This window comes from Microbacterium sp. NPDC087592, from assembly GCF_044743585.1.
In the GTDB taxonomy this organism is placed as follows: domain Bacteria; phylum Actinomycetota; class Actinomycetes; order Actinomycetales; family Microbacteriaceae; genus Microbacterium.
Map to the genome: position 1 here is coordinate 842411 of NZ_JBIUWT010000001.1, position 115343 is coordinate 957753.

94 protein-coding genes (2 of these 94 running past the window's edge) are annotated in these 115343 nt (G+C 69.5%); 32 read left to right on the plus strand and 62 right to left on the minus strand.

What is annotated here, in order from left to right:
* Window positions 1-487 carry the end of a glycosyltransferase gene (locus ACIOTO_RS04105; RefSeq protein WP_400856646.1) on the plus strand. It extends 650 nt beyond the left edge of the window, so 487 of the gene's 1137 nt are visible here — the last part of the coding sequence; its start codon lies beyond the left edge, outside the window; its stop codon occupies window positions 485-487.
* A 28-nt stretch (window positions 488-515) separates the two neighbouring features.
* On the opposite strand, the gene ACIOTO_RS04110 is transcribed toward ACIOTO_RS04105, so the two are convergent.
* The 9 genes from ACIOTO_RS04110 to ACIOTO_RS04150 form a co-directional block, all read right to left on the minus strand.
* Entirely contained in the window at window positions 516-1850 is a 1335-nt protein-coding gene (locus ACIOTO_RS04110) for a lipopolysaccharide biosynthesis protein (protein WP_400856647.1), read from the minus strand.
* 10 nt (window positions 1851-1860) lie between these two features.
* Complete coding sequence (locus tag ACIOTO_RS04115; RefSeq protein ID WP_400856649.1) at window positions 1861-4494, minus strand: right-handed parallel beta-helix repeat-containing protein; 2634 nt, start codon at window positions 4492-4494, stop codon at window positions 1861-1863.
* A gap of 185 nt (window positions 4495-4679) precedes the next feature.
* The gene (locus ACIOTO_RS04120) at window positions 4680-6032 is read right to left on the minus strand and encodes a polysaccharide biosynthesis tyrosine autokinase (RefSeq protein WP_400856650.1); all 1353 of its coding nucleotides are present in this window, start codon (window positions 6030-6032) and stop codon (window positions 4680-4682) included.
* A 55-nt stretch (window positions 6033-6087) separates the two neighbouring features.
* Window positions 6088-7398: a hypothetical protein gene (locus ACIOTO_RS04125; RefSeq protein WP_105712084.1), complete on the minus strand. Its 1311-nt coding sequence runs from the start codon at window positions 7396-7398 to the stop codon at window positions 6088-6090.
* Window positions 7399-7566: 168 nt separating this feature from the next.
* Complete coding sequence (locus ACIOTO_RS04130; protein ID WP_400856653.1) at window positions 7567-12270, minus strand: PKD domain-containing protein; 4704 nt, start codon at window positions 12268-12270, stop codon at window positions 7567-7569.
* 85 nt (window positions 12271-12355) lie between these two features.
* Window positions 12356-12907, minus strand: coding sequence for a DUF4352 domain-containing protein (locus ACIOTO_RS04135; RefSeq protein WP_400856655.1), 552 nt, complete (start codon window positions 12905-12907; stop codon window positions 12356-12358).
* A 174-nt stretch (window positions 12908-13081) separates the two neighbouring features.
* Complete coding sequence (locus tag ACIOTO_RS04140; RefSeq protein WP_400856657.1) at window positions 13082-13699, minus strand: hypothetical protein; 618 nt, start codon at window positions 13697-13699, stop codon at window positions 13082-13084.
* Window positions 13696-14415, minus strand: a complete 720-nt coding sequence (locus ACIOTO_RS04145; protein WP_091035807.1) for a CDP-alcohol phosphatidyltransferase family protein — start codon at window positions 14413-14415, stop codon at window positions 13696-13698. Before ACIOTO_RS04145 ends, ACIOTO_RS04140 begins: the two co-directional genes overlap by 4 nt.
* Window positions 14406-15359 carry a glycosyltransferase family 2 protein gene (locus ACIOTO_RS04150; protein ID WP_400856659.1) on the minus strand — a complete coding sequence of 318 codons (954 nt, stop codon included), beginning with the start codon at window positions 15357-15359 and terminating at the stop codon, window positions 14406-14408. Before ACIOTO_RS04150 ends, ACIOTO_RS04145 begins: the two co-directional genes overlap by 10 nt.
* Window positions 15360-15556: 197 nt before the next feature.
* Between ACIOTO_RS04150 and ACIOTO_RS04155 the strand changes: the two genes are divergently transcribed.
* A complete protein-coding gene (locus ACIOTO_RS04155; protein ID WP_400856660.1) occupies window positions 15557-17548 on the plus strand; it encodes a glycosyltransferase in 1992 nt (663 codons plus the stop codon).
* A gap of 39 nt (window positions 17549-17587) precedes the next feature.
* Here the strand turns inward: ACIOTO_RS04155 and ACIOTO_RS04160 are convergent, their stop codons facing one another.
* Window positions 17588-18610 carry a glycosyltransferase family 4 protein gene (locus ACIOTO_RS04160; protein WP_400856661.1) on the minus strand — a complete coding sequence of 341 codons (1023 nt, stop codon included), beginning with the start codon at window positions 18608-18610 and terminating at the stop codon, window positions 17588-17590.
* 216 nt (window positions 18611-18826) lie between these two features.
* Here ACIOTO_RS04160 and rfbA point away from each other — a divergent pair, with 216 nt between their 5' ends.
* From rfbA to ACIOTO_RS04175, 3 genes are read left to right on the plus strand one after another with little or no spacing between them, the layout of a single operon-like run.
* Window positions 18827-19699, plus strand: coding sequence for a glucose-1-phosphate thymidylyltransferase RfbA (gene rfbA, locus ACIOTO_RS04165; protein WP_400856662.1), 873 nt, complete (start codon window positions 18827-18829; stop codon window positions 19697-19699).
* Window positions 19696-20694 (plus strand): dTDP-glucose 4,6-dehydratase, encoded by a 999-nt coding sequence (gene rfbB / locus ACIOTO_RS04170; RefSeq protein WP_400856664.1) that lies wholly within the window; start codon window positions 19696-19698, stop codon window positions 20692-20694. Before rfbA ends, rfbB begins: the two co-directional genes overlap by 4 nt.
* Window positions 20694-22109 carry a sugar nucleotide-binding protein gene (locus ACIOTO_RS04175; RefSeq protein WP_372468305.1) on the plus strand — a complete coding sequence of 472 codons (1416 nt, stop codon included), beginning with the start codon at window positions 20694-20696 and terminating at the stop codon, window positions 22107-22109. The genes rfbB and ACIOTO_RS04175 overlap by 1 nt, the downstream gene beginning before the upstream one ends.
* Here the strand turns inward: ACIOTO_RS04175 and ACIOTO_RS04180 are convergent.
* The gene (locus ACIOTO_RS04180; RefSeq protein WP_400856667.1) at window positions 22106-23326 is read right to left on the minus strand and encodes a glycosyltransferase; all 1221 of its coding nucleotides are present in this window, start codon (window positions 23324-23326) and stop codon (window positions 22106-22108) included. The two genes, ACIOTO_RS04175 and ACIOTO_RS04180, sit on opposite strands and share 4 nt — an antisense overlap.
* A gap of 120 nt (window positions 23327-23446) precedes the next feature.
* On the opposite strand from ACIOTO_RS04180, the gene ACIOTO_RS04185 reads away from it, so the two are divergent.
* Window positions 23447-23902, plus strand: a complete 456-nt coding sequence (locus tag ACIOTO_RS04185) for an adenylyltransferase/cytidyltransferase family protein (RefSeq protein ID WP_029262881.1) — start codon at window positions 23447-23449, stop codon at window positions 23900-23902.
* Between the two features lie 27 nt (window positions 23903-23929).
* Here the strand turns inward: ACIOTO_RS04185 and ACIOTO_RS04190 are convergent, their stop codons facing one another.
* On the minus strand, window positions 23930-24322 hold the full coding sequence (locus ACIOTO_RS04190; protein WP_376103026.1) for an SIP domain-containing protein: 393 nt from the start codon (window positions 24320-24322) through the stop codon (window positions 23930-23932).
* A gap of 128 nt (window positions 24323-24450) precedes the next feature.
* Between ACIOTO_RS04190 and ACIOTO_RS04195 the strand changes: the two genes are divergently transcribed.
* From ACIOTO_RS04195 to ACIOTO_RS04215, 5 genes are read left to right on the plus strand one after another with little or no spacing between them, the layout of a single operon-like run.
* Window positions 24451-24951, plus strand: coding sequence for a hypothetical protein (locus tag ACIOTO_RS04195; protein ID WP_400856668.1), 501 nt, complete (start codon window positions 24451-24453; stop codon window positions 24949-24951).
* Window positions 24948-25925, plus strand: coding sequence for a cation transporter (locus tag ACIOTO_RS04200; protein ID WP_400856670.1), 978 nt, complete (start codon window positions 24948-24950; stop codon window positions 25923-25925). Before ACIOTO_RS04195 ends, ACIOTO_RS04200 begins: the two co-directional genes overlap by 4 nt.
* 53 nt (window positions 25926-25978) lie before the next feature.
* Window positions 25979-26242 (plus strand): glutaredoxin domain-containing protein, encoded by a 264-nt coding sequence (locus ACIOTO_RS04205; RefSeq protein WP_029262885.1) that lies wholly within the window; start codon window positions 25979-25981, stop codon window positions 26240-26242.
* A 31-nt stretch (window positions 26243-26273) separates the two neighbouring features.
* The gene (locus tag ACIOTO_RS04210; RefSeq protein ID WP_400856673.1) at window positions 26274-27668 is read left to right on the plus strand and encodes an MFS transporter; all 1395 of its coding nucleotides are present in this window, start codon (window positions 26274-26276) and stop codon (window positions 27666-27668) included.
* Window positions 27669-27696: 28 nt separating this feature from the next.
* The gene (locus ACIOTO_RS04215; RefSeq protein ID WP_400856675.1) at window positions 27697-29493 is read left to right on the plus strand and encodes an aldehyde dehydrogenase family protein; all 1797 of its coding nucleotides are present in this window, start codon (window positions 27697-27699) and stop codon (window positions 29491-29493) included.
* 3 nt (window positions 29494-29496) lie between these two features.
* Here the strand turns inward: ACIOTO_RS04215 and pip are convergent, their stop codons facing one another.
* Window positions 29497-30504: a prolyl aminopeptidase gene (pip, locus tag ACIOTO_RS04220; RefSeq protein WP_400856677.1), complete on the minus strand. Its 1008-nt coding sequence runs from the start codon at window positions 30502-30504 to the stop codon at window positions 29497-29499.
* A gap of 27 nt (window positions 30505-30531) precedes the next feature.
* Window positions 30532-31416, minus strand: coding sequence for a neutral zinc metallopeptidase (locus ACIOTO_RS04225; RefSeq protein ID WP_400856679.1), 885 nt, complete (start codon window positions 31414-31416; stop codon window positions 30532-30534).
* 52 nt (window positions 31417-31468) lie between these two features.
* Between ACIOTO_RS04225 and ACIOTO_RS04230 the strand changes: the two genes are divergently transcribed.
* From ACIOTO_RS04230 to ACIOTO_RS04250, 5 genes are all read left to right on the plus strand, one after another.
* The gene (locus tag ACIOTO_RS04230) at window positions 31469-32458 is read left to right on the plus strand and encodes a malate dehydrogenase (protein ID WP_029262890.1); all 990 of its coding nucleotides are present in this window, start codon (window positions 31469-31471) and stop codon (window positions 32456-32458) included.
* A 116-nt stretch (window positions 32459-32574) separates the two neighbouring features.
* Entirely contained in the window at window positions 32575-34863 is a 2289-nt protein-coding gene (locus ACIOTO_RS04235; RefSeq protein ID WP_400856681.1) for a DUF6571 family protein, read from the plus strand.
* Between the two features lie 23 nt (window positions 34864-34886).
* Window positions 34887-35471 (plus strand): hypothetical protein, encoded by a 585-nt coding sequence (locus ACIOTO_RS04240; RefSeq protein ID WP_400856684.1) that lies wholly within the window; start codon window positions 34887-34889, stop codon window positions 35469-35471.
* Window positions 35471-35752 (plus strand): hypothetical protein, encoded by a 282-nt coding sequence (locus ACIOTO_RS04245; RefSeq protein ID WP_400856686.1) that lies wholly within the window; start codon window positions 35471-35473, stop codon window positions 35750-35752. The genes ACIOTO_RS04240 and ACIOTO_RS04245 overlap by 1 nt, the downstream gene beginning before the upstream one ends.
* A 54-nt stretch (window positions 35753-35806) precedes the next feature.
* Window positions 35807-36283 (plus strand): recombinase family protein, encoded by a 477-nt coding sequence (locus tag ACIOTO_RS04250; protein WP_400856688.1) that lies wholly within the window; start codon window positions 35807-35809, stop codon window positions 36281-36283.
* Window positions 36284-36304: 21 nt separating this feature from the next.
* On the opposite strand, the gene ACIOTO_RS04255 is transcribed toward ACIOTO_RS04250, so the two are convergent.
* The 18 genes from ACIOTO_RS04255 to ACIOTO_RS04340 form a co-directional block, all read right to left on the minus strand.
* Complete coding sequence (locus tag ACIOTO_RS04255; protein WP_400856691.1) at window positions 36305-37006, minus strand: hypothetical protein; 702 nt, start codon at window positions 37004-37006, stop codon at window positions 36305-36307.
* Complete coding sequence (locus tag ACIOTO_RS04260; RefSeq protein WP_400856692.1) at window positions 36999-37481, minus strand: hypothetical protein; 483 nt, start codon at window positions 37479-37481, stop codon at window positions 36999-37001. The genes ACIOTO_RS04255 and ACIOTO_RS04260 overlap by 8 nt, the downstream gene beginning before the upstream one ends.
* The gene (locus ACIOTO_RS04265; protein WP_400856695.1) at window positions 37481-39229 is read right to left on the minus strand and encodes a hypothetical protein; all 1749 of its coding nucleotides are present in this window, start codon (window positions 39227-39229) and stop codon (window positions 37481-37483) included. The genes ACIOTO_RS04260 and ACIOTO_RS04265 overlap by 1 nt, the downstream gene beginning before the upstream one ends.
* On the minus strand, window positions 39226-40155 hold the full coding sequence (locus ACIOTO_RS04270) for a hypothetical protein (RefSeq protein ID WP_400856698.1): 930 nt from the start codon (window positions 40153-40155) through the stop codon (window positions 39226-39228). Before ACIOTO_RS04270 ends, ACIOTO_RS04265 begins: the two co-directional genes overlap by 4 nt.
* 86 nt (window positions 40156-40241) lie before the next feature.
* The gene (locus ACIOTO_RS04275; RefSeq protein WP_017204355.1) at window positions 40242-40538 is read right to left on the minus strand and encodes a WXG100 family type VII secretion target; all 297 of its coding nucleotides are present in this window, start codon (window positions 40536-40538) and stop codon (window positions 40242-40244) included.
* Between the two features lie 115 nt (window positions 40539-40653).
* Window positions 40654-45129 carry an FtsK/SpoIIIE domain-containing protein gene (locus ACIOTO_RS04280; RefSeq protein ID WP_400856701.1) on the minus strand — a complete coding sequence of 1492 codons (4476 nt, stop codon included), beginning with the start codon at window positions 45127-45129 and terminating at the stop codon, window positions 40654-40656.
* Window positions 45126-45851: a hypothetical protein gene (locus tag ACIOTO_RS04285; protein WP_029263897.1), complete on the minus strand. Its 726-nt coding sequence runs from the start codon at window positions 45849-45851 to the stop codon at window positions 45126-45128. Before ACIOTO_RS04285 ends, ACIOTO_RS04280 begins: the two co-directional genes overlap by 4 nt.
* Entirely contained in the window at window positions 45848-47539 is a 1692-nt protein-coding gene (locus ACIOTO_RS04290) for a protein kinase (protein WP_400856703.1), read from the minus strand. The genes ACIOTO_RS04285 and ACIOTO_RS04290 overlap by 4 nt, the downstream gene beginning before the upstream one ends.
* A complete protein-coding gene (locus ACIOTO_RS04295) occupies window positions 47536-48900 on the minus strand; it encodes an FHA domain-containing protein (RefSeq protein WP_136025556.1) in 1365 nt (454 codons plus the stop codon). The genes ACIOTO_RS04290 and ACIOTO_RS04295 overlap by 4 nt, the downstream gene beginning before the upstream one ends.
* Entirely contained in the window at window positions 48900-49712 is an 813-nt protein-coding gene (locus ACIOTO_RS04300; RefSeq protein ID WP_029261272.1) for a PP2C family serine/threonine-protein phosphatase, read from the minus strand. Before ACIOTO_RS04300 ends, ACIOTO_RS04295 begins: the two co-directional genes overlap by 1 nt.
* Entirely contained in the window at window positions 49709-51070 is a 1362-nt protein-coding gene (locus tag ACIOTO_RS04305; protein WP_400856706.1) for an RDD family protein, read from the minus strand. The genes ACIOTO_RS04300 and ACIOTO_RS04305 overlap by 4 nt, the downstream gene beginning before the upstream one ends.
* A complete protein-coding gene (locus tag ACIOTO_RS04310) occupies window positions 51067-53463 on the minus strand; it encodes a transglutaminaseTgpA domain-containing protein (RefSeq protein ID WP_400856707.1) in 2397 nt (798 codons plus the stop codon). Before ACIOTO_RS04310 ends, ACIOTO_RS04305 begins: the two co-directional genes overlap by 4 nt.
* Complete coding sequence (locus ACIOTO_RS04315; RefSeq protein ID WP_029261314.1) at window positions 53460-54722, minus strand: DUF58 domain-containing protein; 1263 nt, start codon at window positions 54720-54722, stop codon at window positions 53460-53462. Before ACIOTO_RS04315 ends, ACIOTO_RS04310 begins: the two co-directional genes overlap by 4 nt.
* Entirely contained in the window at window positions 54722-55693 is a 972-nt protein-coding gene (locus tag ACIOTO_RS04320; protein WP_029261313.1) for a MoxR family ATPase, read from the minus strand. Before ACIOTO_RS04320 ends, ACIOTO_RS04315 begins: the two co-directional genes overlap by 1 nt.
* Before the next feature lie 50 nt (window positions 55694-55743).
* Window positions 55744-61833 (minus strand): Ig-like domain-containing protein, encoded by a 6090-nt coding sequence (locus tag ACIOTO_RS04325; RefSeq protein ID WP_400856709.1) that lies wholly within the window; start codon window positions 61831-61833, stop codon window positions 55744-55746.
* Window positions 61834-61962: 129 nt separating this feature from the next.
* Window positions 61963-62532, minus strand: a complete 570-nt coding sequence (locus ACIOTO_RS04330) for a DNA-3-methyladenine glycosylase I (protein ID WP_400856711.1) — start codon at window positions 62530-62532, stop codon at window positions 61963-61965.
* 44 nt (window positions 62533-62576) lie between these two features.
* Window positions 62577-64781 carry a hypothetical protein gene (locus ACIOTO_RS04335; protein ID WP_400856713.1) on the minus strand — a complete coding sequence of 735 codons (2205 nt, stop codon included), beginning with the start codon at window positions 64779-64781 and terminating at the stop codon, window positions 62577-62579.
* Window positions 64782-65146: 365 nt separating this feature from the next.
* Window positions 65147-66190: an NAD(P)-dependent alcohol dehydrogenase gene (locus tag ACIOTO_RS04340; RefSeq protein WP_400856714.1), complete on the minus strand. Its 1044-nt coding sequence runs from the start codon at window positions 66188-66190 to the stop codon at window positions 65147-65149.
* Window positions 66191-66285: 95 nt separating this feature from the next.
* Between ACIOTO_RS04340 and ACIOTO_RS04345 the strand changes: the two genes are divergently transcribed.
* Window positions 66286-66735 (plus strand): hypothetical protein, encoded by a 450-nt coding sequence (locus tag ACIOTO_RS04345; protein WP_400856715.1) that lies wholly within the window; start codon window positions 66286-66288, stop codon window positions 66733-66735.
* Between the two features lie 22 nt (window positions 66736-66757).
* Here the strand turns inward: ACIOTO_RS04345 and ACIOTO_RS04350 are convergent, their stop codons facing one another.
* Together ACIOTO_RS04350 and recQ are read right to left on the minus strand one after the other, a co-directional pair.
* The gene (locus tag ACIOTO_RS04350) at window positions 66758-68824 is read right to left on the minus strand and encodes an acyl-CoA dehydrogenase (protein WP_400856716.1); all 2067 of its coding nucleotides are present in this window, start codon (window positions 68822-68824) and stop codon (window positions 66758-66760) included.
* Window positions 68825-68972: 148 nt separating this feature from the next.
* A complete protein-coding gene (gene recQ, locus ACIOTO_RS04355; RefSeq protein ID WP_400856717.1) occupies window positions 68973-71021 on the minus strand; it encodes a DNA helicase RecQ in 2049 nt (682 codons plus the stop codon).
* Window positions 71022-71127: 106 nt separating this feature from the next.
* On the opposite strand from recQ, the gene ACIOTO_RS04360 reads away from it, so the two are divergent.
* Genes ACIOTO_RS04360 through ACIOTO_RS04370 form a run of 3 tightly spaced genes read left to right on the plus strand, consistent with a single transcriptional unit; the run spans window position 71128 to window position 73530 of the window.
* Complete coding sequence (locus ACIOTO_RS04360; protein ID WP_091032379.1) at window positions 71128-71472, plus strand: GNAT family N-acetyltransferase; 345 nt, start codon at window positions 71128-71130, stop codon at window positions 71470-71472.
* On the plus strand, window positions 71469-72404 hold the full coding sequence (locus ACIOTO_RS04365) for a pirin family protein (RefSeq protein ID WP_400856719.1): 936 nt from the start codon (window positions 71469-71471) through the stop codon (window positions 72402-72404). Before ACIOTO_RS04360 ends, ACIOTO_RS04365 begins: the two co-directional genes overlap by 4 nt.
* Before the next feature lie 4 nt (window positions 72405-72408).
* Window positions 72409-73530 carry a DUF6226 family protein gene (locus ACIOTO_RS04370; protein WP_400856720.1) on the plus strand — a complete coding sequence of 374 codons (1122 nt, stop codon included), beginning with the start codon at window positions 72409-72411 and terminating at the stop codon, window positions 73528-73530.
* 36 nt (window positions 73531-73566) lie between these two features.
* Here the strand turns inward: ACIOTO_RS04370 and ACIOTO_RS04375 are convergent, their stop codons facing one another.
* The 9 genes from ACIOTO_RS04375 to ACIOTO_RS04415 all read right to left on the minus strand — a co-directional run bounded on the left by ACIOTO_RS04375 (window position 73567) and on the right by ACIOTO_RS04415 (window position 84832).
* Complete coding sequence (locus ACIOTO_RS04375; protein WP_400856722.1) at window positions 73567-75024, minus strand: cation acetate symporter; 1458 nt, start codon at window positions 75022-75024, stop codon at window positions 73567-73569.
* Entirely contained in the window at window positions 75021-75395 is a 375-nt protein-coding gene (locus tag ACIOTO_RS04380) for a hypothetical protein (RefSeq protein ID WP_029261300.1), read from the minus strand. The genes ACIOTO_RS04375 and ACIOTO_RS04380 overlap by 4 nt, the downstream gene beginning before the upstream one ends.
* Window positions 75395-76132, minus strand: coding sequence for a LytR/AlgR family response regulator transcription factor (locus tag ACIOTO_RS04385; protein ID WP_400856724.1), 738 nt, complete (start codon window positions 76130-76132; stop codon window positions 75395-75397). The genes ACIOTO_RS04380 and ACIOTO_RS04385 overlap by 1 nt, the downstream gene beginning before the upstream one ends.
* Before the next feature lie 5 nt (window positions 76133-76137).
* Entirely contained in the window at window positions 76138-77319 is a 1182-nt protein-coding gene (locus ACIOTO_RS04390; RefSeq protein WP_400856727.1) for a sensor histidine kinase, read from the minus strand.
* Window positions 77320-77327: 8 nt separating this feature from the next.
* Window positions 77328-78563 (minus strand): type II toxin-antitoxin system HipA family toxin, encoded by a 1236-nt coding sequence (locus ACIOTO_RS04395; RefSeq protein WP_400856729.1) that lies wholly within the window; start codon window positions 78561-78563, stop codon window positions 77328-77330.
* Window positions 78560-78847: a helix-turn-helix domain-containing protein gene (locus tag ACIOTO_RS04400; protein WP_105712047.1), complete on the minus strand. Its 288-nt coding sequence runs from the start codon at window positions 78845-78847 to the stop codon at window positions 78560-78562. Before ACIOTO_RS04400 ends, ACIOTO_RS04395 begins: the two co-directional genes overlap by 4 nt.
* 103 nt (window positions 78848-78950) lie before the next feature.
* Window positions 78951-79196, minus strand: coding sequence for a YbdD/YjiX family protein (locus ACIOTO_RS04405; protein WP_105721827.1), 246 nt, complete (start codon window positions 79194-79196; stop codon window positions 78951-78953).
* Between the two features lies 1 nt (window position 79197).
* The gene (locus ACIOTO_RS04410; RefSeq protein WP_400856731.1) at window positions 79198-81450 is read right to left on the minus strand and encodes a carbon starvation CstA family protein; all 2253 of its coding nucleotides are present in this window, start codon (window positions 81448-81450) and stop codon (window positions 79198-79200) included.
* 178 nt (window positions 81451-81628) lie between these two features.
* Window positions 81629-84832, minus strand: a complete 3204-nt coding sequence (locus ACIOTO_RS04415; protein ID WP_400856732.1) for a S8 family serine peptidase — start codon at window positions 84830-84832, stop codon at window positions 81629-81631.
* A 188-nt stretch (window positions 84833-85020) separates the two neighbouring features.
* Here ACIOTO_RS04415 and ACIOTO_RS04420 point away from each other — a divergent pair, with 188 nt between their 5' ends.
* From ACIOTO_RS04420 to ACIOTO_RS04440, 5 genes are all read left to right on the plus strand, one after another.
* Complete coding sequence (locus ACIOTO_RS04420) at window positions 85021-85566, plus strand: ECF transporter S component (protein WP_105712044.1); 546 nt, start codon at window positions 85021-85023, stop codon at window positions 85564-85566.
* Window positions 85567-85676: 110 nt separating this feature from the next.
* Window positions 85677-87404 carry an ABC transporter ATP-binding protein gene (locus ACIOTO_RS04425; protein WP_400856733.1) on the plus strand — a complete coding sequence of 576 codons (1728 nt, stop codon included), beginning with the start codon at window positions 85677-85679 and terminating at the stop codon, window positions 87402-87404.
* 77 nt (window positions 87405-87481) lie between these two features.
* Complete coding sequence (locus ACIOTO_RS04430; RefSeq protein WP_400858074.1) at window positions 87482-88267, plus strand: energy-coupling factor transporter transmembrane component T; 786 nt, start codon at window positions 87482-87484, stop codon at window positions 88265-88267.
* 10 nt (window positions 88268-88277) lie between these two features.
* Window positions 88278-89153: a siderophore-interacting protein gene (locus ACIOTO_RS04435; protein WP_400856735.1), complete on the plus strand. Its 876-nt coding sequence runs from the start codon at window positions 88278-88280 to the stop codon at window positions 89151-89153.
* On the plus strand, window positions 89150-89776 hold the full coding sequence (locus ACIOTO_RS04440) for an ECF transporter S component (RefSeq protein ID WP_400856737.1): 627 nt from the start codon (window positions 89150-89152) through the stop codon (window positions 89774-89776). The genes ACIOTO_RS04435 and ACIOTO_RS04440 overlap by 4 nt, the downstream gene beginning before the upstream one ends.
* Before the next feature lie 66 nt (window positions 89777-89842).
* Here ACIOTO_RS04440 and ACIOTO_RS04445 read toward each other — a convergent pair whose 3' ends face one another.
* The 13 genes from ACIOTO_RS04445 to ACIOTO_RS04505 all read right to left on the minus strand — a co-directional run bounded on the left by ACIOTO_RS04445 (window position 89843) and on the right by ACIOTO_RS04505 (window position 102622).
* Window positions 89843-91195: a DUF222 domain-containing protein gene (locus ACIOTO_RS04445; protein WP_400856739.1), complete on the minus strand. Its 1353-nt coding sequence runs from the start codon at window positions 91193-91195 to the stop codon at window positions 89843-89845.
* A gap of 202 nt (window positions 91196-91397) precedes the next feature.
* Window positions 91398-92336, minus strand: a complete 939-nt coding sequence (locus tag ACIOTO_RS04450; protein ID WP_051662268.1) for a carbohydrate ABC transporter permease — start codon at window positions 92334-92336, stop codon at window positions 91398-91400.
* 2 nt (window positions 92337-92338) lie between these two features.
* Window positions 92339-93244 (minus strand): carbohydrate ABC transporter permease, encoded by a 906-nt coding sequence (locus ACIOTO_RS04455; RefSeq protein WP_091032410.1) that lies wholly within the window; start codon window positions 93242-93244, stop codon window positions 92339-92341.
* A gap of 29 nt (window positions 93245-93273) precedes the next feature.
* On the minus strand, window positions 93274-94599 hold the full coding sequence (locus tag ACIOTO_RS04460) for an extracellular solute-binding protein (protein WP_029261286.1): 1326 nt from the start codon (window positions 94597-94599) through the stop codon (window positions 93274-93276).
* A 47-nt stretch (window positions 94600-94646) separates the two neighbouring features.
* Window positions 94647-95021, minus strand: coding sequence for a cupin domain-containing protein (locus ACIOTO_RS04465; protein ID WP_091032415.1), 375 nt, complete (start codon window positions 95019-95021; stop codon window positions 94647-94649).
* Window positions 95018-95908: a 3-hydroxy-5-phosphonooxypentane-2,4-dione thiolase gene (lsrF, locus tag ACIOTO_RS04470; RefSeq protein WP_262002700.1), complete on the minus strand. Its 891-nt coding sequence runs from the start codon at window positions 95906-95908 to the stop codon at window positions 95018-95020. The genes ACIOTO_RS04465 and lsrF overlap by 4 nt, the downstream gene beginning before the upstream one ends.
* Before the next feature lie 21 nt (window positions 95909-95929).
* Complete coding sequence (locus ACIOTO_RS04475; protein WP_400856741.1) at window positions 95930-97534, minus strand: FGGY family carbohydrate kinase; 1605 nt, start codon at window positions 97532-97534, stop codon at window positions 95930-95932.
* Window positions 97522-98541: an NAD(P)-dependent oxidoreductase gene (locus ACIOTO_RS04480; protein WP_372468238.1), complete on the minus strand. Its 1020-nt coding sequence runs from the start codon at window positions 98539-98541 to the stop codon at window positions 97522-97524. Before ACIOTO_RS04480 ends, ACIOTO_RS04475 begins: the two co-directional genes overlap by 13 nt.
* 33 nt (window positions 98542-98574) lie before the next feature.
* A complete protein-coding gene (locus ACIOTO_RS04485; RefSeq protein ID WP_168380816.1) occupies window positions 98575-99390 on the minus strand; it encodes a GntR family transcriptional regulator in 816 nt (271 codons plus the stop codon).
* Between the two features lie 264 nt (window positions 99391-99654).
* A complete protein-coding gene (locus tag ACIOTO_RS04490; RefSeq protein WP_372468237.1) occupies window positions 99655-100026 on the minus strand; it encodes a type II toxin-antitoxin system PemK/MazF family toxin in 372 nt (123 codons plus the stop codon).
* Window positions 100023-100244 carry a ribbon-helix-helix domain-containing protein gene (locus ACIOTO_RS04495; RefSeq protein ID WP_262002710.1) on the minus strand — a complete coding sequence of 74 codons (222 nt, stop codon included), beginning with the start codon at window positions 100242-100244 and terminating at the stop codon, window positions 100023-100025. Before ACIOTO_RS04495 ends, ACIOTO_RS04490 begins: the two co-directional genes overlap by 4 nt.
* Window positions 100245-100376: 132 nt before the next feature.
* Window positions 100377-101540, minus strand: a complete 1164-nt coding sequence (locus ACIOTO_RS04500; protein WP_167632909.1) for an acyl-CoA dehydrogenase family protein — start codon at window positions 101538-101540, stop codon at window positions 100377-100379.
* A gap of 152 nt (window positions 101541-101692) precedes the next feature.
* The gene (locus ACIOTO_RS04505) at window positions 101693-102622 is read right to left on the minus strand and encodes a M15 family metallopeptidase (protein WP_400856745.1); all 930 of its coding nucleotides are present in this window, start codon (window positions 102620-102622) and stop codon (window positions 101693-101695) included.
* 66 nt (window positions 102623-102688) lie between these two features.
* Here ACIOTO_RS04505 and ACIOTO_RS04510 point away from each other — a divergent pair, with 66 nt between their 5' ends.
* Complete coding sequence (locus ACIOTO_RS04510) at window positions 102689-103480, plus strand: IclR family transcriptional regulator (RefSeq protein ID WP_167632908.1); 792 nt, start codon at window positions 102689-102691, stop codon at window positions 103478-103480.
* Window positions 103481-103491: 11 nt separating this feature from the next.
* Here the strand turns inward: ACIOTO_RS04510 and ACIOTO_RS04515 are convergent, their stop codons facing one another.
* From ACIOTO_RS04515 to ACIOTO_RS04525, 3 genes are read right to left on the minus strand one after another with little or no spacing between them, the layout of a single operon-like run.
* Window positions 103492-104244 carry a helix-turn-helix domain-containing protein gene (locus ACIOTO_RS04515; protein ID WP_400856748.1) on the minus strand — a complete coding sequence of 251 codons (753 nt, stop codon included), beginning with the start codon at window positions 104242-104244 and terminating at the stop codon, window positions 103492-103494.
* Between the two features lie 40 nt (window positions 104245-104284).
* On the minus strand, window positions 104285-105409 hold the full coding sequence (alr, locus tag ACIOTO_RS04520) for an alanine racemase (protein WP_400856750.1): 1125 nt from the start codon (window positions 105407-105409) through the stop codon (window positions 104285-104287).
* Entirely contained in the window at window positions 105406-106884 is a 1479-nt protein-coding gene (locus tag ACIOTO_RS04525) for an amino acid permease (protein ID WP_400856751.1), read from the minus strand. Before ACIOTO_RS04525 ends, alr begins: the two co-directional genes overlap by 4 nt.
* 290 nt (window positions 106885-107174) lie before the next feature.
* On the opposite strand from ACIOTO_RS04525, the gene ACIOTO_RS04530 reads away from it, so the two are divergent.
* On the plus strand, window positions 107175-108230 hold the full coding sequence (locus tag ACIOTO_RS04530; protein WP_400856752.1) for a homoserine dehydrogenase: 1056 nt from the start codon (window positions 107175-107177) through the stop codon (window positions 108228-108230).
* Window positions 108231-108241: 11 nt separating this feature from the next.
* A complete protein-coding gene (locus ACIOTO_RS04535; RefSeq protein ID WP_400856753.1) occupies window positions 108242-109636 on the plus strand; it encodes an aldehyde dehydrogenase family protein in 1395 nt (464 codons plus the stop codon).
* 54 nt (window positions 109637-109690) lie between these two features.
* Here ACIOTO_RS04535 and ACIOTO_RS04540 read toward each other — a convergent pair whose 3' ends face one another.
* Window positions 109691-110134 (minus strand): Lrp/AsnC family transcriptional regulator, encoded by a 444-nt coding sequence (locus ACIOTO_RS04540; protein WP_105710827.1) that lies wholly within the window; start codon window positions 110132-110134, stop codon window positions 109691-109693.
* A gap of 111 nt (window positions 110135-110245) precedes the next feature.
* Here ACIOTO_RS04540 and ACIOTO_RS04545 point away from each other — a divergent pair, with 111 nt between their 5' ends.
* From ACIOTO_RS04545 to ACIOTO_RS04555, 3 genes are all read left to right on the plus strand, one after another.
* The gene (locus ACIOTO_RS04545) at window positions 110246-111448 is read left to right on the plus strand and encodes a trans-sulfuration enzyme family protein (protein WP_400856756.1); all 1203 of its coding nucleotides are present in this window, start codon (window positions 110246-110248) and stop codon (window positions 111446-111448) included.
* Window positions 111449-111517: 69 nt separating this feature from the next.
* Complete coding sequence (locus ACIOTO_RS04550) at window positions 111518-112603, plus strand: Rv2578c family radical SAM protein (protein WP_400856758.1); 1086 nt, start codon at window positions 111518-111520, stop codon at window positions 112601-112603.
* A gap of 61 nt (window positions 112604-112664) precedes the next feature.
* Window positions 112665-113204: a YaeQ family protein gene (locus tag ACIOTO_RS04555; protein WP_262002731.1), complete on the plus strand. Its 540-nt coding sequence runs from the start codon at window positions 112665-112667 to the stop codon at window positions 113202-113204.
* Window positions 113205-113232: 28 nt separating this feature from the next.
* On the opposite strand, the gene ACIOTO_RS04560 is transcribed toward ACIOTO_RS04555, so the two are convergent.
* Window positions 113233-113886, minus strand: coding sequence for a response regulator (locus ACIOTO_RS04560; protein ID WP_400856759.1), 654 nt, complete (start codon window positions 113884-113886; stop codon window positions 113233-113235).
* Complete coding sequence (locus ACIOTO_RS04565; RefSeq protein ID WP_400856761.1) at window positions 113883-114743, minus strand: sensor histidine kinase; 861 nt, start codon at window positions 114741-114743, stop codon at window positions 113883-113885. The genes ACIOTO_RS04560 and ACIOTO_RS04565 overlap by 4 nt, the downstream gene beginning before the upstream one ends.
* 131 nt (window positions 114744-114874) lie before the next feature.
* Between ACIOTO_RS04565 and ACIOTO_RS04570 the strand changes: the two genes are divergently transcribed.
* Window positions 114875-115343, plus strand: partial view of an ABC transporter ATP-binding protein gene (locus tag ACIOTO_RS04570; protein ID WP_400856763.1) — the 5' portion only. Its footprint extends 263 nt past the window's final position; 469 of the gene's 732 nt are visible here — the first part of the coding sequence; its start codon is at window positions 114875-114877; the stop codon falls past the right edge of the window.

The following is a 115343-nucleotide window of genomic DNA, read 5'->3' on the forward strand; positions in this document are numbered from 1 at the left end:
CGTCATCGAGGCAGCCTCGGCGCTGCACACCACGGGTCGCGAGGTCGAGGTCACGCTCCTCGGTGCGGTCTTCGAAGGATACGAGTGGTTCGAGCGCGACCTTCGCGAACAGGCCGCAGCGGCGGGCGTCTCCGTCGACTTCGCCGGCTTCCACTCCACGATCTGGCCGTTCCTCGCCGAAGCGGATGTGCTCGTCGTCCCGTCCCGCGTCGACGAGCCGTTCGGGAACACCGCGGTCGAGGGCATCCTTGCTCTGCGCCCCGTGATCGCGAGTGACAGCAGCGGGCTCCGAGAGGCAGCGGGCGGCTACGCGACCGCTCAACTGGTCACCCCAGGCGATGCGGAATCGGTCGCCGCCGCGCTGACCGACATCCACGCCCGATGGGACGAGATCGTGTCGACCGTCGCGGACAGCCGCGCGGAGGCACTCCGCCGCCACGCCCCTGATGTGTATCGCGCGAGCATCACGGCACACGTCCTGCCCTGACCGGCTGCGGCGGCGCGCGGACCCCCGTCTACGCGGCGTCGTCGCTCGGCTGCGGCACCGATTCCTGGCTGCCGACGGTGAGCCGGGTCTTGTGCCGCACGATGTAGATCGAGAACGGGATCAGCTGGCACACCAGCAACGCGAACGCGACGCCGATCAGAGGTCCGGCGATTCCGAGCACGGGCGTCAGGACGAAGGAGAGCCCGATTCCCACAGCGGCCATGCTCAGGGTGGGGATCACCTGGAAGCGGATGCCGGGCTTGTCCATGATGAACATTCCCAGGGGGTACACCGCCGCGGTCATCATGATCATGAGGCCGAAGGCGAAGATGGTGCTCGGACGCACCGTCAGCTCGCCCTGCGTGATGAATCCGAAGAGCCACGGTCCGACCAGCCAGACCATGACTGTCGCGGCGGCGATGGCGGCGGCGAACAAGGCGGAGAGCAGGAACGGGCCACGCCGGAGACCGCCGTCGTGCCGCATTCGAGCGAAATGCGGCCACAGAGCCAGACCACCGGCCATCACCAGCCCGTTCAGCGCGAAGAAGACCTGTCCGGCCACGCCGTATTCGGCGACATCGGTCGGTCCGCCGAGCTGAGCGATGACGTATCGCTGGGATCCCACGGCGATGGGATACGTCACCATCTGCGCGAGCATCGGCCAGCCGACGTCCATCACGCGCACGCCGGGAAAACGTCGCGGGCGCAGAACCATCCGCACGGCGGACGGGATCAGGGGCGACGTCGTGCGCGCCGTGATCAGGATGCCCAGCACCGACACGAGGAAGGAAGCAGCGAAGGAGGCGACGGCGACGAAGGAATGGAGGTTCTCCCCACCGAACGTGAGGATCAGCCAAACTCCCGCCATCGTGAGCGGCGAGATCAAGCCCTGGAGCAGGATCACGACGTGGTTGCGACGCTGTCCGAGCATGATGCGCACCCAGACGCCGAGCGGGATCCCCAGGCAGAAGATCGTCACGCAGTAGAACGCCGCCAGTGACGCGCCGGGGCGTCCCCCGGCCTCTCCGAAGACCAGCTCCCAGGCGCCGGTGAGGACGAGGACGGTGTTGATCGCCATCGCGCTGGCCGCGAACATGAGCAGCACACGTCCGACGGAGGTGAGCTGGTATCTCAGCTTCTCATCGGTGCGCACGTCGTCGCTCGTCGCGACGGCGTTGACCAGGACCGCCCCGCTGCCGAGGTCGGTGAACGTCAGCAGCGAGGGGATCGTGGTGAGCAGTGTGTAGAGGGCGAAGCTGTCGACGCCCGCGCCTCCGATGATCATGCGCGTCGTGAGAACGCCACAGACAAGCGCGATGACCATCGTCAGCGCGCGGGCGCCGACAGCGAGAAGTGAACCCATACCTACATCGTCACCGCTGCTGGGCTCCCAGTGTCGCGCTGTTGGCGGGGAGTCGCGATACCGAGGCGATATCGGCCGGCACCGGGACCCCTGCGGCCGCCCGGGTGGAGAGCAGCGTGAACCCACCGTTGACGACGCTCGCGCCCTCGACGAACTGCGATCGACGGTCCTGCCCGGTCGCGGCGGTGAAGGCCGCGAGCGTGTCGGCGACCGCGGGGTCCTTCGACGCCGCACCCCGGGACCATGCCGAGAACCATCTCGGTGTGCCCGGCGCCGTGCGGTGATACAGGTTGCCGTCGATGCTCGAGACCATCTGCGCGCCGGTGAACCTCAGCGAGTAGTCCTGTACGCACACGAGGCAGTTGCCGGCGCTCTCCGCGATGACATTGTTCGACACCACGGTGTTGCGCACGGTCCACGGCGCCAGCGGCGCGTATCTCGTCCGGGGGTCGTGGCCCGCCGCGTTCGGATCGGAGGCGCTGCGCGCGTCCTGCCCGATGCTGATGTTGCGGTTCGCGTTACCGACGAAGGTGTTGTTCCAGATCTTCACGTTCCCGGAGTTGAGTACGAAGAGCCCGAAGTCGCCGTTGCGCGCGATGATGTTGTCGGCGACGACCGCACGCTCGGACAGCTCGACCATGACGCCGTGCCCCGTGTTGCCGATCACGTCGTTGCCCGTGAAGGCGATGTCGACGACGGACTCGTCGAACCACGGGCCTCGCCCGTTGTTGGCGGTGAACGCACTGTCGGCCACCGTCACCTTCTGAGTTCGCGTGACTTTGAAGGCGCCCGACACCGGAGAGTGATTGAAGCCCTCGGAGTTGTTCCCCGTCGAGAGCATCTGCGTCACCTTGAGCCCGTCGGCCTGCGAGGCTCCTCCGCCCAGCAGTCCGTTGCCGATCAACGACACCCGGGTCAATTTGGTGCGCGGAGACCACGAGTAGAAACCGGTGGTGGAGTTGTCGCGGATCGTCACATCGGTGAGCGACACGTCGGCCGCTGCCGCGATCACCGTGCCCATCTCGGGGACGGAGGTGGCATATCGACGCACGCCGATCCCGCGGATCTCCGACCCGGCCGAGCGGATCGAGAGGGCCTGCGAGAGCACGCTCGCCTCGACCGCCTTGCCCGTGGGGTTCGTGCCGATCACGAGTCGCTTCGCCGCGTCGTCGACGAAGAAGGTCCCCGCCTTCACCTGCGCCGCGGTGCCGACCTCGCGCAGCTGCGCGCCTGCCACCCAGACCTGGTCCGGATGAGCAGCCATCGGATGCGCGGGGTCGATGAAGCGCCAGTCTGCCTGGGTGTAGTCGGGGGCGCCCTTGGTGTAGGTCGGGCTCGAGTCGAGCTTGGTCGTCCAGCCGTCGACCACCCAGGTGCTTCCAGAGGGCTTCCACCCGGTGACGGGCTTCGCTCCGTCGAGCCAGACCGCCTCGTTCGACGCCGGCTGGATGGTGACCTTCTTCTGCGGCGGGATCACGATCTGCTCGTGGTAGGTACCTCCGCGCAAAACGATGGTCCCCCCGTTCGGGACCAGGCGCAGCGCGGCTTCGATCGTCCTGACCGGCGAGTTCTTGGTGCCGGCAGCGCCATCCGAGCCCGTGGGCGCGGCATAGATCGCCGTCGCCGGGGCGTCGTAGGAGAGCGAGCCCGGGATTCGTGCACCCGGCTCACCGCGCACGCCTGCCGGCGTCGCGGGAGTGACGGGAACGGGCGCCGGCACAGGGGTCGGGGCAGGCGCGGGGGTCGGCGCAGGGGTGGGGGCCGGAGTCGGAGCCGGTGCCGGCGGACGGGTGGGGGCCGGCGCAGGCGCCGGAGCAGGCGTCGGAGCAGCGATGGCGGTGGCGCGGATGTCGTCGATGCCGACGGGCACTGCCGACTTCGCCCCGGAAGAGGTGTATAGCGCGAAGGCGTATCCACCCGGCTTCTGCAGGCGTGCGGATGATGCATCCGAGTGCGAGACCTGCCAGGCCGACGGCTCTGCGGCACCCGAGACCCAGGCTTTCGCCGAGAGGGCGACGGGGTTGGTGCCGGTCACTCGGAACGCGACGTCCAGCGAGGTTCCACTCTTCACGGTCACCGGAAGGCGACGCTCGGCGAGGCTCTGGACCCCGGTGAGGTCAGTGAGTCGAACGACGGACACGTAGGCCGAGCCATCGGGGTGCACACGCACCCGCACGCCGTAGGAGTCCTTCCCGGAGACGCGCACCGCCTGCGCGAGGTAGATCGGACCGCCGACGGGCAGCTTCGGGATCGAGAGCGAGAACTTGCTGTCGACGTCGGCTGCCGAGACGCCGGTCACGCTCGCCCGCGCGGTGATCCCCGGCTTACGGCTCGCCAGCAGAGCCACGTCTCCCGTGACGCTGGAGGCGCCCTCGATTACGCGCCACGCGCCGACGGCCGATGATCCCCATCCGGAGCCCACGGTGCGGTCCATGTCGTCGTCGATGACCGGGGCGGGAGCAGCCGCTGCAGGTCGCGTCGCTCCCTGCGACACATCGGCCGATGCGGCTACCGGTACAGACGTCAGCGCGGCTGTGACTCCCAGCACGGCGGCGAGAGCGCCGGCGACCGCTCGCCGGCGGTGTTGTGGAGGTCGTCGGGAGTTCTTTGGGGATGAGGCGAGCTCAAGGAACGGAAAGGACATGATGTCACCGTTTTCTGGGGCAGGTTCAACGATCAACCAGCACCACGCCGCTGTTTACACCCCGGCGGTGAAGTGCGAGTCCCCCTCGCAACTCATGAAGAGTAACCGGCTCAGGAGGCAAAGACAAACGGGCACCGCCTTCCGGCCGATATACACGCCATGATGGCGTGAACCCGGGTCGGCGGTCAATCGCTGTAGTACTCACTACGATGACGGTCGGGGCGCGCCCTGTTCAGCACGGTCCCGAGGATGCGTGCGCCACCCGACTCGAGCGACCTGATGCTCTTCGTCAGCGCGGCACGGCGCGTCTTGGTCGCGTCGACGACGAGGATGACACCGTCGGTCTGGGTGGCGAAGAGATTCGCGTCCGCGACGCTCAGCGTCGGGGGAGAGTCGATCACGACGTAGTCGTACTCCGCTGCGGCGAAATCGAGCAGCTGCGCCATGCGCGACGACGTGAGCAGTTCGGCGGGGTTGGGAGGCACGGTGCCGGCGGGCAGGATGTCCAGCGTGCTGTCGGCGACGCTGTGCTTGGCCACCTCGAACTCGACCTCGTCGAGCAGCACGCTCGTGAGACCGATCGAGCCGTCGATGCCGGCGTGCTCGTGCGCACGCGGGCGGCGCATGTCGGCGTCGATCAGCAGCACGGAGTTGCGGAGACCCGCGAGCGTCATGGCCAGGTTCACCGACACCGTCGACTTGCCCTCGGCCGGCATGCCCGACGTGACCAGGAGCACCTTCACGCGCGACGACACATTCGCATAGGCGAGCGCGGAGCGAATGCGACGGAACTCCTCCGAGGTGTGCCCCAGCGGCTCCTGTGCCACGGCGATGCCGCGCGTGACCAGCAGCGGGGACTTCGACACGACACCGAGCACGGGGTCGCCCCCCGCCTGTGTGAGCGTCTCCTCGTTGCGCACCCGGGTGTCGAGCACCCCGATCAGGATGGCGACGGCCAGGCCGAGCACCCCGCCGAGGAAGCCGCCGAGAAGGGCATCACGAGGCTTGCTCGGGGTGAACTGGAACTCCGGCACGACCGCGTCGTCGATCACCTGCGCGGTGATCGTGGACTCCCCCTGCGGATCCTTGGGAGCCACGTCCTTGACGGCCACGATGAGCTGGTCGGCGACGGCGTTCGCCAGGTAGGCCGATGCTTCTGCGTCATCCGCGATTCCGGTGACCCGGAGCGTGACAGTGCTCTGCGGGATCGACACCTCGATGTCCCGGGCCAGAGCACGCGCAGTGGTGTCGAGGTCGAGCTCTTCGATGACGGGATCGAGCACGCGCGAGCTGGTGGCGAGCTGAGCGAACGACAGCATCTGGCTCTGCGTATACACCGATCCCTGGTTGAGGTCGGAGGCGCTGGTTCCCTGGTTGAGAGCGAAATACAGGGAGGTCGTCGCCTGGAAGAGCGGCGTCTGCAGCGACGCGTATCCGTAGGACCCCGCTGCGCCGAGAACGGCGGACAGCACGATCAGCCACCAGAACTTGCGCAACGAACTCGCGATGACACGCAGACTGACCCGGCTCTCGCCCATGGTTCCCCATTCCCCCTGAGATTTCGATTCTAGATGAGTCAACGTTTCCGCACCCTCACGCTCGTGGGTACGACGGCGGGGCGCTGCTCGGCAGCCGCAGCCCCTCCGGTGCGCCGATATCGACGCGCGTGGCCGGTTCGTCGGGCCCTCGGAGCACGGCAGAGTCTCTGGCCCAGGTGATGGCCAAGCCGACGCAGAACCAGAGGAACATGCTGTATTGCGTGATGAGAGCGACCACCACGAGGCTCGGGAGTTGTCCGACGACCGCGAGCGCTGCGGGGCTTCGCGTCGAACGCCTCAGCGCCATCCACGCAGCACAGACCACGGCAGCCATGATGAGGAAGGTCGGCACATATCCGTACCTCAGCAGGGTGAGGACCAGCGCATTGTCGACGGATCGGGCGAAGTAGCCGAGGTAGTAGTCGCCCGAGACCAGGGAGTGCCAGTCGCCCGGGTTGCCGAAGACCTGCACCTGCTCGAGGAGCACGAGCAGGTCCGTTCGATAGTCCGCACTGCCGCCCGCCTCCTCCCCCGCTGCCCCGAAGACCGTATCGATGATGGGGATGACGATGGCCGTTCCGATCACACCGGCCACGGCGACGGTCGCCCGGAATCGAGTGGAGACGCCGACGATCAGGAACGTGGACAGGATGAGCGTGAGCACGAGCGTCAGGAGACCCACACGGCTGAAGGTGAGGACCGTCGCCACCGCGATGATCACCACCCCGCTGATCTTCGGAACGAGCCGCCACCTGGTCGCGACGACGAACGCCGAAGACATGGCCAGGGCCGCACCGAGCGCGATCGAATGCCCGAAAGCACCCTCCGCCCTCAGGACCCCTCCGCGCTCCTGCAGCGGGCTCCAGGTGTCGTAGATGACCCCCGACCCCGGTATGAGCACGAACGGGTTGAACGACGTGAAGAACTCGACGACGGCGAGTGCCGCGGCGACCACGGCGACGATCGCGATGGTCGAAGTCACCCATGCGGTGCCGACCCGGGCCAGCACCACGCGGCCCCAGATGTAGGGGATCACCCATTCGAGGAGCGCAGCGACGAGAGACGCGAGGTCCACGGAGCCGAAGGCGTACAGGCCGACGATGACGATGATGAACACCGCCACCCACGCATCGGCCGCCCGCAGCGGGACGATCGACCAGTTGACGAGGATCAGCAGTGCCGTGAGAAGCGTGATCGCGGCCCAGTAGAAGCCGATGTTCACGCCCACCCAGAGGGGGACGAAGAAGAGCACGCACGCCCAGACGACGAATGCCGCGCGGGGCATCATCCGGAGCACGAGAACGACGAGGGCCAGTGCGGCGAGACCTCCGACTGCGAGGAGCACGATCGGAACAGCAGTGGCCATGCGTCAGGATCCTACTCGGAGGTGGTGATGCGGAACGAATCTGTCACAGCGCGAAACGCTCTCAATGTGTAACACGTCAGCACACAAGAACACGTGAGGCGCGCCCCGTCCACCGGCGCATGAGCACCGATGGACGGGAACGCACCTCACGTGCGCCGCATCGCTCTGCTACGGGGCGGTCACCCGGAACGAGTCGAAGGAGACACCGAGTGCCGCCGTCGAGCTCCCCGAGCGGTTGCCGCTCAAGCCGACCGAGCCAGCACCCTGCAACGGCGTCGCATCCGTCGCGTTGAGCTGCCAGTTCGCCGGCTCCGTGCCACCCGTCGCCCAGATCTTCGCCGAGATCGCGGTCGGCGAAGTACCGGTGACGGAGACCTTCAACGTGTAGGAGGTGTTCGCCGTGAAGGCGAGCCCTGACACGGGCTGCGTCAGCAGCACGGTGCCGTCACGATGAGCCACGAGCCAGATGGTTCCGTCAGGACGGAGCCATGCGCGGACCAGATACTTGCCTGCGGCAGACTGACGCGCGATGACTCCGATGTACGCGCCGCCCGCTGCCGGCGCCTGATCGACGCGGAACTGCGTCTGAAGCACGGCGTCGGTGATCGAGGTCGTGTTGAGCGTCGCGTGGCGGGTGTCTCCCGGGATCAGGGCCATCTTGCCCTGGCCGTCCGACACTGTGGCCGCTGCCTGCGAGCCGCCGGCGATAGTCCATGCACCGCCCACGACCGCGCTGCCCCAACCGGGACCGGAGGTCCGCTCGAACTCGTCGCCTGCCAACGGAGCAGGCTCGGGCTCGGGATCGGGATCAGGATCGACAGGAGCCGCCGCGACCGTGACCTGCTTGGTCGCGGTGTGCGTCGCCCCCTTGTTGTCGGTCACGGTGAGCGTCACGGTGTAGGTTCCGGCTGCGGCGTAGGTGCGGGAGCTCGTTGCGCCCGATCCCGTCGTTCCGTCGCCGAAGTTCCAGGCGTAGGAAGCGATGGTGCCGTCCGAATCCGTCGACGCGGTGCCGTCGACGTTGGCCGTCAACGCCGTCGCGGTCGCCGAGAAGGCGGCCACCGGTGCGACGTTGGTGGGCTCGGGCTCCGGCTCGGGATCCGGCACCACGGCGCCGAGGTTCTTCAGCGTGAAGTCGTCGAAGCTCGCGAGGTTGGTGCCGGTCGCCGTGCCGGAACGGTACGAGTACACGGTGGGCGCCCCCGCGACCTGGAGGGCCGGAGTCGCGTCCGTCGTCGACAGCTGCCAGCTGGCGGGCTCTGCGGCCCCGCCCGTCCAGAGCTTGGCGCGGATGGTGGTGGTCGTCGAACCGGTCGTCTCCATCGCCAGGTTGAACGTGCTTCCCGCTGTCCACGTGAGACCTGCGACAGCGGTGCTGGCGATCGCCGTACCGTTGCGCTGGATCACGAGCCAGGAGCTGCCGTCGGCACGGTGCCATGCAAGTGCACGGTAGCCGTTGGAACCCGACCGACGTGCGCCGAGCCCTTCGTAGGCGACGCCCGTCGACGGCCCGGAGGACAGCGTGTAGCTGATCCGCGCCGAGCTGTCGAGCAGGGACGTGCCCTGCAGGAGCATCTCGCGGGTCTCACCCGGCGTGAGGTTGACCTTGCCCACTCCGTCGGCGACGGAGGTGACAGCGGCGGAACCGCTCATGGGTGCCCAGGTGCCGCCCTTATCGGCTGCGCCCCAGCCGCTCGAGACCACGCGACCGAACGAGTCGGATGCCGCGAAGACCTGAGCCTGCGCCGTGACGGACTTGGTGACGCTCGCGGACCCGCCGAGGCTGTCGGTCACCGTCAGGGTGATGTCGTGCGCACCCGCCTGGGTGTAGGTGTGACCGGCGGTGGCTCCCGATCCGGCGGGAGTGCCGTCGCCCCAGTTCCAGGAATAGGAGAGCGTGGCCCCGTCGGAGGCGCTCGACCCCGCAGCCGAGACGTTCACCGTCATGCCCGATGCCGTCGACGTGAACGTCGCGACCGGGTCGGCATGAGTGGTGACCGCCTGACGCGTGGTCGACGCGGTGCCGCCGCGGTCGTCGGTGACGGTGAGGGTCACCGTGCGCGTGCCCGCCGTGGCGTACACGTGGCTGGCGACCTGACCGGTCGACGTCGTCCCATCACCCCAGTTCCATGCGTACGAGGAGATGGTGCCGTCGGAGTCGGTGGATGCGGACGCATCCGCCGAGACCGAGAGTCCTGTTCCGGTGACCTCGAAGGACGCTGTCGGCAGCACGTTCGCCGCCTGGACCACGACCGGCTTCTCCGTCGTCGCGGCCAGCCCGTTGCTGTCGGTGACTGTGAGCTTCGCCGTGTACGTTCCGGAGGCCGTGTAGGTGTGCGAAGTCGTCGCGCCCGTGCCCGCCGGAGAATCGTCTCCGAAGTCCCACTGGTAGCCGGTGATCGTCGCAGAGCCCGCCGGAGCGGACGCGCTGGCGTCGAAGGCCACGTCGAGGTCCGTCGCGGTCGCCGTGAAGGAGGCGGTCGGCGCCTCGAAGCCCTTGCCGACGCCGTAGTGCGTCTGCACCTGGGCCGACGTCAGCGCGTACGGGTAGACAGCGGCCTCATCGAGCGCTCCCTTGAAGTACTTGGAGCTCGGCGCCGAAGGCCAGCTGCTGAGGTTGTCCCCGCCGATGCGCCAGTACCCGAGGTAGTTCTCCGCGGTGGTACCGGAGGCGTCCGATGCGACGAGCGTGCCGTCGACGTACAGCTTCATCCCCGCAGAGCTCTGCGTCGCCACGGCATGGTGCCAGGCGTTGTTGTTCAGGGCCGTGCTGTTCTGAATCGTCCGAGTGCTCCCGTCATAGGTGCCGAAGACGAGCCGACCATTGTTGGTCATGTAGAGGTGACGGTCGTAGCTGGTGGAGTCGCCGGAGGCGGCGCTCCCATAGCCGATCAGCTTTCCACCGGTGGTGGAGTTGGTCTTGAACCACACCTCGGTCGAGTACTCGGAGGGTGCGGCGACCTTGTTCGTCGTCGCGACGCGTCCGGTGGAGGAACCGGTGAATGTCGATGCTCCCGTCGCGGTGTTCGCGACGCCGGACGTGGATGTCGTGACGCCCGAGCCGAAGACGGGCGTGTTCGCACCGGCCCAATCCTGCCTGGAGTCGCCCAGGGGGTAATAGAGCTGCGGCTCGTCAGCGGTCACGGCGTCCACGTATGTGGAGACGGCTCCTGCCGTCACTGCCACGCTGACGGCCTGACTGCTCACCGCGTTCCCGTTGCCGTCCTTCGCGACGACGGTGTACTCCTGCTGTGTTCCCGGAGGCGCCGTCTTGTCTTCGAGACTGATCGTGGGGCGGTTCCACCAGGTCGCATCGGCCGTCTTCGTGGCGACCGGCGTGGCAGTGCCCGTGCGTCGCAGCTCGTACGTGAGCGTCAGATCGTCACGATCCCAGTTCGAGGGGATGGAGACGCGCACGCGCCCCGGGATGAAGGACTGCGCCGTGGCGGTCCAGTTCGCTCCGGAGAGACGCGGACCGTCTTTCGCTCCGCCCGGAGGCGTCGTCGAGAAGCGCACGAGGCCCTCGAAACGCCCGTTGTTGACCGAGCGGAACTCTCCGCCGATCGAGATCATGTTGCCCGCTCCGGTGATGGAGAGACCGGCCTGCCCCATGCCCGTCGTCACGCCGACGGCCCAGTCGGGCGTCCAGGCGTAACCGGACGGCGCCGGTGTACCGGCCCAGTTCTTGTAGGTGCTGCCGGCCGCGGGCTGGTTCCCGAGCGTGCCCCGTGCATCGGCGGTGTACGCCTCGGAGTAGCGGTGCGTACGCGGGTTCTGCTCGGGGTGCATGCCCATCGTGCTGCAGGCGTGCGTGTGGCTGGTCGTGTAGACGACCTTGCCCGTGGAGTAGACGCCGTAGTGGTCTCCCAGGCAGTCGGAGATCCAGCGCACCTGGCCGGTTCCGGCCTCTGCGGCGAACGTCCCCTCCAGGTTTCCGGTGGCGGCGTCGGCATACACCCAGCCGGTGCCGTACACGGCGTTGGCATCGGCGGCCAGACCGAAGATCCCGGCCTTGCCCGAGTTGCTTCCCGTGTTGGAACCGTTCTTGACGGTCTGCGGCAGTGCCCACGCGGTATCGAGTGCACCGGTCGTCTTGTCGATAGCGGCAGTACCGCGCATCGTGAGGTCCCCGTTGACCTGCGAGAAGCGACCGGCGGCGATGACGTTCTGCCCGGCCGGATCCATCACCATCGCGTCGACCTGGAGATCGGTCTGCGGAGCCCAGCTCAGCAGGGCTCCGTTGGCAGCGTTGAAGCCGGCGAGGTTCTTGCGGGCCGTGCCGTTGCCCTGTGTGAACAGACCGCCCACGTACACGCTCGACCCGGAGGTGGCGAGAGCGTAGACACCGCTGCCGCCGATCGACGGATTGAACCCGGGCACCAGCTGACCGGTGACCGCGTCCAGCGCGGCGAAGTTCCAGCGCGCCTGCCCGTTGACCGAGTTGAAGGACCCGCCGATGTAGATGCGACTGCCGTCGGGCGAGGCCGCGACCGCCTTGATCACGCCGTTCACCTGCGGAGCGAACGACAGCAACTGGCCGGTGTTGATGTCATAGGCGAGGACGTTCGACCGTGCGGTCAGACTCGTCCCCGGCACCGCCAGAGGTGCACGCGCATTGTCGAACTTGCCCACCGCGTACACGGTCGAGCCGATCACGGTCTGCGACCAGACGTAGCCGTTGTCGATCTGGACCGTCGGGATCGGATCCGACGTCACGACGTTGTCGTCCCGCTGCAGCAGCGGCGGCGGCGACACGTCAGCGGCCGAAGCCGCCTGTGCTCCCAGCGTCGTCATGCCCGCGACCAGCAACGCTGCTGTCACGACGGAAGCCAGCGCTCCCAGCGCCCGCCTCGTGGTTGTTGTGTTCCCCATTAGTGACTCCCCAGCCGCAGAACGTTTCTTGAGTATGAAATTGCGAAAGTGCGATGAAAGATCGGTGCGCGACAGCGCACGACTGTCAGGACAGCGTGCCGGCGAATGTGGCCACCGGCTCGCCCGCGGCGTAATTGACGCTGATCTTCACCGAGCGCCCCTTCGTCGGATCGAGCATGAAGACGTAAGTACCCGTGGCCTTCGCGCCGGCGGCCAGATCGCCCGTCAGCGGCTTGTTCGGCCCCGCCGTCGTGGCCACGCCGATGTCTCCGTCGTCGGTGGTCAGACTGACCACGGCGGACTCGACGCTCTGCGCCTTCTTCGAGTCATTGGACACGGAGACGTCGACCACGACGGCCGGACCGGCGTACTCGCCCGGCGTCTCGGGCTCCACGGTCATCGTCGAGATCTTGTCGATCGTGACGACCATGTCGGTCGACAGGGCGATCGGCTCGTCGAGAGCTCCACTCTCCTCCGTCAGCGACGGTGCCTCGGTGGGCCCTGCGGCCTCATCCTCGGCAGGCGGCGTCCAGTCGGTGGTGCTGGTGCCCTCGGGCGTCGGCTCCTCGGAGGCGTCAGGGGCTGCCGTGCAGCCTGCCGTCACGAGTGCGAGCGCCACCAGAGGCGCGATCAACATCGCGCGTCTCGAGCGCGAATTGCCGTCCCCACGACGGCATGATGAAACATTGAACACTGCAGCTCCCCAGAACCCAGATCCCCATTCCGAAGCCCCCTCGGCCTCGGTCCCCACCGCGCAGAACGCGGCATCGGCTAATGATAGTGCGGGGAGCGGGAAACCACAAGGCTTCGCTCAGGATGCGTGCCGTCGGTGCCCGCCGAGCTGGGCGAGGATCGTCGCCGTGGACGACTGAACCTCGGCGAGGGTCTCCCGGTGGCCCCGGCTGCCGTGCCGGTCGGCGATGCTGGTCGGATCGACGGCGCCCCGGTTGCCGAAGAGACGCCGGATCCTGCTCCCGACTCCGTCGCTGCCGGCGAGCGGCACCGCCCGGGACCGCGCTCGGTCCAGATACGCGACGTAGTCCGCCACGCGGTCGGGCCCCGTAGAGGAGAAGCCCGCTCCTAGGTGGGCGGCTTCCTTGAGGGTGAACATCCAATCGCGCGAGCGCGGCGCGAGCCGCACCAGCTCGCCACGGATGTCCCGTGACGCCGTGAGGATCAGGGTGGACTGCTCGATGAGTTCGATGGTCACCGGCCGCGCGTGGTGGGACTGCGCCTGTTCGCGCCATCCCTCGTCATCGTGGAGCGACGAGACCAGCTCGCAGACCGCATCGCCCTCGGTCGCGCGGACGCCCGCGCTGCTGACCGATATAGATGAGTCCGCACCGAATCCCCGCCGCAGGCCGAGCTCCGCCAACGGCGACCGGCAGACGTTCGCGGCGCACACGACCAGGATCTTCTCACCGGTCATGCGTCGGCACCGAGCCTTCCGATCTCGCGGAACCACTTGACCGCGGCGAGCGCGAGGAACAGGACCGCGGCGGCACACAGCAGGCCGTAGCCGATGAGGAACGCCGGCGTCCACCCCCACAGCACGAAGACGAGGCAGACGAGGCCGAAGTCGGTGGGCAGCAGGACGAGCGATCGCACGAGCGTGCCTCCGCCGCGCTCGTGGGTCGACGCCACGGCGTGCTTCCCCTTGAGGAGGTCGTTGAGGAGCATCCCGGAGAAGGTCGTCGAGGCGACGATGCTGAACACGATCGGGATCAGCAGCAGCACCGGTGTCTCCGGGAGGACCCGGTAGAGCCCGATCAGCACCCCGAGGTGGAGGGACGCGATCTTGAGCGTGTCGATGAAATGGTCGAGCCACTCGCCCTGCGGACTGCCTCCGCCGCGCAGACGCGCGACCTGGCCGTCGGCGGAGTCCCAGGCGTAGCCGAGCACGAGCAGCACCGCGATCAGGAAGCCCATGGGCACGTTCACCGGTCCGAAGGCGATGAGTCCGATCGCGACGAAGGAGTGCACCGCACTGATGATCGAGACCTGGTTCGGCGTGAGCCCGATGCGGTAGGCGACGGCGGCGAGGACCCGTCCGATCCGTCGGTTCACGTACACGGAGTACGCGGGGGCACCACGTGCATGGCCCTTCTGCGCGCGCGCGAGACGTCGGTATGCGTCTACGACCATTTCCTGCCCTTCCGATCGGTCCCCTGGGTGCGTGCGATCCGTCGAGCCTCTCGCACCCCGCGAAGGTAGGCGCGGATCGGAGCGGCCGACTGGATCAGCTGACGGCGTCCGCCGCGGAGGATCACCTCGCGGGCTGTTCGCGGGATCGAGCGGCGCCAGCGCCGCACGCCCGCATCATCGAGGTGACGCACCGCGAAGAGCATCCGGTTCCGGATGTTGTAGTAGTAGTAGGTCTCGGATTTCGCCCGCGAGACCTGGGGATCGGCGCGCTGCGTGCCCCCCTCGTCGTGCACCGCACTCGCGTCTTCGACGAGCACCAGCGATCCGCCGGCCGACACGACCTTCCGCGAGAAGTCGACATCCTCCCAATAGAGGAAGTAGTCGTCGTCGAATCCTCCGGCGAGCTCCCAGACCTCACGCGTGATCCACAGGCATGCACCGCTCAGCCAGGGTTCGAAAGGCTGCGGATCACCCGTCACGCGCTTGCGTCGTGCGCGCATCGTGCCGTCGTCGAGCAGGAGGTCGATACCGGCGAACCACGTACGCCCGTCCGAGTCGGAGATGACCGGCGAGGCGAGCGTGGTGCGGGAAGCCGCAGTGGTGGATTCCAGCAGGCGCAGCGACTCGCGGTCGATGTGCGCATCCGGGTTGATGACGAGGACGTCGGTCGCACCGTCGGCGAGCGCGCGCGTCACGCCGATGTTCACCCCACCGCCGAAGCCCGTGTTGGACTCGGGCGCGATCAGCGTCCACTCGTTCGCCCTCGCGACTTCTTCCGCGGCTCGACGCTCGTCAGCGGTGGACCAGTTGTCGACCACGATCACCGTCGCGTCGGGGTCGATCGCCCGCGCCTCGCGCGCGACGACCACCAGATTGCGCTGCAGAAGCTTCGCCGAGGCGTAGTTCACGACCACCACGGCGAGCCGACCGTGCTCGGTTGACACGCGATTCTCTCCCCCCGGATCCGCATTGCGGATCACCTCGGGTCGCCGGCCGAATTCCCCAGAGTCGCGACCGACGTCGACTCCCAGGAGAACGACTATACGCGAGAGACGCCTCCGGGCAGGGGCTTCAGGGGGATCACGGTACGATGAGGCCCGCGCCGGAGTGAAGGCGCGAGACTGCCATGGGGATGGTGCGGATGACCAGGGGACCGGAATCGAGCGACATGATCGCAGTGACGATCGGCATACCCACCTACCGGAGGCCGGACCTCCTGGAGGCACTGCTGCGAACCCTGCCGTCGCGCATCGCTGAATGTGCCGACCTCGGTCTCGACATCGACGTGCTGGTCGTCGACAACGACCCGGAGGGGTCGGCACGCGAGGTGGCCACCGGCACAGGACTCCCTGTCCGGTACGTGGTCGAGCCGACGGCGGGGATCGTCGCCGCTCGCAACCGGATCCTCGACGAATGCGGCGACCGCGACCTCCTCGCCTTCATCGACGACGACGAGATCCCGCGGGAGGCCTGGCTCTCCTCTCTCCTCACGGTCTGGCGCGAGCACGGAGCCGACGCGGTGATGGGACGCGTCATCTCCGTCTTCGACGAGGACGTCGATCCCTGGCTGCTCGCCTCGGGCACATTCCGGCGACCGCCGAGGAAGACGGGTACGGTCCTGCAGGTCGCGGCCGCGGGGAACCTCCTGCTCGATCTGCGCTCCATCCGCCGGCTCGGCCTGCGCTTCGATCCGTCGCTGGGGCTCGGCGGCGGCGAGGACACCCTGTTCTCCCGGCAGCTGGCTCAGCGCGGCGGCCTGATCGTCTGGTGCAACGAGTCCGAGACCGAAGACCTCGTCGTCGCCGCGCGACTCAGCCGGGCGTGGGCGGCGCAGCGCGCATTCAGCTCGGCGAACGCCGGCACCCGGATCCAGCTGCAGCTCACCGAGGGGCGGGCGCGACGAGGGGTCCTGCGCGTTCGCGCCCTGGTCGGCGGTGTCGCCAGGATCATCGTCGGCGGTCTGCGACGAGCCTTCGGCGCACTGACCCGCAACATCACCCACCACGCCAGAGGCACGCGCCTCGTGCACCGAGGTCGCGGCACGATCGCGGCCGCTCTCGGTCGCCGCTACGACGAGTACCGTCGCCCATCGGAGGATGACACCACCATGACCGAGACCGCTTCCACCATCCGCGTGATGCAGTCGCTCGGCGCGCCGCGTGCGACCACGAACCCGTACAACAAGATGCTCGACGAGGCTCTGGGGTCCACCGAAGGGCTCGAGCGCCTGCGCTTCTCGTGGGGCACGGCGCTCTTCGGGCGCTACGACGCCTTCCACTGGCACTGGCCGGAGGCCAAACTGCACGGCTCGACCTGGTGGAAGTCCACCGGGAAGTTCCTCCTCACCACCGCGCTCGTCTTCCGGCACCGACTCTCGCGGCGGATCGCCGTGGTGCGGACGGTGCACAACATCGAGCTCCCCGACGACAACGCGCCGCGGTTGTGGCTGCTGCGCTTCATCGATCGCCACACCGACTACCGGATCGTCATCAACGAGACGACGCCGCTCCCGCCGGGGACGCCGCACAGCCTGATCCTGCACGGGCACTACCGCGACTGGTACGCGAAGTTCCCGGCCGCCGAGCGGGTACCCGGTCGACTCGGATCATTCGGCGGGGTCCGCCGCTACAAGGGCCTGGAAGGGTTCATAGACGCCTATGCGGAGGCCGTCACGACCGAGCCGACGCTGAGCCTGAAGATCGGCGGGCGCCCGTCCACCCCCGAGCTCGGCGACGACCTCCGGGCGCGGACCGCGAGCCTCCCCGGTGTCGAGCTGCACCTCGACTTCCTGAGCGATGCGGAACTCGTCCAGCTCGCGACCTCGTCCGAGCTCATCGTGCTGGCGTACCGGTTCATGCACAACTCGGGCAGTGTGCTCGCCGCCCTGTCGATGGCGCGCCCCGTACTGGTGCCGCGCAACGAAGCGAACGAGGCGCTGGCGCGCGAAGTGGGCGCCGCGTGGGTGCTCATGTACGACGGCGACCTCGATGCACCCACGGTCGTCGAGGCCTGGCGCGCCGCATCGACGCTGACCGGGTCACCCGACCTCTCCCGACGCGAGTGGGTGGATGCCGGCCCGGCGCACCGGGATGCGTTCCGCGAAGGCGTCGCCCTCAAGCGTCGACGCGGCTGAGCGGCATCGCGCCGCGGGGTCGGGGCGCGACCACCACGATCACACCCGCTGCAGCAGCCCCTGCACGAGGGCCGCGACCATGATCTGCGTCGTGAAGCTGCGCTCCACCTCGGCCCGGCCGTTCCGCCCGAGTTCGGCTGCGCGCTGCGGGTCCTCGAGCAGCTGCAGCATGGCATCCGCGAGTTGCTCCGCATCCCCCGGAGGCACCAGGTGTCCGGTGCGCCCCTCGCTCACGTACTGACTCATGCCGGGCGTGTCTGAGACGACGACCGGGCGGGCGGTCGCGAGCGCTTCCAGAGCAACCGTCATCCCCGAGGCGTGCAGGTTCGGCCTGGTCGGGACGACGATGACGCTGGCGGTCGCATAGAGATCTCGAAGCTCCGCGTGCGGCATATGCCGCACCACCCGAACCCCCTCGGGCGGTGCGAGATCAGAAGAGGTCTGCACCACGACCTCTGTGCCCGGCCGCGCAGCGAGCACGCGTGCGAGCGCGGCGTAGAGCGTCGCCGGATCGCGGTCACGGTCGTTGCCGACGCTGACGATCCGCTGCTGAGTCGGGAAGGGCTGCGCGCCGAAGAAGTCGCTGTCGATGCCGAACGGGATCGGGAAGACCCGCGGCCCCGTGCGCCCCAGCAGGCGCCGAAGCGGGTCGACCTGCGCTTCGCTGAGCACCCACGTGGACTCGGCCCCGCTCAGCATCGAGAGCAGGCGGGCCGGAGCGGGACCTGCCTGCGCCATGTCGGTGAGCCAGATCACCCCGGTGGCGAAGCGGGCGTGCGGGTGCAGGATCTGCAGGCGATACGCGGTGTTCTCGTCCCACGTCACGGCCAGGCCATCGACGGGGCGAGGTCCGATGCCCAGACGTGCTCGCACACGAGCGACCCGACCGGGGGGAGGGAGATCGACCACCTCCACGGCCGCATGATCACGCAGCGCATCCAGTCCGTAGGGCCAGACGCTCGGGACCTCTCCCCTGGCATGGCTCCGCTCCCAGGCCGGCACCGACTGTTCGGCACGATGAGCCCAAGTGAGAGACAGCGAGGCACCACCCTCGGATTCCACGAGCCAACTATGTACCTCCGGGCTACTCCTGACAAGGACCGGTTTCGGCAGGGCACGCGCTGAGCTCGGCACCGCGGGGGTCACAGCATCCTCTCGCCCTGCGACGAGGGGACCCGGTAGAGTCGGACGTACGACTGTGGGGGTCGTCGGACGGCAGGGGATGGCCGTCCCTTCTGTGACGCCACCATGGACATCGACGTTTTCACGAGGGGGATCATGAAGGGCATCATTCTGGCGGGCGGTTCGGGCACGCGACTGCATCCGATCACACTGGGAGTCTCGAAGCAGCTCATCCCGGTCTACGACAAGCCGATGGTCTACTACCCGCTGTCGACGCTGATGCTCGCCGGGATCCGGGACATCCTCGTCATCACCACGCCCCATGACGCCGCCCACTTCGAACGACTCCTCGGAGACGGCTCCCAGTTCGGCATCTCGCTGACGTTCGCCCAGCAGGAGTCGCCGGACGGGCTCGCGCAGGCGTTCACGATCGGCGCGGACTTCATCGGCGACGACAGCGTGGCACTCGTCCTCGGCGACAACCTGCTCTACGGCCCCGGCCTCGGCACGCAGCTCAAGCGCTTCGCCGACATCGACGGCGGCGCGGTCTTCGCCTATTGGGTCGCCGAGCCCGAGGCGTACGGCGTCGTCGCGTTCGACGATGCCGGCCAGGCAATCTCGCTCGAGGAGAAGCCGAAGCATCCGCAGAGCAACTACGCGGTGCCCGGCCTGTACTTCTACGACAACGATGTGATCGAGATCGCCCGCAACCTGGCTCCCAGCACTCGCGGCGAGTACGAGATCACCGACGTCAACCGCGAATACCTCGAGCGCGGCAAGCTCCAGGTCGAGGTCCTGCCCCGCGGCACCGCCTGGCTCGACACCGGGACGTTCGACCAGATGACGGATGCCGCCGACTACGTGCGAACGATGGAGCGCCGCACCGGCATGAAGATCGGCGTGCCCGAAGAAGTGGCCTGGCGCCAGGGCTTCCTCGACGACGACGAACTGCGCGTGCGCGCCGAAGCCCTGGTGAAATCCGGGTACGGTTCCTACCTGCTCGAGCTCCTGGAACGAGGCAAGCGATGACCCGGCTGCTCGTGACCGGCGGCGCCGGTTTCATCGGATCGAACTTCGTGCACCATGTCGTGGAGCACACCGACGCGCACGTGACCGTGCTCGACAAGCTGACCTATGCCGGAAACCGGGCATCGCTCGCAGGCCTCCCCGCCGACCGCGTGGAGCTCGTCGAAGGGGACATCGCCGACGCCGAGCTCGTCGACGGGCTGTTCGCGAAGGCCGACGCGGTCGTGCACTATGCGGCGGAGTCGCACAACGACAACTCGCTGCACGACCCGCGGCCGTTCCTCGACACGAACATCATCGGCACCTACACGCTGCTCGAGGCCGCACGTCGGCACGAGCGCCGCTTCCACCACATCTCGACCGACGAGGTGTACGGCGACCTCGAACTCGACGACCCGCAGCGGTTCACCGAGAACACCCCGTACAACCCCTCGTCGCCGTACTCGTCGACGAAGGCGGGCAGCGATCTGCTGGTGCGCGCGTGGGTGCGGTCGTTCGGAGTGCAGGCGACGATCTCGAACTGCTCGAACAACTACGGGCCGTACCAGCACGTCGAGAAGTTCATCCCGCGTCAGATCACCAACGTGCTGCGCGGCATCCGTCCGAAGCTGTATGGCGCCGGCCAGAACGTGCGCGACTGGATCCACGCCGACGATCATTCGTCGGCCGTCCTGACGATCCTCGACAAGGGCGAGATCGGTGAGACGTACCTGATCGGCGCCGACGGCGAGAAGGACAACAAGTCGGTGGTCGAGCTCATCCTCACGCAGATGGGACAGCCCGCGGACGCCTACGACCACGTGACCGATCGCGCGGGCCACGATCTGCGCTACGCGATCGACTCCACGAAACTCCGCACCGAGCTGGGCTGGGCGCCGCAGTTCTCCGACTTCGAGTCGGGGCTCGCCTCGACCATCGACTGGTACCGGGAGAACGAGGACTGGTGGGCGCCTGCGAAGGATGCGACCGAGTCGTTCTACGCGGCGAAGGGCCAGTGATGACGGAGTTCGGCAAGGCGCTCACGGTCACCGAGACGCCGATCCCCGGTCTGCTCGTCGTCGACCTGCCGGTGCACGGGGATTCGCGTGGGTGGTTCAAGGAGAACTGGCAGCGCGAGAAGATGGTCGCCGCCGGTCTCCCCGACTTCGGCCCCGTTCAGAACAACATCTCGTTCAACGACGCGGTCGGCACCACGCGCGGCATCCACGCGGAGCCCTGGGACAAGTGGGTGTCGGTCGCCACCGGGAAGATCTTCGGCGCCTGGGTCGATCTTCGCGCGGGTGACACGTTCGGCACGGTCTTCACGACGGAGATCGATCCGTCGCGCGCGATCCTGGTGCCCCGCGGCGTGGGCAACTCGTACCAGACGCTCGAGGCGGACACGGCCTACACCTACCTCGTCAACGATCACTGGTCGCCCGACGCGGAGTACTCGTTCCTCAACCTCGCCGATGAGACCGCGGCCATCGCGTGGCCGATCCCGCTCGCCGACGTCGAGGTGTCGGCCAAGGACCTCGCGCACCCGCGCCTCGCCGATGTGACGCCGATCGGACCGAAGAAGATCCTCGTCCTCGGCGGCGCGGGCCAGCTCGGACTCGCCCTGCGCGCCGCGCTGGGCGACGCCGAGCACGTGGAGTACACGACGCGGGAGACCCTCGACCTGCGTGCCGACGACCTCGCCACGGCGCGACGATGGCGCGACTATCGCGCGATCATCAACGCCGCTGCCTACACCGCGGTCGATCTCGCCGAGACCGACGACGGCCGCGGTGACGCCTGGTCGTCGAACGTCACCGGCGTGACCGCATTGGCACGCATCGCCGCCGAGAACGGCATCACGCTCGTGCACGTCTCCAGCGACTACGTGTTCGACGGCACGAAGGCGGGCCCGTACACGGAGTCCGACCCGGTGCGCCCGCTCGGCGTCTACGGCCAGACGAAGGCCGCGGGCGACGCCGTCGTCGCGACGGTGCCGCGGCACTACATCGTCCGCACGTCGTGGGTCATCGGCGAGGGGCGCAACTTCGTGCGCACGATGGCCTCGCTCGCCGAGCGGGGTATCGCACCGCGGGTCGTCGGCGACCAGATCGGGCGCCTGACCTTCACCGAGGATCTGGCCTCGGCGATCCTGCACCTGCTGTCGACCGCCGCTCCTTACGGCGTCTACAACGTGACCGGCGCGGGAGAGCCGCGCTCGTGGGCCGACATCGCGCGCGCCGTGTACCGCCTGACCGGGCATGATCCCTCCGGCGTGACCGACGTGACCACCACGGAGTACTTCGCCGACCAGGCCGGCCCGATCGCCCCGCGTCCGCTCAACAGCGTGCTGGACCTCGGCCGCATCGAGGCGACGGGATGGACGCCGCGGGATGCGGATGCCGCCCTCGAGACGTACCTCGGCGCGAGCAGCTAGAGCTCGCCCGGCTTCATCGCCTCGGCATCGATCGCGCGGATGACCCGCAGAGCGGCGGTGTCCGTCGGCGGCTCGGCCCCCGCGGCATCGCCCTTGCGCCGCCGCTGCGGCGCGTAGACGACGAGCGAGTGGAACAGGAACCGGGCGAAGAACGCCACGATCAACGAGAGTGCCGTCGCGAGCACGCTCGAGATGTGCCAGGACTCGACCATCAGCGCCATCACCGGGATGCGCAGCGCGGCCTCGACGTTGTTGAACGCGAAGGAGCTGGCGAAGCGGATGCCGAGGGCGCGGGCATCCGTGCGCATGTCGGCGAACACGAACCGCTCCTGCAGCAGGAAGTTGCCGATGATGGTGACCTCGGCGCCGATGATGGCCGCCCAGACGTAGGGCACGCCGGCGGCGGTGAGTGCCCACATGATCCCGAGGTTCGCGGCCGCGCCGATGACGCCGATGAGCGCGAACAGCGACATCTTCCCGAAGCGCAGGCGGGCGAGGTGCGCGATGAAGGTCGCCCCCTGACGCAGGCTCGCCTTCGAGGTGCCATGCCGGCGCTCCGCGAACTCCATCGGCACCTCGGCGATGCGCAGGTCGTTGCGCGCGAGGATCTCGAGGAGGATCTTGAAGCCCTGCGGCTGGAGCGCCGTGAGGTCGAGCTGACGCCGGTCGACCAGGAAGAAGCCGGTCATCGGGTCGGTGCTGCGCGCGAGACGGATCGGGAACATCGCCCTCGTCAGCCAGGTCGCCGCGCGTGAGACGCCGAAGCGCACCGCTGTGCCGAGCCCGCTGGTGTCGCCTCCGCCGATGTAGCGCGACGCCGCGACGACGTCGGCATCCCCTTCGGCGTGACATTCGAGCAGCACGGGCAGCAGTTCCGGCGGATGCTGCAGATCCCCGTCCATCACGATGCAGACGTCGGCTGCCGCGGCTTCGAGCCCGACGACCACGGCCCCGCCCAGACCGCCGGTGTTGTCGGTTCGGTGGATGACCCGCACGGGGATCGGGGCGTCGACCGCGACCCGTTCGACCTCGGCCGCGGTGTCGTCGGTGCTGTCGTCGACGAACAGGATCTCGGCTTCCCACCCGGCGAGCGCGGCGGCTGTGCGGGCGACCAGCTCAGCGACGTTCTCGCGTTCGTTGAACGTCGGCACGATGACCGTGACCGGTGTCCCCACGTCAGCCCCCTGTTCCGCGCACGCACCGCGTGCGGCCTCCATCGTTCCATGGGTTGCTGTGGGGAACGAAACCCAGACCTGCTAGACTGTCGAACCGCGGCTGTGGGAGTCGCGAAGCGGATGGGGATCCGCTTACTGGGGAATTACTGATCTGGGGAGATCATGGGGACGCGTATCGGCTATGCCGTTGGTGCTTTCGACCTGTTTCACGTCGGGCATCTGAATCTACTTCGTCACGCCAAGCAGCACTGCGACATTCTGATCGCAGGCGTCGTCAGCGACGAGATGCTGCGTCAGGTGAAGGGCATCGAGCCCGTCATCCCGACGGCGGAGCGTGCGGAGATCGTGAAGCACATCTCGTTCGTCGACGACGTCTACGTCGAGACGACGCCGTCGAAGATGGACTCGTGGCGCGACGTGCAGTTCACGCACTTCTTCAAGGGCGACGACTGGCGAGGCACCGACAAGGGGCTGCGCCTGGAGAGCGAGTTCGCCGAGGTCGGGGTCGAGGTCGTGTACTTCCCGTACACGGCGCACACGTCGAGCTCATCGCTGCGCCGCGCCCTCGACGCGATCACCGCGGGCGCGAACGCTCCCGCGGTGGCCTCGGTGCGCTGAGCGCCTGAGCGGATCGTCGCCGAGCGGTCAGTTCGCGACGCCGAGCAGGCTGCGCGCCATCCGCGCGACATGCGGCGGCGTGTGCGGCCCGAGCCAGACGGTCCACTGCGACGGCGGCTCGGAGCAGGTCCACTCGACGCACCACGCGTGCACCGCGTTCGCCAGTCGCTCGCCACGCGTGTGCGCACGGATGCCGTCACCGCGCACCAACCAGCGCACCGACACCCCCTCGGGCACGTCGATGTGACGGAACTGGATACGCGCCGCGGCTTCGAGGAGGATCACGCCCTGCGCGTCCCACGGCAGCCGCGCGGCGATGCTCGCGATGATGCCGGCATCGGCCGCGTCACCGGCGATGAGCACGGCACCTTCGATGTCGTCCCAGTCGGGATCCTGCAGGTGCTCGCATGCGCTGCTCATGGATTCGAGTATAGGTAAGGGTACCCTTACCCACAAGGGATGAGCGGGGATCTCCACCGCCGTAGCGCTCGACGGAGCCACCCGTCAACGCCTTTGCAGGACGACACCGCGCGGAGGATTCTCGGAGCGTGGACAGATCCGAAAGACCGCACCGGCGCCGCACTCGACGCTCCGCATCCGCCGTCGCCGGCTTCGTCGTCGTCGCGCTCCTCGCGGGGTGCGGCCTCACGATCCCCACCGACCCCGACGGCACCCTCGCCTCGGTCACAGGAGGGGTACTGCGCGTCGGCACCTCCCCGGATGGCGACCTGGTGGATGTGGGCGACGGCGACCCCTCCGGCACGATCGTCGAGCTCGTCGACCGCTTCGCCGACAGCATCGACGCCGACACCGAGTGGACAGTCGCCTCCGAGGAGACGCTGGTCACGGAACTCGAGGCAGGCGACCTCGACCTCATCGCCGGCGGCATCACCCCCGACACCCCGTGGATCGACAAGGCCGGTGTCACGCGAGGCTATCGCGGGATCGGCGGCGCCGACGGGCGTGAGCTCGTGATGCTGGTGCCGCTCGGCGAGAACGCCTTCCTCTCGACGCTGGAGGCGTTCCTCGATGAGGAGGTCGGCGGATGACGGAGACCCGGCAGTTCGGTCGGACCACGCTGCCGCCCGAACAGGCGCGAGCCGTTCGTCGCGCGGTGAGGTGGGAGGTCTTCACGATCGTCTACACGTCGATCACGATCGCGGTGATCGCCCTCGTTGTCGGCGAGTCGCAGGCCATGCGGACAGCCTGGATCGAGGACATGCTCTCCCTGATCCCGCAGTTCGCCTTTCTGACGGCATTGATCTTCGTACGTCGTCGTCCCACGAAGAAGCACCCCTACGGACTGCACCGCGCGATGGGCGTCGGGCATCTCGTCGCCGGAGTCGCCCTCCTCGCCGTGGGGCTGAACCTCGCCGTCGAGGCCGTCACCGGACTGATCGCGGCCGAGCATCCCACGATCGGCACCGTGCAACTGTTCGGTCAGACGATCTGGCTCGGCTGGCTCATGGTGGGTGTCATGGTGGTCGTGATCATCGGGCCGGTGTTCTTCTACGGCCCCGCGAAGTCGAAACTCGCCCCCGTGTTGCACAACAAGCTGCTCTACGCCGACGCCGACATGGCGAAGGCCGACTGGCAGACCACGGTGGCCTCGGTGATCGGCGTCCTCGGCATCGGCGTCGGGGCGTGGTGGCTGGACGGCGCGGCGGCCCTGTTCATCTCCCTCGGCATCATCTGGGACGGCTTCCGCAACACGAAGACGGCCGTGGTCGACCTCATGGATCAGCGCGCCCGCACCTACGACAGCAAACACCCGCACCCACTCGCCGCCGACATCGTGTCGTATTTGCGGAGTCGGCCCTGGGTCGCGCAGGCCGGCGTCCGGATGCGCGATCAGGGTCAGGTCTTCCACATCGAGGCCTTCGTCGTGCCCCATCGGCGAAAGGTGCCGCTGGACGATCTCACCGCCGCCGCGGAGGGGATCTCCGACATCGACTGGAAGATGCAGGACGTGGTCGTGATCCCCGTCGAGCATCTGCCCGCCGAAGTGGACACCGGGCGCTGAGCATCCGCCTGACGCTCAGCGCCCCCCCATCCCGGCGGACGTAGGCTGGAGGCATGACTTCTCCTGCCTCCGACACCATCACGATGTTCGGCGCCGACTGGTGCCGCGACTGCATCCGCACCAAGAAGCAGCTCGATGCGCTCGGTGTCGAGTACACCTACGTCGACCTCGTCGCCGAGCCCGCCGCCGCCGACGTCGCGAAGGAGATCTCGGGTCGCACGAACATCCCGGTCGTCGTGTACCCCGACGCCTCGCACCACGTCGAGCCGTCGAACGCCGACGTCGAGTCCAAGCTGCGCGAGCTCGCACTGATCTGAGCGGTGCGCACCGCGCCGCTACACTGGCGCGATGAGCACTGAGGCTCGGCCCGAACGAGCATCCGTCCGCCTCTCCCCGCGCACGATCGTGCTGTACGCGATCGGGTCGCTGGGGACCGGCGGCTACGCCACCCTGCCCGGGCTGGTGCTGACGTACTTCCTCACCGACAACCTCGGTGTCGCCGCGCTGGCGGCCGGACTCATCGTCACGGCCGCCAAGATCTGGGATGTGCTGATCGACCCCCTGATCGGCGCGGCCTCGGACCGTCAGCTCGCCCGCACCGGATCCCGTCGCGGGTTCATGGTGACCGGCGCCCTGGCCCTCCCGCTGTTCTTCGCCCTCACGTTCGCCGTCCCGCCGTCCTGGGGCCCGGTCGCCGGGGCGATCAGCGTGCTGCTCGCGTTCCTCGCCACGGCGACCGCGTTCAGCCTCTTCCAGGTGCCGTACGTCGCGCTGCCCGCGGAGCTGACCGCCGACTACGACGAGCGCACCCGTCTGCTGGGCTGGCGTGTGGTCGTGCTCACCGCGGCGATCCTGCTGTTCGGCGCCGGGGGCCCCGCGCTGCGCAATGCCGGCGACGACCCCGTCCTGGGGTACCTCCTGATGGGCATCGCGTCGGGTGTCGTGATCGGGATCGGCATGCTGATCGCCTCCCGGACGGCGACGATCGCCGCCCGGCGCACCGTGGCAGCCCCGGCCGCCGCGATCGCCGACTCGACCTGGCGCGATCAGTACATGTCGGGCTTCCGGGCCCTGAAGCGCAGCCAGCCGTTCCGCGCACTGCTGGGTACGTTCGTGCTGCAGGCACTGGCCACGGGGACCATGCTCGCCGGCGCGCAGTACGTCGCGACGTGGGTGCTGCGTAGCGAGGACGCCGTGACGTTCGTGTTCGTCGCCCTGGTCGGGCCCGCGCTCCTCGCGACCCCGGTGTGGACCGTCATCGCGAGGCGCATCGGCAAGGAACGGGCGTTCGCGATGGCCAGCGTCCTGTTCACCGCCGCCGCAGCGACGCTCGTGTTCGCGGTCTGGGTGCCCGGCGCCTGGATCTATGCCTCGGTCGCCGTCGCCGGCATCGCCTACGCCGGGCTCCAGTCGCTGCCCATGGCCATGCTGCCCGACGTGATCTCGCACGACGAGCGCACGAGCGGGCCGGGACAGGCAGGAACGTTCACCGGCATATGGACGGCGGGTGAGACCGTCGGCTTCGCGCTCGGCGCCACCGCGGTGTCGCTGACCCTCGCCGCGACCGGCTACATCTCCACCGTCGCCGGAGCCACGGTCGAGCAGCCGGAGGCCGCGATCACGGGCATCGTGCTCAGCTTCAGCATCCTTCCCGCCGTGCTGATGGCCGCGAGCCTGTTGACGCTGCGGCACTACCGCCTCCGTCGCGCCGACATCGAGGCCGTCGGAACCTCCGACGCCTAAGCTGGGATCCCGTCCGAAGGAGACGCCGATGACTTCTGCGAGCACAGCCCCCGCCCCCGCATCCGCCTCGAAGAGCACACCGACGGCAGGGCCGGCGTCGCTGAGCGAGGGCGAGCAGGAACGACTCGCCACCGCGATCGATGACCTGCAGGCCGGAGCGCGAACGTGGTCCGCCCTCACCGTGGCGCAACGGGTCACGCTGCTGCGCGCGGTGCGCACGAGCGTCGCCGCCACCGCCGAGGACTGGGCGAACACGGCCGCCGCCTCCAAGGGGCTCGACGGGAAGCACCCGCTGCGCGGCGAGGAGTGGTTGAGCGGACCCTACAGCGTGCTCGGCGCGCTCGACGCCTACATCGAGACGCTCTCCCGTCTGGCGAAGGGCGCGAACCCGCTCGACGGCATCGCCATCGACCGCGCTCCGGGCGGACGCACGCGCGTGCACGCCTTCCCCCTGACCGGCATCGACAGGTTCCTGCTGTCCGGCTTCACCGGCGAAGTGTGGCTCGAGCCCGGCATCACCCCGAGCGCCGCGCGCGCGGGCGCCGGCCTCGCCCAGCGCACCCCCACCGAATCGGGCGGAGTCGGACTCGTGCTCGGAGCCGGCAACGTGACCTCGATCCCGGTGCTCGACGTGCTGTACGAACTGCTCGCCCACAACCGCACCGCCCTGCTGAAGGTCAACCCCACGCAGGATGCTCTGGTGCCGGTATACAAGCGCGCGCTCGCGCCCCTCGTCGAACCGGGACTGCTCCGCATCGTCCGCGGCGGGCCGGCGGTCGGCGCCTATCTCACCGGCCATCCCGACCTGGTGCATGTGCACATCACCGGGTCTGCCGCGACCTTCGACACGATCGTCTGGGGGCCGTCGAAGGGCGATGGCGCAGCAGCGACGAAGCGCCGCCGGCGCGAGAACCGCCCGCAGCTGAAGAAGCCGATCACCGCCGAGCTCGGGGGAGTCTCCCCCATCATCGTGGTACCCGGCGCCTGGACCGATGCCGACCTCACGTATCAGGCCGAGCACATCGCAACGATGCGCCTGCAGAACTCCGGCCACAACTGCATCGCCGGCCAGGTCGTCATCATGTCGTCCGACTGGGACCAGGCCGACGCGTTCCGCGCCGCGCTGCGACGTGCATACGCCAACGCCCCGGAGCGCCCCATCTGGTACCCCGGCTCTCCCTCGCGCATGGAGCTCGCGACCGACGCCTACCCCGACGCGCTCGTGCTGGGCGACCGGCTGCTCGTCGAGATCGACGCCGACGACGACGCGGCTGCGCTCGAGACCACCGAGTACTTCGCGCCGGTGCTGGGCGTGGTCACCGTTGCGGGCACCGGCCAGGAGTTCCTCGATGCCGCCGTGGCCCACGCGAACGACAAGCTCCAGGGCACCCTCGGCGCGAACCTGCTGATCGACCCGGCGACCGAGAAGGCGCTCGGCGCCGGCTTCGAGCGGGCCATCGCGGCGCTCCACTACGGCTCGATCGCGATCAACAGCTGGACCGCCTTCGCGTTCATCACCCCGACCCTCACCTGGGGCGCGTTCCCCGGCGGCACCATCGACGACGTGGGCAGCGGCATCGGCGTGGTGCACAACGCGCTGCTGCTCGACGGGGTGGAGCGCTCGGTGCTCCGCGGACCGTTCCGCCCGTTCCCCCGATCGCTGCCGATCGCGAACGGCGGCGGACGCCTCACGATCCTGCCGAAGCCGCCGTGGTTCGTGTCGGCGCGCACCGGGGCGGCCGTGAGCGAGGGGCTGACCCGCCACCGCGCGAACGGCGGCGTCGTGGGACTCCTGAAGACGCTGACGAAGGCGCTGCAGGCCTGAGGCTCAGCGGGCGGCGCGGGCGAAGCGGTCGGTCGCGGCGCGCAGCGCCTTCTGAGTACCCGGCTCGGTGGCCGCGTGCCCGGCATCGTCGACCACGACGAACTCGGCCTCGGGCCAGGCGCGGTGCAGGTCCCACGCGGTCATCATCGGTGTCACGACATCGTGCCGCCCCTGGACGATGACGGTCGGGATATGGCGGATGACGTCGACCCCGGCGATCAGCTGCCCCTCTTCCCACCAGCCGCGGTGGACGAAGAAGTGGTTCTCGATGCGGGCGAACGCGGTCGCCTTCTCGGGGTCGGACATCGCGCCGATCTGCGCGGCATCCGGCGTCAGCGTCACGGTCGCCGCCTCCCACGTCGACCAGGCGATCGCGGCAGGCACGTGCACAGCGGGGTCCGGATCGAACAGCCGCCGGTGGTAGGCCTCGATCATGTGCGAGCGCTCGAGCACGGGGATCGGCGCGAGGAAGCTCTCCCAGAGGTCGGGGAACAGCGCGGCGGCGCCGCCCTCGTAGAACCATTCGAGCTCGACGCGACGCAGCGTGAAGATCCCGCGGAGGACGAGCTCGGTCACGGCATCCGGATGCGCCTGCGCGTACGCCAGCGCGAGGGCGCTCCCCCACGACCCGCCGAAAACCTGCCACTTCTCGATGCCGAGGTTCTTGCGCAGCAGCTCGATGTCGGCGATCAGGTGCGCGGTCGTGATGTACCGGAAGTCGGCATCCGGCGCACTCGCGTGCGGCGTGCTGCGTCCGCAGCCGCGCTGGTCGAACAGCACGATGCGATAGACCTTCGGGTCGAAGAACCGGCGCTGCCAGGGCGAGGTGCCGCTGCCGGGCCCGCCGTGCAGGAACACCACCGGCTTACCATCGGGGTTGCCGCTGACCTCCCAGTACACGCGGTGGCCGTCGCCGACGAGCAGTTCCCCCGTCTCGTGCGGTTCGATCGGTGGATACAGCGCATCCGTCTTCTTCATCTTCGGTCCCCCGGCCGGTCGTGCAGACTTCATCGTCAACGCTAGCGGGTCACGCTGCGGCTATGGATCCAGCTGGTCGGTCGGCAGCGTCAGCACCTGTTCGCAGACGCCGAGGCCGTTCTGATACCCCTCGGCGAACCAGCGCTGCCGCTGCTCGCTGGAGCCGTGCGTCCAGCTCTCCGGGTTCGAGAAGCCGGACTGCTCCTGGATGTGGTCGTCACCGACCGCGAACGCCGCGTTCAGGGCATCGATGCGCTGCTTCTCGGTGGTCGGCTGAAGGTACGGAACGCCCTTGCTGTCGGTCTCCTCTGAGATCCGACCGATCCAGGCACCCGCGTAGCAGTCGGCCTGCAGTTCCGTGCGGACGCCATTGCTTCCGGGACCGGTGCCGTTGTTCGGGTAATCGTCCATGACCCCGGTGATCCATTGGATGTGGTGCCCCCACTCGTGCCCGACGATGTACAGCTGGGCGAGTTCGCCGGCGGATGCGCCGAACTGCTCCTGCATCAGCTGGAAGAAGGTCGGGTCGATGTAGACCGTCTCGTCGCCGGGGCAGAAGAACGGCCCGACCGCGTTGGATGCCGTACCGCAGGCCGTGTTCGTCGCCCCGTCGACCACGATGAATCCGGGCTTGCGATAGCCCTCGACCTCGTCGGCCCAGAACTCGTCGAGCACGAGCTGCGCACCTGCCATGCGGCAGTCGACGTCGGCGTTCGCCTGCGCACCCGTCTCGCAGTTCTCGATGACCGATCCCCCGGCCGGTTCGCTGCCGCCGCCGGGCGCGCCGCCGCCGATCAGTCCGGTCAGGTCGATCCCGAGCAGCGGTCCGGCGATGAGCGCGATGATGCCGAGCACGCCCACACCCACGCCGCCCGCGATGGCTCCGGTGCGGCCGCGTCGACGCGTGGTGTTGCCCGAGATGTCGGCGTCGGGATTGAAGGTCATGCGTCGAGGGTACTCCGCGCGGAGACCGGCCGAACGGTCGTAGGCTCGGGGCATGACGACCACGATCACCATCACCGGCGCGGGCGGACAGATCGGCTACGCACTCCTGTTCCGCATCGCGGCGGGCGACCTGCTCGGACCGGACGAGAAGGTGCGGCTGCGGCTGCTGGAGATCCCGCAGGGACTCGGCGCCGCGGAGGGTGCGGCGCTCGAGCTGCAGGACGGCGCGTTCGGGCTGCTCGAGCACGTGGAGGTGACGGATGACGCCGCTGTGGGCTTCGACGGAACCGACCTCGCGCTGCTCGTGGGCGCCCGCCCGCGCGGCCCCGGCATGGAGCGCGCCGACCTGCTCGCGGCCAACGCCGGTATCTTCGGCCCGCAGGGCGCGGCCATCGCGGCGAACGCGGCATCCGGCGTACGCGTCACGGTCGTCGGCAACCCCGCCAACACCAACGCCCTGATCGCGTCCGCGGCAGCCGACGGCGTGCCCGCCGAGAGGTTCACCGCCCTGACCCGGCTCGATGAGAACCGCGCTCGTGCCCAGCTGGCGCAGACGCTCGGCGTTCCGGTGCACACCGTGCGCCGGGTGCCCATCTGGGGAAACCACTCGGCCACGCAGTTCCCCGACATCTCGCACGCGACCGTCGGCGGGAAGCCGGTCGGCGACGCTCTCGAGCAGATCGTCGGCGACGTGCCGGCCTGGCTCGATCAGACCTTCATCCCGCGCGTCGCCAAGCGCGGCGCCGAGATCATCCAGGTGCGCGGGTCGTCGTCCGTGGCATCCGCGGCGAGCGCGACGATCGACCACGTGCGCGACTGGGTGCAGGGCACCGACGACTGGACCTCGGCCGGCGTCGTCTCGCACGGCGAGTACGGGGTTCCTGCGGGTCTGATCTCGTCGTTCCCCGTGCGCTCTGTCGACGGCGAGTGGCGAATCGTCGAAGGCCTCGAACTGAGCGACTGGGCCCGCGCCCGCGTCGACGCCTCGGTGGCCGAGCTGGTCGACGAACGCGAAGCCGTGCGCGCCCTCGGCATGCTGTGATCGCCTGACCGCGCACGAGCGGTGAGGCGCATGGGGAGTTCTGCCCATCGCCGGTCTTCGTCACCCCCGCTAGATTTGCTGGGGGACGGGAACACCGTCGAGGAGGGGCGCACGACATGACTCAGTGGGACGAACTGCATCCGGGCCGGGGGAACACCGGGGCGGTCAACGATGCCGCGACACGCGTCAGCAACCGGAACACCGGCACCGAGACGGTGCGTACGGCTCTGTCGAACGCCGCCACCGGCACAACCGAGGAGATCTGGGCCGGAGACGCGGGCGCCGCGTTCCGCACGTCGCTGGCGAAGCCGCAGACCCTGTGCGATGAGCTCAAAACGGAGTTCGCCGCCGTGCAGTCGGCCCTCTCCGCCTACGCCACCGAGGTCGACCGCATCCGCGTCGCCACCACGGCGGCGCACCAGGCCTACGCCACCGGCTACGCCACGTGGAAGGCCGCGGAGCAGGAGGACAGCCCGTTCCTGCCGTCGGCCTTCACCCCCAACGCGCCGAATGCCACCCTGGGGTCGAACCTCTGGGTGCCGAGCGGGAACAAGCCCGGCCTGTACGACATGCGGATGGCCGCACAGCAGCTGCGCACCCTCGCCGACCAGCGCGAGACCGCCGACAGCACGCTCACGACGGCGCTCCAGCCGCCGGCATCGGCGCGGTGGGACCAGATGCAGTCGGCGCTGAGCGCCGCGGGCATCGACGACATCGACGACCTCACCTTCGAGAACCTCGGAGACGCGTTCGCGAACCTCGCCGACGAGATCGCCGAGGGCGACGTCACCGACGAGAACGTGCAGGCCCTGCAGGACTTCTTCTCGGTCTGGGGCGAAGACACGTTCGTGATGTCGCAGTTCTTCCTCGAGGTCGGCGGCGAGAGCACCGTCTCGATGATCGACAACCTGGGTGACGCGGCCATCACCGAGGGCTTCGACCCCGCAGCGGCACTCGCGCTCGCGACCATGATCCGCGGGGGCCTGTCGACCGGCTCCCAGATCTGGATGCCGTCGACCTCGAGCGACTTCGCCGACAGCCTGCTCGAAGGCGCCTCCTCGACCGTGGGCGGCGCGGTCGCGGCGATCGGCTTCCTCTTCTCCGACGAGAAGAACAACCCGCTGGGTGTGAACCTCACGGTGGCCATGGCCGACGAGATCGACCGCATCGAACGCGACCCGATGAGCATGCAGAACGGCGGCTGGTACGACACCTCGCCGAACGCGGGCGGTCGCTTCCTCGCGCAGCTCGAGGGCGAGACGACCGGGCTCAACGGCAACCGCGTCGACGACCTCGCCGGCCGCGTCTTCTCGACGCTCGGCACCTACCCCGACGCGGCACTGGACTGGCTCACGGCGACCGGAGAAGACCCGTACGGCGACGGCGACCTGGGCCCCGGACGTGTCGAGTACTGGTACGCCGACCGCGACTGGAGTGCCGACGGCAGCGGCGACGGCTTCGAGGGTCCGGGCGCGCTCTGGGCCGGTGCGCAGCAGGCCGCGGGCGGCCCTGCCGACGCGACGCACACGTACAACCCGGAGACCTGGGACCGCGTGGCCGAGCTCACCACCCAGATCGTGCGGGAGCTCACCACTAACGAGAGCTTCCTGCCGGAGAACCTCACGAGCATCGGACAGGTGCGCATCGCAGAGGGCATCTCCGTCGCGATGCCGTACTTCTCGGAGAACCTCAGCGAGAGCGACCCCCGCACCGCGAGTGCGCTGTCGATCCAGGACGCACTCATCGGGACGACCGACCCGCGTTCGATCCCCAACGTCACGCAGGCGCAGCTGTCCCAGCTTCTCGGCACCGCGACCTGGAGCGATGGGGATTCGCCGTCGGCCGGCGCGGATGTCATCTCCCAGTCGGTGCGTCAGTACCAGGATGCGCTCATCGCGCTCGCCGACTTCGCTCCTCCCGGCAGCGCCTTCGCTGCGGACGCCCTCGAGCGCGTCGTCGAGCTGCAGGGCTGGCTCGACGGATCGGGGGAGGGCGCCGCGCTAGGAGAGGCCGGACGCCACGATGCGGCCGTCCAGGAGGCCATCGACGGCGTGAGCACGGTCGTCGGGCTGATCCCGATCCCGGCCGTCGGCGACGTCCTCGTCGAGGGCGGCAGCGTCGCAATCGATGTCGTGCAGGATGCCGTCATCGGCGGCGTCTCCGACTGGGGCTTCGGCAATGCCGAGGCGGCGTGGGGCAATTCGCACGAAGTACTGTTGGAGGAGCAGCAGAACAGCGCCTCCGGCCGCGAGATCGCGATGATCAACACGATCGAGCAGATGCTCGCCGATCTCGGCATGACGGAGGGGCTCTCCCCGGCAGAGGCGACCGATCTGGCCGAGGAGATGCTGGCGGACTATCAGCGAGGCGTCGAGGCCAGCTCGTCGTGGGCAGAGGGGCATTGAGAATGCAGTACAGGCGTCGACTCATGGGTCTGACAGTGGTCGGGATCGCGGCGATCGGCATCGCACTGACGGGGTGCACCCCCGCAGCGGTCGAGCCGCCGTCGGTCAGCTGGCAGTCGGGCGAGCCCTCGGGTGAGCTCGAGTCGAGCCCCTGGGTGCAGGCGGTCCGCGCATCGGACACCGCCCTCAGCATCGCCGCTTTCACCCGCGACTACACGTCCGACGAGCTGCAGGACACCACGACCGAAGACGCGATCGATGCGGCCGCCCAGTGGCAGCGCGACGAGGCGAAGGCCGACCGGTTCTTCACCTACCCCGGCCCGGTGCCGATGATCCCGCTCTCGGTCGACGAGCAGGGTGACGAGGCGCTCGTGACCGTCTGCCAGGCGCAGGACTGGTATCTGGACGCCGACCGCACCACCGCGCCGGAGCCCGCCGAGGGACGAGAGGTCGTCTACCGCGTGATCCGCGACGGTGACACCCACCTCGTCGAGACCGACTCCGTCACGACGAAGGACTGCGATGTCGCAGGCGCGAGCATCGCCCTCTTCGACCCCCAGCCCGACCCGACCGAGACCTACTCTCCCGACGATGTGAAGGTGCCGTGATGACCGATCTCCAGTTCGACTCCGAAGCCGTCGGCGCCACCGGCAGCACGCTCCAGAGCACGGCATGGGGCATGAGCCTCGACGTCGACCTCTCCCTCGCCGGCTGCGGCAGCTCCACGGTCTCGGCCGCCGCCGACACCTGGGCGATGTGGGCCAAGGCCTCTCTCCTGCAGCTGCAGAGCATGACCGCCGGCGCCGGCGTGGTCGCCCGCGACTCCGCCACCGCATTCGAGACGCAGGAAGCCGAGATCACGGACTCGGCGAACAACGGCACCCCCTGATAACGGTCTGCATCCGCACCCGCGACAGGGCAGAATGGAACGCGGAGGTGCGCGATGAGCGAGACGATCGAACCCACGACGACGGCATCCGTTGATGCTGCCCTGACGAGCCCGCTGCACCTTCCGCATGACGCGGCCGTGTGCCCGAAGTGCTTCACGGAGCTGCAGGAGAACCGGAACTTCTGGCTCGCCCGCCCCGACGGCTCACGCCTGGTGGGCCTGGTGGTCTCCCGCGACGACATGCCGTCGGTCGTGGAGCAGCGTGCCGACCTCACGCGCTTCGGCGTGCCCATCGAGGGCTTCCGCCACCCGGCCCCCGACATCCTGGAGAGCTGGAGCGACCGTCTCACCCGCCTGATCGGCACCCTGCGCCCCGGAGACGTGCTGGTGGTCGTGTCGATCGCCGCGCTCGGTCGCGACAGCGACGAGGGCGCCAGGACGGTCGCAGAACTGCGCCGCCACGGCATCATCGTCAAGGTGCTCAGCCACAACGCGCGGCACCTCGCCGACGCCGCGGCCGCCACGCGCTGACCGCGCTGGGACCAGGGCGGCTCAGGCTTCGGCGGACGCCCCCGACGGTGCAGCCGGCAGTTCGAAGTACGACGCCTCGACGATGCTGTCGAAGAACCCGAGCAGCACGTGCGGGATGTCGCCGACCGGCGTCGAGAGGTTCACGAGCAGCACCTGCTTCGAGCCGGGGACCGTGTACCAGTAGTCGGCGGACAGCCGACGGATCGAGACCGCCCCCGCCTCAGCCGCCAACTCCTCCGGAGCCTCACGCAGGTCTTCCTCGTGGGCCAGCTTCTGCTCCTCGATGCTGTGCAGTCGGAGGATCGCGGAGCCGGGGATCTGCAGTCGGTGGGCGGTGTCGAGGTGGGGACGCTGCAGCTCGGTGAACACCTTCTCGAGCGTCGCGACGACCGCCTGCGGCGAGACCCCGATCGCCGGGGACATCCGCAGATCGGGCTGCTCGAAGACCGTGAGGGTCACCGGCAGCGGCGTGCCGGGACGCAGCTCGGTCATCAGGAACATCGCCTTGGCGTGCAGCGCGCGAGCACTCGCGACCGCCTCGGTGAGGTCGCGGCGGGTCAGCGCCCGCAACGTCGAATCCTCGTCGCGACGGCCGAAGACCTCGTCGACGAAGTCGGCGACCAGCGGACCGCTGTCGAGGTCGTTCAGCAGCACCGGGTGCCAAGCGCCGAGGAGTCGGAAGCGCAGCTCGGGCGTCGCCGCCTCGACGGCGACCTCACTCACCGGCGAGCTTCTCGATCTCGTAGTCGGGCACGTTCACGCCCACGGAGAGGCTCGGGCTCCAGTCGATGCCGAGCTCGTCGGCCGCTCGCTGCGCCTCGATCGCGCCCTCCTTGCCCTCGTACGTCGACCACGGGTTGAACTTCACGAACGCCGGCTTCGGCTCGGAGGCCTTCCAGGCCGACACCAGGACCGCGGTCAGGCTGTCCCCGGTCACCACGTATCCGAGAGGGACTTCGACGTCGATCACCCAGCCCGACGTCAGGCCGTCCTGATTCGGCTGCACCTCCACTTGGAGCGCTTCGGGGAGCGCGGCCTTCACCGCGTCGACCACGGGTGCGGGATCGGTCATTTCAGCCTCCTGGGTGGATGCGGGCGGAGTCTTCTCCGGCGCGGGCGCACCGGTCGGAAAGCACCCGGTCAGCAGCAACCCGGCGACGCCGATTCCTGCAGCGGTCAGTGTCAGGCGTCGGAACATCACTCACTCCATGCATATTCTTCGGTCGCGACCGTCGCACCGTCGTGGGCGTAGAACTGCTCCAGTCTCGCACGCTCGTCGGCGGGCAGATTCGCGAGCTGCTCCTGCCAGCTGATGTTGTAGAGACCCGCGTTATGCGCGCCGGCGTCGATCGCGGCCGGCTGGTGTCCGGGCGCGACGGGTGTGAACGTGCGCCAGTTGTCCTCCTGCCGAGGATTCACCGCGCCGTTGGTGAGCGTGTCGAGCATCGGCACCGGATCGCCCTGGTGCTGCATCGAGATGACCTGCGTCGTCGGCGGGATGCGCATGGCATCGATGGGAGATCCGCACGCCATCACGGCCTCGAAGTTGTACGCGCTCGACCGGTTCGCCGCGAGGTGCCCCGCCATGATGCCGCCCTGGCTGAACCCGACCAGCATCACGGGGTCGCCGTTCGGGCCCGGATCGATGCCGGCATCCTGCATCGCCTGCATCACGGCACGCTCGTACTGCGTCTGCAGCTCGGGCGTCAGCATGAGCGCGAGGTTGCTGTCGAGGTCATTGGTCGCCCCGGTGTCGTTGATCCCCTGGAGGCTCATGACCCAGTCCTGCGTCGACGGCAGCACGACCCGCCACCGGGTCACTCCGTCGGCGCCGACGACCTGCTCGACCCGGATCACGCCCTGCTCGTCGGCCGCGGACGTGCCGCCGAGGTCATCGACGAGCCCGGCCTCCGCGAAGGCGTTGTCGAGCGAGGCGCCGCTGACGGTCGACATCTGGTTGCGCCACGCCTCCAGCGCCTGCTGGTATTCGGCATCGGTCGCGTAGTCGGACCGCGACGGCATCGGGATGCTCCGCTCGTCGACTTCGAAGGGGGTGACCTCGGGGTCGGGCGCGAGCACGTCGGTGAGGATGCGGGTGATCAGCACCCCGCCGATGGTCAGCGCGACAGCACCGCCGAGCAGGGCGAGCACGGCGCCGAGCAGCGGTCCGCCGAGGAGGAATCCCGCCAGCCCGAGGACGATCGGGATGAGGGCGAGCAGCAGCACCGCCATGATCTTCGGCAGCAGCGCGTTCCAGATATCGGAGAGGGTGTCGAGGACCCCCTTGATGACATCCGTGACCCAGCGCCCGATGCCGGCGAGCAGGTCGCCCACACCCTCGAAGAACTGGGCGATGTTGTCGAGGACCGAGTCCTTGCCCTGACTGATGACGCTCTCGATCGCGCGGATGGCGGCCTGGGCCGCATCCTCCTTGCTCTGTGCTCCGGCGCGGAGACGAGCGACGATCGCGTTGATGTCGGACTGGGCGGCCGACGCCTGGCGTTCGGCACGGGAGAGGTCGTCGGCGGTGTCCTGACGCACGTCCTGCGGCGAGTTGCTCAGCCCCTCGAACCACTGCCGCCGCTGTGCATCGCCGGCCGCGTGCTCGGCCGTGCCCAACCGGCCCTGCGCGGCTTCGAGAGCCGGGATGTCCCTGGCCGCCTGCTCTTTGATGGGCGCGAGCGTCACGGCGTACGTGCGCAGCGCTGTGGCGGTCTCGTCGTAGCGCAGATACGCCTGCGACATCGAGGTCTGCAACTCGGCGGCGGTCGACCGCAGCGCCGTCGTCGACTTGCTCAGCTGCCCCGAGACGATGTCCTGCAGCGCCTGGGCGGCGTCGTTGATCGCGGTGGCCTGACGGGACAGCGCACCGGAGCGGGTCTCGAGCGTGCCGGGGTCGCCCTCGAGCAGCTGCGACCAGTCGTTCTGGTTCCAGAGACCGTTCATCGGAGAGCCTCGCCTTCGCTGCGCATGTCGATGAGGGAGCCGAGATCCGAGAGGACCGTGTCGATGCGCTCGGCCGGCGCGGAGAACGCGATGAGGTTCTCGGGAGGCAGCACGGCTTCGGCGGGGAGGGTCACGAACTCGGGAGCGGGCGGGGGATCGGCGACCGGGAACGGCATGGGCAGCGCCTCGATCGTCGGGAGACCGATGCCCGGGGCGGGCGCGATCGGCGCGCCGGGAAGGGCGGGCACATCCACCCGCGGGGGATCCGCGATCAGGTCGGGGAAGTCGGGGCCAGCAATTCCACCCGGCAGCGACGGCAGGGGCCCGGGAATCGGATCCGGAAGCGACGGCAGCACCGGCGCAGGACCGCCACCAATGCCGGGCTCGGGAAGAGACGGCAACGGCGCAGGAATCGGATCCGGAAGCGACGGCAGCACCGGCGCAGGACCGCCACCGATACCGGGCTCGGGAAGAGACGGCAACGGCGCAGGAATCGGGTCAGGTGCAGGACCGGGGGCCGGTGCAGGAGCCGGCGAGGGGCCGGGAGCCGGTCCAGGAGTCGGCCCCGTGGCGCCGTCCGGACCGCCGCCGACGGTGGGAGGCGTCGCGGTCTGGCCACCCTGCGGCCGCTCGACGTGCTTCATGCCGTCGGTGACGCTCTTCGCCATGTTGCGGTCGAGGTCGCCGAAGGTGTCGGCGATCGCCTGCAGGGTGTCGCGGATGCCTTCCAGGCTCTTCTGCAGCTGGCCGCGCTTGCGATCCCAGTTGCCGGCGAAGTCCTGCACCTTGCCGGAGAGGCCGCCGTGGCCGGTGAGCCCGGCGACGTCGTCACCGAACCGGTCGGCGTTCGCGAACGTCTGGATGGCGGCGCTGATCGATGAACGCGACGCGTCCAGCAGACTGCTCTCGAGCGTGAGGTCGCTCATCGTTCCCCCCCGGAGATGGATGAAGGTCGTGCAGGCGCACACGAGGGGATGCCGAGGTCGGCATCCCCTCGTGTGGTGTGCGGCGATTACTGGCGGATCTGCGCGGCCAGCTGCTCGTCGGTCGACTGCAGCGACTGGGCTGCGACGTCGAGGAAGCGAGCCATGCCCTCGATACCGGCGATGGTCGCGGTCGCGCCCTGGTTGAACTGCGCGTAGGACGCGTCGAACGCACCAGAGGCGGACGTGGTCACGAAGCCGCCCGAGACGAGCTGCGAGACGTATGCGCGGAGGTTCTTCAGCTGCGTTTCGATGTCCTGCTGGCCCGTGCGGAGACGGCCAGCAGCATCCTTCATGTCGGCGTAGCTGACTTTGAGGTTCGTCATGGTGTTACCTTCCGGTCGCCCCGGCGGGTGCCGGAGAGTTCTTGTGCTTCGAGACTAACGAAGCGGTTCTGGTCTGCAAATGGGGAGAAGTCCCCATCGGGTCTCGGATGTGCGCTCAAACGGTCTCGGGGATGACGAGCGGGAACTGCACACGCACCACCTTTCCGCGCTGCGCGAGCACCGCACGCCCCACCGGGAACTCGCCCCGACCGATCCGCGGCAGCGGGGCCTTGAGCACGAGCTCGCCGTCGATCGTCTCGGGCTGGAGCACGACGCCGCGGCGCGACTGCTTGATCTCGCCGAGCAGACCGAAGTTGCTCGTCCACTCGCTCGTGTCGCCCGTGAACAGCAGCAGCAGCTCGCCGCGACCGGCCCGCTTGACCAGGTCGGACAGCGGCATCTCCAGCAGCGACGACGCGAACTCCGCCACGCCCTCGACGGCCACGACCGGCTTGAGACCGGCTTCGGCCTTCTCGACGATCTCGGCGACGGCCGCCGTGCCGCTGATGCCGTCGGCCGCCGAAGCCGTCCACGCCACCGCGTTCTTCACCGGCGAGCGCGACGACCCGAGGTACAGCGTGGGTGTGCCCGGCCGCGCCCGCAGCATCTGCTGGGTGATCGCCGCGAGCGCATTGCTCTTCCCGCTCGCGGGAGGGCCGGCGATCACGAACGTACCGGTCGGCTCGATCCCGAACGGGCCGAGGTCGGCGTCGGAGAGCCCGACCACGAGCTGGTCGCCGAGGAGAGCGGGGACCTCGTCGATGCGGTAGCTCAGCGGGAGCGCCCGCACCGGCGGAGCATCCGGCACGCCGCGGCGCGACATGGATGCCGCCATCCGCTCGATCGCGAGGGACTGCTCCTTCATGCTGCGCGTACCCCCGACGATCGCGATCTGCGCCTCGTTCTCGCCGACGATCGCGCGTCCGGGCACCGACTCCGGGTTCAGCACGTCCTTGGGGACGTTGAGGATGTTGTACGCGTCGGTGTCGGACATGCGCAGCACCACGCGGCGCTGGATCATCGCGTTCAGCGCGCTCGGGATGCTCTGGAACCGGTCGGCCGACAGCACCACATGGATGCCGACCGCTCGTCCGTCGGAGAGCACCTCCTGCAGGGCGTTGTAGGTGTCGGAGCGACCGATCACGGCCTCGTAGTCGTTGCGGAACGCCGCGAAGCCGTCGATGAGCACCACGATGCGCGGCTCGTCGGACTTGCCTGACAGCGCGCGGTACTCGGTCAGGGTCGCCGCGCCCACCGCGGAGTAGGCATCACCACGACGATCGAGCTCGCTGCGCAGCGTCGCGAACAGCCGGGCCACGCGCTCGGCGTCGTCGCCCGAGATGACCGAGCCCACGTGCGGCAGCGGTTCCAGCATCCGCAGCGCGCCGGAGCCGAAGTCGAGCCCGTACACGTGCACGGGGCCACCGCGCGGCGTGATGCCGGCCGACACCGCGAGGGTGCGCAGCGCGGCGCTCTTGCCGGCGCCGCTGGTGCCGTAGATCACCATGTGGCCCTCGGTGTCGGGCAGGAAATGGAACGGCACCTGCTCCTGGCGCTCCGGCTGGTCGACGACGCCGAGCAGCAGGGCAGCGTCCGTGCGCTGCGGCAGCTTGAGTTGGTCGAACGTGGGCGCCAGCTCGTCGAGCCACGGCCGACGCGGCTTCTCGACCTGGGCCGCCTGAGCGGCGAGCACCATGGTGCTGACGAGCCGCTGCTGATCGTTCGGACCGAGGTCCTCATCGACCACGACCGCGTTCTCGTCGATGGGCAGCTCCCACGGTCCCTGGTCGGTGGTGCCGAACGAGGCGATCGCCACATCGACGCCGTCGCTCTCGCCGAGGCTCCAGCCACCGGCGTAGGCGGACTGGAACAGGGTCATGCGCCCCGGGCCGGTCTTCGCGATGCCTCGACCCGGTGTGCCCGGATCGAACAGCGAGGCGTCCTTCGTGCCGATCACGTCGTTGCTGTCGGTCTCATCCGCCATGCGCAGGGCGACACGGAGGTTCGTGTTCGCCCGCAGGTTGTCCTTGATGACACCGGCCGGACGCTGCGTGGCCATGATCAGGTGGATGCCCAGCGAACGACCGCGCTGCGCGATGTCGATCACGCCGTCGACGAACTCCGGGACCTCCTTGGCGAGGGCGGCGAACTCGTCGATCACCAGCACCAGCGCGGGCGGGGCCTGCGGGTCGCCGGCGCGCTCGAGCTCGAGGATGTCCTTGGCCTTCTTGCGGTTGAACAGGTGCTCGCGGTAGTGCAGCTCGGCCCGGAGGCTCACGAGCACGCGGCGCACGAGGTGCTCGTTCAGGTCGGTCACGATGCCGACGCAGTGCGGCAGGCTCGTGCAGTCGGCGAACGCCGAGCCGCCCTTGTAGTCGACGAACAGGAACGTCAGCCGCTCCGGGCTGTACTCGGTCGCCATGCCGAGCACCCATGCCTGCAGGAACTCGCTCTTCCCGGATCCCGTCGTCCCACCCACGAGGGCGTGCGGTCCCTGCTGACGCAGATCGAGCTGCAGCGCGCCCTCCGCGCCGGCGCCGACCAGGGCGCGCAGCTTGGGCTGGTAGCGCCGCGCCGAACCGGACTTGCGCCGGGAATGGAGCGAGTCATTCTGGGTCCAGCGGTCGACGACGCTCTCGGGCTGGGTGGCCATGTCGCGCCCGAGGAGATGCAGCATCGAGATGGCCCGCGGCACGTCGCTGCGGTCGAGGGCCACCTCGCCGGCGTCGGTCAGGCGGGCCAGGGCGCGCGCGAAGACGGCGAACTGCTCGCGCGTGAGCTCGTCGACGGAGAGGTTGTCCACCGTCTCACCGAGTCGCACGAAGTGCGCACTGTCGGTCTGACCGAGCTCCACGAACGTACGGCAGGATGCCGGGAGGGCAGCGGCATCCTCCGTGAGCCACACCGGGAAGATCCCGCGCATGGCGGCGCGCTCGGAGAGCTGGATGAGGCGTCCGCGGTCGATGGGCGCATCCGGGGCGATCAGCACCACGATCGCCGGCTTCGGCACCGAGTCGTTCCGGTTGCGCGAGGAGTCCTCGCCGACCTTCGAGCCGCTGTTCGTCGCGGCCTTCTCGGCCTGGAGTGCACCGAGCTCGACGGCTTCGCCGCCACGGCTGGAGCGCGTGTCGATCAGCTCTTCGAGACGGGCGACGATCTGCCCCGCCGACGACGGACCGTCGCCGATCGGCTGCACACCGAGCGCGGCCTGCGCCGACCAGGCGTGCGGCAGCCACTTCGCGTCGGCGAGCTGCGCACCCCAGCGCGGGCCCCACAGGCCCACGACACCGACGTCACCGGGCGCGTGCAGGCCGGCGATCTGGGCGAGGAGCGCTCGGGCGTATCCCGTGGAACGACCGCCGAGGCCGGCGATGCCGAGCGCGCCGACGTCTTTGAGGTCTTCCAGGATCGGCACCTGAGGCACGATCCTGGTGGAATCGATCACCGCGTCGAGCTTCTCCACGTACTCGGGGATCGCACGATCCCGGCCGTTGGAATCCTTCACGGAGCTGCGGGAGCCGGTGTCGCCGATACCGAGTCGCACGTGCAGGAACGACCAGTGCTCGGCTCGACGCGTCCAGATGGTGGGTCCGGCCGCGAGTGCGGCGTCGCTGACCTCGCGCAGCAGCGGAACTTCGCGCCGTCGCACGTCGATCTCGCGTTCGCGCTCGCTCTGCAGTCGGGCGTCCAGACGCTCCAGCTGCTCCTCGAACCGCTTCTTGTCCTCTTCGAGCTCCTGCTTGTTCTGGTTCCTGGTCGTGACCCAGGTGCCGATCATGAGCAGCGGCGACAGGGCCACGAACATCAGCGACATGGGGCTCTGGGTGAAGGCGAACATCGCGCCGCCCATGAGCACCGGGGCGACGAGCGCGAGCATCGGGAACGGCTGCTTGCGGGCGGGGACGGGCAGATCCGTGCCGTCGAGCTCTTCACCGAGGTAGCGTTCCTCGACGCGCGGCGATCGCACGAACTCGACCTGGCGGATCGAGGCGACGGCCGGCGAGGGCGCAGCGGCATCGGGCTCGACCTTGACCGTGATCGGGGTGTCGCCGATCACGACGGCGAGCTCCCCCTCTGCGGCGACCAGACGCACGACAGAGGCCCCGTCGATCAGGATGCCGTTCGCGGAGTTCAGGTCGATCATCTCGACGCGATCGCCGATCTCGAGCCGCGCATGGCGCTTGGACACCAGCGGATCGTCGATCACGACATCACAGGTGTCGTCTCGACCGAGCACGATCGTGCCGCGGGTGAGCGCGATCGATCGCGCTCCCGGCCCCGTGCCGACCTCCATGCGACCGATCACCGGGCGCTGCTGATACGTGGCGGGCACCACCCGGACGGTCGCTCCGTGCGCGAGACCGACGTGCGCGAAGGTCGACTCCGGCGCGAGCAGGTCACCCGAGCCGGCGACCACCGAGCTGTACGCCTCCAGCGTCACCGCGGTCGGATCGGCGGTGGCGAAGGATCCGAGCGGGTCCGCCCGGACGATCATCGCGGCGATCTCGCCGATCGTCGCCGTGTTCTCAGCGGTGACCTCGATGTCGCTGGATGCCGCGCCCTGACGGAGCAGGGTCAGCCGTACCTTCACTCGTTCTCTCCCTCTGCCTCACTCGGCTGCGGGGCATCCAGCAGCGGGAGGTCGTCTTTGCTCACCAGCCGTGAGGCGATGACGTGCTCGACCAGTCGTGCGCGGCGGTTGGTCGCGAAGCTGCGCTGACCGCCCCGCATACCCGGCACGCCGATGCGGTCGAACTTGTCGCACACGTTGTCGAGTTTGCGGTTGAAGCGCGTGACCGTCCAGCCCAGACGCTCGGCGGCGGCCGCCGATGAAGGGATCTCGCTCATGCCGGTGCCGTCGCGACGAAGCTGCGGTTCGGCCAGCGCGAGGATCAGCAGCTTCTGACTCTGCGTGAGGGGAACGTCGCCGATGGTCGAGGCACCCCCGTCGTCGTGCTCGCGCTTGGTGGCGCGGAACGTCGGCTCGGCGGCGTGCAGCACCAGCTCGTACGTGGTGGGACCGGCGCTGAACACGATCGTCGTGGTCTCGAACACCAGGGGCAGCCGCGCACCGGGGGCGAGCCACGCCTGCACACCGCCCGCCGAATCGGTCACGGTCGCGGTGAGGCGCGTGCCGACGTTCGCGAGCCACCAGAGCCCCTCGCCGTCGCTGATCTCGAGGAAGTGGCGGTGCAGGAAGAGGTTGTCGTCGAGTTCGAGGTCTCCCTCGCGCCCGACGATGAAGCGGCTCCCCGGTTCGATCGGGAAGTACTCCCCCGCGAACTCGACGGTGACTGCCGCGGGCGCGGTCATCCGACGCACCCCGTGGCGGGTTCCGAGGCGCGTCCGTCGCCGCGACGCAGCATCACCTCGATGCACACCTCGCCCGTCGACGCGGGGGTGAACGTGACCGTCTCGTCGGGCGCCTGCCGGACGGCGCCGTCTGCCGCACCACCCGTCTCGGACCAGATGAAGCTGTCGTCCTCGACCGGATCGGGGTTCGTCCACGTGAAGGTCACCTGGTCGCCCTGCCGTGTGCCGGTGAGCTCGGTGACCTTGGGCACCGCATCGGAGACCGGGTCCTGCGGGTCGACCTCCTGCGCGGTGGCCTCGGGCTGCGGCTCGGTGCCGAGGTTCGCGACCAGGGCGTTCAGGCCGAAGATCCCGCCGACGACCACGACGACGGCCGCCACGGCAGCCAGAGTGATCCACAGTCCCCTGCGGCTGCGCTGCGGGTGGTCGGCCGCCTCGGCGACCGGGGCGGGTGCGGCGGCCGATGCGGCGGGCGCCGCCGGCTCGATCCGGGGCGCCGCGACCGGCGCCTGCGGCTGCACGACCTGCGGCGGCCGCACGATGGTGCGATCATCGCGATCGGGCACCACCGGGGCGGCGGGAGACGGAGTCGCGCCCGGGACGGACGCCTCCACATCCCGGCGACGCTGCGTCTGCTCGACGGCCGGCTCGGGACGCGGCGGCATCTCGAAGCGCGGAGCGTCGGGCACGACGACCGACGGGCCCTTCGGCTGCGTCATCGCCGACGGCCGGGTCGCGCTCTGCATCCCCGGGTCGATGCTGACGATCTCCCGCACGCGGGTGAGCCCGTCGCCGTCGTCCTCCAGGTCCTCCGCCGGCGGGTGATCGTCGACGATGTCGATCGGCGTCACCGAGTGCGAGAGCTCGATCTGCACCTTCTGCAGCGCACGAGCGAAGGCGACGGCGCTCGGGAAGCGGTCGTCGGGGTTCTTCGCCATCGAACGGTCGAGGAGGCGCTGCAGGCTGTCGGGCGAATCGGGGCGGGCCAGGTTCGGCAGGGCGGCGCGTTCGATGCGCTCGATCAGGTCGGCGCTGGAGTTGCGCTCACCCGGCCGCTCGAACGGGGAGCGTCCGGCCAGCAGCGTGTACAGCGTGGCACCGAGCGCCCAGACGTCGGTGCGAGGACCGCTCTGCGGCGGCTCGGCGAACGACTCCGGCGGCGACCACGGGATCGACATCCCGGAGGACTCGCCCGTCGCACCGGTCGTCGACGCGATCCCGAAGTCGGTCAGCGCCGGACGGTTGTACTCGGTGACGAGGATGTTCGCCGGCTTGATGTCGCGGTGCAGCACCCCGGCACGGTGGGCGGTCTCCACTGCTCCGGCCACCTGGATGCCGACGCGCAGCGCCTCGGCCACCGAGAACGGCTCCTTGCGGGAGCGGATCTGGAGGTTCGGCCGCGGGCAGTACTCCATCACCAGGTACGGACGACCGTCGCCGGCGACGCCCGCCTGGTAGATCGTGACGATCGCCGGATGCGTCGACAGCATCGCCATGACGTTCGCCTCGTCGGCGAACTCCTGCGCCGCACCGCTGGAGATGCGGTCGGCGAGCAGCACCTTCACCGCGACGCGACGCCGCGGCATCTCCTGCTCGTACAGGAACACGTCGGCGAAGCCCCCCGTGCCCAGCGGCTCCACATAGGTGAAGCCGGGCAGCGAGGGCGGCGGCGAGGGGCGTCGGTTCACGGCAGGTCCTCGAACGCGACGGTCACCCCGTCGCCGAGGTCCACCACATCCCCGGACAGGACGAGAGTCTGCTCACCGGGGTGCAGTCGCATGGGGTCGGCGCCGGGACGCAGCAGTGTCGAGCCGTTCGTGGTGTGCAGGTCGATGACCACGACCGTGTCGCCCTCCGGCCGGATCTCGAGGTGGCTGCGCGAGATGTCCTGCTGCGGGCTGTCCACCGCGATCAGATGCGGCAGGTTCGCCCCGCTCGCGCGGGTGGAGCGCGGTCGGCGTCCGATGATGACCGTCCGGTCGAGGGTCACCACCTGCCCCGACGACACCCGGATGCGCCCCGAGGACGCCGGGGCCGCAGCGGTCACCGGGATGACCTCGGTGGGAGCCTCGGGTGCCGCGGGCGCGCTCTGTCGCAGACTGCGGAGCTCTTCGGCGGAGATCGTCGCACCGTCGTGATCGCCGGTCGCGGCACCGGCGTCGACGGCGGGCGTCTCCGGCTCCTCGCTCGGGCGGACCGCGGCGGCCTCGATCGGGGTGTGCACGGTCGCGCCCCACAGGTGGTCGAACTCGTCGACCGGCGGAGCGAAGGTCGCCTCCCCCGGCACCAGCGTCGACTCGATCATGTCGGCGTCGGCCACATCTGCCGCGGCTTCGGCGTCGGCTTCGGCGTCGGCTTCGGCATCGGCATCCGGTGTCTCGTCGGCGACGTCGCTCGGGGGCACGGCGGGCAGATCGGATGCCGCGTCGGGTGCGGGCACCGACACCACGGGCACGGCCCCGACCCCGGGTGGTGGCGGCAGCGGGACCGAGGTGCCGGCCACCGGAGCCGGGGGCGCAGCGACGACGGAGGGCGCGGACGCCGGTGCGGATGCCGGATCGAGCACGGGCGCCGGGCCCGCGGCGACCGCGATCGCCTCGGCGTCGGCCGGCTCGATGTCAGCGCTCACGGCGGCCGCGAGCACGATGCCGCTCTGCACGGGGAGCGCGGATCCGGAGCCGCCCTCGTCGACCGTGATCTCCACCTTCGATACCCCCGGCACGAAGCGCTCGCTCCACGTGGTGACGTCGGCGCCGGAGAACGTCTGGGCCTCGGCATCCGCGCCGGTGACCCGCACGGCGAGCGAGCCGCGCACGGCCACCCTGGCGTCGGTGCCCTCCAGCACGGCCGCGACGAACGGCGGCATGTCGGCGAACGAACCGCCCGCCTGCGTCGTGAGCACGTCGATGACCGTGGCGAGGCTCCGCTCGCGCGGCAGCCGATCCCACAGCGCGGCGACCGTCTCGCCCGTGGCGTCGGGTGGCAGCGCCACCAGTGCCCCCGGAATCACGATCAGGTACCACTGTCCCGGTCGGTAGATCGTCTGCATCAGCGAACCCCTCCTGCTGCGGCTTCTCGTGGACGCGTGTCGGCATCGACGTCGTCGGCCTGGAGCAGCGCGCCCCGGCGCGCCGCCACCGACACGGCATCGACGATGACCACGGTGATGTTGTCGCGACCGCCCGCCTGCACGGCCTCGTCGACCAGAATGTCGGCCGCCCGCTGCGGGTCGGGCTCGGCGGCCAGGATCTGCGTGATCCGCTCGTCGGAGACCTCGGTGGTCAGACCGTCGGAGCAGATGAGCATCCGATCGCCGAGCTCCGCAGGGAACAGCCAGTAGTCGGCGTCGCCGGTGCTGCTGGCGCCGATCGCCCGCGTGATGATGTTGCGACGGCGATCCGTGGCCGCCTCCGCCGCGGTGAGCTCGCCCGATTCGATGAGCTCCTGCACCACCGAGTGGTCGACGCTGATCTGCTCGAGCTCGCCGTCGGCGAGGCGGTAGGTGCGCGAGTCGCCGATGTTCACGGTGAGCCAGTAGCCCATCCCCTCGACCGAGGCGACGACGACGCCGCTCAGCGTGGTGCCCGCGCGGCCGCTGCCGTCGGTGGACAGGGCCTCGACCGCCGACCGTGCGCGGGCAAGCGCCTCGAGCAGATCTTCGAGCTCGAGGTCGACCCGGCCGATGTAGCGCGCGAACTCGTCGATGACGGTCGCGCTCGCGCGCTCGCCCGCCTCGTGCCCGCCCATGCCGTCGGCGACGAGGAACAGTGGCGGGCTCGCCATGTACGAGTCCTCGTTGAGCGGGCGGCGCAGGCCCGAATGGGTCGCGGCGCCCGTGGCGACGATGAGCGGACGGGTCATGCGTATCCTCCGACCATGACGACGCGGTCGCCGATCTCGATCACGTCGCCGAGCTTGATCGGCACGCGCTGGCCTGCGGGGCAGGAGATGCGCTGGCCCTCGCGCACGAGGGTCAGCCCGTTGGTGGAGTGACGGTCGAGGATCCAGCCGCCCGAGGTCTCGGCCGCGGCCTCGAAATGCGTCTTCGACAGAGAGAGGGTCTCGTCGCGCACGGGTACGACGACGACGCCCTCCTCGGGGGCGGGGTTGCGCCCGAACACGGTGCGACGCGAGACGGGGATGCGCGTCCCGTCGTCCCACGTGAACACCAGCCGGTGCCCCGGGATGCTGATGCGGGTCTCTTCGAGGTCGTCGTCCGCCGGCGCGGGTGTCGGCGCCGCGGCAGCGGGTGCGGTCGCAGCCGGTGCTGCGGCGGCGGGTGCGGCCGGTGCTGCGGCGGCGGGTGCGGCCGGAGGGGTCGGCGGTGCCGGCGGTGCTGCCTGCGTCACCGGCGCGGGTGGCACGGGCGGTGCCGCGGGTGCGGGCGGAACCGGCGGGGCGGCGACGGGCGCCGGCGGGGCGGGCGGAGCCGCGACCGGCGCGGGAGCCGCAGGAGCTGCGGGAGCCGCAGGGGCGACAGGCGCTGCGGGTGCCGGAGCCTTCGCGGGCGACGACGGCTGGGTGACCCCGGGGACGTAGGCGATCATGCCGGAGTCCTGCACGGGGGCCGTGTAGCTCCGGGCGACCGGCGCCGGATCAGCGGGCGGGGCCGGCTCCGCGGCCTGTGCGGGTGCCGGTGCGGCTGCGGGATGCGCCGCCGGAGCGAATCCCGGCATCGGCGCCGGAGGAAGGCGCTCGAACGACGGTGCAGGCAGGAGCGGTGGCGCCTCGGGCACCGGTGCCTCCTCGACGACGGGTTCCGGTGCGGGCACCCGGGCGTCGAGCATCAGCGACGACGCGACCTTGTCATGCCATCCCTGGAAGCGGCCCGAGCCGTCGAACAGCGGGCTGAAGTAGCCGACGACGATGGCTCCGGCGAGGCCGAAGATGATGTTGCGGAGCAGCGCGCGCCCGAACCCGAGCGGCTCTCCGTCGGCGGCGGAGACCAGGCGCAGGCCCTTCGCCCGCATCCCGATCGAGCCCTTACCCGCCTGCATGACGGTGTACACGATGAACCAGGCGAGCAGCACCAGGCTCACGATCGGGCCGCCGATGAGGAGCACGGTGATCGAGGCCTCGAGTCCACCCGAGAGCATCGAGGCGAGCAGCAGGCCACCGCCGAGAACGATGCCGAGTCCGCCGGCGATCAGGGCGTCGATGACGTAGGCGACCGCGCGACGGGAGATCGGCGCGATCTGATCGAGCGCTGGCTGCGTCATGGGGTCTCACTCTCGGAGGACGAAGTCGTCGTGCTGTTCTTGATGGTGCCAGGTTCGCGACGAACGCGCGCGGCCGCCGCTTCCTTCAGATTCTGCAGTCCGTTCGAGACCGCCGTGCCGCCGACCAGGGACCGCACGCTCAGTCGCGCCTTGACGCGCTTCCAGAAGCCGGCCTCTTTGCCGAGTCCGCCGACGATCTCATCGACCTCGTGCCAGAAAGACTCCACGTCCTGCGGGCTCGGTTCGGCGGGACCGAACACCTCGGCGTCGGCGCGCTCGGCCAGCGCGGTGACCTGCGGGACAGTCAGGGAGGACGCCACGACGGCGGCCTCTTCGATGCGGGTGCCACCGGGGGCCAGACGCGCTCCGTAATCGACGGCGCGGTCGGTCAGCTCGTCCCAGCCGCCGCTGATGCGGTCGGAGGTGCGAGCGGCAGCGCGACGGGAACGGCGCTTCGCGGCCTTCCATGCGCCGATCACGATGAACGGCGAGGCGAGCACGGCGATCACCGCGAGGGAGATCCCGCCGATCAGCAGGATCGCGCCGATGATGCCGGCGAGGTTCAGGCTCTCGTCCTCCGACTCGCGGTCGTCGGGCAGCGTCGGCGGCAGGTCGACCGGCTCCTGCGGCGGGGGCGGCGGCTGCAGCACCTGCGGCTTCGGGTCGACGCGGGGCTTGGTGTTCTGATCGTTCGGGACCTGATCTTCGGGCGGGGTCGGGTTGAACGTCATCCATCCGACGCCCTCGAAGTTGACCTCGACCCACGCGTGCACGTTGTCGCCGGTCGCCGTGAAGACCGCTTCTCCCGCCTGCTCATCGTCGGGGTAGTACCCCATGACGACGCGGGCGGGGATGTCGAGCTGTCCGGCGAGCAGCGCCATCGCCACGGCGTACTGCTCATCGTCGCCGATCATCTGGTCGGCGCCGACGAGCGTCGAGATGCGCTCGGCGGTGTGCCCGGCACGCGACAGCACCTCTCCCTCGAGGCCGTGGCTGAAGAAGCCGCCCTCGGAGAGGAAGGTCTCCAGCGCCCGCACCTGCTCGATCGGCGTCTCGGCACCCGCCACGGTCTCGGCGGCGAGCGAGGTCAACTCTTCGGGCACGTTGCTGGGCTTCGGCATCGACACCTTGCCGAACGCCACCTCGGCCAGCTGCTCGTCGTCGGGCTCGCTCGGCATCACGGCGTCGACCGCGTACTCGTCGCCCGCAGTCAGCTTCGGCGTGGCCACGGCCGTGCCGGTCACCGTGTTGACGAAGGTGCCGCGGCGCAGGTCCTCCGCGCGGTCGCCGTCGAAACGGATCTCGGACAGTTCGCCGGCCGTCGGCATCCACACGCCGCGGTACTCGTCGATCTCGAACTTCAGCGTGACGGGGACGCCCTCGGCCTCCGGCGCCATGTTCGACCGCAGCGGAGCAAACGCACTCGACGACGTCGGACCGCCGTCGGTGACGTTGTAGACCATGCCGTCGAACTGGTCCATCACAGCCGTGCGGATGCGGGCGCCCTTGGGCAGACCCTGCACGGTGAAGAGGGTCTCCTCGGCCTCATCGCGCACGTTCTTGCGGAAGGCCTGCAGCGGGCTCGGGTAGTCGCGGATGTCGAACGGCGGGATGATGACGTCGCGGAACACGTGACGCGGCTGTGCGGGGGTCGCGACCGCGGCCGTGGCGACACCCGCCCCGCCCGCGACTGCCAGCACGGCCACTCCGGCCAGCAGGCGCCGAGTGCGCATGTGCGCCGCCCGGGACGGATCGACCTCGCTCACCGACACGGCCATGTTCTGCGGCGCCCAGAGCTGACGCAGTGCCAGCCACGACATGCTCACCACAGCGAACACGAGCCCCTGCACGAGGGGGAAGGCCGGCTCCGGCGTGCCCAGCGCGATCACGAGCATGAGCAGCACACCGGCCGGCAGCAGCGCCCACGCGACCTGCGACAGGCGCAGTGCGAGCGAGGCGGTCAGCGTGGTCACCACGAGCGCCAGCAGGAACGGGACGATCAGGTGCCCGTCGGCCGCTGCCACCGGGGCGACCGTGGTGAGCATCTGCTTCCACGCGGTGACCGTGCCCAGCGCGAGCTTCTGCAGCGTCTCGAGCGTGGGGATGAATCCGAGGATCGCGGTCTGCGGCAGCGCGAACGCGGCGCCGAACACGAAGTACGCGGCCACGGTGAGCCCCGCGACGGTCAGGATGCCCCAGCGCCGCCACGTCGCGACGGCCGCGATCGCGAGGCCGAGCAGGATGCCGCCGATGACGGCGGGGAGAAAGGAGGGCCCGGCGAAGGTCGGCCAGAATCCGACCATCGACGTCGCGACCAGGAGAGCCGTCGCCCCGAGGTCGAGGATCCAACGCCGCGGGGTCAGCGTGGCGGACGCGGTGGCGGGCGCGGTCATGCGAGCACCTTCTGCAGAGCGAGGGGAATCTGTTCGAGCGCGCCGACCGTGACGACGTCGGCATCGCCGATGCGCCGCAGCGTCGGTGCGGTCGCGGTCGTGTCGGTCACGACGGCGAGCACCTTGGCGCCGAAGGGCAGCCGCGAGCAGGCGAGGCGGAGGTCGTCGGAGGGCACGCGGGAGCCGCACACGAGCACCACCACGCTGGCGAGCGGCATCGTGGCCGAGACGATGCCGGCGAGGTCGGCGATCCCGCCCTCCTTCGCCTTGCTGTTCTCGACGGCGGCGAGGGAGTCGAGCAGCTGCTTGCCGGTGCCGGCGGGCAGCTCCCGGCCCTGCACGCGCACGTCGACGCGCTGCGAGTCGCGGAGGGCACGGAGGCCGATCGAGCCCGCGGCGGAGATGCCGAGCTCGAAGTCGTCGGCCGTGGCGTATTCGTTGAGGGAGCGGGACAGGCCGATCACGAAGTGCGAGCGACGGGTCTCCTCGTACTGACGGACCATCATCGTGCCCGTCCGGGCGGTGGACTTCCAGTGCACGTGACGCAGGTCGTCTCCGGGCTGGTACTCCAGGAGCGCGTGGAAGGAGACGTCGTCGCGGGAGAGGTCCGCGGCCGGAAGCCCCTCGAGGTCGCGCAGGTAGCCGAGCGACTGGCCGTCGAACAGCACGGTGCGCGGGTGCACGAACAGGTCGACCGGATCGTCACGGCGGTGCGCGCGCTCGAAGAGTCCGAGCGGGTCGCCGCGGACGACGCTCACGGGCCCGACCTTGACCACGCCGCGGCGCTGGGTGGGGATGGCGAAGAGCTCCTCCGCCTCCTCTCCCGGTGCGAGCCGCTGGATGCCGAACTCGCCGCGGCCGGAGCCGACGGGGAGCACCACGCGCGAGGGCAGGATGGCCCGGCTGCCGCGGTTGGCCAGGGTGAGGGCGCCGACCGCGCGCTCCCCCACGACCACACGGGTGCGGGCGAGGTCGAGCGAGACGTCGTAGGCGGTGCGGCCGATGAGGAACAGCGCGCACACGCCCACGGCGATCGCGATGACTGCGGCGGCGATCGTGAACTCCGACCAGCCGGCGATCTGCCCGATCACCCAGAAGCCGACGGCGATGGCCATCAGCACCCAGGCCAGCGGGCGGATCGCCGCGGTGATCTTCCGGAGGCGCGTCAGCACACGCGCGCCGATGACGGCCGCGATGTCACGCCATCCGGCGTCGCGTTCCGTCTGCGGCGGCGCCGACTGAAGAGCCTCCGCGGTCATCAGGCCGCTGCTCGGGCCTGAGGTGCCGCGACGCCGTCGAGGACGCGGGCGATGACGGTGTCGCTGCTCGTACCGGCGAACTCCGCCTCGGCGTCGAGCAGCAGACGGTGCTGCCACACGGGCCGCGCGAGGGCCTTGATGTCGTCGGGCAGCACGAAGTGGCGGCCCTGCGCAGCGGCCCACACCTTGGCGATGCGGATCATCGCGATGGCACCACGCACCGAGACGCCCAGGCGGATCGCGCCGTCCTCACGGGTCGCCTCGGCAAGCTCCGCCACATAGCGCAGCACGGCCGGCTCGACGTGCACGGTCGCAGCGAGGTCGGCCATGTCGGCGACGGCGCTCGTCGTGATGATCGCCGAGAGGCCGGCCGACGGGTTGCGGTCGGATGCTCCGGCGAGGATGCTCTCCGTGACCGCGAGGTCGGGGTACCCGATCGACGTCTTGATCAGGAAGCGGTCGAGCTGGGCCTCGGGGAGCTTGTAGGTTCCCGCCTGCTCGATCGGGTTCTGTGTGGCGATGACGAGGAACGGGCGACCGGCCTCGTGCGTGACGCCGTCGACCGTGACCCGCGACTCCTCCATGACCTCGAGCAGCGCCGACTGCGTCTTCGGCGAGGCGCGGTTGATCTCGTCGGCCAGCACGATCGACGCGAAGATCGGGCCCTTGTGGAACTCGAACCGGTGCGACTGCTGGTCGTAGATCGTCACACCCGTGACGTCGGACGGCAGCAGGTCGGGCGTGAACTGGATGCGCGCGCTGGTGCCCTGCACGGTCGCCGCGAGCGCCTTGGCGAGGCTCGTCTTGCCGGTGCCGGGGGCGTCCTCAAGGAGCACGTGGCCCTCGGCGAGCATCGACGCCATCACGAGACCGACGATCTCCTTCTTGCCCTGCACCGCCTTGTCGACGTTCTCGACCAGTCGCTGGAAGGTGCCCTGGAACCAGGCGGCCTGCTCGGGGGTCATTGTCATGAGTGTGGGGTTCCTTGTCGTAGGGGAATTCGTGTGGCGGGAGCGATGGCCTATGGCCAGCTGGTGCCTTCGGATGCGCCGATGCCCTGGATGTCGGCCTGCAGCGTCCTGCCCATGCCGCCGTGCCAGCACGAGAGCTGGATCGTGCCGTTGGCAGGCACGTTGTAGCGGTTGTAGGTCGAGACCTGTCCGGACGACGAGCGGTACGGCTGGCCGTTGTCGAGGCAGCGGATCATGTACGTGCCCGCGGGCACGTTCGCCGTATTCAGGTTCAGGTAGTAGCACGTGTCGGGACTGCAGTTTCGGGAGTCGACCCCCTGCGAGGCCCACCAGCGCGGCTGCGGTTTCGCCTGCGCGGTGTTGCCGGCGACAGCGCTCTCATCCGACCACGCGCCGGTGTTGTCCATCGCCCGGGCCTTGATGCTGTGGTACTCGCTGTACGAGCCGACGTTGACCGAGCCGACCATCCCCTGGTTCTGCCACCCGCCACCGTCGATGCTGATCTGCACGACCTGGATGTCGCGCCCGTTCGGCGAGCCGTTCGCGTTCCAGTTCAGGCGCACCTGGCTCTCGAGCGACTCGGCGCTCACGGCCGGCGGGTGCGGCTTTCCGTGCGGGTTGCCCGTCGCCGAGTTCGAGACGGCGCCGGCGTAGCTCGACCCCGCGAAGTCCGTTGTGAGGAGGCGGGTGACGGCCCGTACCTCGACCGTGTAGTTCTGGCCGTTCGTGAGTCCGCCGATGGTCTTGTTGCCCGGCAAAGCGTTCCAGTTGCCGCCGTTGAGCCGGTACTCGTAGAAGATCTCGCCGGAAGACGCGCCACCGCTCGACCCCGGACGGTAGTCGATGACGAGTGCGCGGTCGAGCTCCTGCGTGACTCGCAGGCTCGTCGGCGCTCCGGGAGCGATCACGCCGCGGCGGGGTGCCGACGGGGCGCTCATGTCACCCCAGCCGGCCTTGTTGTAGGCCTGGATGCGGTAGGTGTACGCCGTCTCCGAGGTGTCGACGACGACCGCCTGGCTCGTCGCCTCGGGGCCGGGGGTGATGGTGCGCACGACGGCGCCGCCGCGCAGCACTTCGAGCCGGTAGCCGCGGATCGCGTCGCCGTTCTTGTCCGGCGCCGCCCAGTTCACCTGCATCTGCGCCTGGTTGCCGACGGGCGAGAGCTCGACCGTCGTCGGGGCAGCCGGTGCCAGCGGAGGGCCGGCCGGGATCTCGGAGCCCGACCAGCCGCTCCAGCTGGAGGGGTCGGGCGCCTTGTTGTGCGCCTGCACCTTCACCTGGTAGTCCGAGCCGTTCTCCAGCCCCTCCCACGTGATCGAGTTGCCCGTGACCTCCTTCTGCGTCACGCCGGAAGGCGGCGCGGGCGAGATCTCGAGCGTGTACCGATCGACGGGCGAGCCCGGCGTGGTCGGGGTGACCCACGACACCTGGAGCGACTTGTCGCCGAACTTCAGGGTCGGCGGGTTGGGGGTGTCCGGACGCGCGTCGGGGCGTGCGGGCGCCGAAAGGGCGGACGGATCGGACTCGCCGACGCGGTTGGTCGCAGTCACCTGGAACGTGTACTCGACGTTGTTGGTGAGACCGTCGAGCGTGCAGGTGGTCGACTGGCACTCCTTGGTGTACGCGCTGCCACCGACCGACTTCACGGTGTACTTCGTGATCTCGGCGCCGTTGTTCGATGGCGCCGAGAACGACACCACGACCGTGCGGTCCTGCACGCTCGCGATGACCGGGACGCCCGGCGCATCCGGCACATCCTGCACGGTGACGACGATCTGGCCGTTGACCTCGCGGTCGGCATCCTCGGTCGCATCCTGGATGCGGTAGCGGACGACGAGCGTTCCCACGAATGATTCGTTCGGGGTGACGGTGACCTCGCTGTCGGTGAACGTGACCTCGCCGGAACCCGACTCCGCGACCGCGGTCACGATCTTCAGCGGCGTCTCGGGGAACGGGTTGTAGTCGTTCGCGAGGGCGGGCACGGTGATGGTCTTGCCCGCATCCGCTTCGGCGACCGTGTCGGTGTTCGCCGCCGGCATCGGCCTCGTCGACGCCGTGACCATGACCTCGACCGTGCCCTCGACCGGTTCGGTCGTGCCGTCGGAGATGCGGATCTTGAGCGTGACGGCGGTGCCCTTCTTGGCGTTCGACGCGGCCTCGACGACGAGCTTGTCGTCACCGTCGATGCGGGCGGAGATGCCCTTCTCCTCGCCGCCGACGAGGGAGTAGTCGTGCTTGCCCTCGTCTTCGGGATCGGGATCGTCGGTGAGTGCGGCCAGGTCGAGCGAGGTCGCCGGCTCGCCGGGGGCGACGTTGACCTGCCCCTGCACGAAGGTGGGCTGCTGGTTCTCGGGCGGCAGCACGTTGATCGGGATGCTGAGCGTGGCCTTGCGTCCCTCGGGGTCGTCCGGCCCATCCCCATCGGTCACCTCGAACGTGAGCGAATCCGGTCCGAAGAAGCCCTTGGCCGAGGTGTAGACGAGGGTCTTCGCGTCCTTGAGCAGGTCGGAGCCGTCGGCGTGGTTCGCGCTGATCTTCGCCTTCTCAGTGATCACCACGTCACCACCGCCGGCGACGGTGACGTACTTCGACAGCGGAACCTCTTCGGTCTCGCCGCTGACGACCTCGAGCGGCTTCGTCGAGGTGAGCGTCGGGCGCAGGTCGGCGCGCGAGGGCACGAAGATGAACGCCGATGCCTGCAGGTCGTCGCGGTCGGTGAGCGTGTAGCGGATCAGCTGCAGCTCGTCGGTGACGGTGACGCGCACCTTGCCGTTCTCGAGCTGCGTGCCGCCCTCGCCGATCGCGACGGCGAGGCTGTCGGTGGTGCCGTCGGGGTCCTCGTCGTTGGCGAGGATGTCGAGGTCGGCGCTCAGGCCACCGTCCTTCAGATCCACCGGCTGCAGCCGGTCGTCGCGTGCGACCGGCGCGCGCAGCGGAACGTCTTCGTCGACGGTGATCTGCAGGGTCGCCGTCGCCTCGGCCCCGCGGGCGTCGACGGCGGTGTACTGCAGCGAGGTCTCGGTCGGGCCGTTCGGCGCCTGCACGAGCACCCGGTCGCCGGAGACACGGGCCTCCAAGCCCTCCGGGAGCTCGAGGCCGTCTTTGAGGAGCGAGACCTTGTCGCCCTCGGGGTCGGAGTCGTTCGCGAGGACGGGCACGGCGATCTCGCGGCCCGGTCGCACGACCACCGCATCCTTCACCGCATACGGGGGCTGGTTGATCTGCTCGGCCGGGGCGATGCCGACGCGGATGGTCGCGACGCCCTCTGCTCCGAGCCGATCGCGCACGCGGTACTTGAACACGTCGACACCGGACGCCCCGTCGGAGGCCTCGTAGGTGAAGTAGTTCGGACCGTTCGTGATGCGTCCCTTGCTGGGGCTCGATTCGATGCCGACCAGCTCGACGGAGTCGCCGTCGGTGTCGATGCCGTCGAGCGGCACCGCGATGTTCACCTCGGTGCCGGCGAGTGCACGGGCGACGAGGTCCTGCGGACGGGGAGCCGCGTTGTTCTCCTCGTCGATGGGGAGGATCTGGATGGTGACGTAGCCGGCGGCCTTCTGCTGGCGCGAGTCGGCGACCTCGTACGTGAGGTACACGGTCTTGGCCTCGGGGCCCGCCTTGAAGCGCACGGTGTCCTGCGAGACGAAGGCCTCGCCGTCTTCGGGGTCGACGAACGGCTCGATGAGCTCGGGCTCGACGTGCATGACGTCGTCGCTGGGGTGCGTGTCGTTGTCGAGCACCGGGATCGTCACGACATCGCCGACGCGGACGGTCGCCGTGTCGGGGTTGGCGATCGGCTGCAGGAGCTCGTCCGGGGCCGGGATCGGGATGACGACGACCTCGCCCTCGGCCGACTTGGACCCGTTCGAGATGCGGTACTTGACGCGCACCTGCTCTTCGAGGGCGCCCTGATCCGTGATCCGCAGCGTCTCGTGGTTGAGGACCGAGACCGAGATGCCGCTGCTCGGCTCCAGTGAAACCGACTGCACGACGAGGATGCCGCCGGCAGGGTCGGTGTCGTTGTTGAGCACGCCCAGCAGCACGTCGCCGCCGGTGGGGAGTAGTGCCACGTCGCGGACGGCGATGGGAGGCAGATCGGTCTCCGACTCGGGCATCACGTCGACGCGGACGATGCCCTCACCGTTCTTCGGACCGGTCGTCACCTGGTACTGCACGTAGTAGACGCCCGGCTTCTCGGCCATGAACGAGAAGGTCTTGTTCGGCGTGTTCGGCACGATCGTCGCCCCGGGGGTGTCGAGCACCCGGCTCAGACGCAGCTGCTCGCGGGAGGTGCTCGTGTCGTTCGCGGTCGGGGCGACGGTGACCTGCTCACCGGCCCGTGTGATCACGTGGTCGGCGTTGGTCTTGGGGTTCGTCGAGCCCTGCGGGCGCACGTCGAGGGCGATGGTCGCGGTGCCGAGCTTGCCGAAGGCATCGGCGACGGTGACCTGCACGTCTTTGCGCCCCTGCAGGCTCGCGGTCGCCTTGTAGGTGATCTGACCGTCCTTGCTGAAGTCGACCTCGTCGCCGGGGGCGGCGAGCACCTCCTTGAGGTAGATGTCGTCGCCGTCGGGGTCGATCCAGTCCGGGAGGATGTTGTACGAGATCGTGCCGCCGGTCTCGACCGCGAGCGAGGTCTTCCGCTTCGACGTGGGGCCGGCGTTCTCACTCCAGTCGTGCACCGCGAGGGAGACGACCGCAGTGTCCTTGCCCTTGCGGCCGTCGTCGACCTCGTAGGTGAAGCTGGCGGTGCCGGAGGCCTTCTCGCCGACGGTGATCTGCAGCGAGCCGCCGTTGTTGATCGGCTGCACGGTGCCGATGGACGGCTGCGCCTCGGCGAGCGCCGCGACGAGCACATCGCCATCGGGGTCGTTGTCGTTGTCGAGCACGGGCAGCAGCGTCGTGGCGCCGGGGCGCACGCCGTAGGAGTCGTCTTCGGCGATGGGAGGCGTGTTCTCCTCGCTACGCTCCGGGAGCGTGGTCTCGACCGTCTCCTCGGTGGAGTCCTCCTGGTTCTCCGTCTCGCCCTCGGGCGGCGTCAGGTCGTTCCAGTTGTCGACGCGCTGCAGGCTCTCGTTGGCCATCCAGGCGGCGCCGCCCACCGCGTCGTTGAGGATGATCACGTCGCGGTTGACGCGGAACGTCAGGCTGGCGGATTCCTCGGCGCCGTCTATCGGGGCGTTCACGTCGTTGCTGTCACCCGGGCACTCGCGGATGAAGGTCGCCGACCCCGCCCAGGCCCCGTAGGTGCAGCCGCGGAGCCAGACCGGTGCCGCAGCCGTGCCCTCGCCGCCCGCGGAGGTCTGCTCCGGTTCGCTGCCGTCGAGCGGCACGCGCACGAGCGCGGTCGGGGTGGCGATCGCGACGGCGTCGGTCTCGGCCGACGCCTGCTGCAGCACGGCATCCGCCGCGCCCTCGACCTCGGTGCGGAGGCCTCCCGGCGTCGTGACGACTCCGGCCGCCTCGTCGAACACGACCGGCGTGCGTCCGACGGCGGTGATGGTGGGGCGCACCGACAGGTCGAGTTCGCCGACCGACGAGGTCGCCGTCTCTCCCGGAGCGCCTTCGTTGTCGACGGGCACAGTGACGACCTCGCCACGTTCGCCGGAGAGGGCGAAGACGGTGCCGTCTTCGGCCACCGTGACGTCGGAGTTCTCGCCGAGTTCGACGACCGGCTCGGCCGCCTCGATCTCGAAGGAGGCGATGCCCTTGACCGGTACGACCCAGAGGTCGCCGGACTTCTCGTCGAGGATGGCCGCGGTGTTCGCCCCCATCGCGACCTTGGCCGACGAGGGGATGATCGTGGAGTCGCCGAGAGAGACCCGGGCCGGATCGATCGCGGTCACGGTGGACGCGCTCTGGTCGACGACGAGCACGTTGGCCGCGGCCTGGAGGATGTCGTAGTTCTCGCTGGTGGTGCGCAGACCGCCGTCGAGGATCGTGGACTCGTTGTTGAAGTGCCCGACGAGCAGGCTCGAGGTCTTGGTGATCCAGACGCCGCCGTCGTTCAGGTCGACCTTGGTGGTCGGGAAGCCCTCATAGGTGAAGGCCATGGTCGTGATGGCGATGACGCCGACGGTGACGCCGGCGGCGGACGCCAGCGTCTTGGGTCGCGCGCGCATCCATGACAAGGCCTTCATGCCCGGTTCCCCCCCAGGGTCACACTCTCCGATTACTCATGCGCAGGCCCGACTGGTCGCTGAGCACTCGTACATCCTAACCGCGTCGCGGAATATCACTCGATGGGCAGATATCCCCATCACCCTCCGTTACGCGCGCCAGCATCCTGCCATGTGATCGTCGACCATCCCGGCCGACTGCATGAGGGCATACATGGTGGTCGGCCCGACGAAACGGAACCCTCGTCGACGCAGCTCTTTACTCATCGCCGTCGACTCCGGCGTGACCGCCGGAACCTCGGCGAACGACGCCGGACGGGTGTCGGATGCCGGCGGTGCGAACGACCACATCAGCTCGTCGAGCTCGCCCTCCGCCATCGTGCGCACCAGGCGGGCGTTGCCGATGGTGGCCAGGATCTTGGCGCGGTTGCGGATGATGCCGGCATCCGCCATCAATCTCTCGACATCGGCCTCATCGAACTCCGACACCGCCTCGGGCTCGAACCCGGCGAACACCTCTCGGAACCGCGGACGCTTGCGCAGGATCGTGATCCACGAGAGTCCGGCCTGGAAGCCCTCGAGCGCCATCTTCTCGAACAGGGCACGGTCGCCGTGCAGGGGCACGCCCCATTCCTCGTCGTGGTAGCGGCGGTACTCGACGTCGTCGCCCACCCAGGCGCAGCGGTCGCGGGCGTCCGGGCCCGTGAGAAGAGAGGTCATCCGCCCAGGCTATCCGCGGCGGCGGACATGACATGCGCCGAGGGCTATGCCACCCCCACGAGGCTGCTCCGGCACTCTTTGAACTTGTCCCAGTCCGTCGCCCCTGTGGACGTCGCGAAGATCTCGAACGCCTTCCCCTGCACATCGAAGAGCGATTTCGACGGATCGACGAAGCGCACGGGCTCCTCCTGGCTGAGGGCGTCGAAGTACACCGCCATGAAGGCGATCTTGCGGCCCCACTCCCGCAGATAGCCGTCGTTCTCGAGGCGCTGGAACGTCGCTGTCATCTCATCCCTGGTCTGCTTCGCGACGTTCGGGAGACTGATCGCGCCGGCGATGAGCCCGATGATCGCCGCCGCGAGCGTGAGTCCGAGCGCGACGAAGTTGAGCGAGGATGCCGTGAACAAGGACATGGCGATCCCCACTCCGATTCCTGACGCCACGACGGCGATACCATCCGAGACGAGCCACAGCCAGGTGGAAGCCCCGACAATGCCGCCGCCGGCGACGATCGCGGCGATGTCCGAGCTCACGAACAGCAGATCCGCGATGAGCCCCGCCCCCGCGAGCGACGCGGTGAAGACCTTCGACGCCAGGGAGGCGGACGGTTTCGCAAGGGTGGCACCCTGCTCGATGGCCGCCTGCTCCACGATGCGTGTGCTCGCAGCCTCGACCGAGCTGCTGAGCGCCTGCGTGGCGACGGCACGCTGAGCGGAAGGCACCTTGGCACCGGCGTCCGCCGAGGCCTGTGTGAAGAACACCGTCACCGTGTCCTCGGCGGTATCGACGAATTTGCCGGAGGTGCTGGACATCGCGTCGGCGAAGCTGGTCGACGCCGCCTGCGCCTCCGTCGGGATGTCTGCAGCGGGCCTCGCCGCGCTCCACATCGCTCCCGTCGTCATCTCATACATCTCCGGGGAGACAGTGTTCCAACTGAGGATCCGAGCCGCTGTGCGCGCCGCTGTCGGAGCCGCCGTCAGGAACGACATCGTCAGGTTCCTGAGCGCTCCGAACGACGAGTACACAGCGACGATGCGCGCGGTGAAGCCGAGGGCCTGAGCCGGAGAGACCTCGCCTTTGCCGATGGCATCGTGGAGCAGCAGGGACTCGAGCACGAGTCGCGTGACTCCGATCACCGCCGAGATGCTGCCGAGGATCCCACTGCTGTTGAACGCGAGCAACGCATTGCTCAACTTCGCCTTGACGGTCGTGTTGTCGGTGATCAGCTTTCCCCCGGCGCCGAGGGCCTCATTGATCTGATCGTCCGTGAAGATCCCGCTCGACTTGCCGAGGTACTCGAACGAGGTGAGCCGCATGAAGACGTTCCTGATCGCCACGCTCTGCTCGAGTCCGGGAACATCCTCGGGCTTCTCGGTGAACAGGGTGAGGAGGGCATCGAAGGATGCGAGGACGCTCTTCACGCTCGACGACGAAGACCCGGCGACGGTCGCCTGGGCCTTCGCGAGAATGTAGTGCTGGATGGTCTGATCGTAGGCGGCGACCGGATCCGGGTATTTGCCGGCGAGCATGTCGTCGAAGGGTGTGGCCAAGTACGCGCTCGCCTGCACTGCGCCCACACGAAGCGAGAGTCCCTCGTTGAGGATGCTCAGTGTCTCGGACTCTTTGGCATGCCAGTACTTCTCGGCGTCTCGGAGGGAGTCGTCGGCGTTCACCTCGCGAAGGTAGTTCTGATATCCGGTGGTCGAGCGTGCGTCGAAGAGCGTCTGCGCCCACTGCTGCGACGGCGGCGTCTTCCCCCCGGACGTGGACGCCAGCGAGTTGGTCGCCCCGATGCAGAAGTTGCTGTAGTCGCAGACGACCGCGCGGTTCGACAGCGCGCTGCTCAGGTCTCGCAACGCCCCGGCCTGACCGGCACCAGGTGTGTTGGTCGTGCCGTTGACGATGTAAGTCATATCCGACGGATACACGGGGAAGCTGTATTCACCGCCCGCTACTCCGCCGGCCGTCACAGAGCTGGTGTACTCCGCATTCCCTAGAATCCCCGTCGCGCACAGCTTCAGGCAGTTCGACGCGTTCGCGAAGAGTGCGCGATTCAGGACCGCTGCCTTGCCGCTGTCCGAGCCCGCGTCGGGGTCGGTGTCGGCCGCGTTGTGAGCATTCGCGTCAACACTGAACTGCAGCGCCTTGCTCCACGACACATTCGTGTCCTTGGCATAGGCCGCCGCGAGATCCATGACAGCGACCGCGCCGATCGGGGTCTTCCCGTCGGCAGAGATGGTCCCGGCCACATCCGAAAGCTCCGTCGTCGGCACCGTGAATTTCGTGCGGAGCGCATTCAACTTCTGGGTGGCCTCGTCGGTGGGCTTCGCGACGGTGGGTGCCGGTGCAGCCCCATCGACCGCAGTCTGCAGCGGGCCCCCACCGAGAGCGCGATGAGCTGTCGGATCAGTTGCCGGAAGCCTCAATTGCACGGCGGCAGATGCCGCCGACACCACCGCGAAGCCGATGAACTCTCGCCGACCAAAACCAGGGCACATGCAATCTCCGATCTCCGATTCGTCGACACACCTCGAGGCGGTGGCCGTGTGTAATGTTACACAACGGAGATCGGAGCCGACCCCTATACCGAGATTAAGGCGTATAATGCCGAAATTCAGGCGAAGGTGGCCGCGTCGATCACGAACCGGTACCGCACGTCGGACGCGAGAACGCGCTCGTAGGCGGCGTTGATCTCGGAGGCCGGGATCACCTCGATCTCGGCGGCGAGACCGTGCTCGGCGCAGAAGTCGAGCATCTCCTGCGTCTCGCGGATGCCGCCGATGTTGCTGCCGGCGAGCGAGCGTCGGCCGCCGATCAGCGACATCACCCCGACCGACAGCGGTTCGGCGGGCGCGCCGACGCAGACGAGCGCGCCACCGACGTCGAGCAGGCTCAGGTACGAGCGCACATCGATCACGGCGCTCACGGTGTTGAGGATCACGTCGAACGAGGAGCGCAGCTCGCGGAAGGTCTCCCGGTCGCTCGTGGCGCGATAGTGGTGGGCGCCGAGCCGCAGGCCGTCGTCCTTCTTGTTCAGGGTCTGCGAGAGCACGGTCACCTCGGCGCCGAGTGCGTGCGCGATCTGCACGCCCATGTGCCCGAGCCCACCGAGGCCGACGACGGCCACGCGAGTGCCGGGGCCGACGTTCCAGTGCCGCAGCGGCGAGTAGGTCGTGATGCCGGCGCAGAGCAGGGGCGCGGCGACATCCAGCGGCAGGGCATCCGGGATGCGCAGGACGAACTTCTCGGTCACCACGACCTGCTCGGAGTAGCCGCCCTGCGTGACGGTGCCGTCGCGGTCCGTGCTGCCGTAGGTCTGCACCGCACCCTCGGTGCAGTACTGCTCCTCGCCGCGCAGGCAGTTGCGGCACTCGCCGCACGAGTTCACCAGGCATCCGACGCCGACGCGGTCGCCGACCGCGTGCCGGGTCACGGCATCGCCCACCGCGGCGACCGTCCCGGTGATCTCATGCCCCGGAGCGAGCGGGTACCTCTGCGGGCCCCAGTCGCCGCGCACGGTGTGGATGTCGGAGTGGCAGATGCCGGCGAACACGATGTCGATGAGCACATCGGACGGCCCGAGCTCGCGCCGTTCGATGACGGTCTTCTCCAGCGGGGCGGCTTCGCGGGGTGCGGCGTAGGCGTTGACACGGGTCACGGGGACTCCTTCTTCTGGTGGCGCGATCCACCCTACGCACCCGCTGCCGTCAAGGCCCCTGACGGTCGATGCGAACGGTCCGTACCCTCGACATCATGAGCATCCACACCGACCGGATCGAACAGTACCTCGCGCGCTATGCGGCATCCCTGACGGAGTTCGACGCCGAAGCCGCCGTCGAGCTGTGGTCGACGCCCGGCATGATCGCCGACGACCGGGTCTCCGGCGTCCTGGACACCCGGGAGGAGATGGTCGCGGGGCTGAAGCAGTCCTATCCCCTGTACCGGGAGCTCGGCCTCGCCTCCGTCGGGCACGAGCTCCTCGACGCGAACGAATTGTCCGATCGACTCGTGCTGGTGAAGGTGCGCTGGCTGTTCCGCGACGCCGAGGGCAGACTGCTGACCGACGCGAACAGCTACTACCTGCTGCGCGACGACGACGCCGCGGGGCTGCAGGCGTGCGTCTGCGTCGAGACGGATTCCGCCGAGCACCTTCAGGCGCTGGCGGAGGAGCGCGGCATCGACCTCACGAAATGGTCATCCTGACCGACGCCCCGCCCCCGACAGATCAGCGCTGCTTCTTCTTGAGCGCCTTCTCCTGGATCGGGGCCTTGCCGGTGGCGGCGAGGTCGGCGTAGTACGCGCGAGCCTCGTCCTGGCGCTGCTTCTCGATGCCGCTCGCGATCGGCGCCCGCACGTGCTCGGGCTCGTAGCCGAACGCGTTCACCAGGTCGAGGGCATGGGGGCGCAGCCGCGCGCACAGCCGGTCGATGTAGCTCGACACGGCCGCGGCGCGCTGAGTCGACAGGCGTCCGTTGATCAGGTGCCAGGCGAGGTGCTTCTCGATGAGCTGCAGACCGAACAGGTCGCGCAGCCACGTGAGCACCTTCTTGGTGTCGGCGTCATCGATCTGGTGCACGGCATCGGTGAACGCCTCCCACTGCAGCAGCTCTCCGTGCGCACGAGCGGCTTCGATCAGCTCGGCCTGGTTCTCGTTGAACAGCCGGGCGCCGAGGGCCTTGTCCTTCGCCCCGGGGCGCAGGCGGGAGGCGATGTCGGCCACCATCTGCTGCACGCGTCCGGCGAGTAGATCGTGCTGCTGCTCCTCGCGGAGGCCCCGCTCGACCGACCGGCTGACCTGACCGAAGTCGGAGACGGCCTGGCCGAGCTGACGGAGCCCGGCGCCGTGGAACAGCTTGCCCGCGGTCATCCCGACCGCGAACTTCGCGAGAGCCGCGGCATCCTTGCCCTGGAACTGCTTGGCGTAGTCGGTCAGCAGACGCTTGCCCACCAGCTGCAGCAGGACGTTGTTGTCGCCCTCGAACGTCACGTAGATGTCGAGGTCGGCGCGCAGGCCCACCAGACGGTTCTCGAACATGAAGCCGGCACCGCCGCAGGCCTCGCGAGCCTCCTGCAGCGTGTCGAGCGCGTGCCAGGTCGACAGCGGCTTGAGAGCGGCGGCCAGCGTCTCGAGGTCTTCGCGGTCGGCCGGGGTGTCGGTGCGCCCCGAGAAGACGGCGTCGAACTTCTGCAGGAACTCGTCGTGCGCGAAGATCTGCGCGTACGTGGTCGCCAGACGCGGGAGCAGACGGCGCTGGTGCTTGCCGTAGTCCATGAGCACGACCTCCTGCCCGTCCGCGCCGTCAAACTGGCGACGCTGGGTGGCGTAGGTGATCGCGATGTGCAGGCCGAGCGCGGAGGCCCAGGATGCGGCACCGTCGAGCGACACGCGGCCCTGCACGAGCGTTCCGAGCATCGTGAAGAAGCGGCGGCCGGGGCTGTCGATCGCGCTGGAGTACGTGCCGTCCGCGGCCACATCACCGTAGCGGTTGAGCAGGTTCGTGCGCGGGATGCGCACGTGGTCGAAAGACAGACGGCCGTTGTCGATGCCGTTGAGGCCGCCCTTGAGACCGTCGTCCTCGCGTCCGATTCCGGGGAGGTCGACGCCGTCCTCTCCACGCAGCGGCACGTAGAAGCAGTGCACGCCGTGGTTCACGCCGTTGGTGATCAGCTGCGCGAACACGGTCGCCGCGACACCGTGCAGCGCGGCGTTGCCGAGGTACTCCTTGGTGGCCGCCCGGAACGGGGTGTTGATGACGAACTCTTCGGTCGCCGCGTCGTAGGTCGCGGTCGTCCCGACCGCGGCGACATCCGAGCCGTGGCCGATCTCGGTCATCGCGAAGGCGCCGGGGATCGAGAGGTCCATGATGCCGGGGAGCCACTTCTCGTGGTGCTCCGCGGTGCCGAGCTGCAGTACGGCCGAACCGAAGAGCCCCCACTGCACGCCCGACTTGATCTGCAGGCTGGGGTCGGCGACCACGAGCTCTTCGAAGCCGGCGATGTTGGCGCCGTTGTTCTCCTCGCCGCCGAGCGACTTGGGGAACGCCCGGTGCACGGCCTTGTTCTCGACCAGCAGGTGCAGCTGGCTGAGCACGCGCTCGCGGTGCTCGTCCTTGCCGAGCTCGTCCTTGCGCCAGAACGCCGAGTCCTTGATCATCTCGCGCGCCTGACGGCGCACGTCGCCCCAGGTGCCCATCAGGGCATCGTTGACGCGGGCGACATCGACTTGCGGGGCGAGCGCGGTCGCGGGCGATTCATCGGGTGTCGTCGAAGGACGGACGGCAGCGTCGACCATGGCATTCCTCCAGGGAAGTAGGGGTGTCCCCATGGTAGGTCTGCGACAAACCGGAGCGAACTCCGCTGTGAGCATCCTCCAACCGAATGCCGGGATGCCCCGGCCTCACGTTGTCACCTCACGACAGGATCGCCCTTCAGGGCGTCGGTCAGGCGGCGGCGATGACCGCCAGCACGCCCTCGCCGTAGGCCTCGCGCTTCTTGGCGCCGATGCCGGTGATGCCGTCGAGGTCGGCGAGGGAAGCCGGCCGGTGCTCGGCGAGCGCGCGCAGGGTCGCGTCGCCGAACACGATGTACGCCGGCACACCCTGCTCCCGAGCGGTCTCGGCCCGCCAGGCGCGCAGCGCCTCGAACAGGCCGCGGTCCCCGGCATCCAGCGCATCGGCGGCACTGGCCTTGCGCGCCCGCGACGAAGAGGTCGGACGCCCGATCGTGTCTTTGCGCAGCGGCACCGCGGTCTCGCCGCGCAGCACACCCGCCGCCTGCTCCCCGGGGGCGAGGGTGCCGTAGTCGCCCTGGGCGACCAGGATGCCGCGGGCCAGCAGCTGCCGAACGACGCTGCGCCAGTCCTGGTCCGAGAGGTCGTTGCCGATGCCGTACGTTGCGAGCTTTTCGTGCCCCTGCTGCCGGATGCGCTCGGTCGAGGCGCCGCGGAGGATGTCGATGAGGTGCCCGGCGCCGAACGACTGGTTGCGCTCGCGCTTGAGCCGAACGATCGTCGAGAGCAGCTTCTGCGCCGGCACGAGGCCGTCGAACGTCTCGGTGTCGTCGAGGCAGGTGTCGCAGTTGCCACAGGGCTGCGACTCTTGGCCGAAGTACCCGAGCAGGTTCTGTCGTCGGCACTCGACCGTCTCGCACAGCGCGAGCATGGCGTCGAGGTGCTGCCCCATCCGCATCTTGAAGGTGCGGTCTCCGGGGCTCTGGTCGATGAGTCGACGCTGTTGCACGACGTCGCCGAGTCCGTACGCCATCCAGGCCACCGCGGGCTCGCCGTCGCGGCCGGCACGACCAGTCTCCTGGTAGTACCCCTCGACGGATTTCGGCAGGTCGATGTGCGCGACGAAGCGCACGTCGGGCTTGTCGATGCCCATGCCGAACGCGATGGTCGCGACCATGACCACGCCGTCTTCCCGGAGGAAGCGCGCCTGGTTGGCCGCCCGCACCTCGGCGGGAAGACCCGCGTGATACGGCAGCGCGTCGAGACCCTGCGCGGCGAGATAGGTCGCCGTCTGCTCGACCGACTTGCGGCTGAGCGCGTAGACGATGCCCGCGGGCTGCGCGCCGTCGTCGCTCGCCGGGGTCTGCGCCTTGATGAAGGCGACCAGCTGCTTGCGCGGGTCGACCTTGGGCACGATCCGGTACTGGATGTTCGGGCGGTCGAAGCTCGCGACGAAGTGCTTCGCGGTGTCGAGGCGCAGCCGCTCGGTGATCTCCTTGTGCGTCGCCGCGGTCGCGGTGGCCGTGAGCGCCATGCGCGGCACCCCGGGGAACCGCTCGCCCAGGTCGCCGAGGGTGAGGTAGTCGGGGCGGAAGTCGTGGCCCCACTGCGACACACAGTGGGCCTCGTCGATCGCGATCACGCTGAGCGTTCCGCGCTGGAGAAGCGCCGTCGTCTGCGCGTTCGACAGACGCTCGGGGGCGACGTAGATGAGATCGAGCTCGCCGGCGACGTAGGCCCGCTCGACCTCGCGACGCTCGTCGATCGCCTGCGTGGAGTTGAGGTAGGCCGCGTTGACGCCGTTGGCCCGCAGCGCGTCGACCTGGTCGTGCATGAGCGCGATGAGGGGGCTGATGACGAGCCCCGTGCCTTCACGCACGAGTGCGGGCACCTGGTAGGTGATGCTCTTTCCGCCGCCGGTGGGCATCAGGACGACGGCGTCGCCGCCCGAGATGACCTGCTCGACGATGTCGGCCTGGTCGCCGCGGAACTCGTCGTAGCCGAAGACCGTGTGCAGCGCCTCGCGCGCGGTCGGATAGCGGCTCGGGGTGGCGTGGCGCACGGCGGGCGCACGGCCGGCGGAGGGAGCCGGGGCCACCGGAGTGACCGGCCCCTGTCCCCAATCGAGCGGCGGCTCGTAGCCCGAGCCCTGCGGCTCCCAGTCCATGGGCTCCGGAGGAGCGGACGACTCCCATCCGTCGTCGTAGGGCTCGTCGGCGTACGGCAGATCCGCGTACGGGTCACGGGGAGTCTGCGGCATCCCTCCAGCGTAACGACCCCCGCCGACGCGGGCGGCGCCTCATCCACAGGAGCCCACCCCGCGCGGCGGGCGTAGGTTGGAGGCACCCCGTTCGAAGGAGCATCCGATGACCGACATCACCGTGACTCGCAACGACAAAGAGTCGCGCTACGAGATCCGCTCCGACGACGTGCTCGCGGGCTTCGCGGCTTTCGACCTGCGCCCCGGGAGCATCCGCTTCATCCACACCGAGGTCGACCCGGCGTTCCAGGGCCACGGGCTGGCGGGGAAGCTCGCAGCGGCAGCACTGGCGGATGCCACGGAGCGCGGTGAGGCGATCGTCCCGCTCTGCCCCTACATCGCCAAGTATCTCGAGACGCACGAGGTGCCGGGCGCCGAGATCCGCTGGCCGCAGACCCCCGCGGGACATGCCGGATCCGCGGGTGAGGACCCGACGGGCCGAGCGGAATGATCGGGCAGCGCCGCCTCATCCTCGAGCCGCGCGAGGTGCCGCTCGGCGGGGTGCGCGGCATGAACGTGCTGCGCGCGCTGCCGCACCGCAACCTGCCGACGATCGGCGCCTGGTGCTTCCTCGACCGGTTCGGTCCCGCCGACACCAAGATGCGGGTCGAGCCGCATCCGCACATCGGGCTGCAGACGGTGACGTGGCCGCTCGTCGGCGAGATCCGCCACCGCGACTCGCTCGGCAGCGACGCCGACCTGCGCCGCGGTCAGCTCAACCTGATGACGGCCGGGAACGGGATCTCCCACTCGGAGTACTCGATCGGCGAGAATCCCATCCCCCTCGATGCGCTGCAGTTCTGGGTCGTACTGCCGGATTCCGCCCGCCACGGCGCGGCCGGGTTCGAGCGCCACACCGAGCTGCCCTCCGTCGCACTCCCGGCTGACGATGGAGCGGATGCCGAAGCCACGGTCGTGCTCGGCGAGTTCGCGGGCGTGCACTCGCCCGCGACCGTGCACACTCCGATCGTCGGTGCGGAGATCGTGCTCGCCCCGGGTTCCCGCGTGACCCTGCCGCTGCGCAGCGACTGGGAGCACGCGCTCATGCTCGTCGAGGGCGATGCCGTGGTGGCCGAGCATCCGCTCGACCGAAACGGACTGCTCTACCTGGGCGACTCCCGCGACGAGGTCGAGGTGGCCAGCCGCGAGGGCGCCCTGCTGTTCGTGCTCGGCGGCGAGCCCTTCGAAGACGACATCGTGATGTGGTGGAACTTCGCCGGCCGCTCGCATGACGAGATCGTCGCCGCGCGCGAGGAGTGGGAGGCGGAGTCCGCGACGGGAGCGGCGTCGCCCCGCTTCGGCGCGGTCGAGGGTCACGACGTGCGCATCCCGGCCCCGCCGCTCCCCGACGTGCGACTCATGCCGCGCAGCCGGAAGCTCTAGCCCGATGTCGACGTCGAACACCTTCCCGGGCGCGCTCGCGCCGATGCCGGACGCCATGTCCGCCATGCTGATCTGGCCGAGCCCCGAGCCGGTCGCGCCCCCGCGATTCGTCGAAGGCTTCGAGCTTTTCGAGGCCTTCGCGCGTGAGGCCGGCACCGACCCCGCCGTCCTCGCCGCCGACCTCGGCGCCCTCTGGGACTTCGTGGCCGCGCATCCCGAGCTCCTCGACGCCCCCGAGACGACGAAGGCGGCGGAACGGTTCCTGGGGAACGCGATTGCTGTGATGCATCCGGCGGCGAGGTGGCGCTTCACGAGCGAACCCGAGGTGGGCACCTCGACGATCTCGGTCCCGGTCGCCGGCCTGCTGAGGGGGATCATCGAGCACCCGGAGCAGCGCGAGCCGTTCCGGGAGATGCTCGCGTCCTGGCCGCAGGCCGACCGCGACGCCGAGGAGCTCGACGCCCTGCGGCGCGAAGAGGTCGACATCGACTTCGTCGTCGCCCCGGTGCCGTTCACGCGCCCGGCGCTCGCGATCCCGGAGTTCGTCGACGAGTCCGGCCGTGTCATCGCCTACGGATCCCGCTGGGCTGGTGGCTCGCCTCCGGAAGACGCCTACTCACGGGTGACCCATCCGGAACGGTTCGCCCCGGTGATGGGCGTCGTCGATGCCCTGGTCGACCACCTCGGGACCTGGTACGACGTCGATGTCGACCGACGGTCCGACGAGTCGGGGGCACGCATCTGGCGCCTGCGGCCCACGACAGGGGCGCAGATCACCCTCACCGGGACGGCCGAATCCGTCTTCATCCAGTCCGGAGCCCTGACCCGGGAATACGCGCCCAGTTGCACCTGCGATGCCTGCGACGAGACCGCCGAGAGTGTCGCCGACCAGCTCGAGGAGACCCTGCTCGCGATCGCCGCCGGAGGGCTGAGGGAGGTCTTCCCCGTCGGGCAGCGACGCTGGCTGCATACCGAGCTGCGCACCCCTGACGGGGGCGGACGGTCGGGCGGCGGCGAACCCGACCCGTCGTTCCCGGCCGAGGAGCTGGACGATGCCGAAGACCTCCTCGCGCGTCTCCCCGACGGCTGGTGGCCGGCCTGGACGCTGCGCACTCCCCGGTCCTGACTCAGCCCGCTGACTCAGGCGCGTTCCAGCCCTGACTCAGGACCGCTCCGGGGTGTGCACCCGCGCGAGGAAGCGGTCGGTGCGTGGCGACGGCCCCCGCGGGTCGAGGAGCGACACCACGACCGTCACGGCCGTGGCGAGCGGGATCGTCCAGGCGGCCGGCTGCGCGAGGTAGGGCGCGGCGACGCCGACTCCCCCGACCGCCGCGTGCACGAGCAGCGCGAGACCTGCGGCCAATCCGCCCGACACCATCCCGGCCACGGCCCCTCGAGCGGTGAGCCCACGCCACCACACGCCGAGCAGCACCACCGGCGACAGCGTCGAGGCCGCCACCACGAACACCACGCCGACGCTCGATCCGAGCCCCGCCGGCGCCGTGAGCAGCGCGATCACGAGCGGCACCAGGGCGCAGAGCACCGCCGACAGGCGGAACGAGCGCACCGAGCCCGAGAACACGTCCTGGCTGATCACCCCCGCGAGCGACACGACGAGTCCGGCCGAGGTCGCCAGGAACGCGGCGAACGCTCCGGCGACGATCAGCGCGGTCAGCAGCTCCCCGACCACCCCGGGGAAGACCCGCGAGGGCAGCAGCAGCACCACCGTGTCCGCCACACCCGGCACGGCGAGGTCGGGAGCGGCGATGCGGGCCAGCAGCCCCATCGTGCTCGACACCGCATAGAACGCGCTCACCATGCCGATCACGATCACGGTCGTGCGGCGGGCAGACACCCCGGTCGGGCTCGTGTAGAACCGCACCAGCACGTGCGGCAGGCCCATCGTGCCCAGCAGCAGTGCCAGCAGGAGGGAGGCCGTCTCGTACACGTCGAAGCCGGAGGGACCGGCCTCGACGGGGAACACGAGCGCCGGATCGAAGTCGTGCGGCCCCCCGCTCAGGGCGAAGGCGATGAAGACCACGGGCACGAGGAGAGCGGTGAGCTTGAGCCAGTACTGGAACGCCTGCACGTAGGTGATCGCCCGCATACCGCCCGCCGCGACCGCCGCCGCCACGAGCACCGCGACGGTCACCGCCCCCACCCACTCCGGCAGACCGGCGACGACGAGCAGGGTGAGCCCGGCGCCGTGCAGCTGCGGCACTATGTACAGCCAGCCGATGACGAGCACCGCGATGCTGGTCACCCGCCGTGCAGAAGTCGATTCCAGCCGCGCCTCGATGAAGTCGGGGATCGTGTACGCGCCGCTGCGCCGGAGCGGGGCGGCGACGAATGCGAGCACCAGCAGGTAGCCGGCGGCATAGCCGATCGGGAACCAGAAGCCGCGGGCACCGTCGAGCAGCACCAGGCCCGACAGCCCGAGGAACGTGCCGGCGGACAGATACTCGCCGCTGATCGCCGACGCGTTCCACACCGGTCGCACCGTGCGCGAGGCGACGAAGAAGTCGCCCGTCGTGCGCGAGATGCGCAGTCCGTACACGCCGATCAGCAGCGTGGCGACGATGACGAGCGCGACCCCGATGAGGTCGAGCACCGCGTTCATTCGCGGTCCCGCAGCGCCCGGTACCGGCGCTCGTTGCGGCCGGCCGTGCGCACGTAGAGCACCGCGAAGACGACGATGATCGGGTAGAACGCGTACGCCTGCAGCAGCCACGACAGCGGCAGGCCCCACACCAGGATCCGCCCGATCTCGGGGATGAGCGCGATCGCCAGGGTCAGTGCGACGACCACGACCACGAACCCGGCGACGGTCCCCAGCGCGAGGCGGAGCTGGCTGCGCATCAGGGCCCGCGCGTAGACGGCATCCGCCTCGTCCACGGGGGCACCGGGCAGTGCGATGCCGCGGGTCAGGGGCACCGGGCGCCGGTCGGGGAGATCGGCGGTGACGCGGACCCGCTTCGGTTTCTCGGTCATCACGCGCCCTCTCCGCGCACCAACGCCTCGCGCACGGCCGGCACCATCCTCCGACTCACCGGAAGCGAGAGTCCACCGATCGAGACGGCGGCATCCGCGCCGGAGAGCCGAGCCTCGGTCACGGCGGAGATGCGCACGAGCGACGAGCGGTGGATGCGCAGGAATCCGGCATCCGTCCACCGCATCTCGAGCTCGGAGATGGGAATGCGCACCAGATGACCCGCGCCGTCGCCGGTGTGCAGCCGGGAGTAGTCGCCCTGCGCCTGCACCCAGGTCACGTCGCTGCGCCGCACGAACCGCACCGCGGAGCCGACCGTGACCGGCAGCATCTCGTCGTCGCCGGATGCCGCGGTGTCGCCGAGCTCGACCACGCGGTCGACCGCCTGACGCAGCCGCGCGGTCCGCACGGGCTTGAGCAGGTAATCCGCGGCTCGCAGCTCGAACGCCTCCACCGCCTTGGCGTCGTCGGCCGTGACGAACACGACCGCCGGCGGCACGGCGAGAGTCATCAGCGCCCGCGCGAGGTCGGTGCCGCTGAGCCCCGGCATGTGGATGTCGAGGAACGCGATCCGCACCGCGCGCTCCGACATCAGCCGCAGCGCCTCGGCACCCGACGACGCCGTGAGGATCTCGCCGATGCGCGGATCGGTGCGCAACAGATGCACGAGCTCGTCCAGCGCGGGGCTCTCGTCGTCGGCGACGAGGACGTCGATCGGGGGTGCGCTGTTCGTGGGCATCGTCATCAGTCGGTGTCCGGATCATGCTGCGGCTGAGATTTCGGGACCCGCATGCGCACCAGGGTACCCGCGCCGGTGTTCGTCTCGACCACCAGACCGCCGTCCGCACCGTAGAGCTGACGGAGCCGGGTGTCGACGTTGCGGAGGCCGACGTGCACGCCGTCGTCGCTCGCGGTGAGCGTGGCACGCAGGGCCTCGGGGTCCATTCCCACACCGTCGTCCTCGACCGTGATCTCGGTGTGCGTGCCGTCGTCGCGTGAGGCGATGCGGATCTCGCCGCCGCCCTCACCCGGCTCGAGCCCGTGCCGCACCGCGTTCTCGACGAGCGGCTGCACGGAGAGGAAGGGGATGACCGTCGCGAGGGTCTCCGGCGCGATCTGCAGCGTCACGCGCAGCCGGTCGCCGAAGCGGGCGCGCTCCAGTTCGAGGTAGGAGTGGATGCTGCCCAGTTCCTCGGCGAGCGTGGTGAACTCCCCCTGTCGCCGGAATGAGTAGCGCGTGAAATCGGCGAACTCGAGCACCAGCTCGCGGGCACGCTCGGGGTCGGTGAGGATGAACGAGGCGATCGCCGTGAGGGCGTTGTAGATGAAGTGCGGGGAGATCTGCGCTCGCAGCGATCGCAGCTCCGCCTCGGCGAGCTGGGTCCGCGACGAGTCGAGCACCCCGAGTTCGACCTGCGCGGCGCACCAGTCGGCGACCTCTTCGGCGGCCCGCACGAGCGCTGCCCCGACGGGTGCCGCGAACGCGACGACGACGCCGACCACACGGCCGTCGACGCGGATCGGCGCCCCGACGGCCTCGAGGTCGTCGTCGCGCCCCGACGCGGGGAACACCTGTCGACGCCCGGAGGCCCGGACCTGCGCCGCGATACGGACCGCCGCCGACTCCAGCCCGTCGGACGAGCCGTCGAACGAGACGGTGTCGTCGGAGCTGACGATCGCCACGGCGGCACTGCCGAGCAGCACCCGCAGGTGGCGCGCGGCCTTGACCACGTCTGGGGCCGCCAGACCCGCGCGCAGGTGCGGAGCGGCGAGGCTCGCCTGATGCAGAGCCGTGAGCGCCGCCTGCTCCGCGTCGCTGCCGAGGTCGGTCGCCCCGCGGGCGAGCCGACGGGCGAGCAGCAGCAGCAGCGTCAGGACGACGCCGCCGAGCACGCCGAGCACTGCGGCGAGAACGACGTCGGTCATGGGATCAACTACTTTCGACCGGCCGTGGCCACGAGGTCCAGCCTCGGAGCGATCGATTCGCCCATGCGTGAGATCTCCTTCTCGGGGAGGCGATTTCGGCGCGCGCGATCCTGCCACGATGAGAGCGCCTCGGAGATATTCGCCATGTGCTCTCGAGCCCGGCTCTGCGTCAGGTCGCAGTCGTCCGCGAGCGCGAGCAGACCCTCGATCTCCGTGTCGTGTGTGTCGGCTCCGGCGATCGACGTCGATCGGCTCCGGGCGAGATCAGGATTCGGATTGACGTCGAAGGCGGGGCTGAGCGTCCAGGCGTTGCCATCGCTGAGGAAACCATGATTGCGCAGGTGATCATCCGTGTTGCCGAGAGCGACATTGACGATCGCTCGGTCAAAGAGATCAGAGAGCGCGGCGCGAGGGGAGCGCGCGATGTCGCGGATGGCGTCGGCGATCTCGACGTAGTCGTGGTGCTCGCCGTCGGCGGCTCCGATCGCGGTCATGGCGCTGATGTACCCGATCCGCTGCTGCTTCGCGTCCCGGTCGAAGCGGCGCAGGATGAGGACGCAGCGCTCTCCCAGGCGTGTGAGACGGAATTCTGGCACGGCGATTCCGCAGTCCGACAACAGACCGAGAGTGGTCGCCTCCCACGCCATGACATCCCACTCGTCGCTGGAATGCGGGAACTTCGCGAACCCGAGGGATCCGTCCTCGAGACGCACGGATGCCTTCGGCCGCGCGCCACCCAGGCCTGTGGTTCCGGTGTCGAGCAGCTGCTTGACCGCCTCGGTGTAGTCGTCGTCGCCGGCGAGTTCATCGCTGCGGCGCAGGAGGTTCGGAAGTTCGACGATCGCAGGGACATGAGCTTCTGCACCGAGGAAGTCCTCGGTGCCCGCGGCACGGAAGCGCAGCGCGCCCTGGCGAGTGTCGTCGCTGACGCCCAAGAGGTAGCTGACGTCGTCGAGGCTCCTCGGAGCGCGACCGGCCTCGCGGGCGGCTATCCGCTCGGCCTTGTCGATGAGGTTGCGGCCCCAACGGTCCGGCGAGCTGTCGGAGAACGCCCGCAGCATCCCGGACTGGTACTGCGGTCCGGGAACGAGCTGCAGCGACGGATCGATGTTCGCGCCGCCGCGGGCGAGGTATGCCGCGTCATAGAGGAAGGTGGTGGCAAGCGACCTGCCGCTGGTGAAATGCGCCTGACCCACCAGCTGCAGGTCGCCACGGTCGTCACCATAGACCTCGTAGTCGCTCATCGAGCGCGCGTCTTCTCGAGGCTCGAGGCGCGGAGCCTGCCGATGTCGGTGCTCAACGGATCGACGGCGTTTACGACCGCCTCGAGAATGCCGAGTGCCCGCAGCACCTGGGCGACATTCTCGAACGTCACTGTGGCATTGCCGTTCTCGATCTTGCGCAACGTGTCGCGCGAGATGTTCGCTCGCTCGGCGACTTGCTGGGCGGTCAGCCCCAGCACCATGCGCCATCCGCGGATGTGCTCGCCGAACGTCTCCATGTCCCGAGCGATCCGATATCCGGCCATGCGCGCCACCTCCGCCAGTCTGTTATGACGAACATACTAGTCATAACCTGCAGTTATGGCGAGCAGACTGGTCATAACTCGCCTCGGATCGGCCGCTCCGCGCTCAACAGCAGCGGGCACCGGGGTTGCGGTCCTGGTCGTCCATCCGCTGCCGCCAGAACTGCCGCTCGGTCAGCGGCTCCTCGTCCGGATGCTGACGGCGCTGATGGGCGACGTAGGTCGCATAGGCACTGTCGCCCATCAGGTTCGTCATGTACCAGCGGATGCCGCGGCCCACCCGGCCCACGGCGCCGAGCAGCGTCCGCAGGAGGGTGGTCGCGGCATCCGTCCGATTCATGGTGTCGGCCATCTCAGTGGGACGACGTCTTGCGCTCGTCGGCGAGGATCGGCTCCCACTGCTTCTCGAGCTCGCGCTCCGCGGAGCTCGGCAGGAAGCCTGCCGGGGCGAAGCGGCGCGAGGCGACGGGCGCGTCCTCGGTGTTCTCGCCGCCGCCGTTGCGGATGGCCTTGATCGTGACGATCACGGCAGTGACCATCACGATGATCGCGAGGGTGACGAAGATGATCGACAGCGTGCCCTGCACGGCGGTGTTGCGGATGACCGCGTCGAGAACCTCCGGTTCGCCGAGCGAAGTGTCACCGGAATCGCGAGCGGCCACGTACTTGAAGTGGTTCGCCCAGTAGCCGATCGCGGGAACGGGGGAGGCGATCTTGTACAGCGACGCCGTGATGGTGACGACCGCGGTGAACGCCAGGGGCAGCGCGATGATCCACAGCCACTTGAAGTAGCTGCGGCCGCGCTTGGCGACGATCGCCAGCACCACGGCGAGCGCGATCGCGGCGAGCAGCTGGTTGGCGATGCCGAACAGCGGGAAGAAGGTGTTGATGCCCCCGAGCGGGTCGGTCACTCCGAGGATGAGGATCGCTCCCCAGCCGGCGACCATGATCGCGGTGCAGATCCAGACCCCGGGGCGCCACGAGACGTCACGGAACTTGGGGAACCAGGCGCCGATCGAGTCCTGCAGCATGAAGCGGGCGACGCGCGTGCCGGCATCCACGGCGGTGAGGATGAACAGCGCCTCGAACATGATGGCGAAGTGGTACCAGAACGCCATGAGCGCCTGTCCGCCGAGGGCCTGCTGCATGATGTGCGCGAGGCCGAGTGCGAGCGTGGGCGCCCCACCGGTGCGAGAGACGATCGACTCCTCGCCGACTGCCTCCGCGGTACCGGTGAGCATCTCTGGCGTGAGGTTCACCCCCGTCAGCCCCAGCGAGTTCACGAAGGCGACGGCCCCTTCGACCGTGCCGCCCGTCGCCGCCGTCGGTGCGTTCATCGCGAAGTAGATGCCCTGATCGATCGAGATCGCGGCGACGAGGGCCATGATCGCGACGAACGACTCCATGAGCATGCCGCCGTAGCCGATGAAGCGCGTCTGGCGCTCCTTCTCGATGAGCTTCGGCGTGGTACCAGAGGCGATCAGCGCATGGAATCCGGAGAGGGCCCCGCACGCGATGGTGACGAACAGGAAGGGGAAGAGAGGACCTGCGAACACAGGACCCATGCCGTTCTCGCCGAAGATGCTGACCGCGGGGACGGTGATCTCGGGGCGCACCAGGACGATGGCTCCGGCGAGCATGACGATCACGCCGATCTTCATGAAGGTCGACAGGTAGTCGCGGGGAGCGAGCAGCAGCCAGACCGGGAGCACGGCGGCGATGAAGCCGTAGATGATGATGCCCCACGCGATGGTGGTGCGGTCGAGGTGGAAGATCGCCTGCCCCCACTCGGTGCCCGCGACCCAGCCGCCGCCGATGATGGCGGCCATCAGCAGTGCGAAGCCGATGATCGAGACCTCGGTGACCTTGCCGGGGCGCAGGTAGCGCAGGTAGACGCCCATGAAGAGCGCGATCGGGATGGTCATCGCGACCGAGAAGACACCCCACGGGCTCTCACCGAGCGCGTTGACGACGACGAGCGCGAGGATCGCGACGATGATCAGCATGATCAGCAGCGAGGCGATGATCGCGGCGGTGCCACCGATCTTGCCGAGCTCCTGCCGGGCCATCTGGCCGATCGTGCGTCCGCCGCGGCGCATCGAGAAGAAGAGGACGGTGTAGTCCTGCACGGCTCCGGCGAGCACGACGCCCACGATGATCCAGATCGTTCCGGGCAGGTAGCCCATCTGCGCGGCGAGCACGGGTCCGACGAGTGGTCCGGCACCGGCGATGGCGGCGAAGTGGTGGCCGTAGAGCACGCGCCGGTCGGTGGGGACGTAGTCCTTGCCGTCCTGGCGGACCTCGGCGGGGGTGGCCCGGCGGTCATCGGGCCGGGTGATGTACTTCTCGATCACCTTCGAGTAGAACCGGTAGCCGATCAGGTACGTGCAGACCGCGGCGAACACGAACCAGATCGCGTTGACGGTCTCGCCGCGCACGATCGCGAGCATGGTCCAGGCCACAGCACCCAGCAGGGCGATCGCCGCCCAGAGGATGATCTTCGGCAGGGTCCAGCGGTTCGCCTTCTCGTGATGCTCCTCGGTGAGGGCGACGGAGGGGAGTTTCGGGTCGGTGACGATGACGGGTTCGGTGCCCGGTGCGGTCATGGGAGTCTCCTCGGGATACGCGACATTGCGTTCCCCCACGTTAGGAAGACGCGGAGACCGGAGGCCGGGGTCGGAGCGGATGCTGCGACGAGCGGCGCCGATCACGCGATGAACGGATGCCCGTGCGCGCACACAGCGCCCCGCGGAAGGGAGACCGCGGGGCGCTGTGCTGTGGGGGCTACTCCGGCTTCGGCGTCTCCGGGGCATCCGCCTCCGGCGCGGGACTCTCCGGCGCCGGGGTCTCCGGAGCCTCGGTCTTCGGGGCATCCGACTCCGGGGCATCCGTCTCCGGGGCATCCCTCTCCGGAGCATCCGTCGGCGGCGCATCCGTCGGCGGCGCCTGCTTCGCGGCGTCCGGCGTCGTCACCGTGACGACGGTGCGGACGGCCGAGTCGCCGTACTGGACGAGTCCGAGATAGCGGGCGCCGGCGGCCAGGCCGGTCCAGCTGAGGTCGTAGCTCGTCTTCTCACCGCGGACCGCGGCGATCGGATTCGGCGTCGCGGTGAACGCACCGTCGCCGGCGGGCTGCACGTTGGCGTAGGACATGTCCCACGTCATCGGCCCCGTCGTCGCATACACGTTCGCCACCACCAGATAGGTGCCGGCGGTCGGTGCCGGCACCGTGACCTGCTCGTCCGCCGAGCCGGTCGCCGACTGCCAGTTCTCGTAATACCGCAGGTCGTCCGGGCTCACCACGCGGTACACGGTGAGGTCGAGGTCGCTGCCGTCGTCGTCCGACGAGTCGAGGTCGAACCGGGAGAGCGTCGTGCCCTCCGGGACGTCCACTATCCAGGCGACGTCCTTGTTCGCGTCACCCGAGTTCTCGTCGCCCGAGTGCCCCTCGACCGGGTTGTCCGGGTCGGTCAGGAGCTCGTAGGCGGTGAGGCCCGAGAGGTTCAGCGCCAGATCGCCGTCGAGACCGGGGGTGATCTCCACGGACGTGCTGCCGTCGACGCCGGTGCCGGTGACCTCGGCCGGAGCATCCGCCGTGACCGGGAACACCGCGATCGGCGAACGCACCGAGTTCTTCGCGCTCTTCCAGGTGAGCGAACCGGTCGCCCACTCCTCGACCGGCGCGCTCTTGTTGTCGAACGTGACGGTGAAGGTCTTGGTCTGACCCGGCTTGTCGAACTTCAACTGCTGCGGGGTGACCTTGACGTTCACGCCCGGAACGGAGGCCTTCGCGGTGAAGGTGCCCTTCTCGGTCGAGGTGACCGTGCGGGTGACGGTCTGCGCGCTGGCCAGCGAGCCGATCGAGATCGACGCCTGGTTGAGGTCGCTGCCGTCGATGGGCTCGATCCCCGGGAAGTCCGACAGGCCCTTCCCATCGAGGAACGCCGCCCAGTCCTTGACCCCGTTCAGGTACAGCAGGCCGGGGTTCAGGTACCGCTTCGGGTCGACCTGACCGGCCCCCTGCTCGAACGGGTCGGTGTTCTTCGAACCGTCGGGCAGCACGGTGTCGTAGGCGGTGGTCATCATCGCCGACCGGATCTCGGCGGGCGTCGCCTTCGGATGCTCACCGAGGTACAGGGCTCCGAGCCCCGCCACGTGCGGCGAGGCCATCGACGTGCCGGAGAGGATGCCGAAGGTCGGCTCCTCGTCGGGTCCGTTGTTCGTCGCCGCGAGGATCGCGACACCGGGGGCCGCGACATCCGGCTTCAGCACATCGCTGCCGTCGGCCAGCATCGGCCCGCGGCTCGAGAAGCCCGCGATCTGCGGCGTCGGGGTGGTCACGCCCGTGGTGTTCTCGCCGACGAGGGTGATCGGGCGGTCGACGCCGCCCTGGACGTACGCCAGCACGGCGGCGCGGTGCACGGCGTTCAGGTGCACGGTCGGCACGGCGTGGAAGTCGTTGTCGAGCGAGTCGGCACCACCCGGCACGTTCACGAGGACCATGCCGATGCCCCCGGCATCCTTCACGACCTGCGACTTCTCGGCGCGCGCGTTGCCGCCGCGATCGCAGACCACGATGTGTCCGGCTACCTTCGCGGGGTCGAGGGTCGCCGGCAGGCAGAGCTGCGGGTCGACCGCTCCTGCCGCAGCGGCATCCACCGCGGCGATCGACGGGCCGGTGACGCTCTCACCGAACGGCACGCTCACCGAGGCTCCGGCCTGCTCGAACCCGTCGAACTGCACGGTGCCCTCCCAGGTCGGGATGGTCGATGCGGCGACGGTCGTGTACCAGGGCGAGGCGTGGTCGGCCGTGACCGGGTCGGGGCCGTCGTTGCCGGCGCTCGTCGCGACGAAGACACCCGCGGCCGCGGCGTTGAAGAACGCGAGGTCCTCCGGCGACAGCACGGTGCTCGCCGCCCCTCCGCCGATGGAGTAGTTGATCACGTCGACGCCGTCGGCGACCGCCTGATCGATCGCGGCGACGAGGTCGCTCAGCGCGCAGATGTCGTCGGTGGTGACGGTCGTGTCCGGCCCGACGTAGCAGGCCTTGTAGGCCGCGACCTTCGCACCGGGTGCGACGCCCGAGACCGTCCCGAAGTCGACGCCCTCGATGGCGGCGTCGACCTTGAAGTTACCCGCCGCGGTGCTCGCGGTGTGCGAGCCGTGGCCGTCGCCGTCACGCGGCGAGAGGTAGTCGTACTGGAAGTCGAATCCGGCGGCCTCGGCCCCGGCGTAGAAGTACTGTCCGCCGATGAGCTTCGAGGAGTAGTCGCTCGTGTCCCAATCCTGGCCTTCGACCATCGCGGCCTGGAACTGCCCGCCGTCGGACTTGTCGAAGTACACGTTGGTGCCGTCGGTGTAGGGCTGGTTGCCCTTGTGCCGGCTCTGCTGCTTCTTCTGCTTCTTGATCTTCTTGCCCTCGAAGGACGGATGCTCCGGCGCGATGCCGGTGTCGATCACGCCGACCACGACGCCCTCTCCGGCCTTCTCGACGCCGCCGGTCTGCTGCCACACTCCGCCGCGACCCTTGCGGTCGTCGCCGAGGCCGAGGAAGTCGGTGGACGTCTGCGCGTCGGGGTGCCGGACCTCGTCCGGGTACACGCCGAGGACATTCTTCGACGCACGCAGCGCATCGACCTGCTCACCGGAGAGGTCGGCGCTGAAACCGTTGAGCGCGACCTGATAGGTGTTGTCGGGCGTGACTCCGATGTCGCCGACCAGGTCGGTCTGCTGCGTCTGCAGGTGCTTGACGTACCGCTGCGAGTCCTGCGATTGCGTCTCGAGCTGCTCGCCCTCGGCGGGCTTCGTCGCCTTCAGGCCTTTGACGTCGCCCTCATAGCTGGCGAGCGGATCGGACTTCATGACCACGATGTAGTGGCCGGGCGTGCCTGCGACCGGGACGGGATGCGTCACCTCCCCGGTCGCCGCGTAGCCGGTGGTTGCCGTCGATGCGATGAACAGAGTCGCCAGGGTGGTGGCTGCTGCCATCCGGAGGGGTGTTCGACCCATGTGGTGCTCCCGATGATCACGGTGCAACCGCGTTGCTGCACCGCGGCCAACATAGTCCCGCTGTTCGCCGCCGGAGAGAGAACTGGTCGATCGGCCAACCGGCCTTCGCCGATCGGCCAGGGTTATCCACGGCCACCCTCCCGATAGGTCGACAGTAAGCTGGAGAGGTGGCCCGCACCCCCCTCCTGTCGACTCGAGTACTGCTCGTCTGCGCAGCGATCGGAGTGGCCACAGGCATCCTCGCGGGCATCGCCGGATGGGTGACTCCCGTGCTGCTGGCGAGCCCCCTCCTCTTCCTCTACGGACTCGTGCTCGGCTCGCACGTGCTGCCGGGGATCATCGCCCAGGAGGTGCTGCGACTGCCGCTCGTCGCCCTGATCACGCACGTGTTCGCGGCGCTGATCGCGAGTGCCTTCAACCCGGCGTGGGCGCTGCGGTTCATCGGCACCGCCCTGCTGTTCGGCCTCATCCAGGAGGGCGTCGCCGCCCTCACCCGCTACCGCGCCTGGGGGCCGTGGCGCTTCTTCATCTCGGCCGCCGTGATCGGGGTCATCGTCGCGGTCGTCGTGTTCTTCGCCGCGCACCTGTCGGTCATGGCGCCGTGGGCGCAGATCCTGTACCTGGCGATCTCGGTGCTCGGCCCGATCGCGTGGACCGCGGTGGGGCTCGCGATCGGCTCGGCGCTGCGCCGGGCCGGAGTCGCTCGGCGCTGATCCCTCGGCACCGGTCGCCTGGGCGCCGGTCGCCCCGTGCCGGTCGATGGCGGATCAGGTAAGGCTCAGCTAAGTTAGACGGGTACGATCCGTCGACCCAGGACTCCGCCGTGCGCCCATCCGCGCCCCTGCTGAGCGTGCGTGAGCTCTCGCTCACCCACGCCGATGCCGCGCACCCCTCACCGCGCGACGTGACGTTCGACATCGGCCCCGGCGAGGTCGTCCTCCTGCTCGGACCCTCCGGATCCGGCAAGTCGACGCTCACGCTCGCCCTCAACGGCCTGATCCCGCACGCACTGCCGGCGACCATGGTCGGCACCGTCGAGGCCGGCGGAATCGACACCGCCGCCGCGCAGCCCGCCGCGCTGAGCACGCACGTCGCGATGGTCTTCCAGGACCCGGACTCGCAGATCGTCACCGGCACCGTCTACGACGAGGTGGCCTTCGGCCCGGAGAATCTCCTGCTCGCACTCGACGTCGTGCGGGGTCGCGTCGAAGCGGCGCTGCGCCGGGTCGGGCTCTGGGATCGGCGGGACGAGAACCCGGACCACCTGTCCGGCGGCGGACGGCAGCGGCTCGCGATCGCCTGCGCCCTCGCGATGGCTTCGCCGCTGATCGTGCTCGACGAGCCGACCGCCAACCTCGATCCGCAGGGCATCGACGACGTCTATGCGGCGCTGGCGGATGTGGTCGCCGCCGGAGACCGCGCGATCCTCCTCGTCGAGCACAACCTCGACGCGGCGATGGACTTCGTGACGCGCTCGATCGTGCTCGACCGCGACGGCAGGGTCGTGTTCGACGGCCCCGCGGCCGAGATCATCCGCGCGCACGCCGACGAGCTCGTGGCGATGGGCGTCTGGCTGCCGGCGGCGACGCTCGCTGCGCTGCGGCTGCGGGATCAGGGGTTCGCGCTCGATCCGTTGCCGCTGACACCGCAGGCGCTCGCGGTTGTGCTGGAGCGGGAGGGCGTTTCGTCTCGCTCCGCTCGCTCGACTGGCTCGACTGGCTCGACTGGCTCGGCTGGCTCGGCGACCGACGAGGGCAGCGACGCGAAACGCGCGGACGCCAGCCGGCCCGAGCCGATCATCCGCGCCCGCGGGTTGACCGTGCGGCGCCGGCGGACCGAGATCCTGCACAGGATCGACCTCGACCTCGAGCCCGGAAGCCTCACCGCGATCGTCGGCGCGAACGGTGCCGGCAAGACGACACTGATCCAGGCTCTCGCGGGCGTCGTACCACCCCCGCGGGGGCAGGTGTCGGTCGACGGCATCGATCCGGGCACGGCCTCACCTCGCGACCTCGCCGCGCGCATCGGATTCGTGTTCCAGAACCCCGAGCACCAGTTCATCGCGCACACGGTCTTCGACGAGCTGGCGCACGGGTTGCGGCTGCGGCACGTGCCGGACGCGGAGATCGCCGCCCGCGTCGAGGAGATGCTCGCGCGGTTCGGCCTCGAGCACAAGGCGGACGTGCATCCCTTCCTCCTCTCGGGTGGCGAGAAGCGACGGCTCTCGGTGGGGACCGCCCTGATCACGCGACCGCGCGTGCTCGCGCTGGACGAGCCGACGTTCGGGCAGGACCGCGCGCGGGCGGCCGAGCTCCTCGACCTCCTGCAGAATCTCCGCGCCGAGGGCACGACGATCGTGATCGTCACGCACGACCTGCAGCTCGTCGCAGAGCACAGCACGCACGTCGTGCTCCTCGCCGGCGGGCGGGTGCGGGCGGCGGGCGCCACCGCGGCGCTGTTCCGCGACCAGCAGCTGTTCGCCGATGCCGGGCTCCGCATACCCGCGCTGCAGCGCGTGCTGGTATCCGCGGGGCTCGAGGTGATCCGATGAGCGCCGATGCCGCGGGCAGCACCGTCCGCAACACCGGCGCCGCCGGCGGAGACCGCGCTTTCGACCCGTACGCCCGGATGACGGCGACCTCGCCCCGGCAGTTCCTGTACGCCCTGAATCCGCTCGCCAAGGTCGCGGGTTTCGCCCCGGCGATGGTGCTGCTCGTGTTCGTCCGCGACCTCGCCACCCCGGCCGCGTTCCTCGTGCTCGCATACGCGCTGATCCTGGTCGGCGCCCGCCTCACCCGACGTCTGCTCGCTCTGCTGCTCCTCGGACTCCCGGCCGGGATGCTGCTGGTCGCGGTCGGATTCTCGTTGTGGGTGGATGCCGGGCTCGTCGACGGCAGCACGCCGGTGGTGCGGATCGGCGACTGGACGCTGTACAGCGGCGCTCTGGTGATCGGCGCGGCGACCGCGCTGCGGCTCGGCTCGGTCATGGCGCTCGCCCTCGTCGGCGGGCTCACCACCAGCGGCCCCGACCTCGTACGGGCGAGCGTGCAGCAGCTCCGGGTGCCCTACCGCGTCGGCTACACGGCGCTCGCGGCGTTCCGGTTCGTGCCGCGATTCGGGCATGAGCTGGCCGTGATCCGCGCGGCGCATCGGGTGCGCGGGTACCACGGCGGGCGCGGACCGTTCGCCCGTATCGCGCGCGGTTGGGGCTACATCGTGCCGCTGCTCGCCGGGGCCATCCGCCATGCCGAGCGCGTCGCCCTGGCGATGGATTCCCGGGCGTTCGGCGCTCATCCCACCCGCACCGAGCGGCATCTCGTGCCGTTCCGCACGCGGGACACGGTCTTCACTCTCGTGACACTGCTGGCGTCCGCCGCCATCTTCGTCGCCTTCTTCCCCTGGCAGCTTCCCTGAAAGGCGCCCCATGGCATACAGCAAGATGGTCAAGCCCGAGACGACCGAGCTCATCCATCTGACGGTCTTGCGCTCGGAGCGCCTCTCGACGCACTGGATCCGCGTGACTCTCGGCGGCGGCGAGATCGAGAAGTTCCGCCCGATGGGCTTCGACCAGTGGTTCCGCCTGTTCCTGCCGATCGGCGGCGACGCCGGCCTCGAGCGGGTGCCCGCCAAGGCGAACAAGATGTTCGGGTATCTGAAGTTCCTGCGCATCCCCGACGGCGAACGCCCCGTGATGCGCAACTACAGCGTGCGCGCCTATCGTGCGGCGACGGCGGAGGCCGGCGCCGAGATAGACGTGGACTTCGTACTGCACGGCTCGGCGGCCGACGGCACGGCCGGCCCGGCGTCTCGGTGGGCAGAGACCTGCCAGCCGGGCGAGCACGTGCTGATCATCAACGAGGGGCTCACCTTCAACCCGCAGCGCGGCACGGACCGCGTGGTGCTGGTCGGCGACGAGACGGCGCTGCCGGCGATCGCCGCGATCAGTGCGTCGCTGCCCGCGGATGCCGCCGGCACGGCGATCATCGAGGTGCCGAGCGCGGAGGATGCGCTGGAGTTCCCGCATCCGTCCGGTCTCGAGGTCGTCTGGATCGTGCGGCCTCACGATGTCGCCCCCGGTGCGCTGGCGCTGCAGGCGCTAGGCCGCACCGCGCTGCCGGATGCCCCGTTCCACGCGTATGCGGCCGGTGAGCAGGCGCTCGCCTCGGGCGCCCGCAAGCACCTGGTGGGCGAGCGCGGTGTCGACAAGAACGCGGTCAGCTTCTGCGGGTACTGGAAGATCGGTGCGGCCTCACCCGCATCGAAGGCCGCTCGCGAGGCGGCAGCGGAGCCGCTCGTATGAGCGGGGCGGATGCCGCGGGCACGGACGCGGCGGTTCCCCGGCGAGGATCGGGCGGTACCGCGCGAAAGCCGGGTGGGGGGTTCCGCTTTCCCACCGCGATCCTGCTGACCTGCGCGGCGCTCGGCGTGGCGGGCGGCCTGTTGCTGGCACCGGCGAACTGGTTGTCGACGCTGCTCTTCCCCGTGGCTCCGTTCGCGAGCGTGGCGCTGGCCGGGCTCTGGATGCTGCCGTCGGTCATCGCGCTGCGTCTGCTGCGACGCCCGCTGGTCGGGCTCCTGGTGGGTCTGCTCGCCGGCCTCGTGATCGTGCCGTTCTCCGGCTACGGGTTCGGCAGCGTGGCGACGAATCTGTGGTGGGCGGCGTTCACCGAGCTGCCGTTCCTCTTCGTGATCTGGCGATACTGGGGCACGTGGATGCACTATGTCGGCGCGGTCGTGGTCAGCGTCGTGTATCCGGTGCTGGCGTGGGCATCGTTCGATCTGGGCAGCTTCCCACTCGCGGTGCAGGCCCTGTTCTTCTCGATCACCCTGGCTAGCTGCGTCGGTACCACCGCCCTGGGAATCATCATCGCCGACCGGCTCCGCAAGGCCGGCGTCGGCGGGCGCCGTTCGCAGCGATCCTGACGTGACGCTGGCCGCATCCGCTGCCGTCGCCCCATCCGCCGCCCGCACCCATCCGCAGGCGGACCGTCAGGCGGCGATGTCGAAGCGGGCGCGGCCGCCGAGTCGTGGGGTGCGGGTGGGGTCGACATAGGCGGGTGGGAGGAACCACACTCGTCCCCCGGTCCCGGTCCCGTGTCGGGGTCGGTCGATGCGGATGTCCCACCCGTTGTCGTGGATGCGGTGGTGGCAGGTCTCACACAGCAACACCCCATTGGCGAGGTCGGTGGGTCCGTGGTCGCGTTTCCACCAGCGGATGTGGTGTGCTTTGGTCATCTCCGGTGGGAGCCCGCACATCGCGCACCCACCGTCGCGTTCGACCAGTGCCAATCGTTGTGCGCGGGTGAACAGGCGTTTCTCCCGCCCCCAGTCGAGCACTTCACTGTCCGCCCCGAGGACGCAGGGGATGATCCCACCCCCGGCGGCCATCCGCCTCGCCGCCCCGACACTGACCGGCTGGTCGAGACCGTCGATGGCCGCCGATCCCGCCCCCGATTCCAGGTCCGAGAGGTTCATCCGGACGATCACCGTGGCCCCGGCGACCGGGACCCGCGTCTGGCAGCCGAGGACGTGCGCGCAGAACACCGCGAGCGCGTCGGCCTGGATCATCGGGACCGTGCGCCGGTCCGCATCCGGAGCCTCCGCGTCGGGAGCTTCCTGCCGGGCGGCGAACGCGGCGGTCACGAACCCGCGGATCGCGGTCACCACAGGGGCGGCGGTCTCGGCGTCGAGCACCGCGTTCAGGTGCACCATCCCGTCCCGCTCGAACAGGGTCAACACCCGCTTCCCCCGCCGCTCCTCTTCTTTCGGTTCCACCCCCTCGGGGTCCAACCAGGCCTCCGCCCGCACCACGAGCTTTCGCACATCATCCAACGCGAGCCCCTTCGCCTTCTCGACCAGCACCCGCTCCCCCTCGGAGATGCGGCCCTGCCCCGCCGTCACCCGGCACCGATCCAAGACCGCGATGATCATCGCCGCGGCCGGCGCACCGAGCACCCCCGAGTCGAGCGCGGCCCGCACCAACGGATACCTCGCCGGAAGCGGCGCCCCCAGAAGGTCCGCGCGCGGCGCCGTCGCCTCCCCCACCTTCACCAGACGCACCGCGTCGCCCGTCGAGCGCCCCGTGGTCGCGGCGATCAACGTCGCCGGAGTGCGGAACCCCTGCTGCTTCGCCAGGCTCTCCGCCCCGAGTTCCGGCCGCGACTCATGCGCGATCCGCGCGGCGACCTCGACATGCACCGCATCCAACCGCCGCTGCAGCACGCCGATCGCCGCCCCCACCGCGACCAGCTCGGACCGGGACAGATCCCCCGCCTCGCCGGCACCCGCCCACGCCGCATCGAGGCGACTCATCGCCTCGTGCAACCCGGTCAAAGTGGACATGCTCCATCCTAACCCGGTAACACGCTACCTTCGAAGCTATCTCCGCATCACATCCCAGAATTCCGCACGAAACCGCAACACGACGCCCGCAACCACTCCTCCCCAGACCTCACCACTCTCGAAGTTATCCACGAATAACGTAAAAGGCGCAATAGGCGCAACAGGCGCAACGGGTCACGCAGAAGCCCCGCCGATAACCTCGCTACTTCACGCTCCCCTGCGTCAGCCCACCGACGAGCCACTTCTGGAGGAAGAGCGCCAGCAGATAGATGGGGATCAACCCCGACAGACTCGCGGCCGCCATCTGCCCGAACATCACCTCGCGGCCGCCCTGCATCAGGGCGATGCCGACCGGGAGCGTCTGGGAGTCCACACTCTGCGTGAGCAGCAGGGGGATCAAAAAGTCGTTGTACGCCAGGATGAAGACGATGATCGAGACCGCGACGATCCCCGGCGCGGTGAGCGGCAGGATCACCGCCCACAGCGTGCGGAGCGGTCCGCATCCGTCGATCTGCGCCGCCTCATCGATCTCGAACGGGATCGCGCGGAAGAAGCCGTCCAGCAGCCAGACGGCGACCGGCGTGAGCAGCAGACCCTCGACGATCCCGAGTCCGAGAACCGAGTCCATCAGCCCCGCCGAGCGCACCAGCACGAAGAGCGGGATGATCGCGACGACCGGCGGGGCGACGTAGGCCGAGACGATCAGCCCGAGCGTCTGCTTCCCGCCGGCGCGCAGCCGGGCCATCGCGTAGTTCGCGGGGATCGACACGAGGAGCGACACCAGCACGGCGATGATCGCCGCGCCGAACGAGTTGCGCAGGTAGGTGAGGATCGGCCAGTTCTCGAAGGCCGCGGTCCAGTTCTCGAACGCGAGGCGCGAGGGGAGGATCCGTGTCGACAGGATGTCGTCCGGGCTCTTGAACGACATGCCGACCATGTACAGCACGGGCAGGAGCGCGAGCGTGATCGCGACGACGATCACGGCCCACTTCACCGCCGTGACCAGTGCGGACGGACGCCCGGGGCGCGACGTGCTCGACGTGCGCACCTTGGAGCGCCCTCGGCGACGGGCGGAGGGGACGATGAGCGTCTCGGTCGCGCTCTCCTCGAGGCGATCGGATGCGCGGAGCATGAGCGACATGGTCAACTCTCCTTGTGCAGGCGCTGCCGCACGGCGTTGAGCGGCAGGATGACGATGGTGACCAGGACGAGGAAGGCGATGGTCTGCGCGGCTGCCGCCCCCACATCGAAGGTCTGCAGACCGGTGCGATAGATCTCGTAGCTGCTGACGGTGGTGTCGAAGCCCGGCCCGCCGCTGGTCATGATGAACACGAGGTCGAAGACCTTGAACGAGACGACGAGCTTCAGCAGGAGGACCGTGATCAGGCTCGGCAGCACCAGCGGGAGGGTGATGCGCCAGAAGGTCTGCCACACTCCGGCGCCGTCGACCTGCGAGGCCTCGTACACCTCGGTGGGCAATGTCTGCAGCGCGGCGAACACCAGCAGGACGCAGAACGGCGTCCACTGCCAGGCGTCGACCGTGATCACCGAGATCATCGCGGCGGGGCTCGACCCGAGGAACAGGAACGGCTCGGAGCCCGGATCGAGCGATTGCCCGATGTTGTTGAGCAGCCCGCCCGTGGGGGCCAGCATGAGCTTCCAGATGACTCCGGCCATGACCGGCGGTGTCATCAGCGGGAGCAGGAGCAGCACCCGGATGATGCGCCCGCCCTTGACGGCCGCATCGAGCGAGAGCGCGACCGCCAACCCTGCGATCAGCGCGATGAGCGCCGACGGGATGGCGAAGAGGAGCGACCTGCCGAGGGACGGGAGGGTGATCCCGTCCCCCAGCAGCGCCGCGAAGTTGTCGAACCCGACCCATTCCGAGAACGGACGTCCCAGCGACGACTCCGAGAAGGAGGCGGCGATGATGTAGCCGAGCGGGTAGATCGCGATGATGACGATCGCGATGACGGCGGGGGCGAGCAGGGCGCGCCCCGTCCACGACGCACGTCGGGAGACGCGTCGGTGGGTGACGGGCTGCGACATGAGCGGTCCTTTCGGGTTCGACGAGCGGATCAGCCGGCCAGGGACTGCCAGGAGTCCCAGGTCTGCTGCATCGCCTGTTCGGCGGTCAGGCTCCCCTGGAGCATGAGCGCGAGGTTGTCGCTCAGCGACTGGATCATCTCCGGTGCCTGCGGCGACGTGGGCCACGACTGCGCGTTCGGCAGCACCTGCGCGGCGACCGCCGACACCTCGGGGGCGAACTCGACGTATTCCGGGCTCTCCAGCGTCGACGTCCGGGTGGGATCGACGCCGGAGCCGGTCGTCGTGATCAGCTTCTCGTTGGTCTCTTTCGAGGAGGCGAAGGCCACGAAGTCCTTGGCGAGCTCCTCATCGCTCGCGTTGGGGCTGATTCCCATCGCCCATCCGGCGTTCAGCGCTCCGGAGATCTTGCCCTCCGGCCCGATGGGCAGCGGTGCCACACCCCAGCCGTCGACGATCTTCGACTGCTCGGGATCCTGCGCGAAGACACCGAGGTCGGTCCAGAACTCGATCATGCCGACGGACCCCGAGAGGAACTGCGGCAGCGCCTGCTCGAACCCGATCTCCAGCGGACTGGGCAGGGCAGAGGGGGCGGCGTCGAGCATCGACTGGGCCGCCGCGACCGCGTACTCGGTGTCGAGCTGCGGCATCTGCGGGTCGATCGGATCGGGCGACATCGTGGCGAGACGGTTGAAGAAGGTCGAGCCGATGTTGAACGCGCTCTTCGAGCCGAGCAGGGCGTTGCCGTACACGCCGTCCGCCTTCTCGGCATCGGTGATCTTCTTCGAGACCTCGATGTACTCGTCCCACGTGGTTGGCACCTCGACGCCGTTCCGCTCGAAGATCGCCTTGTTGTAGAAGAGCACGTGCGTGTCGCCGTCGATCGGCAGACCGTAGGTGCCTCCCTCGTACTGCGAGTACGGGCCGAAGATCGCCTCGATGAAGTCGGACGAGTCGATGTCTTCGTCGGATTCGACCCAGTCGGTGATGTCGGCGAGCGCACCGGCGTCGGCGAGCGCGCCGACCGACGTGTACCAGTACTGGATGACGTCGTAGTTGTTGGTTCCGGACTGTGCGTCGAGGACCGCCTTGGTCTGGATCTGGTCGTAGGGCACGACCTCGACTTCGACCTCGACACCGGTCTCGGCTTCGAAATCGGCCTCGAGGATCTTGCCGGCCCCCTCCTGCGGAGCAGCGATCAGGACCTTGAGGGTCTTGTCACCACCGTCGCCGGAGGATCCGCCGGCGTCGCCGGAGCAGCCCGCGAGCACGAGGCCCGCGACGGAAGCCAGGGCGATGACGGGCAGGGAGCGACGCGCGTAGCGCGCGAGGGATGAGGAGCGTCGTTGCACACTCATGGTGCTGTCCTTTCGATGTTTCTTCTTCGGGTGAGGGGGTGAAGCGGTCAGGATGCGGATTCGGGGTCCGGCGTCCAGGGGCGATCGACCTTGTCGCCATCGACCCAGGGGGTCTTCACGAAGACGGCTCGGAACGTCTCGTCGAACGGGTTGCGCACGAAATGCTCCTCGTGCGGTTCGGCGCGGAGCACGTCACCGACCGAGACGACCTTGCAGGTGTCGCGATCGAGCCAGATCTCGGCGCGCCCTTCCAGCACCACGAAGGACTCCGTGTGGTGCTCGTGCAGGTGATTGCCGAACTCGTCGCCCGGCCGCAGCACGACCACGCCGAACGCGGCGTCGTCGCTCTGGGCGAGGTAGCCCGGCCCCCAGTCGCCGAACCGGAGCGCGGCATCGGCGGCGCGGAGCACGTCGGCACTCATGCGAGCACCCGCGTCTCGGTGGCCTCGCGGAACAGCTCGTACGCGTCGGCGGGAGCGGCGTCATCGTGGACGACCGCGCGGACTGCGCGCATCATCGCCGCAGGATCCGCGCTCTGGAAGATGTTGCGTCCCATGTCGACGCCGGCAGCGCCCGCTCGGACCGCGTTCGACGCCATCGTGAGGGCTTCCAGCTCGGGGAGCTTCTTCCCCCCGGCCATGATCACCGGCACCGGGCAGCCCGCCACCACGTCTTCGAAGCCCTCGTCGCAGTAGTAGGTCTTGACGAGCTGGGCGCCGAGCTCGGCGATGATGCGGGTGGCGAGGCCCAGGTAGCGGGCATCACGGACGAGCTCCTTGCCGACCGCCGTCACCCCGAGCACCGGGATCCCGGCGGCGTAGCCCTCGTCGACGAGCGTCGTGAGGTTGCGGATGCTGCGGCTCTCGTGCTCACCGCCGACGAAGACCTGCACGGCCACGGCGTCGGCGTTGATGCGCACGGCATCCGCCATCGCCATCGCGGTGTATTCGTCGGAGAGGTCCTTGAGGATCGACGGTCCGCCCGAGGCGCGGAGCACGAGACCGGCGCGCGTGGCCGGCGGAACGGAGGTGCGCAGCGCACCGCGGGTGCACATGACGGCGTCCGCGTACTCGGCGAGCGGGGCGATGTTCAGGTCGATGCGCTCGAGGCCGGACGTCGGTCCCTGGAAGTATCCGTGGTCGAACGCCAGCATCACCGTGCGGCCGGTGTCGGGGTCGAGGATGCGGGAGAGGCGGTTCTGCATGCCCCAGTCGAGGTTCGCGGCCCCGCGGATGTTCTGCGAGAAGCGCACGGCCGGTGTCTCGGAGTGGAACTTCTTCGCTGCGGCGTTGCCTTCGAGGTCTGCCATGGTGTCTCCTTCTGGTGGTCGTCAGCCGGCGTGGCCGACGGGCGAGAGTCGGGTGGGGGAAAGGTCGTGGGGGCCGCGGGCGGCACCCGGTGGGGTGAAGAGCGGGAGCAGGTCGGGGCCTGAGATCGAGAGCATGTCGCGGTACACGCGGTGCCAGCGCTCGGTCACCGCGCGGTACTGCTCGTGCTCGCCGGGGTCGACGCGTTCGACGCGGTCGGGGTCGCCCATCGGCGGCAGGGCGGCGCCCACGCCACGCGCAGCCAGGCGGGCGGCGCCGTACGAGGTGGCTTCCGGCGCAGGGGTCACGCGGGTGTCGAGTCCGGTCACCCCGGCGATCACCCGCGGCCAGAGAGCGCCCGCGCTCGAGCCGCCTGTGAAGGTGACCGATCCTTCGGCGACCGCTCGGCCGCCGGTGAGGGAAGCGAGGATGTCGAGGTGCGCGCCGGCCACGATCGCGGCTGATTCCTCGATCGCGCGGACGAATGCTCCCCGTGACGAGCGGGCCGCGTCGTTGATGTCGAAGCCCACGAACGCGGGGGCCGCGTGATGCCAGGCGTCCGCCTGCATCACATTCGCCATGGTGGCGACGACGCCGTTGGCGCCCGCCGGAACCGCCGCGGCCCATTCCTCCATGATGGTGAACGCGGACGTTCCGGCTGCGCGTCCGAGCTCGGCGGCATCCGGGCACATCGCATCGCGGAACCAGCGCATCGCGAGTCCCGAGAGGAAGCCGATCCCCTCGACCATCCAGGTACCCGGATCGACGTGGCAGAGCGTGCGCAGTCGCCGCTCCGGGTCGATCAGCGGTTCCGATGTGACGGCCGTGGTCTGCCAGAACGTGCCGGCGACGATCGTCGGCACGCCTTCGCGGGCCGCGATGCCATGGAGCGCGAGCTGGGTGTCGGCACCGCCGGTCACGACGGGTGTGCCCACAGGGAGTCCCGTGGCGGCAGCCGCGGCGGGCGTGACAGCACCCACGACCTCGCCGCATTCGATCACGGGAGGGAGGATGCTGCGGTCCACGCCCACGAGTCCCGCGAGCTCGTCCGACCAGTTCCTCGACCGCAGGTCGAACAGCGCCGAACTCGAGCCGCTGGTCGGCTCGGTCACGAACTCGCCCGTCAGGCGCGTCGTGACCCAGTCGCTCAGCATCCCGAAATGGCGCGCCTGTGCGAAGAGGTCGGGCTGGTGGCGAGCGATCCACCGCAGCCGGGCAGGCGCCGTGATCGACACCCAGTCCCCCGCCGTGCGGTACACCTCGTCGGCGACGCCTTCGGCGACCAGTTCGTCGGCCTCCGCGCGTGCCCGACCGTCGGTGTTCGGGCAGGCCCAGAGCTCGCTGCCCCCAGCGTCGTACAGGACGAATCCCTCCCGCATGCTCGACGCGGCCACGGCCGCGATGCGCCGCCCGCCGAGGTGCGCCACGACCTCCGAGACGGCGGCGGCGATGGCCTTCCATCCGCTCTCGGTGTCGAAGACCGTGCCGCCGGGGTGCCCCGGTACGGCGTTGTGCGTCCATTCCCGTGCCGCTCGGGTGACGAGTCGGCCCTCGATGTCGAAGGCGAGCGCTCGCGCCGATCCGGTGCCGGCGTCGATGGCGAGGAAGACGTCCGTCATCGTTCCCATCGCAGGCTCCCGTCGGTGAGGAAGCTCTCGACTTCGGCAGCGAGCATGTCGGCACCGCGGACGAGCGTCTCGTTCGTCGCGCCGGCCAGATGGGGCGTGAGGATGAGGTTCGGTTCCGCGACGAGCTCCCGCCACGGTCCATCGGGTTCGTTCACGTCGAGGGCGACTCCGGCGAGGTGGCCGCTGCGCAGCGCTTCGAGGAGCGCGTGCTCGTCGACGAGCGATTCCCGGGCGGTGTTGATGAGGAACGACCCCTCCGGCATGCGGGCGATCTGCGCGGCGCCGATCATGTGGCGGTTCTCGTCGGTGGCTCGCGCATGCACGCTGACGACGTCGCTCGCGGAGAGCAGCGCGTCGAGGTCGGAGACGATCGTGGCATCCGTCACCGAGGCCGGGTCGACGAAGGGGTCGTACGCGGTGATGGTCGCGCCGAGCGCCCGCGCCCGAGCCGCGACGAGGCGGGCGACGTTGCCGTAGCCGATGAGACCGAGTCGCAGTCCCTTCACCTCGCGGCCGAACCAGCGGGCCCCCTCGAAGGTCGATTCGGCGAGCGGACGGCCGTCGGCGACCCGCTCGTCCACGTCGCGCAGCGACGCCGGCACGTTGCGCACGAGGGAGATCAGGAAGCCGATCGTGAGGTCGGCGACGGCATCCGCGTTCTTCCCCGGCGTCGTGGTCACTCGCACCCCGCGCTCGCGCGCCGCATCGAGATCGACGTTGACGGGACCGCCGCGTGCGCATCCGACGAGGCGCAGGTCGGGGAGCGCGGCCAGGACGTCGGCGGTCACGGGCGCCGCGTGGAAGGCGATGACGTCGTAGCCGCGGCCGAGGCTCGCGACCTCCGCCGGGTCCCCCTCGTACTCCCGGATGGAGGAGGTGTCCCACGTCGGCGTCGTGATCGTCATCGTCGTCGCGTCGACGGCGAGGCCCCGCTGCGCGAAGGCACGGGTGAAGATCTCGGCGGTCATGTAGCTGTCGCCGATGACGAGGATGCGGTGGTCGGTCATGTGCAGGGCTCCCGGGGTTCGTGAGTGGATGGGTCAGCGCAGAGCGGCGGGGTAACGACCGGAGGCGGTCTCGGTCGAGATGCCTCCCGCATCGAAACCGGTGTCGACGCTGACGCGGAGGCGATCGGTGCGCACGGAGGCGCGGGAGAAGTCGATGGGCTGGCCGCTCTGGTCGTAGGCGACGGCCTCGACGACGACGATCGGATGCCCCGGCTCGACCTCGAGCAGGCCCGCGAGCGCCCGATCGGCGGCGACGGCCTCGATCGTCCTGTGCATGCGGGCGATGCGGACGCCGGCGACGTTCCTGATCGCGGCGTAGAGACTCGCGCGGGGGTCGCGGAGGTCGGGCAGCACCCCGGCGAAGCGCGACGGCAGATAGTTGATCACGTGCACGGCGGTGCGCGAGCCCACGGCGCGCACGCGCTCCAGCACGAAGCCCGTGCCGTCGGGAGAGTCGCGTCCGACGACCGCTGCGGCCCACGAGGGAAGCGGCTCGATGCCGGCACGGAGGATCTCCGAGCTCAGGGCGCTGCGGCCGTCCTCGCTGTACTCGCCGAGAAGGCTCGGGGCCGAGGGGAGCGTCCAGGCCGACGGACCCTGGGCTCGTTCCACGAAGGCGCCCTTGCCCTGCTGTCGGGAGATGATGCCGGCGCTCTCCAGCCGGGACAGCGCGTCGCGGATCGAGGTGCGCGAGGCCGAGAAGTGCTCCCGCAGCTCGTTCTCGCTGGGCAGGCGATCACCCGGTCCCCAGGTGCCCTGGGCGATCTCGGCTTCGATGGCGCGCATGATCTGGAACCAGATCGGAGCCGTCGACGTGCGGTCGAGCAGCGGCAGGCTGAGAGTGGACATTCCGGCCTCTTCGGTGAGCGGGTGCGGGAACATCTGCGTTCCCGAGCCGGACTCTCCTGTCCGGACATGTATCGATCATGGACCGATACTTGTATCCCCTGAAGAGACAAGTCAGGAAATTCTCCGACGCCTGCTCTCACCTCGGATTTATTTCGACTGGTCAGGCATTTCCCGGAACAGCAAGTGCCCTCGAAGGTCGATCCGACCCCGGAGCAACGCGGGGAGCGCCGCGGCGGCCGGTACAAGTGGAACCCCCGCGGGGCTTCAGAGCGACAGATGCACGCGCAGTGCCTCGTCGATCTCCCCCATCAACTCGGCCGGCACCCAGCCGAGCGGACGGACGATGCGCGCGGTCGAGATGGTCCGCACCTGCTCCGCCTGAGCCTTCGAATCGCGATCCAGCCCGGTGGCGGCGGCGGGAAGCAGCACCTGGAACGGCAGCACCCGCGTGACGTTCGACGTCACCGGCACGACGGTGACCGTGGCCTGCGGGCGTCGCGCAGCGACCGCGTTCGCCGTGTTGTTGCTCACGAGCACGGCCGGTCGCGTCTTCCGCGCCTCGGACCCGACCGTGGGGTCGAACGAGACGAGGATGATCTGACCACGACGAAGCAGGGAGACCGCACTGTCGCTCACGCGGTGGCCAGGCCATCGTCGGCCGCGGAATCCCACTCGTCGTCGTATCCCTCGGCGTAGGCCTCGGCGTACGCGTCGGCGAGACGGCTCTCACGAAGAAGGCGAACCGCCGCGTGCACCACGGCCGAGCGCGAGGGGTACCCGCCTTCGAGGGCCTGGGCGTCGAGGAACGCCAGATCGCTCTCACTCAGACTGAGGCTGACCTTTGCGGTGGACATGCAGTAATACTACTTCGGTAGCACCGCTGGTACTACCCACTTCCTTCGAGCATCCGAGCACCGCAGCGTCCTCGGCTGCACGCGAAGAGGCCCCGGATGCCAGAGCATCCGGGGCCTCTCCAGAGCCGTGCGTCAGCGCTTGCCGGCGATCTGACGACCGACGAGATCGCGCATGATCTCGTTCGTGCCGCCGTAGATGCGGTGCACCCGAGCATCGGTGAAGGCGCGGGCGATCGGGTACTCCATGATGTAGCCGTAGCCACCGTGCAGCTGCACGCCCGTGTCGAGCACCTCCCACTCCCGCTCGGTAGCCCAGAACTTGACCTTCGCCGCGTCCTCGGCGGTGAGCGTGCTGTTCTTGTAGGCGAGCAGCGCGCGGTCGATGTACGCCCACATCGCATCGGTGGTCGCCGCCATGTCGGCGAGCCGGAAGCGGGTGTTCTGGAAGTCGGCGATGCGCTCGCCGAACGCCTCCCGGTCCTTCGTGTAGGCGACGGTCCAGTCCAGAGCGGCCTGCGCAGCTGCGGCCGCGGCAACGCCGATCGAAAGACGCTCGAGTGGCAGGTTCAGCATCAGCTGGATGAAGCCCTGCCCCTCCTTGCCGCTGATGAGGTTCTCGTCGGGGACGAACACGTCGGTGAAGCTGAGCTCGGCCGTATCCCAGCCGTGGAAGCCCATCTTGCTGAGCTTCTTGCCCTGGTCGAAGCCCTCCATGCCCTTCTCTACGAGCAGCAGGCTGAAGGCGTCAGGACGATTGCCCTCACCGGTCTTGACGAAGGTCACGACGACGTCGGCTGTCGTGCCCGAGGAGATGAAGGTCTTCGCGCCGTTGAGGATGTAGCCACCGTCGACCTTCTTCGCGTTGGTCTTGATGCCGCGGAGGTCCGAACCCGCTCCCGGGTCGGTCATGGCGAGTGCGCCGAGCACTTCACCCGTGGCCATCCGGGGCAGCCACTTCTCCTTCTGCTCCTGCGTTCCCATGTGCACGAGGTACGGCACGGCCAGGTCGTCCTGGATGCCGAAGGCGCCTGCGAGTGAGCCGGCGCCCGCGGCGATGACCTCCTCCATGACGACCGTGCGGAAGCGGTAGTCCTGCAGCATCCCGGCGCCGCCGAACTCCTCGGGGACCGACAGTCCGATCAGTCCTGCCTCGCCGGCAGCCAGCATGGTCGCCCGGTCGATCTCACCCGCAGCGTCCCACTTCTCGATGGCCTCGTTCGTCACGTGGCGCTTGACGAAGTCCTTGACCAGGTCCCGGAATGCCTCGTGATCCTCGTCGTAGATGTCGCGTTCCATGCCGTCCTCCTGAACGTATCGTGCATCGTTGCTCCGGCGATTCTACGTGTCGGGCACCGCCGCGGACAGGACGTTGTGAGAATGCATCCCATAAGACGTGACACTGGGTACCGCGGTTGTCGGATGCCGCAACCGGGGCCTTCTCCGATGTCTCAGTGCGCGTAGTCGGGGGCCGCCGGGAGCCCGAAGAACTCCTCCAGCGTGTGGAATCCGCCGTCGTGATAGGCCGCGGCGAGGTCGACCCCGACGTAGCGGAGATGCCACGGCTCGGGCGCGTAGCCGGTCACCGGCGTACCCACCTGCTCGTACCGCACGATGAACCCGTACTCCCACGCGTGGGCCGCGACCCAGTCGCTCTGCGCGGTGCCGCCGAAGCCGTCGAGACCGCCGCAGCCGCTGCCGCACGCGACGACGTCGAGGGCCAGTCCGGTCTGGTGCTCGCTGTGGCCGGGGCGCGCCGACCCGGCATCCGCCTGCCCCTGACCCTGCGACTGCACGTGGGAGTCGTAGGTCGTGACCTGCAGCCCGTACGACCGATAGCCGTTGTTCGCGCCGATGCGGCCTACCCCGGCAGCCTCCGCCGCATCAGCCATCTGCCCGACGGCGACCGCGACGTCAGTCCGCACCCGGCCCGAGGGCGTCGTCATCTGCAGCGGCACGGAGTCGAGCGCCCCGGGCTCGTAGTCCGCGGGCTTCAGCGGAAGGCTCTTGTTCACCACGACCCAGACCCGCGCCGGATCGCGGAGCGAGACGCAGGGGGCGTTGCCCGCCACCACGGCCTCGCGGAAGGCCGTCCCACCACCGAAACCGGCCACGGCAGCCGCGTCGTCACCGGCCTGGACGGCCTGTTGCACGGCGGGGTCCGAGCACGGGTCGGCTGCGGTCGTCGCCCCCACCTGCACGGTCGGCACCTGCATCACGGCGACCGGCTCCGGCATCGCGGCAGCATCCGGCGACGTCGCAGGAACGGAGGCGATCGAGAGCATCATCCCGAGCGCGGTCACGGCGACGCCGATCGGCAGTGCGGGTCCGCGGATCGGGGACCGCGGAGCCGCATGCTGAGCGTGCGGCGAGAAGGGCATTGGTCCATTCTCTCCCGCGCTGCGTGGATGGCACCACCGCGACGGCCACAACGGTACCCTCGACCCATGCCGTCCGCCCCGCTCGCCCCCGCGCCATCGAGCAGCATGGGCCGAGGACTCGACGTGCTCACGGCTCTGAGTGCGCTCATCGAGAAGGGCAGCGGCACCACCGTCGGCGAGATCGCCCACGCCCTCGACCGCGAGCGCTCCCAGGTGTCCCGCACCCTCGCCACCCTCGCCCGTTCCGGTCTGGTCGAGCGTCGGCCCGACCGTTCGTACGCGCTCACCTGGTCCTGGTACGCCGCCGCGCAGGAACTCACCGCGCACCGGATGCACACGCACGGGCTCGCGGTGCTGGACTCCCTCGCGGCGCAGCTCGGCGAGGCCACCTTCCTCAGTGAGCTGCAGGGCGATGCGACCCTCACGACGCTCGAGAGCCTGCCCGCGGACTCCCGCATGATCGGCTCCTGGATCGGACGCTCCTACCCCGCGTACTGCAGCGATGCCGGGCGCGCCACGCTGTGGGATGCCTCGGACGACGAGGTGCGCGCGGTCTTCGGCTCGACCGACTTCACCGCCCAGGGGCCGAACACCCCGGTGTCGGTCGACGACGTGCTCGCGCGGCTCGGCGCGGATCGCGAGCGCGGCTTCACCATCGTCGACCAGGAGGCGGAACCGGGCCTCTACTCGGTCGCGGCACCCGTGTGGGACTTCCGCGGAGAGGTCATCGCCGCGGTTCAGGTCGTGGGCACCCGCGACGCGATGCACGAGCGGGTCGCGGAGTGCGGTGCGGCATGCGCGCGGGCGGCCGCCGATCTCTCCCGCCGGCTCGGCGCACCCGCATCCGTCGAGCGCTGACCCGCGGGGCGTCAGACCGACGCGTCGGCCGCTGCGGTGAGCTCGCCCGCGAACCGGGCGAGCAGGGCACGGGTCTCGCGCGTGGCACCCTGCGCACGATGGCGCCCTCGGACCGCGAGCGAGGCGATGACCTCGCCACCCCGACGGATCGGGAGGGCGAACTCGTCGATCCCCTCGTCGTACTCCTCGGCGGCCGAGATGAGCCCTTCGGCACGGTCGCGTTCCTGCACGACGCCCACCTCGTCCACGGAACGCGGCGCGGTCGGACCGCCCACGCCGATGAACTGCACCCCGTCGAGCACGACTGCCAGCTGCTCGGGCGTGTGATCCCACAGCAGCGCGCGGCCCGCTCCCGTGCACCAGATCGGCGTGACCAGCCCGGCACGGATGGAGCGGTCGCCCCCGTCGGCAGATCGCTCGTATCGGAGCAGCACGCCGCGCGCACCCTCGGTGACGGTGATCAGCGCGTTGACTCCGAGCTGCGCGGCGAGCGTGCGCAGGGCGACCCTGGATTCGCGGAGCCAGGCCGCGTTCAGCACGGCGGCCGTGCGGAAATACTCGGTCCCCGCCCAGAACAGCGAATCGTCGTCCCGGCGGAGGAACTGCCGTGACTGCAGCTCGCGCGTGAGTCGCGAGACACGGCTCCGCTCGATGTCGGTGGTGTCGGCGAGCCGCGAGGCGTTGAGACCCGGTCGCGCACGGCGCTCCTGCTCGACCGCCGCATCGAGCAGACTCAGGCCCTGCACGAGTGAGGAGGAAGCCACGACGACCCCTCCTCTCCTGTCGGCCCAGACCTCGGCCATCCTATCCGGAGGCCCCCACCGCGCGACGCGGGAGGAGCCTCCCCCAGGCGACGTAGAGGTCGGCGGCGATGTTGCCGTGGGCCCGCTCGACGTCGGCCGCGGTGATCGCCTCGTCGCCCTGCGCACCGAACAGCACGACCTCGTCGCCCGGCGTCGTCGCCTCGAGGTGGGAGACGTCCACGAGGAAGCTGTTCATCGCGATCCGGTCGACGATGCGCGCACGGCGACCGCGGATGAGCACCTCGCCGGTGCCGCTCAGGCTGCGGTGCACGCCGTCGGCGTACCCCAGCGGGATCAGCGCGAGACGCGCATCCGCCTCGAGCCGGTGCCAGCGGTCGTAGCCGACCGTGCTCCCCCGCGGATACGAGTTGATCGCCGCGATCCGCGACACCATCCGCATCGCCGGTCGGAGTACGCCTCCCAGCGCGTCGGTGTCTCCGTACAGCCCGGCGCCGATGCGGACGAGGTCGAACCGGGACTGCGGCAGACGCAGCGCCGCGAAGGTGGTCGCACAGTGCCGGGCCACTACGCCGTCGGAGGCGTCGGCGACCGCGCGTGACTGCTCGTCGAATCGCGCGGCGCCCGCGATCACGTCGTCCTCGTCTTCGCACGGGAAGTGCGAGCAGACGCCGACGACATCCAGACGCGGATCCGCCAGGACGCTCCGCGCCGCGTGCACGCCCCGCGGCTCACCGACCTCCAGCCCGTCCCGCCCGAGTTCGGTGGAGTTGAGCGACACGTGCGCGCGGATGCGCACACCCCGAGCGGCGGCGACCCCGGCCACGATCCCGGCATGGTCAGCCCCGCCGATCCACTCCTCGATGCCGAAGCGGATGCCGTCGTCGACCTCGTCCCGCCCCGCGGGCCGCACGCGCAGAAGACGACCGGTGAAGCCGCTCGCGCGCACGGCCGCCGCCTCTTCGTTCGATGCCAGACCGATCAGGCCGAGCGTCTGCTCGCCGAGCAACGGCGCCACGATGTCGATGCCGTGACCGTAGGCGTCGGCCTTCACGACCGCGCAGAACCCGACCTCGGGGCCGAGTTCTGCGCGGATCGTGCGGACGTTGTGGCTGATCGCGTCGCGGTCGATCTCGACCCATCCGCCCGCCGGTGTGGAGGCTGTCACGCGTCGACGGGCTCCGCCTCGTGATCCTGCACGACGTCGCGCTTCCCCTTGCGACCGTGCCGCCACCAGAAGAACAGGTAGCACGCGGCGACGAACGGGATGCCGAAGTACAACGCCGCCACCTGGTTCGGGTCGAACGCGATCGCGATGACCGACAGGAGCAGCAGCGAGAACGCCACGATCGGCAGCGCCGGGTACAGCGGCGTCCGGTAGGCGAGAGCCGACACGTCTCCGCCCTCGCGCACGAACTTGCGGCGGTGGAAGAACTGCGAGGCGACGATCGACATCCACACCGCGACGACCGCGAATCCGGCGATCGACACGAGCACCAGGTAGACGGTGCCGGCGGCGATCACACTCGTGAGCAGCGACACGAGGCCGATCAGGATGCTGACGCTGAGCGCGATGAGGGGGACGCCGCGCTTCGTGAGTCGCGTGAACGCCTTCGGCGCGTGACCCTCCTCCGCGAGCGAGAACAGCATGCGAGCGCAGGAGAAGAGCCCGCTGTTGCCCGCGGAGAGGAGCGCCGTGATGATGACGAAGTTCATGATGTCGGGCGCATACGGCACTCCCACGTACTGGAAGACGTCGACGAACGGGCTGCTGGTGACGCTGGCGTCTTCGTAGGGCAGGATCGCGGCGATCACGGCGATCGCGCCGACGAACAGCACCACCAGTCGCAGCACCGTGGAACGCAGTGCCCGCGGGATGTTCTTGGCCGGGTCCTTGGTCTCGCCCGCCGCGACGCCGATGAGCTCGGAGCCGCTGAACGCGTAGAACACGGCGAGCGCGGTGACGATCACACCGCTGAACCCGTTCGGGAAGAGCCCTCCGGGGGTCTCGAAGTTGCTGAACAGGATCGCCGGCGGGTGCTCGGCCGACAGCGGCGTGAACCCGAAGATCGCCGCGCCGCCGAGGACGATCAGCGCGACGATCGCGACGACCTTGACCAACGAGAACCAGAACTCCGCCTCGCCGAACACCCGGGCCGAGATCGCGTTGAGCAGGAACAGCACGGCGGCGAAGATCAGGCACCACAGCCACACCGGCACCCCGGGGAACCAGCGCTGCATGAGGATGCCGGATGCCGTGAACTCCGACCCCAGTGCCACCACCCAGCAGAGCCAGTACAGCCACGCCGTCGTGAATCCGGTCGCCGGCCCGATCGATCGTGAGGCGTAGATGTGGAAGGCGCCGGAGACGGGATACGCGATGGCGAGTTCACCGAGGCAGGCCATGACCAGGTAGACCACGAACGCGCCGATCAGGTACGCGATGATCGCGCCGAGGGGCCCCGCCTGGGAGATCGTGTAGCCGGAGCTGAGGAACAGGCCCGATCCGATCACGCCGCCCAGCGCGATCATGATCAGATGCCGGGCGTCCATGGTCCGTTGGAGGCGGCGGAGCGGAACCTGTGTCGCCGTCGTGTTCGGCAGGACGTTGGGAAGGGATTTCTCCCCGGGAAGAGGCGTCATCGGAACTCTCAATCGGGTTTGATATGTGCATCATATTCACATCTATGTGCCAATGACGCATTTAGTTGGTCGGATGCGGGGACACTATCCGCTCCGCGATCCGGCCCACAAGACCCCGGAGCAGAATTCTTCACGCCCACCGTCACTGCCGACCATCCGGCGGAGGAGCTGCCATTCCGGCAGTACCCGCGGCCGATCCGACAGGCGCGCACGGACACCCACCTCGCCGACGATGGATCCGTGTCCGCACGGCGTCGCCGGCGACAGCTCATGGAAAGAAGGAGACAACGGTGACTCACCACGACCTCGCCCTCATCGGCTTCGGAGGCGTCAACCGCGCCCTGGCCGAGATCATCCGCGACCGCGGGGCGGCGCTCGTCGACGACCTCGGCTTCGGCCTGCGCGTCGTCGCGATCACCGATCTCCGCCTCGGCTCGCTCATGCAGAGCGACGGCATCGACCTCGACGCCGCGCTCGCGATGACCGGCGCCGACACGTTCGCCGGAATGCCGGGCGGCCACGCCGAGCCCCGCAACGACTACGTGATCCGCAACACCACGGCCGATGTCATCGCCGAAGCGACGTTCACGAACCCGGTCGACGGAGAGCCGGCGATCTCGCACGTGCGCGCCGCCCTCGAGAGCGGCAAGAGCGTGACCACTACCAACAAGGGCCCGGTCGCGCTCGCGGGCGCCGCGCTCAACCGCCTCGCCGCCGAGAACGGAGCCCGCTTCGAGTACGAGGGCTCGGTGATGAGCGGGACTCCGGTGCTCCGACTCGCCGGCGAGACCCTCAAGGGACTGCGCATCACCCGCATCCAGGGCATCCTCAACGGCACGAGCAACTTCGTGCTGGGGCGCATGGAAGAGGGGAAGTCGCTCGCGGACGCCGTCTCCGAAGCTCAGGCCCTCGGGTATGCGGAGGCCGACCCGACCGCCGACATCGAGGGGTCCGACGTGCAGCTGAAGGTCGTGATCCTCGCGAACGAGGTGCTCGGAGCGCAGCTCACGACCGCCGACGTGCCGCGCACCGGGATCAGCGGCATCACCGCGGGCGACGTGATCGCCGCAGCCACGGCGGGCGAGCACTGGAAGCTCATCGGCACGGTCTCCCGCGATGAGTCGGGGGGCATCTCGGCATCCGTCCAGCCCCTCGCACTCGGCACCGACCACCCGCTCGCCGCCGTCTCGGGGGCCACGAACGCCGTCGCCTTCACGACCGACCTGCTCGGCACGGTCACGGTGTCCGGTCCCGGCGCGGGGCGCATCGAGACGGCGTACGCGCTCCTCTCCGACATCATCGCGATCGACGCCCACCAGAAGTCGTACGCCGGAGCGGTCCGGTGAGCGTGGCGATCATGGATGCTCCGACGACCGGCACCGCCGTACTCCGGGTGCTCGACCCGTACAGCGGCGAGACCATCGCCGAGCTGGCGCAGCACACGGTGGAAGACGTCGAGCCGATCATGGAGCGCGCAAGGCTCGGCGCTTCGCTCTCGCGGGAGCTGACCCGGTTCGCTCGACACACGATCCTCGACCGCGCGGCGCGCATCCTCGAGGAACGTGCCGACGAGGCCGCCGCCCTCATCGTGCGCGAGGCGGGCAAGACCATCACCCAGGCCCGCAAGGAGGTGCGTCGAGCGGTCACCACGATCTCCCTTTCGGCGGAGACCGCTCGGGCGTTCGACGGCGAGGTCATCCCCTTCGACGCTTACGAGGGCGGGGGCAACCGCCGTGGCTGGTACACGCGGGAACCGCTCGGCGTGATCCTCGCGATCACGCCCTACAACGACGCGCTCAACCTCGTCGCCCACAAGCTCGGCCCTGCGATCGCGGGAGGGAACGCGGTCGTGCTCAAGCCCTCCCAGCTCACCCCGTTGACCGCACGCTTCCTCGTCGACGTGCTGCTCGAAGCCGGTCTCCCCGACGAGATCATCACGGTCGTGCACGGAGACCGCCAGGTCGCGCAGGCGCTGGTCGCGGTGCGCGACATCCGCATGGTCTCATTCACGGGCGGGTTCGCGACGGGCGAGGCGATCGCTCGCACCGCGGGGCTCAAGAAGCTCGCCATGGAACTCGGCGGGAACGCGCCCGTCGTGGTCTTCGCGGATGCCGACATCGCGGAGGCCGTCGAGGCCTGCGTGTCCGGCGCCTTCTGGGCCGCGGGGCAGAACTGCGTGGGGTCTCAGCGCATCCTCATCGAGCGCTCCGTATACGCCGAGTTCCGCGACCGGTTCGCGGCGCGCACCTCGACGCTGCGCGCCGGCGACCCCTCGGACCCGGCCACCGACGTCGGGCCGATGATCTCGGAGGCAGCGGCCGTGCGCGCCGAGCGGATGGTCGACGATGCGGTGAGCGCGGGCGCGCGGGTGCTCGCCGGACACCGCAGGGAGGGCTCGGTGTACTGGCCGACCGCGGTCGAGAACGTGGCGCTCTCGTGCGAGCTCTGGAACGAGGAGGCGTTCGCCCCGGTCGTGGCGCTGGCACCGTTCGACTCCGAGGATGAGGCCGTCGCCGAGGCCAACAGTGTCGACTACGCGCTGCACGCCGCGGTCTTCACGACGGACATCGGCCGCGCACTGCGGGTCGCCGAAGCACTGGATGCCGGAGGCGTGATGATCAACGACTCCTCCGACTACCGCATCGACAGCATGCCGTTCGGCGGATCCAAGTACGGGAGCATGGGGCGCGAGGGCGTGCGCTTCGCGTACGAGGAGATGACCCAGCCCAAGGTGACCTGCATCACCACCTGAGAACTCCTCGGGGAGGGCGGGGGTCCAGGGGGATACCCCGCCCCTCCCCGAGGTTCAGGCGCGGTCGATCACGCGGGTCAGCGACACGGCCGTCACCGTGTTCGCGACTCCGGGCACGGCGGCGAGCATCTCCCAGATCTCGCCGATGCGGTCCATCGAGTCGGCCTCCAGCATGACGAGCAGGTCGAAGTCGCCGGACAGCACGTCGCACCGCCGCACCTCGGGGATCTGCGAGATCTCGGCGATGACCGCGCCGCCGCGCATCCGGTCGGTGCGGTAGACGAGCACGATCGCCGAGACCGGGGAGCCGCCGGCGTGCCCCGGCGTGACGGTGTACCCGCCGATCACGCCCTGCCGCTCCATGCGCTCCATCCGCTGCTTCACGGCGTTGCGCGAGAGATGCACCTGGGATGCGAGTGCGACCAGCGGCACGCGGGCGTCTTCGGTGAGCGCGGCGAGGATGCTGCGATCGATCTGATCGAGGTGGAGCCGCTCCATCGAGACCTCCTGGGGGTACGCTGCAACGTGCATCATTCACAATTGCGTGTGTCTATTATGCACCTTAGAGTGGAATCGCACCACGAGCGGTGCAGGAACGAAGGAGTCACCATGGGCACTCGCCCCGACCGCAAGGATCCCCTCACCCTGTCGGACCTCAGCCTGGCCGTGCATGCGGGCAACCAGCTCGACTCGACGATGGCGCTTCGCACCCCGCTCGTGATGGCCAACTCGTATCAGCTCCCCGACGATCCGAGCGAGATCAGCTGGTCGGCCACCGCGCCCGGGCTGTACACGCGCAACACCGGCGTGAACCAGTCGGCACTGGAGCAGAAGCTCGCCGCGCTCGACGGCGCCGAGGAGGCCGTCGCCCTCGCCTCGGGCGTCGCGGCACTGCACGCCGTCTTCTTCACCCACATGCGCGTCGGCGACCACGTGATCGTGAGCGACGTGGTGTACGAGGCGACCTGGCGCCTGTGGACCGAACTGCTGCCCCAGCGCTACGGGCTCGAGGCCACCTTCGTCGACATCGGCGATCTCGATGCCGTCCGTGCGGCCATGCGCCCGGAAACACGCCTGGTGTGCATCGAGGCGATCGCGAACCCCACCACCAAGGTCGCCGACGTGGCGGCGATCGCCGAGATCGCGCACTCCGCCGGCGCGATCCTGATGGTCGATTCGACGTTCTCGCCGCCGCCGTTCTACCGCCCCATCCAGGACGGCGCCGATCTGGTCGTGCACTCGCTCACGAAGTACCTCAACGGACACGGCGACGCGATGGGGGGATCGGTCGCAGGCAGCCACGAGCTCATCCAGCCCATCAAGGCCGACGCGATGGTCGACGTCGGGGGCATCATCTCGCCCTTCAACGCCTGGCAGATCCAGCGCGGCACCGTCACGCTCCCCCTGCGGCTGCGGCAGCACTTCGACTCGGCCGCCCGCATCGCCGAGATGCTCGCCGCCGACGACCGGGTGGAGTACATCGCCTACCCCGGTCTCGACTCCCACCCCGACCACGCGCTCGCCGTCCGCCAGTTCGATGGACGCGGCTTCGGCGGCATGATGGCGTTCGCCGTGAAGGGCTCCCCCGACGTGCAGAACGCGTTCGTGGCGAACCTGCGGCTGATCACCTCGGGCTTCTCGCTCGGCCACGACGACTCGCTGATCGTGCACACCGGGACCGAGGGCGGCCGCGTCGCCACCTATCCCGAACCCTTCCGGAAGTTCGGCCACCTGCGGCTCTCGGTCGGCCTCGAAGACACGGACGACCTGTTGGCAGACCTGAGCGCTGCGCTCGACGCGACGTTCCCCTGAGGGTTAATCCGTCGAAGATAGTTACCATTCCGGGTTGACATCGAGTCGATGTTTTGTTCGAATGTTCAGATGCGGTGGCAGGGACAGAAGCTCGGCGAGACGGATGCAGCGGCGCTGCCCGGGCTCGAAGACCGGTCGAGCGTGCTGCGGTCGGTGACCACCCCTGAGTTCGCCGGGATGACGTTCCACGAGGTGCTGTCGAAGTCGGCCCTGAACCACGTGCCCGGCGCTTCGCGCATGCCGTTCGCCTGGACCATCAACCCCTACCGTGGATGCAGTCATGCCTGCGTTTACTGTTTCGCCCGCGGCACGCACGAGTACCTCGACCTCGACGGCGGATCGGACTTCGATTCGCAGATCGTGGTCAAGGTGAACGTGGTCGAGGTGCTCGAGAAGGAGCTGCGGCGCGGCAGATGGCAGCACGAGACCGTGGCCCTCGGCACCAACACCGACCCGTATCAGCGGGCCGAGGGGCGCTACAAGCTCATGCCCGGCATCATCGAGACGCTCGCCGCATCCGGCACACCGATGTCGATCCTCACCAAGGGCACGCTGATCCGCCGCGACATCCCCCTGCTCGTGAAGGCCGCGCAGCGCGTGCCCGTCGACGTGCAGATGTCGATCGCCATGTACGACGACGAGCTGCAGAAGGCCATCGAACCGGGAGCCCCGACCACCCAGGCCCGCCTCGACACCGTGCGCGCCCTGGCCGACGCCGGGTTTCCCGTGACCGTGTTCCTGATGCCGATCATGCCGCACATGACCGACTCTCTCATGGCGATCGACAGTGCCCTCGTGCGCATCAAAGAGGCGGGAGCGCGCACCGTCATCTACGGAGCACTGCATCTGCGACCGGGCGTCAAGCCGTGGTTCTTCGAGTGGCTCGGCGCCAACCGGCCCGACCTGGTGTCGTCGTATCGCGGGCTCTATCCCGGCGCCTCGGCCGAGGCTCCCAAGGGATACCGGCAGTGGCTCGCGAAACGCGCTCGCCCCCTCATCCGGATGCACGGACTCGACGGCCGCCACGAAGACGACTACTCCCGCCGCGGGTTCCGACCAGGGCAGGGACACGTACAGTCGGGAGCGGCGACCGCGGCAGCGGTGCGCTTCACGCCCACTACTCAGGCCGCGGCTGCGCAGCCGATGCTGTTCTGATCCGGATCGCCCCTCTCACCCGGTCGGTCGCCCCACCCGTGGCCGCGTAGGCTCGGGGATCATGGCGATCGGTTCGACAGTCCACACATTCGAGGTGCAGCTCGCTGACACCGACCGCGGAATCTACGAGGACTACTCGCTGCGCGTGGCGCGGCATCCGTCCGAGACCGACGCCTACATGCTCACCCGCGTGCTCGCCTATGGGCTCGAGTTCGCCGAGGGCATCACGTTCGGCGGCAGCATCTCGTCGACCGAGGAACCGGCCGTGCTCGTGCGCGACATGACCGGGCTCATCACCGTCTGGGTCGAGATCGGGGCGCCCGATGCCGAGCGACTGCACCACGGCAGCCGACTGGCCGAACGCACTGTCGTCTACACGCACCGCGATCCCGCGAAGGTCATGGCGCAGTGGGCGGACAAGCGCATCCACCGCCGCGAGGACATCCGCGTGTACAGCTTCGACCCCGGGTTCATCGAGTCGGCCGCGGCCCTGATCGAACGCCGCAACACGATGACCCTCACGCGGGCCGAGGGAGTGATCTACCTCGACCTCAACGGCACGAGCCTGACCTCGACCGTGCACGTGCACGAGCTGGCCTGATCGGCGCGAGCCTCAGGCGCCCCCGAGCTCAGCCGCCCACGAGCCCCTGCTCGTACGCGGCGATCACGAGCTGCGCGCGGTCCCGTGCCGCGAGCTTCGACAGCAGGCTGCCGATGTGCGTCTTCACCGTCGCCATCGAGATCGTGAGCGCTGCGGCGATCTCTGCGTTCGCGAGCCCTCTGCCGACGAGCGTGAGCACCTCGGTCTCCCGCGCCGTGAGGGTCGCGAGCGGGCGACCCGCCGGTCGATTCCCACTGTCGAGGAAGTGCTCGACGAGGCGGACGAGGATGCTCGGCGCGAACAGCGACTCCCCCTCGTGCGTGCGGCGGATGGCCTCGATCAGCTGCTCGGGGCGCACATCCTTGAGCAGGAACCCGCTGGCTCCCGCGCGCAGGGCGCCGTCGACGTACTCGTCGAGCTCCAGCATGCTGAGCACGAGCACCCGCGTCCCCGGCAGGGCCGTCGTGATGGCGCGAGTCGCGCTGATGCCGTCGAGCCCCGGCATCCGGATGTCCATCAGCACGACATCCGGCACGATTTCGCGCGCCAACTCGACAGCCCCCGCACCGTCGGCGGCCTCGCCCACCACCGTCAACCCCTCGGCACCGGCGATGATCAGGGCGAGGCTGTGCCGCAGCAGGGCCTGATCGTCGGCGATCAGGACGCGGATCCCGTCGCTCACGCTCCCGCCTCGAACGGCAGGCGCGCCTCGACGCGGAATCCCGCCTCCACGGGCTCGGCGAGCAGCGTTCCCCCGAGCGCACTCACCCGCTCGCGCATGCCCCGCAGACCGTGTCCGGCGCCGGGTTGCGACTTCCATCCCCGCGCGGGCCCCTCGTCGGCAACGACGACGCGGACGGCGTTCCCGTCCCGCTCCACCACCACGCTCGCCGGCACCGGACCGGCATGGCGTCCGACGTTCGCGAGCGCCTCCCGGATCGTGGCGCAGGCGGTGGCCTGCACGGCGAGCGGCGCCTCGCCCAGATCTTCCATCCACAGGCTCACGCGCACACCGAACGCCTCCGCGGCGGTGACGATCCCGGGCACGTCCGAGAGTCGTGCCGGCGGATGCAGCGGCACCTCGTCTCCCGGCTCGCGCAGCACGGTCAGCATCCTCCGCAGCTCCGACATCGCAGAGCGCCCCGCCTGCTCGATGTCGACGAGGGCGCTTCGCCGCTCGGCGTCGCCGGCGGTCCCCTCGAGCGGGGCGACGGCGGCGGCCCGCATCGTGATCAGACCGAGTCCGTGCGATGCCAGGTCGTGCAGCTCACGGGCGATCCGCAGTCGTTCCTGCTGCGCTGCCCGGTCCGCCGCCCATTCCGTGAGGCTGCGCTCGTACTCCCGGCGCTGCCGCTGCGACCGCACCGTCGCCCAGACGAGCACGCCCACCACGAGGAGTCCGGCGGCCGTCACCACGACCGCCACGCTCTGCGGGCCGTCGAGTCCGAGAAAACTCAGGAGAGCGACCAGCAGCGCGATCATGCCCCCGGCGGCGATCCACGTGCGCGAGCGCCAGGTCGGGCGGGGCGAAGCATCCATCCGCCCGAGTCTAGGCACCCTCGACGCGACACACATCAGACCAGGGGTGGAGGGCCCGGGGTCGGAGCATCGGCCGGGCTTCCCGTCTGCGGGCCGATGTCCCGGACGACGCGGACCGCTGGGATCGAGGGATGCTGACGATCGAATCACTCACGAAACGACACGGTTCCCGCACGGTGCTCGACGGCGTCGCCTTCGAGGCACGACCGGGCCGCGTGACGGCCTTCCTCGGAGCGAACGGAGCCGGCAAGTCGTCCACCCTGCGCATCCTCCTCGGGCTCGACCGGCCGACCGCAGGACGTGCGCTCATCGACGGCCGCGCCTACCGCGACCTCCGCGACCCATTGCGGACGGCGGGGGCGATGCTCGACGGGTCCGGCGCACACCGCTCGCGGACCGCGCGGGGCCACCTCTCCTGGATCGCCACCGCCGGCGGCATCCGCCGTGGCCGCGTCGACGAGGTGCTCGCACAGGTCGGTCTGACCCACGCCGCGCGCACCAAGGTGGGGCGGCTGTCGCTCGGCATGGGGCAACGGCTGGGGCTCGGGGCGGCGCTGTTGGGCGAGCCGCCGATGCTGATCCTCGATGAACCCGTGAACG

Excerpts from the sequence above, each read along its gene's own strand:
- ACIOTO_RS04110 (WP_400856647.1), bottom strand. The coding sequence starts at position 1,850 with ATGGGTTCACTTCTCGCTGTCGGCGCCCGCGCGCTGACGATGGTCATC.
- ACIOTO_RS04115 (WP_400856649.1), bottom strand. The coding sequence starts at position 4,494 with ATGTCCTTTCCGTTCCTTGAGCTCGCCTCATCCCCAAAGAACTCCCGA.
- ACIOTO_RS04120 (WP_400856650.1), bottom strand. The coding sequence starts at position 6,032 with ATGGGCGAGAGCCGGGTCAGTCTGCGTGTCATCGCGAGTTCGTTGCGC.
- ACIOTO_RS04125 (WP_105712084.1), bottom strand. The coding sequence starts at position 7,398 with ATGGCCACTGCTGTTCCGATCGTGCTCCTCGCAGTCGGAGGTCTCGCC.
- ACIOTO_RS04130 (WP_400856653.1), bottom strand. The coding sequence starts at position 12,270 with ATGGGGAACACAACAACCACGAGGCGGGCGCTGGGAGCGCTGGCTTCC.
- ACIOTO_RS04135 (WP_400856655.1), bottom strand. The coding sequence starts at position 12,907 with ATGTTGATCGCGCCTCTGGTGGCGCTCGCACTCGTGACGGCAGGCTGC.
- ACIOTO_RS04140 (WP_400856657.1), bottom strand. The coding sequence starts at position 13,699 with ATGACCGGTGAGAAGATCCTGGTCGTGTGCGCCGCGAACGTCTGCCGG.
- ACIOTO_RS04145 (WP_091035807.1), bottom strand. The coding sequence starts at position 14,415 with ATGGTCGTAGACGCATACCGACGTCTCGCGCGCGCGCAGAAGGGCCAT.
- ACIOTO_RS04155 (WP_400856660.1), top strand. The coding sequence starts at position 15,557 with ATGACCAGGGGACCGGAATCGAGCGACATGATCGCAGTGACGATCGGC.
- rfbA (WP_400856662.1), top strand. The coding sequence starts at position 18,827 with ATGAAGGGCATCATTCTGGCGGGCGGTTCGGGCACGCGACTGCATCCG.
- rfbB (WP_400856664.1), top strand. The coding sequence starts at position 19,696 with ATGACCCGGCTGCTCGTGACCGGCGGCGCCGGTTTCATCGGATCGAAC.
- ACIOTO_RS04175 (WP_372468305.1), top strand. The coding sequence starts at position 20,694 with ATGACGGAGTTCGGCAAGGCGCTCACGGTCACCGAGACGCCGATCCCC.
- ACIOTO_RS04180 (WP_400856667.1), bottom strand. The coding sequence starts at position 23,326 with ATGGAGGCCGCACGCGGTGCGTGCGCGGAACAGGGGGCTGACGTGGGG.
- ACIOTO_RS04185 (WP_029262881.1), top strand. The coding sequence starts at position 23,447 with ATGGGGACGCGTATCGGCTATGCCGTTGGTGCTTTCGACCTGTTTCAC.
- ACIOTO_RS04190 (WP_376103026.1), bottom strand. The coding sequence starts at position 24,322 with ATGAGCAGCGCATGCGAGCACCTGCAGGATCCCGACTGGGACGACATC.
- ACIOTO_RS04200 (WP_400856670.1), top strand. The coding sequence starts at position 24,948 with ATGACGGAGACCCGGCAGTTCGGTCGGACCACGCTGCCGCCCGAACAG.
- ACIOTO_RS04205 (WP_029262885.1), top strand. The coding sequence starts at position 25,979 with ATGACTTCTCCTGCCTCCGACACCATCACGATGTTCGGCGCCGACTGG.
- ACIOTO_RS04210 (WP_400856673.1), top strand. The coding sequence starts at position 26,274 with ATGAGCACTGAGGCTCGGCCCGAACGAGCATCCGTCCGCCTCTCCCCG.
- ACIOTO_RS04215 (WP_400856675.1), top strand. The coding sequence starts at position 27,697 with ATGACTTCTGCGAGCACAGCCCCCGCCCCCGCATCCGCCTCGAAGAGC.
- pip (WP_400856677.1), bottom strand. The coding sequence starts at position 30,504 with ATGAAGTCTGCACGACCGGCCGGGGGACCGAAGATGAAGAAGACGGAT.
- ACIOTO_RS04225 (WP_400856679.1), bottom strand. The coding sequence starts at position 31,416 with ATGACCTTCAATCCCGACGCCGACATCTCGGGCAACACCACGCGTCGA.
- ACIOTO_RS04230 (WP_029262890.1), top strand. The coding sequence starts at position 31,469 with ATGACGACCACGATCACCATCACCGGCGCGGGCGGACAGATCGGCTAC.
- ACIOTO_RS04235 (WP_400856681.1), top strand. The coding sequence starts at position 32,575 with ATGACTCAGTGGGACGAACTGCATCCGGGCCGGGGGAACACCGGGGCG.
- ACIOTO_RS04240 (WP_400856684.1), top strand. The coding sequence starts at position 34,887 with ATGGGTCTGACAGTGGTCGGGATCGCGGCGATCGGCATCGCACTGACG.
- ACIOTO_RS04245 (WP_400856686.1), top strand. The coding sequence starts at position 35,471 with ATGACCGATCTCCAGTTCGACTCCGAAGCCGTCGGCGCCACCGGCAGC.
- ACIOTO_RS04250 (WP_400856688.1), top strand. The coding sequence starts at position 35,807 with ATGAGCGAGACGATCGAACCCACGACGACGGCATCCGTTGATGCTGCC.
- ACIOTO_RS04260 (WP_400856692.1), bottom strand. The coding sequence starts at position 37,481 with ATGTTCCGACGCCTGACACTGACCGCTGCAGGAATCGGCGTCGCCGGG.
- ACIOTO_RS04265 (WP_400856695.1), bottom strand. The coding sequence starts at position 39,229 with ATGAACGGTCTCTGGAACCAGAACGACTGGTCGCAGCTGCTCGAGGGC.
- ACIOTO_RS04270 (WP_400856698.1), bottom strand. The coding sequence starts at position 40,155 with ATGAGCGACCTCACGCTCGAGAGCAGTCTGCTGGACGCGTCGCGTTCA.
- ACIOTO_RS04275 (WP_017204355.1), bottom strand. The coding sequence starts at position 40,538 with ATGACGAACCTCAAAGTCAGCTACGCCGACATGAAGGATGCTGCTGGC.
- ACIOTO_RS04285 (WP_029263897.1), bottom strand. The coding sequence starts at position 45,851 with ATGACCGCGCCCGCGGCAGTCACCGTCGAGTTCGCGGGGGAGTACTTC.
- ACIOTO_RS04295 (WP_136025556.1), bottom strand. The coding sequence starts at position 48,900 with ATGCAGACGATCTACCGACCGGGACAGTGGTACCTGATCGTGATTCCG.
- ACIOTO_RS04300 (WP_029261272.1), bottom strand. The coding sequence starts at position 49,712 with ATGACCCGTCCGCTCATCGTCGCCACGGGCGCCGCGACCCATTCGGGC.
- ACIOTO_RS04305 (WP_400856706.1), bottom strand. The coding sequence starts at position 51,070 with ATGACGCAGCCAGCGCTCGATCAGATCGCGCCGATCTCCCGTCGCGCG.
- ACIOTO_RS04310 (WP_400856707.1), bottom strand. The coding sequence starts at position 53,463 with ATGACCGCGCCCGCCACCGCGTCCGCCACGCTGACCCCGCGGCGTTGG.
- ACIOTO_RS04315 (WP_029261314.1), bottom strand. The coding sequence starts at position 54,722 with ATGACCGCGGAGGCTCTTCAGTCGGCGCCGCCGCAGACGGAACGCGAC.
- ACIOTO_RS04320 (WP_029261313.1), bottom strand. The coding sequence starts at position 55,693 with ATGACAATGACCCCCGAGCAGGCCGCCTGGTTCCAGGGCACCTTCCAG.
- ACIOTO_RS04325 (WP_400856709.1), bottom strand. The coding sequence starts at position 61,833 with ATGAAGGCCTTGTCATGGATGCGCGCGCGACCCAAGACGCTGGCGTCC.
- ACIOTO_RS04330 (WP_400856711.1), bottom strand. The coding sequence starts at position 62,532 with ATGACCTCTCTTCTCACGGGCCCGGACGCCCGCGACCGCTGCGCCTGG.
- ACIOTO_RS04345 (WP_400856715.1), top strand. The coding sequence starts at position 66,286 with ATGAGCATCCACACCGACCGGATCGAACAGTACCTCGCGCGCTATGCG.
- ACIOTO_RS04350 (WP_400856716.1), bottom strand. The coding sequence starts at position 68,824 with ATGGTCGACGCTGCCGTCCGTCCTTCGACGACACCCGATGAATCGCCC.
- recQ (WP_400856717.1), bottom strand. The coding sequence starts at position 71,021 with ATGCCGCAGACTCCCCGTGACCCGTACGCGGATCTGCCGTACGCCGAC.
- ACIOTO_RS04360 (WP_091032379.1), top strand. The coding sequence starts at position 71,128 with ATGACCGACATCACCGTGACTCGCAACGACAAAGAGTCGCGCTACGAG.
- ACIOTO_RS04365 (WP_400856719.1), top strand. The coding sequence starts at position 71,469 with ATGATCGGGCAGCGCCGCCTCATCCTCGAGCCGCGCGAGGTGCCGCTC.
- ACIOTO_RS04370 (WP_400856720.1), top strand. The coding sequence starts at position 72,409 with ATGTCGACGTCGAACACCTTCCCGGGCGCGCTCGCGCCGATGCCGGAC.
- ACIOTO_RS04375 (WP_400856722.1), bottom strand. The coding sequence starts at position 75,024 with ATGAACGCGGTGCTCGACCTCATCGGGGTCGCGCTCGTCATCGTCGCC.
- ACIOTO_RS04380 (WP_029261300.1), bottom strand. The coding sequence starts at position 75,395 with ATGACCGAGAAACCGAAGCGGGTCCGCGTCACCGCCGATCTCCCCGAC.
- ACIOTO_RS04385 (WP_400856724.1), bottom strand. The coding sequence starts at position 76,132 with ATGCCCACGAACAGCGCACCCCCGATCGACGTCCTCGTCGCCGACGAC.
- ACIOTO_RS04390 (WP_400856727.1), bottom strand. The coding sequence starts at position 77,319 with ATGACCGACGTCGTTCTCGCCGCAGTGCTCGGCGTGCTCGGCGGCGTC.
- ACIOTO_RS04395 (WP_400856729.1), bottom strand. The coding sequence starts at position 78,563 with ATGAGCGACTACGAGGTCTATGGTGACGACCGTGGCGACCTGCAGCTG.
- ACIOTO_RS04400 (WP_105712047.1), bottom strand. The coding sequence starts at position 78,847 with ATGGCCGGATATCGGATCGCTCGGGACATGGAGACGTTCGGCGAGCAC.
- ACIOTO_RS04405 (WP_105721827.1), bottom strand. The coding sequence starts at position 79,196 with ATGGCCGACACCATGAATCGGACGGATGCCGCGACCACCCTCCTGCGG.
- ACIOTO_RS04410 (WP_400856731.1), bottom strand. The coding sequence starts at position 81,450 with ATGACCGCACCGGGCACCGAACCCGTCATCGTCACCGACCCGAAACTC.
- ACIOTO_RS04415 (WP_400856732.1), bottom strand. The coding sequence starts at position 84,832 with ATGGCAGCAGCCACCACCCTGGCGACTCTGTTCATCGCATCGACGGCA.
- ACIOTO_RS04430 (WP_400858074.1), top strand. The coding sequence starts at position 87,482 with ATGACGGCGACCTCGCCCCGGCAGTTCCTGTACGCCCTGAATCCGCTC.
- ACIOTO_RS04435 (WP_400856735.1), top strand. The coding sequence starts at position 88,278 with ATGGCATACAGCAAGATGGTCAAGCCCGAGACGACCGAGCTCATCCAT.
- ACIOTO_RS04440 (WP_400856737.1), top strand. The coding sequence starts at position 89,150 with ATGAGCGGGGCGGATGCCGCGGGCACGGACGCGGCGGTTCCCCGGCGA.
- ACIOTO_RS04445 (WP_400856739.1), bottom strand. The coding sequence starts at position 91,195 with ATGTCCACTTTGACCGGGTTGCACGAGGCGATGAGTCGCCTCGATGCG.
- ACIOTO_RS04450 (WP_051662268.1), bottom strand. The coding sequence starts at position 92,336 with ATGTCGCTCATGCTCCGCGCATCCGATCGCCTCGAGGAGAGCGCGACC.
- ACIOTO_RS04455 (WP_091032410.1), bottom strand. The coding sequence starts at position 93,244 with ATGTCGCAGCCCGTCACCCACCGACGCGTCTCCCGACGTGCGTCGTGG.
- ACIOTO_RS04460 (WP_029261286.1), bottom strand. The coding sequence starts at position 94,599 with ATGAGTGTGCAACGACGCTCCTCATCCCTCGCGCGCTACGCGCGTCGC.
- ACIOTO_RS04465 (WP_091032415.1), bottom strand. The coding sequence starts at position 95,021 with ATGAGTGCCGACGTGCTCCGCGCCGCCGATGCCGCGCTCCGGTTCGGC.
- lsrF (WP_262002700.1), bottom strand. The coding sequence starts at position 95,908 with ATGGCAGACCTCGAAGGCAACGCCGCAGCGAAGAAGTTCCACTCCGAG.
- ACIOTO_RS04475 (WP_400856741.1), bottom strand. The coding sequence starts at position 97,534 with ATGGGAACGATGACGGACGTCTTCCTCGCCATCGACGCCGGCACCGGA.
- ACIOTO_RS04480 (WP_372468238.1), bottom strand. The coding sequence starts at position 98,541 with ATGACCGACCACCGCATCCTCGTCATCGGCGACAGCTACATGACCGCC.
- ACIOTO_RS04485 (WP_168380816.1), bottom strand. The coding sequence starts at position 99,390 with ATGTCCACTCTCAGCCTGCCGCTGCTCGACCGCACGTCGACGGCTCCG.
- ACIOTO_RS04495 (WP_262002710.1), bottom strand. The coding sequence starts at position 100,244 with ATGTCCACCGCAAAGGTCAGCCTCAGTCTGAGTGAGAGCGATCTGGCG.
- ACIOTO_RS04500 (WP_167632909.1), bottom strand. The coding sequence starts at position 101,540 with ATGGAACGCGACATCTACGACGAGGATCACGAGGCATTCCGGGACCTG.
- ACIOTO_RS04505 (WP_400856745.1), bottom strand. The coding sequence starts at position 102,622 with ATGCCCTTCTCGCCGCACGCTCAGCATGCGGCTCCGCGGTCCCCGATC.
- ACIOTO_RS04510 (WP_167632908.1), top strand. The coding sequence starts at position 102,689 with ATGCCGTCCGCCCCGCTCGCCCCCGCGCCATCGAGCAGCATGGGCCGA.
- ACIOTO_RS04525 (WP_400856751.1), bottom strand. The coding sequence starts at position 106,884 with ATGACGCCTCTTCCCGGGGAGAAATCCCTTCCCAACGTCCTGCCGAAC.
- ACIOTO_RS04535 (WP_400856753.1), top strand. The coding sequence starts at position 108,242 with ATGGATGCTCCGACGACCGGCACCGCCGTACTCCGGGTGCTCGACCCG.
- ACIOTO_RS04540 (WP_105710827.1), bottom strand. The coding sequence starts at position 110,134 with ATGGAGCGGCTCCACCTCGATCAGATCGATCGCAGCATCCTCGCCGCG.
- ACIOTO_RS04545 (WP_400856756.1), top strand. The coding sequence starts at position 110,246 with ATGGGCACTCGCCCCGACCGCAAGGATCCCCTCACCCTGTCGGACCTC.
- ACIOTO_RS04550 (WP_400856758.1), top strand. The coding sequence starts at position 111,518 with ATGCGGTGGCAGGGACAGAAGCTCGGCGAGACGGATGCAGCGGCGCTG.
- ACIOTO_RS04555 (WP_262002731.1), top strand. The coding sequence starts at position 112,665 with ATGGCGATCGGTTCGACAGTCCACACATTCGAGGTGCAGCTCGCTGAC.
- ACIOTO_RS04565 (WP_400856761.1), bottom strand. The coding sequence starts at position 114,743 with ATGGATGCTTCGCCCCGCCCGACCTGGCGCTCGCGCACGTGGATCGCC.